Below are 114,228 nucleotides of genomic sequence, written 5' to 3' on the forward strand. Positions count from 1 at the left end.
CGCTTTCATTGCCCCGGCTGTTTCGATCAGCCCCTACATCATTTCCGGGAGACTGTTCTCCACCAGCCAACAATAACGGAACAGTGGTATCAGGCATATCCTTTAATTGCGTTTTTTATTTTTCGCTTATTAAAATACTGCACAGCTTTTTCATTGTCCACCACGGTCCCTTTCAGGTGCAATAGTAATTTTCCAAAACTGGCTTTGCCCAGGTATTCAATATCGGCCTTTACCAGTTTGTAAGGGATCCTGAACTGATTGTAAACAGTATCTATCAATTCATCGAAAGAGATATTTCCTGTGAGCTCCAGCTCTATTAATGGAGATAATCCCTCAGCATATTCCTGTTGCAATTGCTGGTGTAATCCTTGCGGCACTGTCATGACTTTTGTATTGACAAATTGTTGGATAAATTCTGGTCAAAAGAAAAAATCCCCGGGTCTGACTGAACCGGGGATTGTATGCTAAACTTTTAAATATCGCTTATTCATTACCGGTACAACAACTTGTGATATACATGCAGCAAGGCATCATCCACAGGGATGTGTTGCGCTTGCCATTGTTATTGTACAGGTTGATATTCACTATCAATTTATTTAGTCCACCGCAAAAGTAGAGTATAATTCTTATCGATCCAAATTACTTCCATATTTAACATCCTTCTGGATGCGATCAATGCACAACAGGCGTTTGTCTTCTTGCCAGCGCTACCACCAGGATCACCAGTATACTAAGAATTCCGTAGCTCATTGCCAGGTGGTTACCATCCTGTGCCGGCAATACGCTGATGATGCCATAGCTGAAGGCAGACACCAGTAAAAAGTTGAAGCCGCCGGTGAGACCGCTGGCTACGCCGGCATTTTGCGGGAATCGGGTCATACTGAAAGTCATGTAATTATTGAAAGTGAACCCCGCTCCCACATGTACTCCGAAAGCAAAAGCCACCAGTGCATAGATATTGTCCACGTAACGGAAGGCCACCATCATGGCAATGATCAGGATAGCCTGCAGACCAATATTGATGAAGAGCTTACGGAAAAATCCATGATGCACCACAGCTTTACTGATAAAGCCCCCCACCATCCAGGCAATTCCAAGTATGAGTGAACAGTAACCCGTGGTCACAGCATCGAACTGAAGATGATGTTCGATGATGAAAGGGGCTGTCATATTACAGACCATCACCATTGCATAGGAAAGGCCGAGCAGGGTTACGCCTAATACGAAAGGAAGATGCGAAAGGATATTCTTGTAAACATTCAATACTTTTTTAAGCTGGAAAGAATTTCTTTTGGGCAATGTTTCTCCGCTGAAGAAAAATTCAGCGATACCCAATGCAGCGCCCAGCACAGCAAGGAACCAGAAATTGGCGCGCCATCCATACAGAGTTTGTAAATAGCCTCCCACAAAAGGGGCAATGATGGGGCCTGTTGACCAGATGATGGAAAACATGCCAAGATAATTCTTCAGCTTGCTTCCGGTATAAAGATCAACAAAAAAAGCACGTTTGCCTGCCACTGCTATTCCAACTGTAACACCCTGTATCACGCGCATGACGTAGATCATCCAGATACTATCGGCCATAGCGATCAGGATACTGGAAATTGTGAACACCAGTAAAGACACCAGTCCGCTGCTGTACCGGCCATAGCTGTCGAGAAAGCTGCCGATGAACAACTGGCTTATACCATAACTGACCAGGAATAATGTAATAGTGAACTGCACCTGCACCGCGCTTACCTGCAGGTCTGCAGCCATTCCCGGTAATGAGGGCAGGTAAATATCTGTGGCAAATCCTGAAAGCGGCAATAAGGCAAATGCGAGGAAATTAGCGATACCAAAATTTTGCGGTTTAATAGTTCTGGCCCATTCTCCGGGCGCAACAGATGTAGACGGATTCATGATGCAAAGCTCGTACAAGTACATTAACCGATGCTTATCAAATTCAATTGGATATTTATAAAATTCAAACTATCGTTGGAATTTTTGGTAGTATTGCGCTAACAATATATTCTGCCCCGGTTGTTTACACCCTCATCATACGATCAAGACGAATTCCTGCAAAGGCTTTACCATGGCGAAAAAGAGGCATTCTCTTTTGTGTTCAGGGAATATTACGCAGCCTTATGCGCTTTTGCCGAAAAGCTGACAGGCGCCCGGGACCACGCAGAGGATATCGTAGAAGAAGTATTCCTGAAAATATGGTTGAAGCAACAACCATTCGACGATCTTGCCCACCTGAAAAATTTTCTGTACAAAACAACCCGCAATGCCTGCATAGACCATCTTCGCAGGCGGGAAAACAGCCTGGAGCGCCAGGCGCAGTTTCAGCAACTGCAGCATAACTGGGAATCTGCGTCCGATCTGGCCATGATCCGCACAGAAGTGTACAGGAGCATCTACCGGGCCATCGAAACCCTGCCCGAACAATGCGGAAAGATCGTACGCATGGGATATATCGATGGCAAATCGAATGAAGATATAGCCGAAAGTCTCGGCCTTTCCATTCAAACAGTCAAGAACCAGAAAACCAGGGGCATTCAGCTACTGAAGCTCCGCATACCACCTGAATCCTTCGCCTTATTCCTCCTTATTGCCCGGTTCTGATATTTTTTTTAAATCATTTTGGTACGATACGCCAACGGCTGCGTATTAATAAAAAGCGCATTTCATATGAATGCATCAACACCTGATTCCTTGAGGATTGCCATGCTGATAGAAAAGCAACTCCGGCTTGAACTGACGGATGAAGAAAGAGCGGAGCTGAACAACTGGATGAACAGCCATCCAAACAATCGATCGTTAATGGATGAGCTCACTGTGCAGCATGTAATGGAAGAAGCATCATCTCTGTCGAGGTTCAACGAAGAAGAGGCCCTGGGCCGCTTCCTTTCAAAACATGAGCGCGGGCAGCCGGAAAAGATCCAACCGGCAGTGAGGAGTATCGGAAAATGGAAATGGGCAGCAGCTGCGGCTGTGATCATATTGGCAGTAACGGCAGGGTATCGCTGGTTTGCCGATAAACCCGTAACAACTGACCTGGTCAGCAAACCAACGCGAACGATCGATGTAGAGCCAGGCAAAAAAGGCGCCGTACTGATTCTGGCCGATGGCCAACAGGTAGTGCTGGACAGTATGCAAAACGGACTGGTAGCCACTCAGAGTGGCATGAACGCAGTACTCCGCAACGGAGAACTGCATTACGCACAAGGCAATGAGCCGGCAGGGGAAATGGTGTACAACACCATCTCTGTTCCCAATGGAAGGGTATTCCACCTGCAGTTACCGGACGGCACAAAAGTATGGATCAATTCGGCCAGTTCCATCCGCTACCCGGTAGCATTCACCGGGAACCAGCGCCAGGTGGAAATCACCGGCGAAGCCTATTTCGATGTGGTTAAGAAACCCAAAATGCCTTTTCGGGTAAGGGTCAACGATAAAGCAGAAGTGGAAGTACTGGGTACGGAGTTCAACATTAACTCCTACGACAATGAAGATTTCATCAGTACTACCCTGCTGGAAGGATCAGTGAAAGTGACCGGCAGGCATATCGGAGCTTCGGGTGAACAGTTTTCCAAAATACTGATGCCCGGCCAGCAATTGCAACTGACTGAAAAAAACGGCATCATCCAGGAACCGGATATTGCCAAAGTGGTGGCCTGGAAAAACGGGCTGTTCAATTTCGAAGGCATGGAACTGAAACAGGTGATGAAACAGATAGCCAGGTGGTATGATGTGGAAATCGTTTACAAAGGCAAGGCGCCCGATGTGAAATTCTATGGAAAGATCAGCAGGGATATCAGCCTCGCAGGACTCATCAAAGGATTTGAAGGATCAGGCGTGCATATGATGATTGAACAGGAAAAGCGACTGGTAGTGATGCCCTGAACAAACAGAAAATAAAAAGCTAAAAAGGATAACGACAAAAAATTCTGCCTATAGATCAAACGCTGTAAGATTAGCATTAAAAAACCGGAAGCAGTAGGAGCGCTTCCGGATATAGTTTGGCTAATCTTCAATTCCGTAGTAACAAAATTCATATTAACCAAAACAGTAACAAAACTATGCAAAAAATCGCTCTGATTGAACGATGGGGGGCTTTATTGCCCCTCCCCCCGAAAATTTTGCGCATTATGAGAATGACTACTTTTTTCCTGTTCGCTATCATGTTGCATGTTTCTGCTAAGACTGCATCACAGACCGTTACGCTCCAGGGACGTGATATTCCCCTGAAAAAAGTGTTCGACCAGATCTATCAGCAAACAGGATTCGTTGTTTTCGGCAACGAACGATTATTCGAGATCTCCGTTCCGGTTACCGTGAACGTTAAGAATGCCCCACTCTCCGAAGTGCTTACGGAGCTGTTCCGCACTCAGCCGCTGACTTTTTCGATCGACAGCAAAACGATTTTCCTGTCACCCAGAAAAAGTACATCCACCAGGATCGTGTTGCTGGGCGACAGTACCATCATTCCTGAATTGAAAGGCGCCGTGCAGGACGCGTCAGGCCTGCCATTGCAGGGAGCCACTGTTGCTGTACGTAATACAAAGCTGATGACCGTAACAGACCAGCAGGGTTCCTTCCTGCTACAGAATGTTCCTTCCAATGGCGTACTCACCATCAGCAATGTTTCCTACCAGACCAGGGAGATAAAACTCAATGGAAAAAACAACCTCAGCATTACATTGCAACAGGAAATAAAAGACCTCGGCGAAGTGGAAGTATCCGTAAATACCGGCTACCAGTCGCTCCCCCGCGAAAGGGCTACCGGTTCTTTCAGCGTGGTAACCAGCAAACAACTGGCGCAGGTCCCTGTAGTAAGCATCCTGGAAAGATTGCAGGGCATGGTGCCCGGTGTGGATATATCCACTAAAACCACCGCCGGCAAAAGCCGCAACGGCGCCATGCAGATCCGTGGTCTCTCCACTATCAAAAGCCAGTATACCACCACTACCAAAGTGAGCACCGATCCGCTGCTGGTAATAGATGGGTTTCCCTCACAGATGTCTATTTCCAATGGCGCACTCGATTTCCTGAATCCTGATGACATCGAGCAGATCACTTTCCTGAAAGACGCTGCCGCTGCCTCCATCTGGGGTATCCAGGCTGCCAATGGCGTTGTGGTGATCGTCACCAAAAAAGGGTCACGCAACCAGCGCCCCTCTCTCAGCTTCTCCACCACAATCGGCACCAGCAGCAAGCCAACTACCAATTATGGAAAGATGATGAGCATGCCCGATTATATTGCCCTTGAAAAAGAACTGATAGAAAAAGGAAGACTCAATGACCCTACCCTTACTACCAGTGGTTTTCTCCCGGAGAATAACAGTCAGGCACAAGCGATCATCTGGAAAAAAAGACGCGGCGAGATCACCGAAGAACAAATGAACCAGCAACTGGCTGAACTCGGCTCCTACGATAACAGCAAAGACCTGGCGAAGTATATGCTGCAACGCCCTGCCACTCAGCAATACAATCTCTCATTATCCGGAGGCGGACTCAACAGCTCCTATTTTCTCTCAGGTTATTTCTACTCGGACCAACGCGTGTATAAAAGCAACGTAAACCGTGGCTACTCCCTGAGAGCAGGCGCCAACACCTCCCTGCTCGACAACCGCATCACCATCAGCACCGATATCTCTTTCGGTAATACCAGGGATAAGGTCAACAACGCTGCTGTAAGGTCCATGAGCATCTTTGCAGGTGGCATGAGACCTTACGACAGACTGGTGGACGATCAGGGAAACCCTATCCATTACGATGTTCTCCTTACGCCTTTCATGAGCAGAACACTGGAGCAAAAAGGATACCTCCCCTTCTCCTATTCCCCCATCGAGGAACTGAATTACTCCAACAATATCACCAACAGCAATACCATCACACTCAACACTTCCGTAACCGGTAAGATTACACCATGGCTCAATGCCGTTGTTTCGGGAAATTTGGGACGTAATTTCTCAGACAGGGAGGAATACTGGGAACCAGACAGCTATGAAGCAAGGATGCTCGTAAACAAAGCAACCAGCATAAACAGTTCCGGCGTAGTGGTATATGGCGTTCCGCCTGGAGGAAGGCTCAGCCTCGATAATAGCCTTGGCAGAAGCTATAATCTTCGTGGACAGCTCAACGTTAATAAGAACTGGAACGGCAAACATCAGCTAAACTTCCTGGTGGGCTCCGAGATCCGCGAGAACTTCACAAAATCAAGTGGTGAACTCCGTTACGGGTATGATAAATCAATCAACGCCTTCAGAACTGTAAATCCTACCGTGCAATACAAAGACATCAATGGCAGCAACCAAACCATTGGCGCCACTTCCAGACCTGTTGTAGAATTCACTACCAGGGCATTGTCTTATTACACCAACGGCTCTTATACTTTCGATAATAAATATACCGTTTCCGGTAGCGCCCGTTTCGACGACTACAACCTGCTGGGTGTAGAACGCCGTAAAAGAGCCATTCCATTATGGTCCGCCGGCCTTAAATGGGATGTGGGTAATGAAGACTTCCTCAGGAATGCGAAATGGTTCGACAGGCTTTCGGCCCGCTTTACCTTCGGATTCAGTGGCAATGCTCCACAGGGTTATGCTCCCGTTACCACCATCAGCCTCCTCGGCTCCCATTACCTTACCAACTATCCTTATGCCCATATCGCCACTCCCGCGGTAGACAACCTCGCCTGGGAAAAAACAAGGATGATCAACTATGGTATCGATTTCTCCCTGTTCAAAAATCGTTTATACGGAACCGTTGAATATTACAGGAAGAAGACCACCGATATCATCTGGCAACTACCTATCAATGGCACTTATGGATTTACACAAACCCTGTTCAACACCGCCAACCTCGATGGTAAAGGTTTCGATATCGGAATCAATGTGGTGCCTTTACTCACCAAAGATTTCAAATGGACCAGCACAGTGAACCTGAGCTATAATACCAACGTTGTTAAAGACGCCCGTTTCGATAAACCTACCACCAGTTTCTCCACCGAGAACCTGTACAATGGATATCCTTCAGACTATATGTTCTCCTATATCTGGGCAGGCCTGGATAATACAGGTCAATCACTGATCCGAGATCCGAAGGACAAGGACAAAGTGTACACCGTAAACGAGTACCCCTTCGAAAATATCAGGACTTATTCCGGCCGTACAACATCACCCTGGTTTGGTAACTTCTCCAACAGCATCAACTACAAAGGACTTGAACTGAACTTCCAGTTCCTGTATACATTCGGCGGTGTATTCCGTAAACCATCCATCGTTTCCACCGGCTACACCAACAATACCTATGTTGGACGCAGTGGTGATGTGGCAGAGCGCTGGCGTAAACCCGGTGATGAAGCATTCACCAATGTTCCCGGTCTTGAATTTGGCGCAGGCACCAACTGGTTCCAGAACCTGGGCCGTTATACTGAAAGCGATTTTCTCGTAAGAAGCCGCAGCAATATCAGATTGCAGCAGATCATGCTCTCTTATTCAGTCCCTGGTAAGATCCTGGAAAAAGCAGGCGCCAGAAGCCTTACGCTTTCAGCTGTAGCCCGCAACCTGGGTATGATCTGGGCCGCCAATAAAGAGAAGATCGATCCGGATTATATCTACACCACTGGCAACAACTACCAGCTGCCCCTGCTCACCTCCTATTCATTCAGAGTGGCACTGACATTTTAACTAACGCTCAATCGAAAAAAAATGCGATCATATAAATATAGCATCCTCACCCTCTTGCTGATCAGCCTCCTGGCTTCCTGCCGGAAATATGTGGAAGATGTGCCTATCCAGGGACAACGCGTACTGGTGTATACCTCAGACTACAGGCTTTTACTGAATAACCACGACCAACAGGAAGTGAGTTACGGACTGGCGCCGCTCCTCAGCTGCGATGATGTGGAATTCACTTCTCCGGATATCCAGAACAACCTGAAGAACAGCACCATTCAGCAGGCCATGTATATCTGGAAAAAACCATTCTACATAGACCAGCAAACGGATAACGACTGGAATTCGCTTTACGCACAGATCTATGTATACAACGTGGTGATCAATAGTGTGAACGACAGTAAGGGAGGAGATATCATCCTGAAGAACACCCTGCTAGGTGAAGCGCTCATGCACAGGGCATTTGCTTATTTCAACCTCGTGAACATGTACAGCAAACAATACGATGAAGCTACCGCCGCTACCGATATGGGCGTACCCATCATGCTGAAACCCGTTCTATTTACAGACCTCACCAGGCCCAGCGTGAAAGCCGTGTACGAACAGATATACAGCGATATCCGCCAGTCCATTCCACTGTTGCCCCCTGTACAGGAAACCTCTTTCAAACCCAGTAAGGCCGCTGCATATGCACTGCTCAGCAAGTATTACCTGAACCTGCGCGACTTTACCAGGGCTGCACAATTCGCAGACAGCACATTGGATATCCGGAACGATCTCTATGATTATAATCTTTCAGTTACCGGAAGCGGTTACACTTTCCCGGGACAATATGCAGACAAACAAGTGATCCTCCGTAAAGTACCCAGGCAGATGTATGGAGCGTACCAGCTCAGCAATTCATTGCTGAACCTGCTGAACACAAATGATCTTCGCTACGAGATCTTCACAAGACCAGGCAGTAATTTCTATCCTGTTTTCACAGGGCCCGGCTATTGGTCCAGAGACAGGTATTCGAACGATAAACCCGCCACCGGCCTGTCTGTGAACGACACCTGGCTGATCAAGGCAGAATGCCTCGCCCGCGCCGGTCAGAAAGATGAAGCAGTTGACATGCTGAATACCCTCCGCAAAAAACGCTTCAGGCCTGCCGACTATGCAGACCTCAGCGCAGCCACGGCTACAGAAGCACTGCAAATGGTGATCGATGAAAGACGCCGCGAATTCTTCGGATCAGGCCTGCGCTGGTTCGATCAGCGCCGCCTCAGCCAGGACGCTATGTTTGCACAGACCATTACCAGGGTTTTCAACAATACCACCTATACACTGGCGCCTAACAGTAATGAATATGTGTTTCCGCTGGCCAACCTGCTGTTGACACAGAATCCGGAAATGAAACAAAATCCTTAATCATCACCAGCAACAGCGCCGCAAGGGCTGTACTATTTTCTCGGGGACCAGTCGCTCGCGTCCCCGCGAGTGACCACTATTTGCCCGCCTCCGGCGGGTACCATGTGGCCAGAGGCGACAAAACAAAAGTCACTCGCAGGGAGGCGAGCGACTGTCACTCTCCGAAAAACAAAAACTAGAATCATGGAAAAAACAATTGTGAAGATTGAAAAGCTGAGCCACCGCTACAGCACCAACTGGGCGATCCGTGATATCAACATCGAGATCGGTCATACAGGCATCGTGGGATTGCTCGGCTCCAATGGCGCCGGCAAATCAACCACCATGAATATCCTGTGCGGAGCATTGAACCAGACCGAAGGCAATGTTTATATCAACGGTATCAACATGAAACTCCAGCCGGAGCTCGCCAAGAAGGAGATCGGATTTTTACCGCAGAACCCGCCACTGTATATGGACCTCACAGTGGATGAATACCTCTGGTATTGTGCAGGCCTTCGTCATATTGCGAAGGACATTAAGAAAGCATCGATAGAAGAGGTGAAGGAAAGATGTGGCATTGCGCATTTCAGCAACAGATTGTTGCGCAATCTTTCCGGTGGTTACCGCCAGCGTGTAGGCATTGCACAGGCCATTGTACACCGTCCCAGGCTGGTGGTGCTGGATGAACCCACCAATGGCCTCGATCCCAACCAGATCATCGAAGTACGCGCCCTCATCAAAGAAATTGCCAGGGACCGCGCCGTTATCTTTTCCTCACATATCCTATCCGAAATACAGATACTCTGCAAAGAGATCAGGATGATCGAAAACGGAAGGATCGTCTTCGCAGACACCATGGATGCCTTCAACAATTATGTGGAACCGCACAGCATGCTCATCCATTTCTCCAACCCGCCATCGGTCTCCGAATTACAACAGGTAGAAGGTGTTAACAAAGTGGAATTCCTGACCGAAAGACAGGTACGCGTATTCTTCAATGGCGACCAGGATATTGCTGAAAGAATGGTAATAGCCAGTGTAGAAAAAGGATGGCGCCTCAAAGAGATCAATCTCGACAAAAGCGCGCTCGACGAAATATTCAAACAATTATCCAACCAAACCACCAAACAATGATCTCCATGGCAACAATACTCAGAGTGGCCAAAACGGAACTCCGTACCCTATTTTATTCCCCGATCGCCTGGTTCCTCATGATCATTTTCCTGGTCCAGTGCTCCATCACTTATACCAACGTACTCACCAGTCTCGCAAGGGAACAGGACGCCGGCAATCTCTTACGGATAAGCATGACCGATTTTATCTTTCTTGGAAGAAATAGTTTGTTCGGCAGCGTTATGCAAAGCATCTATCTCTATATGCCCCTGCTCACCATGGGATTGATCAGTCGTGAAACTGCCAGCGGCACCATCAAACTATTACACTCCTCTCCCGTGAAGATCAGGGAGATCGTGATGGGAAAGTTTTTATCGATGGTGATCTACAGCCTGCTCCTGGTGGCCATTATCGGCTGCTTTGTAGTGGCTGCACAATTCCATATTGTGAAACCCGATACCGGAAAATTATTGAGCGCCATGTTTGGCTGCTTCCTCTTGCTCTGCGCCTATTCCGCCATCGGCCTCTTCATGAGCAGCCTGACCAATTACCAGATTGTTGCCGCTATCTGCACCTTTGTGATGTTCGGGGTCCTGAACTATATCGGTAATCTCTGGCAGGGTGTTGAGTTTGTAAGGAACCTCACTTATTTCCTTTCTATTTCAGGCAGGGCAGGTAAAATGCTTCATGGCCTCATTACCACCAGGGACACAATCTATTTTCTCGTGATCATATATATGTTCCTTGGCTTCAGCATCTATAAAATGAGGGCCGATATCGAATCCAGGCCACGCATGGTAAGATGGGGAAGATATGCATCCGTACTGGTGATCGCACTCACCATCGGTTATATCAGTTCCATTCCTTCACTGGTAGGCTACTACGATGCCTCCGCGCACAAAGCCAATACGCTTACCCCCAATACACAAAGGATCATCAAAGAACTGGGCGATACGCCGCTGGAAGTGACCGCCTATAATAACTTGCTCGACAGGTATTACAGTTATGGACAACCGGAATCCTTCAATGACAACCTGGCAAGATGGGAGCCCTTTATGCGATTTAAGCACAATATCAAACTGAATACGGTTCAGTACTATGATACAGCTTTGGAGATTACCAATTTTGAACGGATTTACGGCAACAAGCCCATCGAAGAAATCGCCAAACGCGTTGCTGAAAGCCGCGATCTGTCGCTCTCCTATTTCAAATCCCCTTCAGAGATCAGGAAGATCATCAACCTGAAACCTGAGCTCAACCGCTATGTGATGCAATTGAAATATGGCAACAGGACCACCTTCCTGCGTGTTTTCAACGATATGCATGTCTGGCCCAGTGAAACTGAAATATCCGCAGCATTCAAACGCCTCTTGCAGGCGAAAATGCCGAAGATCGTTTTCACTACCGGCAATCTTGAAAGGGATATCAACAAAGTGGGCGACCGTGAATACAAAGTATTGACCAATCTGAAAACATATCGTCAGTCATTCATCAACCAGGGCTTCGATGTAGACACCATCTCGCTGGCCACACAGGAAATCCCTGATGGTATTTCCGCACTGGTGCTGGCCGATCCCAAAACAGCCCTTACCGAAACGGAAATGACCAAACTGAAAAAGTTCATAGACGATGGCGGCAATATGCTCATTGCCGGTGAGCCTGGCAAACAATCCATACTCAATCCCCTGTTGGCTTACCTGAACGTACAATTGCTGGATGGCATCCTGGTGCAGCCTTCCAGGGAAATGCAACCGGAACTGCTCACGCCTTTCCTGACAGAAACAGTAGCCGGTTTCTTCCCACCGCTGGCGCATAGCCATCACGACAGCGCCAGGGCCACCATGCCCGGCGCTACCGCGCTCTCGTATTCCGATTCAGGTTCCTTTACCATCAAACCATTACTGGTATCCGACGCTAAAAGGTCATGGCTGAAAAAAGAGAAACTGGTAAGCGATTCCGCAGAAGTGATATTTACTCCTGAAAAAGGCGATATCAAAAAGGCATTCCCAACAGCGCTTGGCCTTACCCGTGATATCAAGGGAAAACAGCAGCGCATCATCGTTACCGGCGATGCCGATTTCATGAGCAATGCTGAACTGCAGCGCTTCAACCTGAGGGCCGCTAATTTCGTTTTCAATACTGGCCTCTTCAGCTGGCTGAGCTATAATGAATTTCCTATAGACAGCTCAAGGCCACCTGCAGAAGATACCAGTATAATACCCACTAAATCAAAAGCCAAATTCATCAGCCTCATCTTTGTTTGGGTGGCGCCCGCTATCCTGCTCGCCTTCGGCGCCCTGTTGCTGATCAGAAGAAAAAGAAAATAGTGGACAATGCATTTCAATACAGATAAACAAACACTGGAAGACCTGAACATGGTGGGAAAACCCGGAAGGGACTCCATTTACACCATCTTCAACAACACCCATACACGCGGCGGTGCAGGAATACTGGAACAAATGTTCCTGCACCCCCTCGCTGAGGAAACGTTGATCAATAACCGAAGTAAGACGATCCAGTTCTTCAGCAGGAAGCAAACCGCCTTCCCCTTCAACAATGCCTGGCTGGACAGTGCAGAACTGTACCTGGAAATGACCGATGAAAGGACCAGGCTTTCACGGGACAAAGACAATCTCGGTGGAAAATTAAAACAACTGCTGGCCGAAGATCATCATTACAGGATCATTCACAACGGCGTTGGAGCCTTCCTTCGCATCCTGCACACCCTGCATGGCTTCCTGCAGCAACCGTCTATCGAAGCCGGCATCACTCCCTGGGCGGCCACGATGGAGGAGTTGTCTGAATTGCTTGCAGGCAGCGAACTGCGGGTTTTCATGAATGAAAAACCAGAAAGCAAACTGAATTACGCCAGTACTGCAAAATACGATGATCTGCTGCGCTTCAGGAACCGGAACAGCCTGCTGCGCATCCTTTATCATATTTACCACCTGGATGTTTTCATCTCTGTGGGCAGGATTGCAGAAAAACATGGTTTTGTTTTTCCGGAAGCATTGAACAGGGACCTGCATACTGTACAACTGGAAGGAGTATACCATCCGCTGGTGAAAAATGCCGTACCCAATACGCTGAGCATTACGCCCGGCAGCAATATCATTTTCCTGACGGGCGCCAATATGGCCGGCAAATCCACTTTCATGAAATCGCTTGGCATCGCAATGTTCCTGGCTCATATGGGATTTCCGGTACCGGCAAAAAAGATGTCGTTCTCCGTCAGGGATGGCATCTATACCACCATCAATCTCTCCGATAACCTGGCCAGTGGCAGCAGCCATTTTTATGCTGAAGTATTAAGGGTAAAAAAAGTGGCGCAGGAATTAAGCGTTGCCAAAAACCTCTTCATCATTTTCGATGAACTGTTCCGCGGCACCAATGTAAAAGATGCTTACGAAGCCACCATCGCCATCACAGAAGCATTTGCACAAAAGAAGAACTGCATGTTCATCGTCTCTACCCATATTGTAGAAGCTGGCGATGTATTGAGAGAACGCTGCAGCAATATCCATTTCGCCTACCTGCCCACCACCATGAAGGATGGCAAACCCATATACACTTACACACTGGCCGAAGGCGTAACAGCAGACAGACATGGCATGATCATCATCAACAATGAAGGCATCCTGGACATCATCAATAACAGGTTTACAAAAACAGCAGCATCATGAGTTTTATTGCAGATAAACAGACACTGGAAGACCTGAATTTACTCGGCAGGCACAAGAACAATTCCATTTACAGGCTGTTTGATCACACCATCACCGGCGGCGGCAGGCAATTACTGGAAGAAATGTTCAGGAAACCTTTGACCGATGCTGCGAAGATCAACGATCGGGTGAGTTGTTTTCAATATTTCGGAAAGCAGGGTTTACAACTTCCATTCTCTGCGGCGGATTTTGAAATAATGGAAAACTATCTGAGTGCTGAAGCCGGCAACCTGGCTGAAACCGGCTGGAATACCGTCCTGAAAAAAGTCCGCAGTCAGCTCACCGGTAGCGAAGAATATGCGCAGCTCATAGCAGGATGCCGCAAAACCATCACCACGCTGCAGGCTATCCGAAAATGGGTAATGCCGCTTGTTGCACCTGCTGACCACCCCGTTGCCGACTCATTAAGTACCCTGCAGCAGTACTTTCACCAACAGGAAATGCAATGGTTGGCTAAAGTGGATACCACCACCACCATCCCGCTTTCCAAACTGATCAGGTATAATCATTGTCTTCGTGAAAAAATGCAACAGGAAACAAATGCAATGATGCAGATCATTTATTGGCTCGATGTAAACATTGCAGTGTCTGGTGTAGCTGTTACCAGGGGGTTCTGCTATCCGGAAGCAAGGACGGCCGGAGAGCAGGTGATCGATATCGAAGGGCTTTATCATCCCGGGCTGTCAAAAGCGGTCAGTAATGATACAAGCTTTTCTGCCGGTCATAATCTTATTTTTCTTACCGGCGCCAATATGGCTGGTAAATCCACTTTCATGAAATCCTTTGGCGTAGCCATTTACCTGGCGCATATGGGATTTCCGGTAGCTGCCAGTTCCATGCGATGCTCCGTCAAAGACGGCATTTATTCCTCCATCAATGTGCCCGACGACCTGGAACATGGCTACAGTCATTTTTACGCCGAAGTGCTGCGTGTAAAAACAGTGGCCACCGCTGTAGATTCCGGGAAAAACCTCCTGATCATTTTTGACGAACTTTTCAAAGGCACCAATGTGAAAGATGCATATGAAGCCACACTCAGCATCACAGCAGCTTTCTCCAGGCACAGGAACTGCTGCTTTATCATCTCCACACATATCATTGAAGCCGGCCATGCATTGAAGGAACAAATAGCAGACATCCGTTTCCGTTATATGCCTACCGTGATGCAGGGTAATATTCCCACCTACACCTATAAATTACAGGAAGGCATTACCAGCGATCGCCAGGGAATGCTGATCATTGAAAATGAAAAGATCCTGGAACTGATCAGGCAGTAGTAACAGAGAATTAACAGGCCGGACGTTCCACCATTTGCAATATTTAGCAAATTTGCATATTTTTGCAAATCATATTTCAACTGAATGGAAGGGGAACTTCATAGGCTTGTACACTGGCAGGCCCTGCCGGGATTCATCGAACATCATTTTTTGCTGAGCATTGAATTCGGCCTAACTGCCCTGTTCATGCCCAGCACCACCATTGCCTGTGCCTTCAAAAAGTAAACGATCCGCTATGCTGAAAGAAAACCGTTTCGATTTTATCCTGAACGAACTCAAGAAAAAGAAACAACTCACGTATGAATGGATTGCCGGAAAGCTGGATGTTTCGGAAGACACTATCAGGAGGGATATTGAAATACTGCACAAGAATGGACTGCTCTCCAAGGTGCGCGGCGGCGCCATGCTGCGCGCGAGAAATCCGCTCACCTTCCAGGACCGCAGTCATTACCTGAAAAAAGAAAAAGAAGTGATCGCCCTGAAAGCGCAGCAGTTCATAAAAAATGGACAAACCATTTTCATGGATGGCGGAACCACCAACCTGGCCATCGCATCGCTGATGCCAGCCGATCTTTCCGCAAGGATCATCACCAATAACCAGGCCCTGGTGCCGGTGATGGCTGAACATAAAAATATTGAACTGATCATACTAGGAGGCCAGTACAATTATGCCGGCGCCACCACTTATGGCCTTGCCACCTGCAAACAGGCAGGAGAATATATTGCCGACCTCTTCCTGATGGGCACCTGCGCGGTAGATCCTGTGGCTGGCGTATCGGGAGACGGACAGCAGGACGTTGATGTGAAACGCGCCATGATAGCAGCATCTGGCTCTGTACTGGCCCTCGCCAATCACGAAAGATTATTCCGCAAAGAACCATTCAAGGTTTGCGAACTGAATGTGCTGGACACCATCATCACTGATCTGCCCAGCGATCATAAGGACATGCACGAGTTCCATCATGCAGACCTGCAGATTATCTGATCAAAAAATGAAAAAATGAAAATAGAACATCTGGCCATTTGGGTAGGGAACCTGGAACTGATGAAATCATTCTACGAGCAGTATTTCGGAGCCAGGTCCAATCACAAATACCATAACCCGCTCACACATTTCCAGTCGTACTTCCTCAGCTTCGAAAGCGGTTCGAGACTGGAGCTCATGCACCGCCCTGATATCGCAGAGAGACAGCACGATCATCTCTCGCAAAAGGAAGGCATCGTGCATATGGCTATCAGTACTGGCAGTGAATCCAGGGTAGACCAGTTGGTCAGTGCCCTGAGATCAGATGGCCACAGGATTGTGGGCCATCCCCGCACCACCGGCGATGGCTACTATGAAGCTGTAGTATTGGACCCCGAAGGCAACCTGATAGAACTGACTGCCTGATCAGATAAAAAAAGGCCTTCAGGGTATTCCTAAAGGCCTGAACAATTCTTTTTTTGCTATTCTACTTTTTCATCAACTCCTTCACAGCTGCTTCCAACTGCGGATCCTTACCGGAAAGGAATGACTCATAGTCCAATTCCACTTTTATATCCGGCTCCAGTTGCAGGTTCTCAACCGGGCGGTTCTCTTTTCCGATCACTGCTATCATCGGGATGCCAAATACGATCGTGGGATCTATCTGTGTTTCCCACCATACGGCTGTTCCCGTTCCCGGCACAGGCATTCCCACCAGCTTACCGATTCCATTATTCTTGTATGAATAAGGGAACAAATGTGCATCGCTATAATTGCCTTCACTCATCAGTACGATGCTGGGCTTGCTCCAGCGGTCTATCGGTTCAGTTACCGGAAGCCTGTTGCTTTGCGGGGCAAAAGTGAAATAGGCTTTACCGCTGAGGAATGTATTGAGATCATTGTGCAGCCAGCCACCGCCATTGAAGCGGGTGTCTACCACCAGCCCTTCTTTCTGACGATGCTTGCCCATTACTTCGTCTACTACTGTACGGTAGCTTCCATCATTCATACCCTGAACATGCACGTAACCAAGTTTGCCGCCGCTGAGACTATCTACCATATCACTCATCATTTTCACCCAGCGTTTGTAAAGCAGGGGACCTTCCTCATTACCTGAGATCGGTTTTACTGTTTCTTCCCAGCGCGCGCCTTTGACAGGATCGAAAATACTAATCAGTATATCCTGGTCATCTTTTCTGTTCAATAATACATCCCAGTTGTTCTGAGCAGTGATAGCCGTTCCGTCTACTTTTTCGATGATATGTCCCGGACGGATCTTGCTTGCCGCTTTGAATAAAGGTCCGCCCCTGATGATCTCGGTCACCTTCATACCATTACCGGTATAAGTTTCGTCAAAGAAAGCGCCGATACTCGCTGTGTTATCACCATTAGGGAACTGAGGGTTGTACCTTCCGCCGGTATGTGAACCATTCAGTTCTCCCAGCAGCTCGCTCAGCAATTCCTGGAAGTCATAGTTATTGGAGATATGTGGCAGGAAAACCGCATAATCCTTTTTGTATTTCTCCCAGTTGATGCCATGGATCTTCGGATCATAGAATTTCGCTTTCACCTGGCGCCAGGCGTGATTGAAAATGTATTCGCGCTCCGCCGCGTTGTTGACGATCATTTCCGTATTGATGGAAACCGGACTGGTCTTTCCCATTTCATCCACTTTCATGATGCTGCCACGATTGTTCACGAAGAGGTTCTTACCATCTTTGCTCATTTCAATACCGCTTCCACTGCTGCCCAGCTTCGCTATGAGGCGTGTTTGCCGGGTACGTGGCTCAGTCAGCCAGAGATCGTAACCTTTTTCAACCGCCGCCAGATAGTATAATTTGCTGCCATCTGGCGATAACGCATAATCGCTGATGGTAGCGCTTCCGGTTGTAAGTTTCAGCTTCCTGCTTTCGAGATCGGTGAGATCAGGGCTCCAGGTTTTGATAGCGGAATCCCTTTTCTCGCCTGCTTTCTTTGCAGCGGAATCAGCGGCAGGCTTGCTTTTCTGTGCACGCTCTTCCTTCTCTTTCAACAGATCGAAATCTTCTTTGCTCAATTGGAAACGGTCAAATGCTTCCTGGTCAAAGAAAAGCGCATATACATCCATCTCCCTTGCTCCCTGGAATGCGAGCGATCTCCGGCCTTCCTTATTATTGGCCCAGGTGATGGCCTTTCCATTCATCGCCCATTTGGGACGGGCTTCGCCAAAACCACTCATCACGGGATGCAGGATGGAACCTGTACCATCGGCTTTCACCATGCCCGCGCGGCCTCCGTCAAATCCAAAGTATTGGTCCGATGCCAGCAAATATTTGCCATCAGGGCTCCAGTTGAAATTGATATCGCCATCGGCATAACTGTAATTGCGCCCCTGCGGAATGAGCGTGCGTGATTTTTTGGAAGCGATATTGTACACCCTGAGTACATTTCTATTTTCCCAGTATGCCACTTCCTTTCCGTCAGGAGAATATTTTGGCAGGAACTCTTCCGCATTGGTAGCTATCAGCGGCTCTTCTTTCAATACAGTAGATGCAAAAAAGTAAGGTTCTTCTTTACGCGTAATGGAAATCGTATAGATATCCCAGTTATCATTCCGCTCGGCTGCATAGATCAGGCTCCTTCCATCCGGCGCCCACTGCACCATTCTTTCCTGCTCAGGCGTATTGGTGATTCGCTTGGTCTGTGAACCTTCCACGCTGGTCACAAATACTTCTCCCCTCGTTACGAATGCGATCTCTTTTCCATTCGGGCTCACGGCAAATTCCGTAACATTCCCATTCACACGTTGCACTTTTTCTACCGCTTCGCGGCCATCATTGAAAATATTCACTGCCACTTTCTGCGCCCTGCCGCCGGGTTTCAAAGTATAGATCTCCCCATTGTATGTAAAGCAAAGCGTGTTATCTGCCGCCTTCGACAAATGCCGTACAGGATGATCTTTGAAGCTGGTAAGCTGTTCCATTTTTGCAGGATCAGCAATGGAGGATTTGAATACATTCTGCGAGATGCCTCCTTTTTCGGAGAGGTAAAAAACATTCTCATTGTCGGCAAATAAAGGATTACGGTCCTCTCCATTGTATCCAGAGATCTTTTTGTAGCTGTTCGCTTTTATGTTGTAGATCCAGATATCACGTGTAACCGAAGAAGTGTGATGCTTTCTCCAGGGATCTTCATAACCTTTCCTATCTTCAAATACGATCCGCGAGCCATCATTGTTGTACTTGGCCATATCCATGCCTGCAGCGCTTACGAGGATCGATTTTCCACCTTTCACAGGCACCAGGTAAACATTCCTGAATAATCTTGGTGAAGGAAATTTAGAACTTGTTGACGGTGCAGTACGTCCGCTGCCGAACAGTACCTGGTTATTATCCCTTGTAAAATCGTAGGGATAATCATGAGCGCTGTTGAAGGTAAGCCGCGTAGGTGCGCCACCGGTAGCAGGCATCACAAACACGTCAAAATCTCCATATCGGTCGCTGGCAAATGCGATGGTCTTACCGTCATGGCTCCATACCGGCATCATATCGTGCGCTTCATGGATGGTGAGCGGTGTGGCAACGCCGCCATTGGCATCCACGCGGTAGATATCGCCTTTATAGCCAAATGCAATGGTTTTGCCATCAGGGGAAATAGAAGGATAACGAAGCCATAGCGCGTTGCCCTGGCTGAACACTGAGGCATAGCAGCCCAGCAATAGTAGAAATAACAGGGTGTGTCTCATGGGAATTTCTTTGGTCCCACGAAAGTAAAAATTTCAACATTGTTGCAAATATCTTTTTCCATCAACGGGTAAATAGAGAGGATGAATAGCAGGAAAGGAAAAAGATCAGGGACGGATCATAATTTGCCACCACAGAATTTACAGAAGCCCGCATCATGTTCATGCCCATCCTTGCCGCAGGATGGACAAGCCCTGTTATCGTGCCGCCTCGATTTCACGGCCAGCGCCATCTCCGTGGTAACGATACCTGTTGGCACGGCAATAATGCCATAACCCAGCAACATGATGAAACTGGCGATGAATTTACCCAATGGTGTTGCCGGCGCCACATCGCCATAACCAACAGTTGTGATGGTAACGATGGCCCAGTAAATGGATTGCGGAATACTGGTGAACCCATGTTCCGGCCCTTCCACCAGGTAAATGATGGAGCCAAGAATGGTAACGATGGTCAATACAAAAAGAATGAAGATGCTGATCTTGCGCAAACTATTGAGTAATGCAACAGAGAGGAACCGCATTTCAGAAAGAAAATGCACCAGCCTGAAGATCCTGAACACACGTAAAAGCCTGAGCGCCCGTAATACGAGCAATGATTGCGCTCCTGCGAATAGAATGCTCAGGTAACTGGGAATGATGGCCAGCAGATCGATGATTCCGAAACCGCTGAAAATATACTTGTATGGTTTACGAATACAGATCAACCTTAGTATATATTCAATGGTAAAAACTATAGTAAAGAACCATTCGAGTACAAAAAACAATTTGCCATGCTTCTGATGCAAATTGTCCACACTATCCAATACCACCACCAGTATGCTGATCAGGATACAGACCAGCAATGCAATATCAAATGCCTTTCCTTCCGGCTTCTCCGACTCATAGATGATCTCGTGCAGTTTCATCTGCCAGTTCCGCGGCGCTTTGTTCACGTGTTGCGATTTCATTAGCGAGATTTACGCGATAAAAGTAGTTATTATATTGTTAGGGTGCGGCAGAGAGAAGCAGGGTGCGGCAGAGAGAAGCAGGGTGCGGCCGTCGCTCGCCTCTGGCGAGTGACTTATATTCCGTCGCCTCCGGCGACACTGTGTTCGCCGGAGGCGAACAAATACAGGTCACTCGCCAGAGGCGAGCGACGGCCACACCCTGCTTCTTCTTGCCACACCCTGCTTCTCTCTGCCACTCTATTTCTTCCTGCCACCCAATTTCTTCCTGCCACCCAATTTCTTCCTGCCACTCTGTTTTTTCTTACATTTAATCAACGAAAAAAAGTTATCTATGAAAAAGATATTTTCCTTAGCCTGTTTCCTCTTCTCCGCCATTACCAGTTTTGCACAAATCGATGGCGCCTGGAAACTCTCCGGGAACGGAACTGTTGAAGTCACCTGCATTGTTGCAGATAATTATTTCATGCAAACCACATACGACAAAACAAATAAACTTTTTCTCAACACCATGGGAGGAACAATAAACCTGGGTAATGATGGTAAGATGAATGTAACAATCGAATTCAATACAGCAGACAGCACCCGGATTGGCCAGTCCTACTCTCTCGATTATAAACTGAACAATAACGAGCTTATCATTTCCGTGAATGACGCCGATAACAAATGGCAGAGGATCGATGATGGTAAGGGCGGACTATCCGGCAACTGGCGTATCACCGAACGCGAGCAAAACGGGAAAATGAACCCCATTCGGCCCGGCCCCAGGAAAACACTGAAGATCCTCTCAGGCACCCGATTTCAATGGGCTGCCATCAATACGGAAACGAAAGAGTTCTTCGGTACCGGTGGCGGTGCGTACAGTTTCAGCAATGGAAAATATACGGAGAATATCGAATTCTTCTCCCGCGATAACAGCCGCGTAGGCGCTTCCCTCAGCTTTGATGGAAAAGTGGACGGAAATAAATGGCATCACTCAGGCAAGAGCTCCAAAGGAGACCCTATTGCTGAAATATGGACCAGGCAGAATTAGTGTCAGTCCATTTTTTGAAGAAAGGCTTGAAGGGATAGGTATTCTGTCCATAATTTCTGATTCAGGGAACTGAGTACACCTAACTCACCTCTCGACTGCTGTTTGGAAGCAAATGTTTTGAACAACTGCTCTACAGGCGCTTTTTCGAACTGTTGCCTGGCGCTCTGCAATGCTGCCGGATCAATAGCTTCGGCACCTTTTTGAAAATACGTTGCTCTCAAACTGTACGCAGGTTCCAGGCATCGCCCGGTTTCATCCAGTAAGAGTTCAAAACTGAAGGAACTGCGGAACCATTCCAGCTCGCGGCGATGAGACAGGTCCTTAACTTTTTGCAGCAATGATCCCAGGTTCCTGATCAGGTTTTGCATTCTTGCCCTGTCCTTCAATTCCATCCGTCCCCACTGTGGCGTATATGCGTAATACTCCGGCGACAGACTCCCGCGCAGGTAAGCCAACGTATCCATCTCAACAAAAAGCGGTGTTAGTGTTTTTGCTGCCAATGGGCCGCAGGTTTCAGTTAGGTACTCAAAGTACAATGCAGGCAGTTTGGAATTATTGCTGGTTCCCCTGGCAAACTGTGCAAAACTTTTGAAATTGAAAGCCGTCTCTTTTGTCCTCCAGTGAATGGCAGTTATCCCCTGCAATCCTTGTTTGGCAGCCTGTTGAACATGCTCCTTCATCAATTGCACACGTGGCTGATAATGCCAGAGCTGGTGATCTCCTTCCAGCCAGGGAATAGCCATCACCATTCTGTTTTTTGCGATCTCCGACAGGAAGCCAGGCTGTGCTGATTTCCCAAGGTCCGGGTTCAGGCAACTGAAGGCAATGTCCTTTGGAAGTCCCTTATCCAATCCATTCAATAACAATGGCAGCTGGTTGCCACCACCCCAGCCTCCCAGCATCAGTTTCACATCTGGCGCTTTGCGCTGCAGGTATTCCTTTGCCAGCCGCAGGTAATGCAGGGACCACACGCCGATGAATTTTGTTTTTTCATCAGCTCCTGCGTTAGTAAACAGGGAAACATTTTGATCATAGATGGCGCGGAAAGAGGCTTGCTGTAAAGCACGTGCAGGGTCCACTCCCATGAATGAATGCTCATTCAGCCATAGCCAGATCCAATCGATGTCCTTATAGGTTTCAAGAATATTATCGATGGCAGCGTACAATAATTGAACAGACACAGGATGCGTAGGGTTTGGGATCATATTGGCCTCTCCCGGCCAGTAGAACCCGCTTTGCCCGTCCTGGAGCGAAAAGAATTCCGGCGGCAATACGCCGAACTCGAATCCCATTGCAAACTGCATCCCCCGTTCATGCGCCAGTTGCAACACCTGTTGCATCAGGGTTTGTGTATTTGAATAATGATCTTCGGATGTACGTGATAGTATGGAACAGTCAGATCCGAAAGCTTCAGTTCCGGCCGGCAGGTTGAATGCACCGGCCGTACCAAATGCAAAATCCCGCACTTTCATTGGATAAAAACCCCAGCGGGCAGTAAGCGAATTATCGAAGCAGGCATAGGGCAACAATCCCCTGTATTGCATTTTGATCATCGGCTCCACGTAAGTGGCATAACGTTCGCCACCGCCGGTATAATTATGGAATCCAATAAAATTGATCCCTGCCTTTGCACAGGTATCTAGATACTGCCGGTAATCCTCCAGGTTCCAGGATGAAGGCCCGGAAAGGAAATTATGCCAGGGAAGTACGCCACGGATAGTAAAACTGCCGGGCCGCTGTGCATTTCCGGCCAATGCAATACAAAACAGGAAAAACAAACAAATGCAAATTCTTTTCATAGCAAAAGATCGTTCATTACAGCAATGAAATTAAGTGGAATGGATACAATGCAGTGATACTCTATTGATGAATTCGGATTGTATTTTAACCAGACGCCGTGTTTACAGCCTTAACCGTCATAATCCTGTTTTGGACCGCAGCATCCCTTTGCCGGAACACCATAATTCCCTGTCAAAATCATTGAATGATTGGCCAAGATCAGATGATGGCCCCAGCCTGTTAATTGGTTATGTTGCAGGATATTTGAACCACTCAGTCATGATCAGAATAAAATACCCTCTACTTTTTTCCGTAATGCTGGCAATTCAACTGGCCAGCGCTCAATCAGCCTCAACTGCAAACGCCAATAAGGATGTACGCATGAAATGGTGGCGGGAAGCCCGTTTCGGCATGTTCATCCACTGGGGCGTATATGCGCAGTGGGGCGGTGTTTATCATGGGCATCATCAGGCAAGAGGCGGTGCAGAATGGATCATGAACCGGTGCAAGATACCAGTTGCGGAATACAAGGAAAGAGCAAAGAGTTTCAACCCCGTTAAATACAATCCCGATCTGTGGGTAAAGCTCGCAAAAGATGCCGGGATGAAATATATCATCATCACCGCCAAACACCATGATGGTTTCGCGCTCTTCAACTCAAAGGCAAGCGACTGGGATATCACTGATGCTACAGCTTATGGTAAAGACCTGCTGAAGCCACTGGCCGAGGCCTGTAAAAAGCATGGGGTAAAACTTGGCTTTTACTATTCACAGGCTCAGGACTGGGGAAATGCCGGCGGCTCTGTTGCCAGGAAAGAAATGCGCGAAGGCTGGCCAAACCCTGATTCAGCTAAAGTGGATGCGTATACGAAGAATCACAATGGCCACTGGGACCCCGTACAGGAAACCAAATCCTTTGCCCAATACATCGATGATGTAGCCGTTCCGCAAGTGAAGGAACTCATGACCAATTACGGAGAAATAGCAGTGCTCTGGTGGGACACGCCCACCAATATGACAGATGAGGCTGCTCTCAAATTGCAGGAGCAACTGAAACTGCAACCACAGATCATCACTAACGACAGGCTCAAACGCCCGAATTTCCCCGGCGACACCAAAACGCCGGAACAAAAGATCCCCACAATAGCCGAACTGGATGGAAAAGACTGGGAAACCTGCATGACAATGAACGGTAGCTGGGGCTACAAAAGTTGGGACAATAACTGGAAATCTTCCGAAACGCTTATCCGCAATCTCATCGATATTGCCAGCAAAGGAGGCAATTACCTGCTCAATATCGGACCTAAGGATGATGGCAGTCTGCCACAGGAAAGTATCGACCGCCTGCAACAAATAGCCGCCTGGATGAATAAGAACCAGGAAGCCATTCACGCCACCAAAGCCAGCCCATTGGCGCCATTGAACTGGGGACGCATTACCCGGAAAGAAAAAGGAAAGAAAACTACACTTTACATTTCAGTATTCGACTGGCCGAAAGATGGAAAACTTAACATCCCGGGTATAAAGAATAAAGTGAGATCAGTTTCATTGCTGAGAGGTGAACAGCTGGCATCTTCAAAAAATGGAGATCTGCTATCTATATCAGTGCCCTCCACAGCGCCAGATCCCATCGCCACCGTGATCAAGCTCGAATTGAAGGGTAAAGTGGAAAATGTAAATACAACGGCAAAAGAAAAAATGAAATCAGGAGAACTGGATTAAAAAAAGATCACACAACCCCAAAGCTATTGCAACAGCAAGGGGTCGTGTGATCAGCCATCACGATACTACCTGACTGCTTAAGGCAGGTTGTTGAAGTCAACCAAAGGCTGCTGTCCTGTTGGTGAACGGGAAAAGCCCGTATTGTAATTCACGAAATCTGAAAAGAATCCGCAATTGCGTAAGAAGAATATTCCATTTTCCACTCCACCCGCATAATCTTTTCGCTGCTGGTTCTGCGCAGTAGCATCTGCCGTGAATTTTGTGTTCACTATTTCAGTCCAGTTGCCCCCCGCAGTTTTAACCCACTGGTTATTGTAAAATGCTTTCCTGCCCTGCCAGCCATATTCAGGATTGAAGTTTTCCAGGAAAGAATAGAGCCCTGTAAGATATGTACTGGTATTGGGTTGCTTCCAGGTTGCAATGAATTGCCAATTGCCAGTTTCCGGCGCAAAGAACCAGGAAGAAAAAACAGTACTACCTGCTCCATCGGGCTTACCCTGCGTAAGGAATTTGTAGGTTATGCCAGCCTGCCAGTTGAACAAGAGATATGTTTGTCCTCCTGTTCCTTCCCCGCCAAATGCATTATCCGCTACACCGGGACCTTTTCTTACCAGCGTTGTTTTACCAACAGCGGGATCCCAAACAGAGAACAGCACCCTTCTTTCATTGAGCGAATTCACCTGGATGCCAAAATAACCTCCATTGAAACCGTTGCTCATGAAATAAGAACCGATCTTATCTTCTCCCGAAGGCACCATCACTTCATTATAGAACCACTCGGTATTTGCAGGAGCAGTATATCCGAGATGAACGGAAGGACCGCGTCTCGACCAGTAAAAATTGGATTGGTCATTGGCAAAAAGAACATTGGCAGTAGTGGCAGAACCACTGATCACGATATCGGAAACCTCTGCAAAATAGTCGCCCGTTCTATTGATACCCTGCAGGTCCACCTTCACGTATCCGGCAGCTGAAACATTGATGGTGCCAGCCTGGTAAGTTCTAAATGTGCTTCCAGTAAGGTTATTCAATGTGAACGGCGTTCCATTCACAGTAACCTTTACAGAACTCGTTCCCGCAGGCACTTTGGCTTTAACAGCAACTTTCAGTTGTCCACTTTTCCCGATCCGGAAATATGTACTGGTAATGGTACCGGCGCTGGTCCAGTCAGTCAGACCATTCGCAGTGATCAACGTTTTGCCGCCTGCAGCCTGCTGCGTGAAATAAGCATTCCCTCCCAGGGGAATATTGATCGTAGCGGCGGCGGCTTCCCCGCCGGCAGGAGGTTGTTCCTCATTTTTGTTTTCCACTTGTTGTTTGCTGCAGGAGCTTAAGATCAAACAGGCATACAACGCCCTTTCCAGGAAAGGCCAGGATAATAGAAAAGCCATACGTTATCTGATTTTTTGAGGTCAATGATTATTTGGTTGTATATACATCGATCTCTCCCAGGAAAGTATGATTGGTTCCTGCCACCTGTGGCTCCAGCGCCGTGATCTTCAGGTAACGGTAACCATTAGCTGAAGAAACCGGGAATGGCTGCGCATCGTTGGTGATGGCAAACTGAAATTCTCCAAGACTTGAGAAATTCGTTCCATCCCCGCTTCCTTCGATCCTGAATTTCTTCATACCTACTTTATTGGGCGTGGCTGCCTGCCTGTTGGTAATGTCTACGGAAACGATGTGCAAACTGGACTTCATGTCTATCAATACCCAGTGTGGATAAGGCACTACCACAGAGTAATCGGTATGCCAGTAGGTAGCAATATTTCCATCGATAGTTGCAGAAGCCTTTCCTGTATTCTCCCAGCCATCGGGTGTTTCAGAATCGGCAGTGGCCGTCCATTCCGATTTATCAGCTTTTGCAGCAGTAGACTTATCGTTGAACAATACAGCTTCCGGTTTATTACAGGCTGTCATGGCGCAGAAGCAGGCCAGGACTATGCTATAGATTTTTGCTGATTTCATTGTCTGATCAGGGATTTTGAGTGAGGTTTGGATTTTTGTTGATCTCATTCCGGGGAATGAAGAAGATGACCCGGTTATCGGTGGGCTGTACTGTTTGATTCACATTACCGTTAACCACTTGTGAGCCGGGATAGTTCCTCACCAGCGGTTTATTATTCCTGAAAAGATCATAAGCCCGATGGCCTTCAAAAGCCAGTTCCAGCCAACGTTCGTCCAGTACTGCGTCCAGAATTGTCCTGCCGCTGGCGGCAACGCTTGCGAGGCTATGAAGGGCAGCTCCGGAAAGGCCTGCCCGGGTGCGCAACACATTCACATCATCCAGCGCCAGTTGTTCATTGCCCAGTTTGGCATTGGCCTCTGCGCGGATAAGGTACATTTCTGCGAGGCGCATGTAAACCGGAGAGCTAAGATTGACGATCCCTTCCTGCAGACTGTACTTGTTGATATAGTACATCGGCGTATTGGGCGTTAGTTTCGTATTGTATTGAAGTATGCCGTTTTGTTTATATGGCGAAATGAAACTGTTACGAAGGTCTTCCGGATACTTATTGAGGGAATCAACATATTTCAGGGAAGCGTAGATCTCTCCCCATCCGCTGTAGGCCTGGCTTTGCGCATTACCACTGGCATCTCCGCTGAAATACATGGAGCCAATGGAGGAGAAGCCACGGTCTTCCGTTTTTGTATGACGAATGCAAAAGATCGTTTCCTCGTTCCCTTCGGGAACGCCGCGAAAATAATTCGCATAGGCGCTACCGGTAAGCAGGTTATATCTTCCGGAGCTGATCACTTTATCAGCGTATTCGATCGCCTTGTCGTTTTCTTCTTTATACAGGTATACCCTGCTCAATAATGCATATGCAACTTCTTTTGAAGCGAAGGGATTGGGCTTGCCCTGGGATCCGCCACGCATCAGGTCTGCAGCTTTTAAGAGATCATCGATCACAAAATCATATACTTCTTTAACAGTACTGCGTGGCAGTGTAGCTTTTGCGGAATCAGACAAACCATCTTTCAGGACCGGAACACCGGGGTTGTTTCCATCGTTCTGCGGATATGGCCTTCCAAAGATCCTTACAAGATTGAAATGCATCATAGCCCTGATATAAAGGTTCTCTCCTTTCAATTGCCTGAGATCATCCGTTGCATCATCTTTTATCACTTCAATGATCCTGTTTGCCGCACCTGCGGCTTTGTAGGCCTGCCCCCAAAACAATTCGGGATGACTGGAAGTAACCAGATGTGTGTAACGATAGGCCCTGGTGAGATCATCTGAAGAGTTCTGCCCCTGCGCTATTTCATCGGTAGGGTACTCAGAAAGGAAATGCCCGCTGCGTACATAACCTTCATTCTTGAACAGTGCATAAGTGCCAACGGTAGCCGTTTCGATATCACCGGCATTGCTGAGTGCAGAATTCTCATCGATGGCAGTTGATGGTACAAATGTTTTACGGCAGGCGGCCAGAGAAAGGGTAGCAATCGCAATGATGAATACAGATGGTATATTGATAGATTTCATCGTTCAATTTTTATTCATTAGAATGAAATGTTCAGCCCCAAAAGGACCTTCTTGCTGATCGGGTATTTGATACTGCTCACCCCTTCTCCAAATACCACTTCAGGATCGGTTCCCGAGAAATTGGTGCCTGTCCAGAGATTGTCGCCACTGATGAAGATCCTTACACCAGACAATCTTGCCTTGCTGATCAGGGCAGCGGGAAGATCATAACCCAGGCGCACATTCCGCAGGCGCATATAGCTGCCATCTTCCAGGTACCTGGTGGAAGTGGCATTGGAAGCGTCACTGCGACCGTGTATCGGTTTTGGATGTGTAGCGATATCCCCGGGTTTTTCCCAACGGCTCCAGCCCGGCGCCAGCACCATCTGGTTATAACTTTCATACAAACCATCATTATCGAAATAGAAACGGCTGTCGTTGTACACATAGTTGCCGTACACGAAATTCATGAACACACTCAGGTAAATGCCTTTGTAAGAAAATGTATTGGTGAAGCCTCCAGTGAATTTTGGCGCGGAAGACTTACCGATGAACCGCCGCGTAGCTGCATTGTAACTATTGGTGTAGGTATTGTATTCTTTTCCATCTGCATCTTTCAATACTTTTTCCCATAGTGGATTGCCATTTTCCGGGTCAACACCAGCCCAAACAGGCATGAACCATTCATCCATATCATGCCCTACAGCAATGGGCTGACGAGCGGCAGGATTCACTTCTGTGCGGCCCTTGTTCACAGCCAGTACCCTGTTCTTATTGAAAGCCATATTAAAACCGGTCTCCCATTTGAACTCACCTGTCAGGTTCTTTGTTTCGAGGTTGAATTCGAGTCCGCGGTTCCTTACCGTACCTACATTCTCCCATACATAACTGTAACCAGTAGTTGCAGCCAGCGGTGTTTGGAATAACAGAGCTGCCGATTGTTTCTGGTACAGATCGAAACTCAGGTTGATCCTTTTGAACAACCCCAGGTCAACACCCAGGTTGGCGGTCTTAATCCTTTCCCAGGAGAGATCGGGATTACCCTTTTGGTCCGGATAGGCACCAGGCGCATTCGCATAACTGGCGGACTGTGAAATGGAATAAAGCCCCATCGCTGCATAATCCCCAAATTCAGCATTGCCTGTGGTTCCGTAACTGGCGCGGAGTTTCAGAAAATCCACTGCACGCAGGTTCATGAACTTTTCATTGGTAATGACCCAGGATGCACCCAACTGGAAGAAATTGGCGCTGGGGTTATTACTTCCGAAACGGGAAGAATAATCATTTACGATCGAGCCCACAAAGAAATACCTGTTATCGAAATTGTAATCGGCCTGCGCCAGCAGTTTGCTGAAGATATATTCGTTCACACCACCAGTGATATTCTTCTTTTCACCCGTAGCTGTTGTTAAGGCATCCCTGCCCGGAGGAAGGCCTGTAGCATAAGTGTTCACTACATCATAATAAGATTTTTCGATTTCTGAAACTGCGAGTACACTCAGATTGTGAAGGCCGAAATTATTATCATACCGGATCCTGTTTGAAGTCAGTAGCACATTTGTGTAGGTGAGTTCATTGTAAACAGCGCCGCCATCGGTGGCCCCTTCCTTGGAACGTTTGTCGTAGTACGCATCGCTCCTGTAATTGTAGAACCTGGCCCTGTTGTAGGATGCAAGACTGAAATGCCTTGAAAGTTTGTAATCAAGGTTAAGGTCGCCATTGATGTTCAGACTTCTGGCTTTGGAGAAATTGTATTGTAAGGAATGAAGGAAATTATCACGGTCCCTGCCGTACCAGTTCTCGAACCTGGCATCTATCGGTTGTCCGGCACTGTTATAGGCGGAATCAAAAGGCAGGTTGAGATAAGCATCGTATACCGTAGCATCCGGATTATAGGTATCCTGTGTGAAGATGCCGTTCATCAGGAAACTCACCTTGAAGCGGTCTGTCACTTTCTGTGTAAGGTTGGCGCGGAAATTATAGGCTTTCTTGCCATTATCGATCAGAGTTCCTTCTTCCTTGTAATAGTTTCCGGAGAGATAGTATTGTGTTTTTTCACTCCCGCCGGATACGGATAAATTATGGCTGTTCACCATGGCAGTTCTGAAGGCCTGATCCCACCAGTTGGTATTCGTTTTCAACACAGCCGGGTCCGGATTGTAAAAAGTTTGCTGATAGTCATAAAGCTGCTGCGTGTTCATCAGCTTGAAATTACCATTGGTGGCTTTGCTGTAGCCGATAGTTGAACTCAGCTCAATCCTTGTTTTCCCGGCCTTTCCCGATTTAGTAGTGATGATGATCACGCCATTGGCCGCCCTGGAGCCATAAAGTCCCGTGGCTGCAGCATCTTTCAAAATGGTAACTGATTCAATATCATTAGGATTAAAAGTACCGCCGATATTTCCATCAACTACATACAAAGGAGTGGTAGCGGCAGTGATGGTGCCTGCGCCACGGATCAGCACGTTCGACTCAGAAGTTGGGTCTCCGGATGCGGTAGACACTACAACCCCCGGTGCTTTCCCCTGTAGCAGACTGCTAAGCTCATTAGATGTTACATCACGCAGCTTACTGCCAGACACCACGGACACGGCACTGGACAACTGTGATGCTCTTTTGGAGGAATATCCCACAATCACCACTTCCTTTTCTTCCGTCACCTCTTTTTGCATCAGTACTGAGATCACCGGATCATTCCCGATCACAACAGTTATTTTTTTGTACCCGACGATAGAGAATTCCAGCTCATCGCCCTTCCTGGCATTGATGGTAAAGGCGCCATTGACATCTGTACTGGTACCCCTTCCGGTTGTCTTCACTATAACGGACACACCTTGCAATGGCGCCCCGGAAGCGTCTCTTACCATACCGCGAAATTCGGGAAGTGGATCCTGCTTTGAGATGATGAAGGATCCCGGCGCCATACCGGCCGCCCTGGGACTGATGATGACGTATTTTTCCGCCATCTTGAATTCCAGTGGACGGTCATGGAAGATAAGACCAAGAGCTTTCTCCAGTGGCATATCCTTCACGTCTATGCTCACCGGACCTGCTTTGCTGATCAGTTCTTTCCCATAAATGAACCTGACACCACTTTGTTTTTTGATGTTCAATAGTACTTTCTCAAGTGGTTTGTTCCTGACGGACAGTGTGACTAACTGGCCGAATGTTCCTGCGGACACCTGCAGACAGGTGATCAGCAGTATCGATGCAATCAATTTCATAACCCTTAATAATTTAAGAGCTCCACTTCGAAAGCTAACGAAGCGGCCATTTGCAGTTAAATGCATAGCTTTGCATTACGTTTTGGTGATAAAAAATGATACTCCTATTTCGTTTTCATTACCGGACCGGATCCGGATCTCTCCGGATGTAAACCGCCTCGTCTGATACACGGAGCGGTTTTTTTATGGATCGAAAACCTGTTGCCTTAGTTATTTTTCATTACAACTACCCTTTTCCCTTCCACCAGGAACTTTACCTGCCTGGTCATTTCCAATAATTCCAGGAATCGGGCCAATGGAAGGTCCCTCTCCATCTCCGCTACAAAAGTTTCCTGAATTTTATCTTTATATACAACTTCAATATTGTACCATCTTGCCAATTGCTGCATGATCTGCTCTACCGTACTACCGTTGAACTGGAACTTTCCATTTTTCCATGCCATCACCTCATCTACATCCACTGCTTCAATCAAACCCAGTTTTCCATCACTATCCAATTGTGATTGTTCTCCGGGCTTCAACTCCAGCGATGGGCCATCTTTCTTGCTAACCACTTTTACTTTCCCTTCCAGCAAAGTGGTTTGAATATCCTGCCTGTCATAAGTATTCACATTGAAGTGAGTGCCCAGCACATCTACCTGCTGTTGATCAGACACTACTTTGAAAGGGACCTTTTTCCCTTTTCCATCTTTTACAGCCGCTACTTCAAAATATACCTGACCGGTCACTTCCACTATCCTCTCTGCCTCTCCAAATGTGGCAGGAAAGCGAATGGACGACATTGCATCCAGCCATACCCTTGTACCATCAGCCAATTGCAGACGGAAAGTGCGTCCTTTTTCCGTTGCTATGGAATTGTATACTGTAGCAGCTGATTGTGTGCCCAGGTAGGTGATACTCCCTTCTTTCTTCACGGCCTGCATTCCCTGCAGGGAAAGCGCTCCATTGGCAACCGTATCAAGTATCCTGCTACTGCCATCGGCCAGGGTCAGGACTACCTGCTGACGCGCAGGAAAGATATCATTCCGGTACCTCGATTCTTCAGCAGCTATTCGTATTTCGCTCTTCTTTCCGGAGAAAAACATCCAGGCGCCACCACAAAGCACTAATAACAAAACTGCTGCCGCAGCCCACCAAACTTTACGAAAAGACCAGACCACTGCTGGTTTTGCATTTATTCTTCCCAGTATTTGTTCTTCCATTTCCTCCTGAACCTGCTCCTTCTCTCCTTCATTCCACTCCCACTCACCCGTTTCAACCAGCCGGACATACCATTGTTCTACCCATTGGGTTTCTTCGGGTGTGGATTGTCCGGACAGGTATTTTTCAAGGAGGGCTTTTGCCTTCTTTTCATCCATTGTTAGGCCGATTGATATTATATAATAGTCCGGCGGGAATGCCGGAGGGGGTAAAAAAAAATAAAATAATTTCTAAAAAAAGAGATGATACAGGATGGCAGACACGGCAGCTTTATTAAAACCCAGTGCTGCTTTGATCAACTGAAGGGCGTGCTGGATATGTTTCTTCACGGTTTCCGAAGATATACCAAGCTTTTCTGCTATTTCCTGGTGAGAAAGATGTTCATGACGACTCAGTTGGTACGCTGCTTTCATTTTGGGAGGCATTCTGGAAACTGCGTTCCTGATCGTTTGCTGAACCTGCTTCACATGCAATTGAATTTCTGCAGTAGGAGGAAAATTATCTTCTGCCACTTCAGTGAGCAAAGAAAGATAATCGCGGCGGGTAATGTTTTTTTCAATGTAGTGAATGGCCTTGTACCTTACGCTGGTCTGGAGATAGGCAGACAAACTGCCTTCGATCCGGAGTTCCTTCCTCCTTGTCCAAAGGGAAAGAAAAACATCCTGTACAACATCTTTGGCTTCCTGGCTGCTTCGCAGGGCTTTGGCGGCCGTCAGGAACAATCCCTCCCAGTACCTGCGATAGATCAGGGTGAATGCCTGCTGGTCATCACTGCAAATCATTGCCAGCAGTGCATCGTCTGTATGAGTTGTTGTAAAGGGCATGTTTTGGTAGAAATAAAAATAAGGAAAATACATTCACACAAAATGCGCAATCGTTTGTGTAGAATTCAGGGTTTCCGTTTTGCGTAAACAGTAATTCCCAATCCGGCTCGCTCCAATCCCTCCTGCCCTGCAACTTTGCCCGCATACAAAAACCAACCTTCACTCAATCACCATGAAAAAGATAACACTCAGCCTGGCCCTGGTGCTCATCGCGTTTGCAGCCTCTGCACACGCTCTCTGGATAGAAACCGAAGCCAAAGGCAACAAGAACAAAGCACATATAGTACGTATTTACCTCGGCGAATTCTCCGACAATGAGAGGGATTCCGTAGCCAACTGGTTCAGCAATATGAAGGACATCGAGCTCTTTGTTACCGGTCCGGCAGGCAATCGGCAGAAGATCACGCTGAGGGATGCCGGGGACCATTACCTTGGAGAATTCACGCCTTCAGCAGAAGGCAACTACACCCTTTCTGTTGCGCATACTGTTGCCGATGTATACAATGAAGGGAAAATAGAATATTATGCAACAGCTTCCGTGAGCGTGGGAAAAGCTTCCAATTCATCGCTGGCAAAATCCACTTTTCTATCTGTGGTCCCTGCCGCTGCCGGCAAGCTGGCATCACCACTGGATCTCCAGGTATTCATGGAAGGTCGGCCTGTTGCAAAGACCAAGGTAATGGTTGCATCACCCGATGGCTGGGAGAAAACCATGTACAGCAATGAAGAAGGGAAAGTGGCTTGCCACCCCGTGCAATCAGGCACACATATGCTGGAAGCCGTGAAGGTCCTTAAAACACCCGGCACACATAATGGAAAAACATACAAATCAGTTACGCACCTGGTAACACATTGTGTGCATGTGAGCGAATTGCCCTAATTTATAAAAATCCACAAAACACCTGATAGAAGAAGAAACCAGATTACTGCTGACTGCAATTACTGCAAACAAAATCACCCTAGAAAGGGAAGCATGATCAATAACATCTTACCGCAAAAACCGCAGCAGGCACATCTGCAGATGGATGTTCCATTTCCAGGACCAGTTTGCCGGTGGTTACGGGTTGATCCAGTTTGATGGTATTATGCGTTTGGTAATTGTTTATTTTTTCAATTATCAGATTTCCCTTTTCGTCTTTGATGCGATAATTCCTTACACAAAATGGCATTACTGTTTCAGGATGATGCATCAATACAGTTTCCATCGGATGATCATAATCCGAATCGAAAAAGAGATCGATACAACTGATGGATTGCGGCTCTGGCCAACTGATGGTCAATCGGGGAAGCGGATCATTCCAGTCGGCCACCCAGGCATTGGGCTGATATGTGGGTCTGTCGATACCATTTCGTATATTTTCCGCACTGAACAGGTTCAGGCCCGCTGGATATTTGAAAGCGATATTTTGCCCTTCGGGCCTGCGTTGCGGGCACCAAAACTCGAATGTGTCCATTCCGATATGTTCCGGAGGCGTTTGCTTTCCATAATTAGACACTGCTTTATTCACTGAATTGAAAACAGACAATACCCCTGTTACCCTTTTCCGGCTGTGGTGTAATTGAACCAGCGGATTTTTCATGATGGTGAGAAATGCGTATCCGGATTCTTTCATCTCCGCATCAAATGTGAGGTGCAAACAGTTTCGACCGGGATGAACAGACAATGTTTTCCTGCCGATAGTAATATCAGGCGTATGGTTTCCTGTTTTACTGCTTATGCGCAATTCAAATTCGAGACTGGTTTCCGTTTCAGCTTCTGCATGCACAATAAAGGTTTCGATCTTTCCCGATTGCAGGGGGATCATTTGCGCAAGTGAAAGGTTCAGTGGCTTCAGGAACCCGCTTTCCGGCAATTCTTTCAAATGCAGCTCACTGGATGCTTCGATCTTAGCGGATGATAATTTATCCGCTTCATCTTTCAAGATCATTCCGGGAATATACTGACCGGTTTTCAATAATCTTTTCTGCAACATATCTATATACCCTTGCCTGATGATGTCCGCAGGTTGTATATTTTTTTCCTTACACATGGCGGCGGCCATACCAACCGCCTGTGAGGCATAGGCCGCCGTGGCCATTACCCGTGTGGACCCGAAAGCAACATGCGAGGCGCTGATGCTGCGGCCTGCCAGGAAAAGATTCCTGATATTCCTGCTGTACAGGCAACGGTAAGGGATCTGGTAAATACCTTTTGCATGCCATTGATTGCAGCCGGGCTTTTCACTGAATACGCCATCGGCAGGATGCAGATCTATGCTCCATCCGCCAAAAGCAACAGCGTCTTGATGCACGCGTTGCTCTACAATGTCTTGCTGCACCAACATGTAATCTCCCTCAAATCTCCGGCTCTCCCTTTTACCGGGAATGGTGCCTACCCATTCGAGCGTCAGGTTTGCCGCTTCGGGAAACTCCCCTGAGTTCTTGATATAGTTCCAAACACCGTATATGACTTTCCAAAGTTCCCATTTGATCTGTTCGGTATCATGCACCGTATCTAACCTTCCACCATATTCGATCCACCATAATTTACAACCGAAGTCCTGTGCATTGAAAGTTTTGAATCTCGGGATTTTGGTGATGTCGTTCAGCGCAAATGCAGGCGGTATGAAGCTTACCGGCCTTCCTGTATCCTTGCTGTAAAAATATAGAGTATGCCCCAGCAGTTCTCCGTATTCTTTCGACGGCGCAAATTTTTCTCCAAATTCATCCATGCTTTCTGCCCCCATGCGGAAAGCTGCGCCTGACAGGAATCCCACTACCCCATCACCTGAGGCATCGCAAAACAAAGGGGCAGATAAATTATATTCTGTCTGGTTCTGGCTGCAAAAGGCTTTCAACGACTGAATGGTGTCAGCATCCTTTTTCTCAACCTCATACACGGCTGTATTCAGAAGCAGCGTGATATTGGGCTCACTCACCACTTTATCCAGCAGAACCATGTCCAGTATTACAGGATTTCCTTCGGGATTCCGATAAGTATTTTCAACAAGTATCTCGTCAATCACTCCGCCTTCTCGCGCCCACCGGTTATTATTGCCCATATGTGATGTAGCGCCCAGTACCCATAAGCGCACTTCGCTACTGCTGTTTCCTCCGAGTACGGGCCTGTCCTGCACCAGTACTACTTTTGATCCCTGCCTCGCAGCCGTGATGGCGCAGCATACACCAGATAAACCACCACCTGTCACAATCAGATCGGCCTTCAATTCCCGGTTCGCAAATGCGCGTTTAACGCCTGAACTGTTTTTATCTATTTTCATCTGAACAATTAAAATTTTTGATAGGTTACGGTTTGATTTTTCTTTAATCACCTGTCGCCCTGCAAAAGGTCCGCTTTACTGCCCCAGGGTCACTGTTTCACTTTTCTGTTCTTTGCCATCGGTTTGAACCAGGGAGAGATAAAAGGAAACAGGGTTCATTTCACCCACCGGTACGGTAAATTCAAAAGGATAAGCTTTATCCGTAAGGGTTTGCTGACGACCATCTGCAACGGAGTAGACCAGTGATGCGCTGCTGAATTTGTTATCATCATCCTGCAGGTATACATAAAGGCGGCGATCATACCTGCCCAGTTGCAGCAGCATGGCCTGCGCATTGCCGGCTTTCAGCTTCGCATGTCCGGCGGCGTTAGCCGGAGTATCGTGATCGAGGATCTTTTGCTGGAAAGATGAACAGATGGTTACGCCATCGATGGCTATAGCCGCCAATCCGTTTGCAGGAACGGTAATGAGAAAGCTGCTGTCGTTCACGGCAAGTTTCTGATTTCCTGTAAATGAATGGATCGTGGTTTTCCTGTTCAATTGCACACGGTTGGGATCGATCGTAACCCTGGCGGTAACGGATTTTGCAGACTGGTTGGAGAAAGCCAGCAATAACTTGTTCTCTTTTCTTGCAGCGATATAATTGAGCTCTGTGCCGGAAATAGTCAGTAAGCGGGAAGGCATCCAGAGTTGCACTTCTTTTTCTGTATAGAATTTCCCTTTTTGAGCGCCATACATTTTATTCTGCAGGTAAGCGTACCCTTCTATATAGGTGGCAGGGAAATTTATTTGTGTATTGCTTCGTACGAAAGCATCGGTTACCAGGTAATCCAGCAACATGCTGGCCATAGGCAGAATATGATTGTAGTGGAATGAATTTACACTTTGATCTTTGTGTGCATGCAGCGGAAAATCGAATTGTTCATAGGCTGTGGTCCTTTCCGTATTGATATGATAACCGGGAAAGTTTCTATAACGGCCAATGATAGCCGCTTTTGCCACCTGGGTGAGAAAGCTGTCCCGGGTAAAATATCCCAGGCGCAGCATCCAGGGCGCATAATTGGCCATAAAGATGCCACGATGCCCGGTAGCTGTACCGGAAGACTCAGGCGTGAGGCCCATTTCAGACAGCCGCCACGCGGGCGCCTGCTCTTCTGGATAATACATTTGCCTGTGCCCTTTGGAGCGCAGGTACCAGTACATGGGCGCTTTACCTCCTTTGTTGACTGTAACCAGACTATCCGGCACCGCCGGGACCATCCAGGTAAACATTGTATAATTACGCGCGCCTTCGCGGGCCGCGTTCAGATAGCGTTCATCATTGGTGAGCTCATATAATTGCAGGAACTCGATCCACCTGCCTGTAAAAGTGGGCCAGAAAAAATAGCTTGACTGCATAGGATCATTGAAACCAGTCTGTGGCTGATAGATCCTTTGCTCCAGGTATTTGTTGGCTCCTTCAACAGAGGCTTGCAAATATCTTTTATCACCCGTGGCTTTGTAAAGCCACATTTCATTGATCCAGTTCTTACCGGTCTCTTTATTGTCGAGATTACGCACACGTGCTGTATTGTATTCCTTTTTTGCCAGTTCCAGGTAGAAAGGGTCCTTCTTCCCGAATACATCATAAAGCGCCAGCAATTCAGAGAGTGGTGCGATAGGCCCTTTCAGTTTCCGTGATGGACTTTGTATCTTTTGCGTGCTGTCAAGCGCAAACAGGAACTTTTCCCGCGAGAGCATGAATTCCATCAAAGGATAAGCCCTTTTCTCGAACATCACAGAATCATCCATCACCAGGGCGAGTTCCAGTGGATGGAGGCTCGACACATTCTTTACGGCTCCCGGCACATCGGTTGAATATGCGAACCCCTTCAGACTGTCTATGAACCATGCATAATGCGATAAAGAATAATCCACGATATTGTCAAGCGCCGTATTCAGAGACGCAATATCATTCCTTCGAAAATCCCTGAAACCAAAAATTTCTTTTGCCAACTGGCTAAAGGCCTGGTTGATGGGTTTTGGCGTCACCACCAGGAAACAGGAAAAATCGAATGATTGCCCTGCTTCCATTTTTGATAAATACCCGCCGGGAATCGGTGCATAGATCTGTGGCTGCAATTTTTTTTGTTCATTCACCAGCGCCACACCAAAGCGGCTATTGGTCAATGTGGGCAAGGGTTGGAAAGGGACCTCTTTTGAAGTGGCCACTACGCCAACCGTATTTGTTCCATCATACACGAATGTGGTGGGGAGGGTAGCCATGAATGCCGGCGTGCAATAAGCGGCATCGGGTACTCGTTTTTCCTGCCAGATCAGTGGCTGCCAGATCCCTTTTGCCTGCTCTTCAGTTACCGATGGTGCACCGGTGTAACCAACACTGTAATAACCCGCTTGCAAGGGTTTAATGGAAAAATGTAAAGACGGGTACGGACCAGTTTTTAGAAGATAAGCGGTTAACAAGAATTTACCGGATGATGGAAAACTGAAATGGACAGTATCCTTTCCATTGCGGGCGCTTGTGGCTTTCACAATTGTTTTTTCGCCTGCATTGAAGATATTGGCCGTTCTCCATTCTGCTTTCGTCCGGAGAATACGGTCATCAAAACCATCGCCAGCCATGGCTGCGCCAATTTTCTTTTGTTTAAAATCATTCCGGCTGCTGTCTGTTACTTTCCAGGTGAGCACATTGTATTCCACTTTTTTCAAACCTGCAGGCTTCAGCGCCATGCCAGGATCAGTGGCATTGTACAGCACGGTGAATGTTGGCGCAAAGCCGTAGGTCCGTTTTCCGCTTCTGATGATCATTTCAGTGTAGCCTGCGGGAACCACCACTTGCGAGAGCAAAGCTGAAACTGGCATACAAGCTGTCAGCAGAAGCAAATAATATTTGAACTGGGCAGATCTCATAGGTTTTGATCAGTCTTTATTTGGATCACCAGTCCACCATTGGCCGGGATCGTAAACAATGTATTTATTCCGGATTTCAATTTTTTCACTTCTTTGATGAAACCGGCGTCCCCGGCTGCATCCCTGATCACCGTAGCCTGCAGGTTTTGCTTGCTGCGGATAAAGGAAAGATCAAGATTGAAGGACCTGTTGGTTGCTGTTCCATTGATCACTGCCACATACCAGGTTTTTCCTTTCCGTCGCGCAAATGCCGCCAGCTTACCGATCTCACTCCCATTCAATACAAGCGTTTCATTCCAGGTAACAGGCAATGATCGCAGTAGCGGAAGAATGGGTTTGTAAACCGGATCACTCAGCAACGTAATCGGGTTCTCAGCAATGCATTGAAAAGGTGAATTGAAAAGATAGAGCAGGGCCAGTTGATGCGTGTAAGTGGTATTGGCCTTGTTGCTGAAGAAAGCAGGCGTATAATCGCTATGTCCCAGGAGCAAACGTGTGAAAGGCAATGCTGCATTGTGCCAGGAAGGGATCGGTTCGTTCATGATATTCAATTCCATGCCACGGATACCTTCGCGTGTCATTTCATTGGGAAAGGAAACGCTTTCGCCGGTGGGCGCCTGGCAGCCGTGAAAATTCACCATCAGTTTTCTTTCGGCAGCAGCCTTCAGCAAACCGATCTCGAATTCGATGAATCTTTTCTCTTCACTGTTCATGAAATCAGTTTTCAGCCCTACCACACCACAGGCGCGGATGCTATCCAGGAAGCGGTTGCGTTGAACAGTATCCAGAATATCTTTTGAATGTTTCCATACCCAAATGCCAATTTTCTTTTTGGCGGCATAATCACAGAGTTCCGTCAGTTGTTGCCATTTGCCGGGCCATCTTGTTTCCCAGCCTTCATCAATCAAGGAGAACTGGAAGTTCAGTTCGGCAGCGGCATCGATGAATTTCATTTCTTCCACCGGCTCCAAATAATTCTCCTCTTTGCGCGTGATCCAGCTCCAGACGGCGATGCCTGGTCTTATCCATGACTGGTCCCTGAAAATTTGCTTGTCCGGCAGTGGATTCAGGTTTTCTATTATTTTATTTTTCACCAGTTCATCCAGTGAATTAGCGAACAGGACCACACGCCAGGGCGTTTGCAATTTCCCGTTCACAGCAAAGCCTGCGGCCCCCTCCGTAAAGTTGACCTGCACTGCATTCCCACCGGTCGCCTTCAATCTCATACCGCTATAGCCATAGAGCGCCGCTTCGGTGATCACCATGAATTTTTTCCCCGGAAGTTCAACTACCAGCGGCTTTCCCTGAATGGGTCCTTGTGAAGAAACGGATGGCAATTTAGCAGGCGTGGTACTCATCCACAAACCAGCATAGGATTTCAGTTTCCAGTTGTTGTTCCGTTCAAAATACCAGACGCGGGCATTGGCTGGCAAGGTAAAACTGGTGAGCTCTTCATGCAACGATGCATGTGAGTTGCCTGCCGGTTGATAGCGGAAAGCGCAGCCATTATCGAATAACCGGAAAGCAATCGTATCCGTTGCATCATTTTGCTGAACGGCAACCGTATACTCGATACAGTGATTCAGCGACACTGTACTGTTGAGGCGGGATGGACGCTGTTCGCGGATCGTATGCTGACGGAGCAAACGTAATTGCTGAACATCCGTTCCCGGCGTACGGTCATCCAACCTTAGTCCTAATACTGCGGGCTCGATCAGGGTCTGAGCACCGGCGGCAATGCGGTAGAACAGTTTTCCATTTTCGGTATACAAAACTGCGTTGATCTTTTTATTGGGACTAGCCAGTGTAAGCGCCGGGCCGGAAGCCCAAAGCAATCCGCCCAGCAGCATAAATAACAACGTAAACCCCAATTTGAGTGTGATCCAACCGGTCTGCCGCCAGGCATGGTGAGGATTGGGACCAGAAGGACCAACAATTGAGTTGCGCTGTAAAGCGGCGGCTCGCGCCATGGGCAGCAGCCCGTAAAGTGATGAATATATTCTTCGGTTGATCATCAGGGAGTAATGGTAATGGTAAGTTCTTTCAATATCCTGTCCGGTTCATTCTGATAGGAAGAATTGGTAGCCTCAAACACCACTTTGTAGGTGCCTGGTTTATTGAAAATATCATTTGCCGGCGAATATCGTGTAAGGTTGGTAGTGATATTCTTGATGGGGATGCCTTTGTCTGGTGAAATGGTGTTGGGATTGAAACTCTTTGTGAGTATCCAATCATCATCCGCATTATTAGGAGTAGCCTGCGTCAATACCTGGGTACTCATCACCAGCCAGTTGGAGGCAGGGTTTTCAAAGCTCACGGATTTCCATCCTGCCGTACCTACATTGGCCTGTGGCGTTACAACCCCTTCAGCATCTTCCATATCCATGAAAAAGCTACGGATCACCCAACGATTGGGGTTTGGATTAGACATAGCTGGTACTACATAACGGAAAGCAATAGTGGCAGCCCTGTTATCAGTTGTAAACTCAGACAGGTCAACCGTTCCCGAAGGGACCTGGTCAGCACCCTGGGAAAGCGTGAACCTGCTGGTGATATCCGTCCAGTCAGCGGCCTGTACATTCGCGGCATCATAAGTACCGTTAAAATTACCAGACACCAGCACTGTCATATTATTGAGTACGCCATATTGCTGGAAGGAATTGAACCGCATCAGCAGCTTATTGCCCGTAGTGAAAGTCCTGTTCCTGTATTCGTATACGCGGCCTGGTGTTCCGGGCCAGAAAACGATGTTTTGCGGATTACCTTTAAAATTGAAAATAATGGAATCGCCCAGTTTATAAGTAGCAGCGCTGGCAGACACTTCAAATAATGGAGCATCCACTTCATCTCGTTTGGTGCAGGAAGCCACCAGGAGACCGATGATACTATATACAATGAATTTGTTCATGACCTTGATGTTGGATGTTTGATGAATGTTACCAACCGGGATTTTGTGCAACGTAAGGATTCACTGCAATCTCGGTATTCGGGATGGGGAACAGTACGCTCCTGGAAGTGACCCTGCTGGCCTGTTTGATGGCGGCATCGGAAAGGCTTGCGGGCATATTGGTCTGGTATTCGGTTACCTGTTGCTGCATGGTGGTAACGTAGATGCCCCAGCGAATAAGATCGTGTTTGCGTATTCCTTCATAACTCAGTTCCCGGAAACGTTCAGCCCTAACGGCTTCCCTGAAATCCGCCTGCGCCATTGCAGGCAGATCCACTGCAGGATCAGCAAGGTCTGCAGGTTTTCCAAAACCTCTTCTGCGCACTTTGTTCACAAATTCCAGTCCCCCGGCAGAAGGACCTGTTGCTTCATTTTCCGCTTCTGCATACATCAGCAGCACATCGGCATAACGGATCATGGGGAAATTGATGGGTGTGAAGTCCTGGTTCCTGGGCCTCACCACTTCGTACTCCCTTCTGTATTTACCAACGCTTCTTTCATAGATCTGCTCTGCCGTAAAGTTTGTTCTCGCCACCTTTACCGGGAGTGTGGTGCCCACGCGCACAAAACGGTAAGGCGCCACGGTCCAGTCTCTCCGCAGGTCTCCATCCTCATAGGCATTGTACACTTTTGCCGTGATATGTACGTGATCATAGGCAAAACCGGTATCCACACTCGGGCAGTAAACGCCCATCCAGGAACCTACGTAACCACCTTCGCGCACCACACCCTGGTTATTGCCGGCAAACTCCAGTTCCCAGATATTTTCTTTGATATCATACTCATCCTTCGCCAGTTTTATGAAAATATCGCTGAAGCTGGGATTAAGTGCGTGCTTTCCGGAAGTGATCACTTTATTCGCATACACTTTCGCGTCAGCATATTTAGCAACGTCGTTCAGCGGTTCGCCGGCCATCGTGAGGTAGATCCTCGCCAACATGGCCTGTACGGCAGATTTACTGATACGGCCACCGTATCCGTAGAAATCGATCTCCTTCGTAAGCCCTTCGGCTTCCTTCATATCCTTTATAATTTGCGCATATACTTCAGCGATAGGTGTCCGGGGCAGATTGGGTTCCAGCGGGGATTTGGTGGAACTGAGCTTTAATGGAACAGCGCCAAAATTATCTACCAGCACAAAATAATAGAACCCGCGCAGGAACAATGCCTGCCCTTTTACTTCGTTCTTGCTGGAATCAGACACTTCTGCGCCGTCTACATGGTCCAGTAACATATTGGCCCTTTCAATGCCAGCGTACAATGATTCCCAGCAGCGGTTCAACTCCAGCATACTGGCATCGAGCGTATTGGACATATAGCCTGTTGGCTGGCTCTTTACATAGAATTCATCGCTGAAGTTCAGGAATCCCCAAAGACCGCAGCCGTAAGTACGGCGGTCGCCCAAACGGTCATATACAGCCGAAAGGGCCCTGTCAAGATCTGTTTGTGTTTTATAATAAGTTTCGGGAGTAATGGAATCAACAGGTTTGGTGTCCAGGAATTTGTTGCAGGAACCAAACAGGATGATCACTGTGAGAACTATAAGCAGAAGAGGGCCTGCCAATCTTACCTGCCTGGCAATTTTTACCGGCTGGTTGCACCAGGTTGATGATGCTGTATTCGCTATCATAGTCAAAGCAATTTATTCGTTAGAAAGTTACATTCAGACCCAGGGTCATTGTTCTGGCCTTTGGATAGGCAGACCAGTCGAAGCCTGGTGTCAACGGTGAATTCCTTACAGACACTTCAGGATCCACGCCGGTATAATTCGTCCAGGTAACAAGGTTCTGTGCTGCAGCGTACACGCGGATGGATTTGAATTTGATCTTTCTCATCCATGCGTCTGGCAATGTATATCCCAGCGATACTGTTTTCAAACGAAGGAAAGAGCCGTCTTCGATCACGCGGGTGGAGTAAACGTTCGGGCTGGTTACACCGGCTACGGGCAGCGTGGCATCAGTATTATCGGGCCTCCATCTGTCTTCCCACGACTTGAACATGTTGAGAAACTGCCTGCCTTCCATGCCTTCGAATACGAGCCGGTTGGCATTGAGGATATCGTTTCCATATACCCACTGGAAGAACACGCTCAGGTCAAAACCTTTATAGCGGAAATTATTGGTAAAGCCTCCTATATGAACTGGCATCGGATTGCCGATGATGGTCTGGTCATTCGCATCCACCACGCCATCGCCATTGATGTCTTTGTATTTTACAAAACCGGGTTTGATCAATGTTGGGTCCTGCCCGTTGTTCACTACTCCGGGTTTCAGGATATAAGAGCCGTTGGGCAACTTGTCGAAGTCTTCCACCTGGTACAAACCATCATTGATATATCCGAGGAAAATGGCAACAGGCATGCCCGGTTTGGCGAGGTAAGGAAGCGATTGATTGAAGTTATCGTTCCATCCCTGAACACGGGTAGTGATGCTTGGCTGATCATAATTCAGTTCCAGGATCTTGTTTCGGTTGAAAGCGATATTGAAATTGGAGGTCCAGCCGAAGTCTTTATTGTCAACATTCACGGTATTCAGCGTGAATTCAAAACCCTTATTTGAAATCTTCCCGATATTCTTATAGCCGTTCAGGTAACCGGTAGAAGCTGCGAGATTGGCCAGCAGCAGCAGGTTGCTGGTTTTCTTGTTGTAGTAATCCACGGTAAGCTGGATACGATTCTTGAAGAAGCCGAGGTCCAGACCGATATCCGTTTGCGCTGTGCGTTCCCATTTAAGGTCTTTATTACCCACTTCAACAGGCGCAGAGCCGGGAATATGCGCATTGTTGAAATAATATCCCGGACTGGTGTTGCCGCTGCCATTGGTAAAACCTGTTTGACGAAGTACAGACAGGTATGCAAAATCCGACACACGGTTATTGCCTGTAACGCCATAGCTCATACGAAGTTTGGCTTCAGATATAAAAGGCAAGCTGCTCATGAATTTTTCCTGATGGATACGCCAGGCCACGGAGCCGGAAGGGAAATAACCCCAACGGTTACCGCTGGCAAACTTGGAAGATCCGTCTGCTCTGAAAGAAGCGGTAAAGAGATATTTCGACTTCAATGTATAATTGACCCTGCCGAGGAAAGAAGCCAGCGCTGCATCCGATTCGGAGGATTCACTCAGGATGGGTGTTCCTTCATCCAGCCCGCTGATGCCCAGTCCTTCATTCGGCACCTGGTTGGCTGTAAAGCCATCAGATTCTCTTCGTGTTTTCTGCAGCGTGAATCCCCCCAATACATTCAGGATATGGTCCTTATTGAACCGCTTGTTCCAGGTAAGCGTATTTTCATTCAGCCAGCTGGAGTATACAATATTCGTAACCGAACCATTGATACCATTGGTTTGACCATAAACCGTGCGCGGGTTGCCGGCTGCGGTATTGGAGTTGTTGAAGACCTCCCTGCGATAGGCATTCCTTGTAATACCACCGGATATGCGAAGTTTAAGTCCCCTGGCCAGGTCGTAATTCAGGTAAGCGTTTGCCAGCAGCACATTGGTGAATGCCACATTGTGTGCATTTTTTGCAGATATGAAAGGATTCACACGAAGGTCGGAATTGGTGGAAATATCGGAATCGAAAGCATTTTCAACAAAACTCAGATCGTTCAGGGAATCCCCTGTAACAGGCCGGTAGCCCCAGGCGCTGAAGAAGAGATAGGACGAAGCATTGATGCCATTCTCTCCACCACTGGTAGCGATCTGACCAGTGGTTTTGAGCGATGTATAGTTTGCATTCATACCAATCTTCAGCCGGTCGTTCACAGCCTGGTCCAATACCATTCTGCCCTGGTAACGCCTGAAGCTACTGTTGATGATGATGCCATCCTGGTTGAGAATATTGCCAGACAAAGCATATCTCGTTTTATCATTCCCTCCGGAGAGTGAGATACTGTGACTTTGCATGGGCGCAGTACGGAAGATATAATCCTGCCAATCCACGCCTTCCATATTTCTGTAAGACTCCAGTGTTTTACCATCTTTCAGGTACAGGGGTGTAAAAGCGGAAGGATTGAGCTCCAGTTGGTATTTCACAAACTCGTAAGGGCTCATCACTTCCTGTCTCCTGATCTCTTTCTGCACGCCAACCCAGGCATTGTAAGTGAGTACAGGGATACCTGCCTTTCCTTTCCTGGTGGTGATCATCACTACTCCATTAGCGCCGCGCGCACCATAGATGGCCGTAGCGGATGCATCTTTCAATATTTCAATAGACTCGATATCATCAGGATTGAAAGTATTGTTGTTGGGAGTTTCAACAGGGAACCCGTCCACCACATAGAGCGGAGCGTTACTCTGTGTAATGGAGTTGCCCCCACGGATGGTTACCAGGTTGGCGGAGCCCGGCTGCCCATCCACCGCACTCACCTGTACACCTGCTACGCGGCCTGCAAGGGCATCCTCAAAAGATGGTACCGGAGCTTTTTTTACATCTTCCACTTTCACCTGCCCTACCGATCCGGTAAGATCTTTTTTCTTCACCGTACCATAGCCGATCACAATCACATCGTCAAGATCTGTGAGGGTAGCCGTGAGTTTCACATTGTACACCGTACCAGTTGCCCTCAATGGTATTTCCTTACTGGAGTAACCCACCATGGAAAAACTCAGCACGGCTCCTTTCACACCTGGAACAGTAATGCTGTACAATCCTTTTTCATTGGTGGCAACTGTTAGGTCCTTCCCTTTGAGCTGAACCGTAACTCCCTCCAGGGGCTCGTTCCCGGCATCGGTGACCTTACCGGTAATGGTTTTTGAAGTTGAAGTGGCGGGTGCATTCTGGGCATGAAGGCCTGAGAATGCAAATGCTAACATTAAGGTAGCAAGATAAATTGCAGTTAGTTGTTTTTTCATATGCAGCGTCGTTCGTAAACAAATATGCTGAATACCCTTATCTGCACAAAGAATATTGGCCTGTTTATAAATTGGGAATGTTCCCAGAAAGCGGGAATGTTCCCAATACAAATCAATTCCCTTAATTTGTAGTTCAATTCCACTTTCATGAAGCGCCACCAGGTAACGATTGTAGACATTGCCAAAAAACTCAACCTGTCGAAATCCACTGTATCACGCGTGTTGACGGGCCATCCAAGCGTCAGCGACAAAACCAGGCAGGCCGTGCTGGAACTTGCAGAGCAACTGGATTACCAGCGGAACATGCTTTCCATCAGCCTGCTCAACAGGAAGAGCAATACCATCGGGATCATTGTTCCGGAATTCATCAGTTCATATTTTCCACAAGTGATCATGGGCGCCCAGGAAGTGGCGGCTGCAGCGGGATATACCACCATCATCTGTCATTCAAACGAAACCTATGAAACGGAAGTGGCCAATACGAAACTGATGCTGGCCAACCAGGTGGATGGCGTACTGGTATCGCTTACGAAAGAAACACGCAATTTCGATCACCTGAAAATATTCGAGCGGAAAGGGATCCCCATCGTATTCTTCAACAGGGTTTGTGAAGACATGGATGTACCGAAAGTGATGGTGGATGATTATGAAGGCGCTTTCAGGGCAGTAGAGCACCTCATCAAAAGAAAGAAAAAAAGGATCGCGCATCTGGCCGGACCTGACTCTCTGCCCATCAGTGTAAAGCGATTGAAAGGCTATAAGGCTGCGTTGAAGAAGTACAATATCCCCATCGATGAAGAGCTGATCATTCCTTATGATCTCAGTATCGGGAAAGTGAAGATCTATGTGAACCATCTGCTGCGGCTGGCGAATCCGCCGGATGCTATCTTCTGTATCAATGACCCCACGGCCATCGCAGCCCTGCAGATCGTAAAAAAGAAAGGGTTGGATGTGCCTAATGATATTGCCATTGTTGGCTTCAGTAATGATTTCGCTTCGGACCTCATCGATCCCCCTCTCACTACTGTTTCACAGCCGGTAAGAGAAATTGGCAGTACTGCCGCTCAATTACTGATTGATCAGATCAACCGTGATGTATCGGAATGGAAATCGATCATCAAAGTGTTGAAGACGGAGCTGATTGTCAGGAAATCCAGCTGAGTACTGCCAATAAAGATTTTTAAGGCGTATTGTTCTTCTCCCAAACCGGACCGGTAAATACGGTCCCGAATTTCTTACCATGCTCACGGCTGTTGCAGGGATAAGGCTCCACTACATTGGAGGCCTGCGTCAATCCATTGACGGAGGAATAAACAATAGCAGGATATGGACATTTCCGGATGGTATTGTGATGCACATTGATCTGCGTGAAAGCGCCTGCTGCAGGCATTTCCCCCAGTCCATTCACATACCAGACCGAGAGCGCTCCCGGAGGCATGCCCTGGTTGGTTTTCTCGAACATGCACCCGAAAATATTATTATCCCTGATCTCTACATCACCGGCAAATCCACCGCCCATCCAATGGATCTCAGGCGCCACGAGAATGGCATTCATGGCTGTGCCGGCAATTTCATTGTTATGAACAATACCATTAGCGCTCTTGATCAGTATGCCGCGGGAACGGTTATAGCCAACGTTGTTGTTGCGGACCACGAAGCCTTTACCGGTATGGCTTTCGTTGTACACGATATCACCTGCTCCCATTGCAGGCAGTGTATCCACCTCCAGGCGTGTTCCCCTGGTGTAACTGGTTTTGAATAAAAGATTAGGGTACAACGATACAACAGCAGATTGATCGGCTGCCGATGGAACGAATGATTCATAGGCTGTGATTTTCATTTTTCCACTTTTTGTTCCGGCATACAATACATGCTGCAGCGTATCGCCCACATAGAAAACCGGAAGCCCTTCCCTGCTCAGCACGTAAATACTTTTGGTGGCGCTGTCGATCCTGCAAACGGGGAATGAGCGTCCGCAAACAATGATGCAATCATCTCCATTGTGTTTGACATCGCAGTTCTCCACCAGGGGCCCCACACTGGCCAGGCTGCTATGGATACCGTCGGCATTGCCGGAACGTAATCTTGCAGGGATACCGGCTGGCATGGAGCCCCTGCCTACCTTGCAACGGTTGAAATGAGAGCCTTTGCAATCCCTTTCGAAAAATGAAAAACTGTTGGAGCCATAAATGCTTACATCCTGCACAGTGGCATTGGTGCATTTTTCCAGTTGGAAACAATGCGCAGCAGGATTTGCCTTGGTGCTTACCACGTCCAGCACAACCAGGTCGCCTACTTTCTCGTAAGCCACCCAGGCGGCATTCTTGGTGAGCCTGAACCTTCTTGTAGTGCCGATCCGTTCGAAAGCGGAATAATGCCCTTCGCCGGTGGTGATACTATTCCTTTTCAATTGCCTTGTTGCAGGATCATAGAACTGTACCCGGTGATTCCTTACATTGTCTACCGGATAACCGGGATCTATCTCCACTTCAAACCATAGGTTGGAAGGATCTTTTGCAACGATCACTCCCTGGGTAAAACAAAGCGGATCATAATCGATACTCAGATCTTTCACCGTGATATTGGTGCAGTTCAGGAAACGGAATGCCAGTTCCTGTGAATTGCAGATGATACTGGCGCCGTTACCCCTGATCTCCACATTATTCAGATTATGGAACTGGTATGCGCCATAGGTCATATTGTTCAGCAGGAAAGTGCCTGCGGGGATCTCTATAACTGCATTGCCTGCCTGTGCATCCAGAACAGGTTTCAGCTCCGGCAATTGGCGCGCCATGGCGGCAAATCCAAAAGACAGGAACAGGATAATGTACATTAGTCTATACATGATTGTTATGCTTTAAAATATGATCATTTGTTTTTGCGAAGGGATCAAAGCTTCACCAGCTTCTTCGTTTCTTTTTTGTTGCCGCTGTGCAGCGTGAGGTAATAGACGCCTTTCACCAATCCTTCCACATCCACGGAAGTCTGACCTGATTTCATGGATACACTTTCTATTTTTTTCATTACCTGTCCTGCCGAGTTGGTGATCAAGATGATGGCATTGTTGCTTTGTTCTGTTTTGAAGGTCACCAGAACTTTATTGTTCGCAGCATTCGGGCTCAGCTGCATTTGCCAGGGGGCGTCTTCAGCAGCAGTGGCAGCCATACCAGGAGCTGATGGATCAGGCGCCATCACAATCGACCTGAAAACATTGTTCTCATTGGATTTCACAATCAAGGTGGGCGTGAGACCTGCAAAACTGCTATTGTGGCCGGTGCTGTCTGTAAGCGATACCACTTCTCCGCCGGAACCTTTCGTGTTATCGTTTCTCCTGATGGCGTAAATGATCACATGTCCATTACCGTTAACCTGTCCGGTCACTGCGCGGTATTTATCTCCCAATGTTCCGATAACGCCATTGCTTACCCAGGCGCCTCCTGACAAGGAATATTTTCTAAGCAGGTTATCGTCTGCGATGTACAGCACATCCGTGCCGGAGCCAGCATTCACAATGAAGAACTGGTAAGGACTGCCGGTGGTGGGCGTTCCGGGCAGATTCACCATGGATTGACCTGTAGTGGTGGGCAAGCCTGCACCAACGGCCGTGAGCCGCTGTGCGCCGGCTGTGGAAGTGGCGTACAGTTGAGAATTTATTACCATCAGACAACGCGCAGTGCTGGTAGTGATCTGCGTGTGCGTAGTGCTTCCGGTGGTGGTATACATGATACCGCCGGAGCCGCCGCTTACCCAGATATTGGGACCATCGGTAACGGCTCCACGAACTACCTGGGAACTGAATGCGCTCAATGCCGTACTGGTATTCACTGCGCCGTTCTGATCGATAATGGCCACCACTCTTTTTACTGCAGTGGAGGTAGTGGCTGAAACGCCGGTAGTTCCGGGGTCTGCGTCGTAACCGGCCAGCGCCAGTTTGCTTCCATCCTGAGAGCGGCTGATATAACCTTCCGTGTAATCGCTGGTGGAGATGGGCAACGTAAGCCTTTTGTTGCTGCCATTCACGGCAACCGGCATGGGGATGGACCTTACCAGGTCGCCACAGGAGTTGTATTCATCCAGGTAAACAGGCTGAGCAACCCCGGCTTCGAGCGGCGCAATGCCGGAACCAATTCTGACCACAACAAAATTTCCGGGAGTAAATGATTGGGCGAGGCAGTTGGTGAATAAACATACCAACAGTACCAGGGGGATACATTTTTTCATATGGCAATTAGTATTGGACCAAGAAACAGAAAAAAGGATTCCTGCGGTCCGATTCAGGGCAGGTATTTTTGGTGGGAAGGCTCCCACAACGAGGGAATGTTCCCAATGCCTGTAATATTTCACCAACCCCTCCTACTAATGATAAAACATTTTTCCATGATCGTTACTACCACCAACACCATTGAAGGAAATCCCATTCAACAATATTTAGGTGTGATCAGCTCCGAAACCATTATCGGTGCAAATATTTTCAAAGACATTTTTGCTGGACTGAGAGACATTGTAGGCGGTCGTAGCGGCACATATGAGCGCGTGATCCAGGAAGCGAAACAAACCGCCCTGAATGAATTGCAGCAGAAGGCGGCATCAGTTGGCGCCAATGCCATTGTTGGCGTTGACCTGGATTTTGAAACAGTTGGAGGAAAAGGCAGTATGCTGATGGTGGTTGCCACAGGCACAGCCGTAAAAGTGTAATTCTTTTTTCTATTTTTCTATTCAGTAAAATCAAGATCCCTGGAAAAGGTTTCTTCCATTCTCCAGGCTGCCAGCAAAGCCAGCACAATGGTTGACCCGCCTACCATGGCGGCGGAACCGAGAAAGCCAGCCTGTTCAACACCCATCAGGAACAAGGGAGTAAAAACATTCACGCTGCCCCTTACAAAATTGGGGACCGTAGTGGCCACAGTAGCGCGAAGATTGGTGCCGAACTGTTCTGCAGCAACTGTCACAAACAGTGCCCAGTAACCGATCGCAAACCCGAGGAAGAGACAAAGACCGTAGAATATGGCAACACTTTGTGTACGCTGCAACAAATACACCAGCATGGCAAGAGCCGTCAAACAAACGAATACAGCCACGGTTTTCTTACGACTTTTCAAATACTGGCTAAGCAGTCCACTACTCATATCGCCGAGCGAAAGCCCGATATAGCTGAACATAACAGCCTTTCCTGCCTGAATGGGCGTTTCAAGACCGATCGCGATCCCGAACTCCGGAGAGAAAGTGATGAGTATACCTATCACGAACCAGATGGGTAAACCGATCATGATGCAACGCAGGTATTTCACAAACCGTTTCCATGAGCTGAAGAGCGCTAAGAAATTACCACGCTTCATATCCGCCTCTTTCACATGCCTGAAAATACCCGATTCAAAAACATTGAATCGCAATACCAGCAAAGCCAGTCCCAGCCCGCCTCCAATGAAATACGCAATGCGCCAGTCGAAGAGGTCCGCAATGAAATAAGCAAGTACGGCGCCCAACACGCCAACAGAAGCAACAATAGAAGTGCCGTAACCCCTGATCTCTTTGGGCAGTACTTCCGCCACCAGCGTTATGCCGGCTCCCAGTTCCCCGGCCAGCCCAACACCGGCAATGAAGCGAAGTATCGCATACTGATCAACGTTGGTCACAAAACCATTGGCAATATTCGCCAGTGAGTAGAGGGCAATCGATCCGAAAAGTACGGACAATCTTCCTTTCTTATCTCCGAGGATGCCCCAGAGTATTCCTCCCACCAGCATGCCGGCCATTTGTGTATTGATGAGAAAGATGCCCTGTTCCAGCAACTGATGATCTGTAACATTCAGCGCACGCAGGCTGGGCACCCGAACGATACTGAACAATAAGAGATCGTAGATATCTACAAAATAACCAAGAGCGGCAACAATAACGGGTACGGATAACAGTTGCTTCAGGGTGGAGGGATTACGCATATTACGGATCGATTTCCTTCTTTATGATAATAATTTTTTCAGGTAGGCAGGATAGCTTTCTTTATCTATGGAGCCATCGCCTTTGGTGATGCTATCGCCAAAACATACGATGCGCCGGGCATTCAGCTGATTATATTGAATATGCTGGCTCACGGCCAGCGCCAGAAAACGGTAACCATCACGCGTGGGATGCACCCCGTCTTCTTTTCCACTATTCTCTTTGTTGCGAAGCAGGCAATCTTTTTCAAGACCGGTCTTTCCCACTTTTTCAAAGATACTGCCGATATCCAGCAGTCCTGCATTCTTATCTGCAGCGATCTTTTTGATCACTTCATTCACCTGCTTTCTTCTTCCTTCCGGTCCTTCGGGTTGAAAGAATGCAGCAGGATGTCTTTGCAACAGATAAGGCACATAGAATGGGAGAATGGTCATCAGCAACAATTGACTGCCGGAGCCGGTGATCTTATCCGACAATTCATTCAGGTTATTGCGGAATTTTTCCAGCGGCACATGTTTACCGTTGTTCATATCGTTGGTGCCCACCATGAGGATGGTGAGCGTGGGTTTATGCGCCAGGCAATCCGTATCGATGCGTTTCAAAAGATTGTTGGTATTGTTGCCTGCAATGCCGGCATTCACCAGCAGCTCCGCTCCGGCCGTTGGCTGCGTAATTGTACTGCCTGCTGCCAGCTTCGCCAGTCCACTGCCTGCGGCCAGTAATATGGAACGGGAAAGGAATTGTTTTCTGTTCATACGCTTAGGATTTTGTTTTCGTGAAAAGCCATTGGATGGCTTCACTCCTGGTGCTTTTATTGGCCTGGATATGCTTCGGGAATTTCAGACCAGTCAGTTGCTGCCATTGCAATAATTCTTCTTTGTTCACTTTTTCATCGGGCCTCACGGTCCACTCCGGCAACCATCCTTTCAGGCCCAGGCGCTGAACGGCCCTGAATGCAGGATGACCGGGTTTAATGTCTTTGTAATAGATCAATACAGCTCCCTGATTGATCAATTCATCCTGCACTGCGGTTACAGGAATTTGTTGTGCAGGTTTGCTGGATGAGATAATAGTGGCCGCGGCAATACCTGCTGCCTGTCCCAGTGCCATCCAGCAAGGCTCCATGCGCAATGTGGCAAAACCCAGGTGTGTGGCGGAAGCCGGAACAGGCGCCAGCAAATTTGTGATCACGGCAGGCAGCATCACTTCAAAGGGGACCGTATAAGGCATGGTGGGATAACTGAGAAAACCATCCAGTACTTTCTTCCCTTTTTCACTTTTTCTTGTTGCATGCGAATCGATATCGTAATGACTGCCGGTGATGCTGCTGATATGAACGGGTGGACGCCCATCTTTTGTCAAGGGCAATGCATCTCCTGCTTTGAAAAGATAGAGGCCTTTCATCCTTCTGCCCTCGCGAACGTATGCCTGGCGGGGGAAATTATCATTGTCTCTGAACTCATCGGCGGACAATCCCCATTGTGCACAATCGTTACGGAACCAGGCTGGCAGCGCTTCATCGTGTTGTCCGAAATAAAGAAGCCCGAGAATATAATCTTTCAACCTGTTGGCGAACCGGTCCCGCCATTCCCAACCGGCAGTAGGCCAGGGCCAGTTCTCTTCAGGAAGATCGATAGAGATCAATGCGCGATGTTGATTATTGGCATCTGTTTTACTATTGGGCAGGACCACTTTGTTCACAAGCCGCTGCATGCCTTCGGGCATCCATTTACCAACAGGCGGTTTCCCCTGCGCGCGCAAAGCGATATTGCTGTCTCTCAACTGCGGCGACATGTCCACCCATTCAATACCGGAATGCTGACCCGATAAAACATCTTCGATCAGGGAAACATATTCTTCCCTGTTGTAAGAAACAGGCTTTGGAATAGGCACCCTGTTGGCAGGTTCAGTAGTGAGACAAAGCCTGAAATTATATGCCTGCACAGCATTATCTGCCAGATTGCTGCTGCCTTCCTCCTGCCTCTCGCCCAGCCAGAGTTTGTACACCTGCCCTGCATAGGGCTCGTTGTATTCATCTTTGCCTTCCCTTCCCAAACTATAAGGCACACCAGCTGCAGCAATCAGGTCGCCCTCATAAGTAGCATCGATAAATACTGCGCCTGTGTATTGTTCCTGCTGATTCGATAAGCGGTTCAGCACGGTCAGTTTTTTGATCGTATTGTTTTCGATAAGTATATTTTCGGGCAGCGCATCGAATTGTCGGTTGATCAACACCGTTACTAACGGCGCTTCCTTTAACATATCCAGCAGTACTTTCTCCCCCACCGATGGCTCAAAATGGTAGCCCTGGCTGCAATCCTTCACCTGCTTCGATTGCGGCCCGTAAACGCTTACATAATGCGCTTTCACGCGGTTCACGAATTCGAGGAAGAGCCCGGCAGTAGCGCCACGCGTGATGATATCCGTAGCGCCAAGACCATTTGCCACAAGCCCTCCGGCATGACTGGTGCGCTCAAGAATAAGCGAACGCTTCCCCATCCTTGCCGCCGAAATACCCGCCATGATGCCGGCAGGCGTTCCACCCACTATTACAATATCGTAAGACACGCTCGTTTGCGCAGCCGCCTTAAAATATACCGATGGTAATAAAAAGAGCAGCATTGAACTCAGCCATATGGCTCTGATTAATTTCTTCATTCCATTATTTTATCAGAACAATTTCCTTGTTTCTTCAGGATGGTATTTCATCCGGATACGCCAAAGTAACTCTTCAATGCTCACAGATCTTGTATTGGATGATAATCTTTCTGCCATCCATTTAACCGGCGTTACGCCGCGCTCACCGGTGCCATGTCTTTTCGCTTCGGGAGAATCGGCTATTGCCTGCACGATCTTTCCAGGCTCGTTGAATCTCGACCAGGCATGAACGATAGTCCATGACAATGCAGGATCAGCCGCAGTTGCTTTCTCTCCATCTTTATTGATCCAATCGATGAGATCCTCCGGGTTGCCGGATCCTTCTTTTTTCAGGTTATGCCAGAGCTGGTAACGGGCAGTAACAACGGGTATTTCAATCCCCTTTTTATTCTTCACCCAAAACATTTTTCCGCGTCCTCCATTGTAAGGGGAATACTGCACGGCAATGATACCTGTGAGGTCTTCGATCTCTTCGGCAAAGATCCGGTAAGCGCGTTGCGCTGCTTCGCCCGACATATTCCTGCAAATGAATCCCAGCACTTTCACACCTGTCAGTTGCATTTGCTTGTTCATTCTTTTGGCCAGTTCCCGCAACCACTTCTCCGGTTCTCCGGTAGCCGTGGCAAACAGGTCGGGATAAAAATAACCACCGCCGTATTCCACCACTGAGACATGCTCCGGCTGTGTGCGTTGCAATTGATCGTATACATCCCGCCCTCCTGCGGAAAGATTAACCACGCAGGAAGTGAAAGACATATTGATAGCCGTATTATAAGGATTGGACCAGTAATCTTTACTGCTGATGAAATCCCCGAAAGTCCATTGCATATTATCGCCATCGCTCATCACAAACGACTGGCAATTGCGTTGGTCCTTCCAGTCGATCTTTTTTGGCGAAAGGGTTTTGATCTTTGCCGGGGCCTTGTCTTCATGAATGCTCAGCAGGCTGAGATTCATGCACCAGTCGGATGCAGTATTGATAAGCCCGCGACGCGTGCAGGGCTCAATATGCTGGAACTCTCCGCCCTTGTTCCAGCCGATCACGGGCGACAATGGCTGCACCCATTCCAGCAAACTTTTCAGCGTGGAATCAACTCCGTACCATACCAGGCTTTTGTGCGCAATGGCATAGTCGCGGTTATTGCTGAACTCAGGATTGCAAAGCACCATCACATGCCTGTTCACTTTTTCCTTTAATGGAAGGAAAGAAGAAAGATCAGGAACGATACCGGAAGCATCGAACAATTTTGTCAATCCTTTTTGTTTGGCTGTAGTTTCTTCGGACAGGTCAACCAGGATACCCTTCATCAAACCTGCGTACACAGTGGCCAGGTTCACGGAATTATCCTTTTTTCTTGCATCATACAAAACATATCCCTTGATGATGCCTTTGGGAATAAACCTGTCAACCAGTTGCCAGGCGGTAAAGCTGCCAGCTTCCTTTGCATGCAGGCGTTTTACCAGTGATTCGTAATAAATAGCGTAATTGGGATTGGACACCATGGTCCACACTCCTTCTTTCGTTTTTCCTTCATTGAGCGATTGCGCCGCCAGTCCTGCCACGGATTGCGCCAGGTTCATTTCTTTCAGGTCGTTCCCGCGTTGAATGCGGCAGGTAAGGATAGACGTTGGAGCTTTCTGCGCAGGCCAGCCATAGGCGCTGTCTTCTTTGTTGTTGGCAGCAGCAGCCAGGGCGCTGCAGCCCAGCATCCATACGAGTACAAATTGTTTGAACATGAGAGGATAATATTTTTTTACTATTCTTTTTTTCCGGCGGGAAGATCGGCCAGTGTTTTCAGCTTATGTTCCAGGATAGCGCCCTGGCTCAATAATTTCTTCGCCAGCGCTTTGGTATCCACGTCCTGAACAGGTTTTCCATTCTGAATGGCCAGGGCAGCGGCATTGCCGGCAGCCTGCCCGATGATCATGTATTGCGGCTCCATTCGGAGGGATGAACATACAACATGGCTCATGGATATACACACAGACACAATGAGGTTAGATACCTGTGATCTTTTGGGAACGATGCTGCGATAAGGGATCTGGTAAGGAATATGCTTCATGCGTTCCTGTTCCGTGCGTTGAACGCCGCCTTCATATTTCAAAATTCCTTTTGCATCTGCATAGCCCTGTACGCGGTGTACATCAAGTCCATAAGAGCCCAGGCCAATGGGATCAGGCTTCTGCATTTTGGAGATCACATCGGGCTGGATCATTACAAATTCACCCAGCATGCGCCTGGCTTCACGTACATACAATTCGTAAGGCCAGTTATCATTATCGGTGAACTCATCTTTGGAAGGCCCCCAGAGATTGATGCCTGCACGATAAGCTTCCGGAATGCGCGGATCGTTGGCCAGGAAATACATGTATCCTTTTACATAATTCTCGTGGTCTTTCCAGATCTCTGCCCTTCTTTTGTAAGAGCCATCGGGATAATCCCAGTTGCCACCAACATAGTCGGCCGTGTTAAGGTCAACTTTGTTGTTGGGAACTTTTCCTGCACCGGGGAACATTTTCGCTGCGGCTTCCGCAGCGCCCAGGTTTTTTATTGCATCCAGGGTAGAGAGGAGTAATTCATAATAGCGATTGGGATCATAGTTCTCCGGCTTATGGTATGGGCGTTTATTGGCCGGATCATTGGTGAGCGATAACCTGAAATTATAAGCCTGTGTTTTATTATCGCCTGCGCCGATGGGACCCGGCGGATTTGGCTGGATACCGAAAAGCAGCTTTCCGTCAGGACCATAGGCGCTGCGATGACCTGATCCTTCCCTGATACCCGCGGAATATTCATTGTACAGGCTTTGCGCCTCACGGCCTACCACATACGAAACGCCTGCAAAAGCCATCAGGTCTCCCTCGTAAGTGGCATCGATGAAAACCTTGCCGGTGAAAGTAGTCCCGTTTTCCATTATTATCCCGGTGATCGCTTTTTTCTTTTTGATCACGCCGCCTTTTTCTTTCAGGCGATGCCGGAAGAATACATCCACATTCACCTCTTTCACCATATCGTTCAACACTTTCTCCGCAACATGCGGCTCTGGGAACCAGGCAATACCATCCTTTGTAGTTACCTGGTAATGGTCTCCTGCTCTTTTGTATACTTCTTTCACATAACCACCAATCACATCCTTGCGGCCCAGGTCAGTGGCAGACAATCCGCCGGAGACCATGCCGCCCAGGTGCTGCTTCGGTTCAATAAGGGCTACACGCATGCCTTCCCTTGCAGCCGTTACTGCTGCAATCACACCGGAAGCTGTGCCTCCATATACAACAACATCATAGTTTTTTTTAGCGGGATTTATTTGCGCTTGTACAGATACGGATGGGATGATCATTACCAGTACCAGTAAACGAAAAAGGAATTGCTTTCTTTTCATCTCAATCAAGATTTTAGGGGATTGCTGATAAGGCGCCCTGTTAATAGTTCGGATTTTGTCTGAATTGTTCTTTATTGGTTGACAGATCTATTTCGGATTGCGGGACCGGGAACAGGTAATGCGTGTCAGGATCGAAGCTGGTGGCCGTGTTCACGATATTCGCATCATTGGCCGGACGGGTCAGTTCCAGGAAATGTTCAAATTTGCCTGTTCTTGCCAGGTCAAACCAGCGCTGGAATTCAAAACACAATTCACGCGCACGCTCCTTCAGGATCTCATCGATATCGATATCGGCAGCAGTATAATCATTGAATCCGGGCGTTTCCGCTTCTGTTACAGGCGATCCGTCGGGTTTAAGTCCCCTCGCGCGCTGACGCACACGGTTGATGGCTTCCAGGCCTTCCGCGGAGATGGTCCCTGTTTCCTTATAATCCGCTTCGGCAAACATCAGCAGCACATCTGCATAGCGCAGCACGATCACGTTATTTGGACAATTGGAGTAGAGGTATTGCGAATTAGTTCTCCAACTGGCGCCCCACCTGTATTTGGTTACACCACACCTGCCGAGTATGGTTTGATTGTATTTATCAGGATTGTATTGTGTGCCCCAGATGAACGTGAGTCCGGAAGGCGCATTGTTCACAATATTAACCAGCGAATCGGAAAGGTTCCAGACCCTGCGTTGATCATAGTCCACCGCTTTTGGGCCGCTCTTGTAGTACTTGTAAAACTTCGGTACATACACCAGGTTACACTGGCCGATCATGGAATTGGTATAGTAAGCGGGATTGCCATTGATCTGTCCCCCAGCCGCGATCATTCCATATTCCTTCGTCCATTGCGTACCGTAAGGAACAGTGGCGGCGAACTGCAATTCAAACAGGGATTCTGCATTCACATTCTTGTTCTCGATGGTGAACACATCTCCATATACAGGCAGGAGCGATGCGCCGCTATTGTCTTTCACATCCCTCAACACTTCCTTCGCCTTCCTGTAGAGTTCGGATACATCAGTAGGAATATCTTTATATCCCTCCACTTTACCGGTGGTTTTGGTGAGGGCCGTTTCCTTGGCGGAAGCCATAGTGAGATACACTTTGCCGAGCAATGCTTTGGCGGCCCAGTGATTGGCGTGTCCATTATTCGTTTTTTCTTTTGGCAATATGCCATCGGAGGAAGCGTATACGAGATCGTTCACGATGAATTCATATACATCTTTCACGGGTCTGCGCGGCAGGCTGTAATCGAAACCTCCGGTGATGGGTTGATCGATGATGGGCAGCTCACCGAAAGCCTGCACCAGTCTGAAGTAAACGAATGCGCGGACGAAACGGGCTTCGCCAATGATCATATTCCTGTCCGCCTCGGTAATGGATTGCACTTTTGCAGCCGCGTCTATGATGGTATTGGTTCTCGCCGCAATCTCGTAATGCCTTAACCAGTATTCATAGATAGCGCCTTCACGCGGCGAGAAAGAATGCCTGTCGAAGTTGAAACGAACGCCTGACGAGCCTTTGAACATCGCTTCATCTGTGCCCAACTGGGTCATGAACAGCGGCGTGTTGGTGTATACGCCGAAGAGATCTTTGGCGGAAGAATAGATCCCCACCACGCCGGCATCGAGCGTTGTTTTGTCCACGAAAAAATTATCAGCCGTATATTCTGTCCTGGGCTTTTCTTCCAGGAATTTATTACATGAACTTGTGCAGGCAAGCATCGCTGCGCTCAAAATACCCCAGAGTAGAAAAGATGTTCCTGTTTGCATATTGAGGGGATTATGATGTTTAGAATTGTACTTTTAAACCGAATGAATAAACCCTGGACCGCGGATAGGAAGCATAATCGAGTGAAGGCATCAGGTCTCCGAAACCTCCCTGTCTCGTATTCACTTCAGGGTCGTAGCCCGAGTAATCGGTGAGTACCCAAAGGTTCTTACCGCTGGCGAAAAGGCTCAATCCCTGCACGCCATATTTCTTCGTGATCTTAACCGGGAAGGAGTAAGCGATGGTTATATCGCTCAACCTGATATAGGAACCATCTTCCACCCAAACATCCATCATGAGCAATTCTTCCGGGCTGCCGGGCATCCTGTAGGTATTGCCCGGATTGCCTTCGCGCTCCAGCTTCCCGGTATTCATATCGTAGAGGGAAGGGCTCCAACCGCCGGCCGCAGCTTTGGTCATATTGTTACTGCTGCGTCCTGCTTCCAGGGCAACGCGGTTGGCGTTGAATATCCTGTTACCATAACTGTACTGCACAACCGCATTCAATGAAAAACCGCGCCAGGCAAAAGTATTGGTAATGCCTCCCGTAAATTCGGGTTGCCCCTGTCCTACCACAACGCGGTCAGATGAGTTGATGACGCCATCATTGTTCTGATCGATGAAACGGCGTGTGCCGGGGCGGATAGCGCTGATGGCCTGGCCATTGATCATGGTGAGACCTGAAGCCCGGATCTCTTCATAAGATTGAAAAATGCCGTTGGTCTGGTAGCCATACCATTGCCCGATCGTTTGCCCGTTGCGGATGATGGCCGCTGCGCCGATACCTGCTACCACGCCGGGATCGAGACTGAGATCAGGTCCTACTTCAATGGCTTTGGAACGATTGAGACCAATATTGGCATCGATGCTCCAACTGAAGTGGTTCTTCTTCATCAGGCTGGTGCCGATGGTGAGCTCGATGCCCGAGTTGCGGATGGAACCGAGATTGGTCCAGGTTTTTCTATAGCCGCTGTAAGCAGGCGTTACTACCTGGATCAGCAGATCATCTGTACGTTTTGTATACCAGTCAACAGTAAGCGAAACCTTATCGTTGAAGAGCGTCATGTCCATACCTGCATCCAGTTGCGTGGTGGTTTCCCATTTAAGCGAAGAGTTCTCAGGTCTTTCCACCACTACTCCAAAATTGGGTGTAACGCCATCCATGGGTGATAAGTAAGTGGTGATGGTACTGAGCGTGAGATAAGGAGGGATGGCGGTATTACCGCTCTGACCCAGGCTGGTGCGGAGTTTCATGCTGCTGATGAATTTCAGGTTACGCATGAAAGGTTCTTCGGATACTCTCCATGCCAGCGCAGCTGAAGGGAAATACCCCCATTTATTGTGCTTACTGAAGCGGGATGATCCGTCTGCACGCATGGTGATGGTTGCAAGATATTTTTCCTGCAGAGAATATTCGAGCCTGCCGAGGAACGATACCATCCTCCATTGTGTTTCCGTATAGGTTGGAATGATGGGCACAGTTCCATTTCCCAAACCGTAGGGCCCGAGCAGTTCGATATCGTAACCCTGGTTTTCGGCAGTGAGCAGGTTATTCCTGTATTGTTCAACAATGGCGCCGCCCATTGCATTGAAGCGATGTGCATCACCGATCCTTCCTTTATAATAGAGCAGGTTCTCGTTCATCATCTTGGTGATGGCGCCGCGTGAAAGCACTGCACGTCCTTTGTATTTTGAACCAGCCCGTGTATAGCTGGGATAGTAGGCGTCCGTATTGGTATTGATATTGGAGTAAGTGCCTGTGGTCCTGAATTTGAAATTATTGTTGATGGTCCAGTCAATTGCCATTCTCGCCAGCCATTCGTTGCTATAACGGTTATTGGTCACTTTCTGCGCCAGTGAATAAGGATTACTGGTGATATAGCCTTCGATCCCTTCATTGTCATCCACATCTGTAAAAGTGAGCGGCTTCACGGGAGGTTGCTGCAACATGCTTGTGACCACCGCATTTGAGGTGATACCTCCATTGTAGGAGCCGGTGATAAAACCATTGGTTTCCGTGCGGGTGCCGAGGATATTACCGGTGAGCTGAACTGCTTTGGAAAGTCTTTGCTGGATATTGAAACGCGCATTGTAACGCTGGTATCCGCTGTATACCACTAATCCATCCTGGTTGAGATAACCACCCATGAGGGAGAATTTAGTACTGGCATTACCGCCGGAAACATTGAAACGGTATTCCTGAATTTTACTTTTCTGGAACATGGCGCGTTGCCAGTCTGTATTGACGGAATCAGGATGATTGAAATTTTGCCAGTCGCGATAAGCATTGTCTTCAGACACGCCCCAGAAGCTGGCGGGTTCACCCAGGGGCCTGTCGCGGTAATAAGTGATTCCAGCTTGTGTGGAAGCGGGTTTGTTGGGATCATTGGGATCGGGGGGCGACCATACATAACCTGAGGCAAGATAACGGGCATGTGCATACTCAGATGCGTCCATGAGATTGTACAGGTGACCGGCGCGCTGGAAACCGATATTGCTGTACAGCTCTACTCTCGTTTTACCGGTTTTGCCTGTTTTGGTGGTGATCAATATTACGCCATTGGCGCCGCGCGCTCCGTAGATGGCAGTGCCGGATGCGTCTTTGAGGATCTCGATCGATTCAATGTCGCCCGGATTAATAGTATTGGCATCATCCTGCAATACGCCATCGATCACGAAGAGCGGCGTACTGCCTGCGCTGATGGAGCTGGCGCCGCGGATGCGGATCGTATTCTCGGAGCCGGGTGTGCCATCGTTCTGAATGATCTGCACTCCGGAAGCTTTACCTTTCATAGCATCTGCCAGTGATAATAATGTACGGTCAGACAATGCTTCTTTGGATACGGAGGAGATGGAAGCCGTTACATCTTTTTTACGGGTAGTGCCATATCCGATCACCACCACATCGGTCAGATGATCGTCCTTTGATTTCAGGCTTATATTGATCACCTGTTTTTTCCCTACCAGGATCTCTTCTGCCAGGGAATTTACATGGGTGAAAACGAGCACTGATTTCTCATTCGGTACTGTAATGGAGTATTTTCCCAGGGCATCGGTCATCACACCACTGGATGCGCCTTTTAGTTTTACGGTGACATTTGAAACCGGACTTGCTTTTTCATCTGTGACCAGACCCTGTACTTTGATGCCCGATACCGCTTCAACAGTGGGCGCCTGCGCAGCAGGCTCCTCCGCCTTTTTCCGCAGCACGATAAACTTGTTGTTGAAATTCCAGCCAATGGGCTTGTTGCTGAAGATCTGCTGCAGCGCAGCAGAAAGCGGCGTGGACTGGAAATCCACGCTGATCCTTTCTTTATCATTCAGCAATCGATTGGAGTAAAAAACGATCAGACCGGTCTGTTGCCGTATCGTTTCAAAAATATCTTCATAGCTGATGCTGGCAGCCGTGAGTGTGATCTTTTTGTTGTCCTGCGCAAATAGGCAGCTGTTGGTGACGATCAAAACGATCCCGAGCAGGCAGGATCGCTTCAGAACCAGGGCAATTTTCATCATGGCGCAATTAGTGGGTATTTGTTCTTTGACCCCCTTTTTGAAAAAACGGGTGAACGGGCAGAAAAAAATTACTCAGCATATGCCCACTCGCTCGCCACTGGCGAGTGAGGTTTATTTAATCGCCTCCGGCGACGCAGTGCTCGCCGGGAGGCGAGCAAATACAAGTCACTCGCCGGGAGGCGAGCGACTGGTGGCCCGCTGCAATTTTATTTGATGATGTGTAACTGGTTTTGGCGGATCTCTGTTTGAATGCCGGCCGCAGTTTGTAAACTCGTTAGAAAATCCGTGAGCGGCTGGTTCTTCTCGATAGCCCCTGTTACAGGTAATTTCGCCAGGGAAGGATCGCTGTATACGAGCGTAAGTCCGAACCAGCGCTGTAATACTTCGCCGATCTCAGACAAAGGCGTATCATGAAAATAATATACACCTTTCATCCATGCCAGCGTATTGGCGGATTTGAATTGACGCACCTGAGTGCGCTCCGCAGCATCGATCACGGCTTCCAGTCCGGGCTTCAGCGTGGTTTCAGTTTGCTGGCCCTGCATTTTGGTCTTTACGGCGCCTTCCACCAGGGATACGATCGCTTTCCCGGAATGATAGGCATGCACATTGAAGGAAGTGCCGAGTACGCGTATGTCTGCAGCATCACTGTGCACAATGAAAGGCTGTGCTGCATTTTTTGCAATCCTGAAAAACGCTTCCCCTTTTACAAAAACTTCCCGTACACTATCTGCAAAGTGAAGCGGAAATTTCAAGCTGGATGCTGCATTGAGCCATACTTCCGAACCATCGGCCAACACGATCCGGTAATCCAGTTTGGGAGGAACTGAAACGGTTGTCCATTCCTGTTTTCCTGTTTTGGCTGCCTGTAGCTGTAATCCATCTCCTGAAGTATTGAGTGCAGCACTGCCGAGGTTGATTACGCGACCGGCACTGTCGGATAAATTGATTTGTCTTCCATCTTCCAAATAAAGTCCCACTGCATACTGCAGGCTATCTGGTGTAGCAGCAGGCAGTACAGGCTGGTTGGCCAGGGGTGATATACCCGCGTCCTCTTTTCTCAATCCAATATATAAACCTGAAGAGACAAGTACAATGGCCGCGGCCGCCACTGTGAGTCTTTTATAGAAACGGATCTTCCGGATATTTGCCGGAGGGCCATCCAGTATTTTTCCAGACACAGCCTGCCAGGAACTGTTGGCATCGAGCTTGTTCATGAAGTCTTCCCCCTCCCTGCTTTTCATGACCTTCTTCATGGCTTCCCACCTGGCTTTCACGGCCGGGTTACGCTCCATCTCTTCATTGATACTTTGCTCATCTTCTTCACTGATGGTTCCCGCCATCTTTTCCACGAGAAGGCGTCTGATATGTTCCTGGGATAATTTCATCCTTTACTGGTAATTGATTTTTATGGTTTGTTTCCGCGGTGCATCATTATAAGACCCGCTTTTTATTCAACCGGGTGAAGTGGAGGGTCAGGAAAAGCGGCTGCGCAGGGATCTTACAGCCAGTTTAAGATGGGTTTTGATGGAATTGATGGAGATACCCATATGATCGGCAGCTTCCTTGTATTTTTTATTCTCGATATATACAAGATGAAAAGCCTCTGAACGTTGTACAGGCAATTCACTCAGGAGGGAACGCATATTGATCTCCCTGTCTGCCTCCTCCCTTTCTACCATTACTGTTTCAGAAGATGCATTCACTACATATAGATATTTTCCAAAATGGCGGGAAACAGATTTTCTCTTCCGGAGCACTTTCAGGCACCTGTTGTGTGTGGCGCGTTGCAGGTAGGCTTTCACAGATCCTTTGATACCCTGGAACAACTGTCGGTGCCAGAGTTCAACAAATAAGGTTTGTACCTGGTCTTCCGCCTCCATGGCGTCTTCCAGGATCAGGTATGCTTCGGCGCTGAGGAGCTTGTAATATTTTTTATACAGCAACTCGTAAGCCTGGATCTCGCCAGCCTTTAACCTGTTTAGCAATATGATATCTTCCTGATTTTCCATGATGGCTCGTTAGCAGGAAGGAAAGGTAGGTATTTTTTGCTAAATCGATATAGCTTGGGGATAATTAATGGTTTTGTACTGAAAAGGCTGCCCCTGAAGGACAGCCTTTCGTTATTTGCACATGGCTGCTGCAAGCGCTACAGCCTGCTCGATGTAAATGTCCTGCCGGACATTACTGAGCCAGGTTTCGTTCCTGACGGGATACAGCAGGTCCACCTGCATCGTCTTCGTTGGGGGAAGCTTTATAATTCTGTTATTCGATGATGTTAAAGCAGCTTTATCTTTAAGCCACTGCCTGTACAGGTCCATTTTCAGGGGAATATCCAGCGTAGCCTGCGCGCACAGTATTTCTGAATTCCTTTTTATCATGGAAAAAACAGTATCTGACTTCAACCTGTTCAAGGCAAAATTGCGGAGAGCATCAATGTCCATCCCTCCTTCCCAGGTTCCAAAAGCCGCAGGCGCTACCATATCCCAGGAAAGAGCCGAGGCCTGGTCTTTCTCCCTTGACCTTACACATTCATTCAGGTCAGGCAAAATGATATCGGGTACCACGCCTTTCAATTGAGTACTTGCTCCATTCACGCGGTAGAACTGGGAGAAGGTGAGATTAAGTGTACCCATATTACCATCTCCCAATGGAACGCCTCTTTGCACGGTCCCTTTTCCATGAGTGGAAGCACTGCCGATAATAATACCGCGTTTATAATCCTGGATAGCCGATGCAAATATTTCGGATGCAGATGCGCTGAATTCATCCACCAACACAGCGAGCGGGCCATCATAGATCTGCTGAACTATAGGGTTGCTGCCAAAAGGAAGCATCACATCCACGCTGCTGCGTGCAACCGGAGCTGCATTGCGTTCCCGCACCTGCACTACCGGCCCTCCTTTGATGAACAATGAAACCATGCGCACCACCTCCTGCAAAGAGCCACCGCCATTTCTCCGGAGATCGAAGAGGATCGCATCCGCCTGCTTCTCTTTGAGCAATTGAATAGCATTCGCCACATCAGTTGCTACCTGTGGGCCGAAGGGATCTGCATCCTGGTAAAAAACAGGAAATGTGATATAACCGATCTTTTTATTTTGCTTACGTACTATCAGCACCTTCACTGCATTTTCCTGCTGATCGATCTCATTTCGCTGGAGCAGCACCGTTACCAACTTCCCTCCGGGCTTTTTTATTTCCAGCCGCAACGATGACCCTTTTTCTCCACGCACCATATTGGCAATCTCGCCTGAGGACAATCCGGCAAGCCAGGTCAAATCTCCATTTGTTCCCTCTCCCAACCTGACGATCACATCGTTCAATTCAATACCATGGAGAGCGGCCGAACCGGTGCTTTCCAGCCTGGCCACCTTCGCTCCCTCCTCATCGGTTGTAAGGGCAGCTCCGATACCGGCAACTTTATTACTCATCCTGTCGCGGAACTTTTTTGCTTCAGTAGCAGAAAGGTAACTGGTATGCGGGTCCATCAGGTGTGTGAAGCAATTCAGGTAAAGTGAAAAAAGTTTTTCATAGCTGGCGCCCTCGATTTTATGGAGCATCCATTTATCCAGCCTGGTTGCCACTTTCTTCCGTGCCTTCTCTTCCAATTCAGTTTCGTTTTTTGAAAGGGAGTCCTGCTCCTGCAACGCAACTAATTCCTGTAATACGAGATACTTCACATATTTCCGGCGCGATTGCGCGAGTTCATCACTGTCTCCCGCAAAGCCGGGCAATCCACTGGCGTCATAACGTATCGTTTCATTTTCATCAAACCGGAAAGGCTTTTGCAGCAGCCGGCTATAGGCAGTGCTGGTTTCGTTCATACGTAAACGGTAGCGATTGATGACTGCCGGCAGGAAATTCAATGGCGCTTCGCCCCGGAGTTCATCATCCAGTACTGTTTTATATTTTTTCAGCGCGGACAGATCGGATTGCAGAAAGAATTGCTTCAACGGATCGAGCGTTTCCAGGAAGGTTCGCCACCATTTTTCAGACAGCTCATCATTGAACGCAGCAGGATCATAATGATACTGTTGAATGGATGAGGCTACAGCGGAAAGTACCTGCCGGTACTCCCCGTTTTCATCCGCCTTTTTCTGGGAAGCGGCTATCAAAGGGCATCCCAGTATGCACCATCCAATCAAAGCCTTGGTTTTGGTAAGTAGCCACATGATCAGTTATTTTAAGATTTCAGCCAGTTTTTCTTCCAGCGCCTCACCTCTCAGTGTAACCGCAATTACTTTTCCATCGGGTCCCACCAGGTAGTTCTGTGGAATGGCCTGTATCTTGTAACGTTTGGCAATGTTTGAGTTGAATGCATCATAGTCCACCACCTGCGTCCAGGTTAGACCATCTTTCTTAACAGCATCCAGCCATTTTTGCGTATCGCCTTTCAATTCGATGGATACACTGAGTATGGTGAAATTCTTCTTTTTATATTTCTTATAGGCTTCCACCAGATTTGGATTTTCTTTCCGGCAGGGACCACACCAGCTGGCCCAGAAATCGAGCAGCACATACTGCCCACGGAAATCACTCCACTTTACGGGTTTCCCTTTCATATCGTTCAAAACAAAATCAGGCAGTTCATCGCCGATCCCAAAACTTGCTTTCATCGCATTTGTCCTTTGCTGCACCGCCGCCATCATTTGAGCAGCCACATCAGGGGCCTTTGTTGGATTCTTTTTTTCCTGTTCAATACGTTTGGCAAGGATCACAGCCTCCGGCATTTGTTTCAGGCGATCCGACAACAAATTGTAATAAGGCTCTACATCCGGAAGACTGATATAAAGTCCAGCGATCTCTTTCAGCGCCATAATGCTCATATAGGAGTCGGGAAAAGTTTCAATGTATTTTTTCTGCAATGCCCTTCTTACATCCACTGCATTATTCCTTAATTCAATGGCAGCTTTCTGGATCTTATTCCGTGCATTGATAGCAGAATCCTCAGGCCTTTCTTCCTGCAAAGCCGCGCCATTCATGACCTGCATCTGATTGCCCTGTGGTTTCAGGTTGGCAGAGAGCTTACCTGGTGCAGGTGAATTGATGGGAGCCACCTCATGTGCGCCCACCATTTTCCGCATTTCAGGATTTACTTTTCCACTCATCATTTTCCCGAATGCGAACATGCCATTCACCGCCGGCATGCCCATACTATCTACACGCCCGGGTACACGAATGAACTCTACATAGCGGATCGCTTCATCCTGTGTTTTAGAACCAGTCACTGTTGCATTGGACATACGGTCTTTGATCTCCACACCAGTTTCCGGCGCATCACACCAAACCCAGAGTGAACTGGATTCGGTATCGAAGAATCCTTTTTTGCCGGGTGAATATTGAAGTGTGATCATTGCAGGATAGGTTTTCACTTCTCCTTTCACCACAAAACTCCCATTTTGTATATCTGCAGAATCACGATGAAGGGTATTCACCCCAACATAGGAAACATAGATCCTTCCTTTGGAGCGGCCATCGGCAAAATGCCCCTTGATCGAAAATTTTTCCTGGCTATCCGAAACAAATGGCGACAGGAAGGCCAGGGCTACAATCAGTTTTTTCATCTTTGTACTTTTATATTTTATTATTGAATCAGGACTATCCATCGTAGCCTGGATTTTGTTTTCCTTTAAATGCGGGGGCCAGGTCTATTTGCGTTTTCGGAATGGGGAAAAGCAGATCTGTACTTTGCCAGTTGTCACCTTTCAGCGGGCTCAGCACTTCACCTGCTTTACCGGTACGTTTAAGGTCCAGCCAGCGGTGTCCCCATTCTGTGAACAGTTCGAGATTCCTTTCCTTTTGGATAGCACTGAGCAGTTCATCTTTTCCGATCGCCGGATTGGTAATTGAAAGCAGCGGCAGTCCTGCGCGGTTCCGAATAGAATCAACATTATCGATCGCGCCAGCCAGCTCACCTTCCTGCGTCAACGCTTCTGCTCTTATCAGGTATAACTCAGCCAGCCGGAGCACCATCGAATATTCTGTAACGGGTTGTCCTGTAGCTTTCACTTTATATTTATATGGATAGTGGTAAGACAGAAAGCTGCCGGTCCAGTTTTGTTTTCTTTTATCACCTGTTTCAAATGCATTCCAGAGCTGGTTGCTCATAGCTAAAGGTTGCAGTACTGAAGGTGGAAAATTTATGATAAAAGCAGGTCCTTCAAATCCATTGGTATTGACCGGACTACTGGGCATCATCTGCCAGATGGTTTCCTGGCTGTTCTTTTTGAATACCTGGTTCAGATCTGCCAGCAACCTGTAGGTGGAGGTATTATTGATCACGGAATCCGCCTCCAGTATGGCATTCCGCCAGTCTTCCCTGTACAGGTAAACGCGGGCAAGCATGGCATGCGCTGCATTTTTATTGGGACGAACACGTTCAACTCCGGGTTGATTGGCTGCATTCAGAAACTGATCACTGAGCAGTTGTTTTGCGGCTTTCAGGTCACGGATGATATTTTCATATACTTCCGTAACCGGCATCCTGCCCGCAGCTTGCAACACCTTATAATTAGTGGTAGTTTGATAGGGAATATCGCCGAATAAGTTTACAAGGTAAAAATGGAAAAAAGCCCTTACGAACAATGCTTCACCGCTTAACTGCTCTTTTACCATGTTACCAAGCGCGGCAGAAGCATTCACTCCTTCCCATACCGCATTAGCCTGGTAGATGACCGTGTAATAGAGCGTCCAGAAATCATTGTTATCGATATAATTCAGGTTATTGGTATAATAGTTCACAGCAGGCGGTGTACTGTAATTGTCCAGTTCATCGGCCGATTGCGAAAGCATCGATGAAGCGTTGATACTGCTTGCACCTTTCATAAAATCGCCATAAACGCTCAACATCGCTACTGTGGCGGTGCTCTCGTTCATGAATACATCCCGGGACGCGGCTTCGGTTTTAGGCGTGCCCACATCCAGGAATTTTTCACAGGAACTGATGCCGGAAATAAAAGGGATCAATATCAGTATGGTGGTGATTTGTTTTCTCATTGCAGAAAATTTAAAGCATGAATTGAACGCCGAATACAATGGTTCTGAGTGGGGGTAATACTGCACCCTGGCTCTCCGGATCGAAACCAATGTAATCGGTGATGGTGAAAAGGTTCTGAGCCTGCGCATTCACTTTGACCTGTTTGAACCCGGTCTTTTTTACCCATTGTTCTTTCACCTGCCAGGAAATAGCCACTGTTTTCCCCCTTATGTATGATGCATCAGAATACATATAATCACTTTGTGTAGCGGCAATCTGTGCGGCAGTAATATCCGCTGTACCGGGCGCTAATCCGCCGGCAGTGAGCTTTTGCAGTTTTGCAATATCACCTGGCTGTAGCCATATATTTCCTTCGTAATAACCAGGCATATTGATGAGCGTGGAAAATGGAAGGGAGGAACCCACCAGGGCATTGCGCCCCATTTGCTTAACAAATTGCAGTTGAATATCCAGTTGAAATCCTTTGTACCTGAAACTGTTCCCGATACCTCCATAATATTCCTGCATAGTGTTTACGCGTATAAAACGATCTGTAAGTGCGGGACGTGAAGTGATCTTTCCATCCCTGTCTAAGAACCCATACAGACCTGTATTGGGATCAACACCAACAAAATGATAACTCTCCGGGGAAATACTAAGCGGTTGTCCCACCACGTAAGTTTCACGATAGGAGGTCAGTTCCAGGCCCGGGAAGGCCAGCAGTTTATTGCGTTGGAAAGTGATATTAAAATTTGTTCTCCAACTGAAATGGCCATTATCGATATTGGTAGTGGCAAGATCGATCTCCACACCTGTATTGCGGATCTTAGCCGGCAGGTTTTCCTGCACACCTGTATTTCCTGTTGATGGCGCCAGCGGTGTAAAGGCAAGTTGATTATCGGAGATGGAGCGATAGGTTGCCACAGTGAGAAAGATCCTGTCCCTGAACAATCCCAGTTCTGCCGCCAACTCAGCTTTGCGGTTGCTTTCCCATCCGTACATGTCATTGAAAACGCGTGTGGGCAATAATCCGCTCATGCCGAGATAGCTGAAATTGTTGTTCGGTGAATAGGTATCCAGGTACCTGTAATCTCCTACCTGATCATTTCCGGTGATGCCATAGGAGCCCCTGATCTTGGCGAAACTGATGAAGGAAATTTTCTCCATCCATTGTTCCCTGCTGATGATCCAGGCTGCACCTGCCGCACCGAAATTGCCGAACTGCCTGCCCGGAGCAAAACGGCTGCTACCATCCCTTCTGCCTGTAAGGTTGACTGAATATCTTTCATGCAGTGTATAGTTCATCCTTCCGAATACTGCACTGTACCTGTATTTCACATAACGGTTGTTCACCACAAAACGGTTACCCGCACTGATATTGTTCAGCAATGCATCACTGGCAAATCCTGTTGCGCTGACGGTGCTTCCTTCTGACAGACTGTGCTGGAAAGTTGTACCGGCAAGGATCGACAAAACACCGCCAAAGAGTTTTTGCATAAAGGAAGCTTGTGGTTCCACTATCCAGTTGTTGGTAGACAAATTTCCAGACAGTACAGTTGCCGTTGCTCCTGCAATGCCGGGGTTGATGGCTTTGAAAGGATTGATCCTGGTCTCATTGAAAATCACATCGGTGTAACCCAGGCTGGCTTTAATTTCCAGGGAAGGCAACAACTGGTAGCTGAGCGTACCGTTTCCCACCAGGGTCCTTGTTTTGGCATCATAGGTGCGAAAGAGCGAAGCGTAGGGATTATCTGCCGAAGCATGCCACCAGTTGAGACTGCCATCTTCCTTCAGCAGGGCAGGCGCATTTGGCGTAAGGTTCACATAGGAAGTAAGATCTGCTCCAGGTAAATTGTTGGCATCGAACCCATAGTTACCCGAGAACATCATTTTGAATTTTTTATCGCCTGAAGTATTGCTGATATTGAAACCAACAGTAGAACGGTCATTGGAGAAGTTTCCTTTATAGGGCGGAGTGGCTTTTGTGTACCCGATGGAAACCTGGAATTGCGTATTGACATTGCCGCCTGAAACGGATACGCGTGCATTTATGTTCTGCGCCGATTTCCCGATCAGCTCTTCTGCCCAATTGGTGTAACGGGTAGTATCCCAGGTACCGTTGAGATCATAGTCGAGCAGGCCGGGGGTTTTGTTGTCGTTCGCGAATACCTGCCGACGATACCGGAGGTATTGTTCAGTGTTCAGGTACTCGGGCATCCGGGATGGGCTGCTGAATCCTGCAGTAACGTTTCCGTTCACCCGAAGCGGGCCTGCTTTCGCTCTTTTGGTAGTGATGAGGATCACCCCATTAGCGCCACGGGAACCATAGATGGCAGTGGCATCGGCGTCTTTCAATACATCGATGCTTTCGATATCTTCAGGATTGATGCTGTTCAATGGGCTGAGCCCGCCAGCGCCCGCAGCAGAACTATTGCCTGTGGGTGTTGGACTTCCGCCCAGACCAGATGAAAAAAGATTGCCGGCAATTTGTCCCATCGCATCATTACTGAAAGGAACGCCATCTATAATGAAAAGCGGATTACTCTTATTGAGGGAATTCCTCCCCCGCAGTTCGATATTGAAATTACTGCCGGGCACACCGCTTTGCTGTGTGATCACCAGGCCAGGCACCCGACTCTGCAAAGCCTGCAGCACATTGGTCACCGGTTGCTTTTCGATGTCCTTTGCAGTAACAGTAGAGATACTACCTGTGTTCATAGCTTTTGTTGTAGTGTAATATCCTTTGTTCACTACCACCACTTCATTCAGGTCATTCGTCTTTTGTACCAATACAACTTTCATGGCTGGTTGGAATGAATACAGCTTCAACTCTTTTGCCAAATAGGAAGTATGGCTGAGCTGCAATGGCACTCCCTTCATCACCCTGAGATTGAACTCGCCCTTGTCATTGGTGATCACCGGTTTGATGCCCATTGAAATGATGGTAACGCCAGCAATGGGTTCATCGTTGCTATTCACTACCCTCCCCTTCACTTCGATGAGCGAGTCCACGGCCATCATCGGCACTTTTACATAATTACCAGATGGAACGCCCGACAAAGGTTTGGGTTGCACCGCCTTCTCATAGAGGACGATGGTTTTGTCGTTTATCTTATAATTCAGCGGCAGATCTTTGAACAACATTTCAAGGAAAGTAGTCAGCGGCATTTGGGAAGCTGAGATGGTCACGGGTTTCACTGCAGCCAGTTGTTGCTCCCTGTAGAACACCACAAATCCGGTTTGCTTCCTGATCTGCTGGAAGACCTGTTTCAGTTTTTGTTCTTTTACCGAAAGTGTGATGGTTTGCGATCTTGCAATCGAGTGTATCAGGGTCAGACAAACCAATAAAAGAAAACAAGCCCATTTCTGTACCGCCAGTTTTTTCTGCTCCGGAGCATGAAGCCGGTTCCGTGTGGGGTTGGGCAAAGCAGTGTCCATTACGGCTATGAAGCCGTAAGTAGTTGTAAACATACTTTCGAACGGTTTTGGTTGATAAAAAATGTAAGCGGTCTCAGGTATTCTTTGCCCGGCTTACTATCAGGATGCGGTCATTTGTGAGATTGAACTCCAGCTCATCACCTGCCATTATTTTCAGTAACCGGAGAACTTCAGCTAGGGTGAGACTCTTCAACATCATTCCTCCAAATTTAATGTCGGGTATTTCTTCCTTATAAACAACATCCACTCCATACCATCTTTCCAGTTGCTGCATCACTTCCTGCAGTGATGCATTTTCAAAAGCAAAGAGCCCATTCTTCCAGGCCATTACTTTTTCAAGATCCGCGGTATCGTTGAGTTTGATATTTCCAGAAGCTGGCACCTGTGCTTGCTGGCCGGGTTTGAGCGACACTATTCCAGAAGGTCCGTGAACACGTACAGCTCCTTCCAATAACGTAGCGCTCAATGCATCTTCATTCGCATAAGCATTTACGTTAAAGTTAGTGCCCAACACTTCCACTTCCGCCCTGTTGTCAATCCTGACCCTGAATGGCACAGATTTGCTCTTCATCACTTCAAAATACACTTCCCCTTCGATGTCCACCGTTCGCTCCACACCTGAGAACGAAGCCGGGTAGTGTATCCTGCTATCAGCATTCAGCCAGACTTTCGTTCCATCGGAAAGTGTCAGCTGGTATTGTCTTCCTTTGGGCGTAGTAACAGTATTGAATACTATTTCTTCAGCGCTTCCCTGTTCATACACAAGAGTTCCATTTACGACTCTTGCATTGACACCCTGTTGCAATGAGATCGTTGCATCACGGATTGTATCCAATAAGACCTGCTTTCCATCGGCGAGTGTCAGTAATGCGCCATTGGTTCCGGGTTGGATATCGGTGGTAACAGTACTGTCCGTTGACCGTAAAGTCATCAACCAGTAAAGGCCTGCAGTCAGCAGCAGCAATACGGAAGCGGCGGCCATCCATACCCGCTTCAAGCTATGCACCCGCGGTTTATTTTCTGTTCCTATAACGTCCAAAATACTTTGCAATATCTCCTCCTGCCTGTCTGCATCCAGCGAGCCGGCATCGGGTAATTCAGCCAATACCAGTTCGATGACAACGTTTTGCTGTTCATCATCCGGAAAGGCATTGAACCGGAAAAGCTCATCCAGCTCTTCTTTGGAGGCCTGGTTGCCCAGGTATTGCCGCCACAGGTTTGCGTTATCGTTGGAAAGATTTTGCATGCTTGTACTATTATTGTCGATGAAGGCAGAAAAAAGGACTACTGCTTTTCAAAAAAAATTTAAAAAAAGCTGCAATAGAGGATGAGGCAGATCAGATCGGCATGTTGCTGAAGAAAAAGACGGATCTCTTCAAGCGCCCTTGTCATATGGTTGCGAACGGTATTTTTGGAAATACCCAGTTTTTGAGCGATCTCTTCGTAGCTTAACCGCTCCTGATATTTGAGAAGATAAACTTCTTTACGTTGGGGAGAAAGTGTGTTCACAGCTTTTTCCAATAATTGGTGTAATGTTTCCTGGTCTGCCTTTTGCCCGGTTCCCGTTTCTTCATTACCCTGTGCAGCCAGCCAGTACTGCATTTTCATTTCCCGTTCATGACTGCGCATACGGTCGCGAGCCTTGTTAGTGACCATCCTGAATAAATAGGCAGCAGGAGTTTCCACCTTTTCCAGATTGAAACGGTTCTGCCAGAGCTGCGTAAAAACAACCTGGATGATTTCTTCAGCCCAGAACTCGGACTTGAGCATCCTGAGCGCATTTTTATAAAGCGGATTTGAGTAAGTCCGGAATAGGGTGGCAAAAGCATCCTGGTCTCCCAAAGCTATGAGCCGGAACAATTCCTGGTCGTTATGTGTTTGATTGAGCTCCAACCTGTAAATCTGAATAAGCTGTAAACTTATAGCAAATCTGCGAAAACTTTAAAAATGAAAAAAGAGCCGCATTGCTGCGGCCCTTCATTTCTCCTGTACAGGCTGATATGCCGTTCTACCTATGATTTCTTCAACAATGATTCTATCATCATTTCCAGCATGCGCTGGTTATTGCTGTTGATCATGAAGTTATTGTACACGATATTTCCATCTTTATCTATCAGGAAATTGGTAGGTTGACCACGGACCTTATACACTTCCTGAGCCCAGTCGGCAGTTGATTTCAACGGCGTGAAAGTATAACCAGTTCCTTTCATGAATGGCACTACATAATCATCCTGCTCGGGGAATACATTGATGCCGATATAGGCCAGCTCATCTTTACTGTACTTGTTCACCACTTCCTGGAAATGCGGGAACTCACCGCGGCAGGGACCGCAACCGGGGAACCAGAAAGTGAGCAATACCACTTTGCCTTTGTATTCGTCCAGTGTAGCTTTTCTTTTTTCTGTATACATGTCCAGCGCGAAAGCAGGCGCCTGGTAGGTATTCTTTTTACGGGCATTCGCAATATCCGTCTCAGTCTGTTCAGCAGCCAAACCCAGTTTGGATGCATATTTGGAGATAGCAGCCTTTGTATTTTCTCCAGGCGTTTTTGCAAAAATGATCAGCAGGCTGTCGTACGCTCCTCTTGTATTGCCCGCCGCATCGGCGATCTCTGATTTCAGCAGGTTGATGTATTCGGCTGCACCGGAATAACGCGGCACTTTCACATCCTTCAACATCGCCTGCGCTTCGTTCCATTTTCCCGCATCTTTCAATTGTTTCAACTTTACCAGCGATGCAGCCAGTCCCACCTGGCTTTTCCAGCTTTCCTTTGAACGCATCTTATTGGCGAGTGCGGAAGCTTTATCATACATGCCCTCACTCACATAAAGATCAAAAAGTCCATTGGCGCCGCTGGAAGACCAGTTGAATTTTATTGGATCATAAAGTCTGATCAGTTGTTCATATACTTTGAATTTTTCAGCTTTGTCTGTTGACCTCGTAGCAAGCCAATACAATCCCTGTGCGCCACGTTCATGATCAGGAAAACGTTTAGCCACAGTATAGATCTCTTCCCTCCATTTTGCAGGATCTGTATGTTCAAAATCCATGGCATAGTAAAAAGCATAGGACGGATCATTGGGCGCCGCCTGCTTTGCTTTTCCCATGAATTCATGCGCGGCTTTCTCATCACCCCATCGCTCAGCATCTATCGATAGCATCTGGTATACTTCCGCCATTTTCGGTTTCATCGCCACTACCCTTTTGAGGTAGGGAGTTGCGGCAGGATCTTCCCGGTTGTACAGGGCGCTGCCGATAGCGAAAGGAAATTTATAGTTCGCAGGATATTTTTTCATCCAGGCATCATACTGTGTTTTAAGCTCCGGATTGGCCAATGTCATTGCTTTGATATAATCATTGTGCAACGGAAGACTGTCGGGATATTTTTCCACCAGTTTTTTTGCAGCAGCGATGGTCTTTGCATCAGCCGGCAGAGCAGGTTTGTGCTGTGCAAAACTACCCGAGAACGCAGTAGTGGTCAACATACCGGTGATCATCCCGGCAAGCATAGTTTTTTTCATGAGCTGAATATTTTAGTTGTTGTAATCGTTTTGTTCGATTTGCCCCCTGCTGGCGCCGATCTCCACGCCGTTTACAGGAATAGCGTAACGTTTACTACCAACCGGTAATGTATAGGTTTGCGGCACATCGGTATTCACTACACTGTTGTTGAGCTGGAAAAAATCGCGGGTGATCACAACATCATCTGCCGGATAATCATTCACACTGAAGCGGCGTATATCGTACCAGCGGGTAACGAATGGCAGTTCACGCCTGCGTTCTTCCAGCACTTTGGTGATGGCTTCTGCCTTGTTGGCTGCGCTGAGCGGCAGGGAGCTGCTCATCCGTTTATCACGTAACAGGTTCACTGTGTTCATCGCATCTCCAGGCGCATCCTTGCGTGCCTGTGCTTCGGCTTTGTTCAGCAATACTTCAGCAATGGTTGGCCCTGAAGGCAGCATGCTGCCGGTCTGGAAAATCTGGTAACGGTACATATTGGCTGTTCCCGCATCGAAATACCTGCCGCCTTGCGGGAACATGAACCATTTGTATCGGAGATCATTTTGCTGATCGTATAAGGATACCAGTGAGGAACTGGGCAGGAACCACCAGCCGGGTGTATACGTAAAACGGAGGTAATAGAACTCCGGCCAGTAATAATACTTTGCAGCGGTCCAGTCGTTCAGCTCAGAAAAATTGATCGTAACGTTGGGGTTGGCGTAAGTTACAGGGGTGCCCGCCACAAGAGTCTTGTAATCTTTCAACTGAACGGAGGCTGTAGCAAGGGCAATGTCCGCCTGTTCGATGGTTTTATCATAGTTGCCCGCAAACAGGTAATACCTGCTCATGAATGCTGCCACAGCCTTCTTGCTGGCGCGCCAGGGGAGTTTAGCATCCACATCGGTCACCGGAGTCTTTGCTGCTTCTGCCATATCTGCCAGGATGAAATCATAGGTTTCTTTCAGGGTGGCCCTTTTCAGTGATTCGGTGAACTCATTCCCTACTTTCAACGGCAATCCTTTGGCACCTGCATTGGCATCAGTGTAAGGAACACAATAGTAGTTGGCCAGCAACCAGTATGAGTAACCGCGAACGAAATGAGCATCGGCCTTTACCTTTTGTTTAAGCGCATCGTCGCCTGTGGCTGCATCGATATTATTGATCACCAGGTTGGCGGTAAAGATCTTGTTGTACTCTCCTGCCCAGAGCTGATCAGATGCAATATTGTTCTCCACCTGGTCATTGGTGAAAAGATAGAAATAGATCGCCTCAGGAGTGAATTCGCCCGCATTGTTCTTATAGTCCTCTTTCGGGATTTCCGTATCGTCAGTTGAATAGGTGGCGGTGTAATTATTCTCCTGAACAAACCTGGAGGCATTGTTCAGCAAGGCTTCCAGTTGCTCCACCGTTTCGATGGTAGCTAGTTTTTTTGATTCTTTCTCCAGGTATTTCTTACAGCCGCCCGTAGTCATCAGGACTGCTGCTATCAATATGATGAAATGATTTTTCTTCATGGTCTCCGTTTTTAGAATTGAATATTACATCCCAGGGTGATTGTCCTCAGCGGACGATTGCTTCCGGGCAGCCAATCGGGATGGAACCCTCTGCTATTGGCGCGGTACACCAATCCAAGGTTCCTTGCCTGCGCATACACGCGGATACCTTCCAGCAATACAGCTTTACTGAGTTTGGTGGGAAATGTATAATCCAGCATGATCTCTTTGCACTCGATATAGGAAGAGCTTTCCACCAGTCCCTGTAAATTGGGACCATACCTGTCCCAGCGGTAAGTACCGGGATCATTCGCCTGCGGGAAGGAAGGAATATCGGGATTGCCGGCAAATACTTCAGACACGAACCGGTCCACAAATGTTTTACCTCCTCCAATGAGCGTAGCATAATTGAATATCGGGTTTTTGTATACGCCGCCCATCGTGCCGGTGAACAGTACATTCAGACTGAAACCATAGGCCCTGAAAGTATTTAGCCAGCTCATGGTGTGAGGAGGGATGGCCGTGCCTTCATAGTTGAGGTACTGTAATCCAAGGCCCCTGTTGTGCAATGCCAGGTCATCAAAGCGGTTAGGCGTACCCTTTACCCCTGCAACATAAGGCACGCCATCTTTCATACCGAGATAGGTGTAAGAGTATACAGGTTGAATGGGACGGCCCTGCACAAAAGCATTTCCACCCAGCATTTCATAACCATAAATAGCAGGATAATAGAGATCGGTGATCTTGTTCTTATTGTATGCATAAGTGACCATGGTCTGGTATTCCATCTTTGTACCCGGAATTTCCAATCTTGTTCCCAGGGAAAGTTCGATACCATTGTTCACCAGTTTGGCATTGTTGAACTTCTGCCTGGTAGTGCCATTGGCAGCAGCGAGTGTTACCAGGCCAACCAGGTCGGAACCATTCTTCTTGTAATAATCGATCTTACCTGCCAGCTTTCCTTTGAACAGCGCGAAGTCTATGCCGATATTGGTGGTAGTGGTCTTCTCCCACCTCAATAACGGGTTGCCATAGTCGGAAATAGTAGCGGTGATGGTGCCGGTGGTGGCATTCAGTGAAGTGCCCATATTCAGCAATGTTTTGGTGGAGGTTCCTTTTTCCGCATTGCCGTTCCTGCCGTAAGTGGCGCGCAGCGCGAGGTTATCCACAAAAGCAACATCCCGCATAAAATCTTCCCTTCCAACATTCCAGGAACCGCCAACAGACCAGAATGGCGACCAGCGCAGGCTGGGATCATCGGTGATATAGTTGGAAGCATCGGCACGTATACTACCAGACAGGGTATACTTACGGCTATAGGTATACGCTGCATTCCCGTAAAAGGAAACATACCTGTCAAGCCCCCATCCGATGATGGGGTTGCCACCCTGCAGGGTTACACCGGAACTACCGGTAATATTCTTGAAAGTATTACCTGCACTACCATATCCGTATGGAGGTACACTGCTCTGCAGTTTATCGGGATAATAACCATAGAGCCAGGGGTTGGCAATATTGTCCACTTCATATTGTGAAACTTCAAAACCAGCGATGGCAGTCACCTGGTGCTTCTTTGCAAAATAACGGTCGAAGTTCAGCTGATTGCGGAACACATAGCTTTCATTGGTGGTATTGTTGATCCAGGCATTGCCGACCTGGCGGGGTGTTTGGATACCGCCTTTGGGCAGGAATACTTTGTTCACTGTTTGTGTGGCAGGTGTATAATCGATATAATAATTCACCAGATCACGTGCAAAGTAAGTGTTCTCACTGTAGTAGTCCTGATAATCCGTTTTACGTCTTTCATACTGCAGTTTGGAATCGAAAGACAATCCCTTCATGATATTGATGGTCATACCCAGTTGGAGACGTGCGTTCAGGTCTTCCGTACTGAATTCCCGTTCGCGTACTTCACGCAGGAGGTTGAAGCTCCAGTCCTGGTATGGCAATTTATTGGTAGGAAGTGTTGCCAGCAATTGCCTGTTGATCCCTTTCAGGTTCACACTGTATGAACCATCCGGATTGAGCAGGGTTTCGTATGGCGATAACTGCTCCAGCTCGGAAACCGTTGCCCCGCTTGATGTCTGATTGGTATATTGAATGGAAGCGCTGGCAAAGAAGCTGAGAAATTTCGTGGGTCTGTACTGGTTATTGAAGTTGAACATGAAGCGGTTGTACTGGTTGCCCACAAATCCGTCTTTATTCTTTTCGAACATGAAGGATGCAAGACTCCTGATCTTATCGGTACCACCTGAGATATTGATATTATACTGACTGAGCACGGGCCGTTGCAGGAGCAGGTCTTCGATCTGTCCTCGGTTGTCGATACGGCGCAGACTATCGAGCCCGCGGTTCATGGCTTCCGTGCTGATTGTACCTGTTTCGTTGGCGTAGAGCAGTTCCTGCGCCAGTGTGAGCGATGTGCGCAGCTGGTTGAAAGAGCCGCTGAATTTGCTGAGCGCCCAGTTGTTCTTCCAGGCAAGCTCTTCATAACGGATAAAATCTTCCGTGGTGGCTGTTCTGGTAACCTGGTTGAGATCGATCTTATCCCCGATCCTGGTGAATGCATTCACTTCCACTTTCAGTTTTTGTCCGGCCCTGGCCTGTTTGGTAGTGATCACGATCACGCCATTGGCAGACCTGGCGCCCCAGATGGAAGCTGCTGCAGCATCTTTCAATACGGTAACTGATTCTATGTCATTGGGATTGATAGTGGTGAAGCTGGTATCGGCTACCGGAAATCCATCTACTACTACCAATGGTTTGGCATCAGCATACATGGAGCTGGTTCCGCGGATGAGGAAATTGAAACTGCCATCTGATTTTTCCTTTCCCTGCATGCCAGGCACCATGCCCTGCAATGCGGTGGAGAGGTTGGAGATAGGGCGTTTCTGAAGCATGTCTTTATTCACCACATCATAAGCGCCGGTGGCGCGTTCCCTGGAGATGCGCTGATAACCGGTGTTCACTACAACAGTAGCCAAATCAAGCTCCATGTCTGTGCGGGTGAGCGAGATATCGATCTGTTTTCCGCGCACTACTTTGTGTTCTTTGCTTGCATACCCAACGAAACTGATCACGAGAATATCTCCATCATTCACATTGATGGTGAAGCGGCCTTCCGCATCTGTAACAGCAGCGTTGTTCATCATTTCCCCTCTCCGCTTTACTTTCACGGTTGCGCCGGGCAAGGGATTTCCATCGGCATCGCGCACATACCCAGATACTGGTGGTGCAAACAAGCTGAATGCAGGAGAAAGGAGTCTGGCTCTTGCAGCAGGTTTTTCTTTGATGAAGATGGTCTTTGATCTGATCTCGAATTCAATGGGTTTGTTTTCCAGCAGCAATTCGAGAAAACTTGAAAGCGTCATTTGCGATACCTGAAGTGATACACGTTCTTTGCTTTTGACGGTTCTTGTACTTCCGATGATAACATAACCTGTTTGCGCTTCAATGGCTTCAAATACTTTTTCCATCGTCACATTCTTACCGGAGAAAGTGATGGTCTGGGAAGAAGTTTTGGCGCTTAGAGACAAACAACAGATCAATAGCATCAATGCGGTTAATTTCATAACGCGCAAGGTTTTGGTGATGAACCAGTGAGGCTCCTGCCGGTTTTTCAAAAAAGCAGTAGCCCGCCGGTTACAATAAGCAGTCAATAACATACTTTTGTAACAGTTTTGGGTTGATGAATAAACTTCCAACAATGGTTTTTCAACGCTATCCCGAAACGTTCACCGGGGATGGTTCCAAGCATTCCCGGTTTTTTTCGGTATAGTCTCGGCTATACTTAGAGAAACAGTAAGATGAGGTTTTACTTCTGTAAAGCAGTCACACGGACCGTATTACCTTCCAGCCTGACTTTAGCAACAATGCTGTCCAGGCCTCCTAATGCATCGTTCAATGTCAGCGTACGCTCCATTTTCCCGGCTAATCCTTCGCGGGGTATTTCATTTTCATAGACGATCTTCACATCGTACCACCTGGCCAGTTGACGCATCGCCTGGTCAAAAGGTAATTTATCGAAATCAAAGTACCCGGATTTCCACGCAATGTCCTGACGAACATCGGTAGCAGTGACCACTCCATTGGAGTAAGCCTGACCGGGTTTGAGGATAGTATTGTTGATCTTTACAGCGCCTTCAATAAGGCTCGTCCTGACTGAAGGCTCATCATTGTAGCTGTTCACATTGAAAGCAGTACCCAGTACGGTAATTTCTTCTGTGGCAGTTTTCACAATGAATGGCATGTTTTTCTGTTGCGTCACTTCAAAGTAGGCCTCCCCAGAGATGCTTACCTCTCTCCTGCTTCCACTGAAAGTAACCGGATACGTGATGCTGCTGGCAGCATTGAGCCAAACTTTTGTACCATCGGACAACAACAGCTGAAACATGCCGCCATTGGGCGTTGTGATGGTATTCAAAGCACCGGGGTCCATCGGTGCGTTGGCTGCATAGATCAGTTGACCTTCCTGGTTCTCGATATTCATTTCGCCATCACGGATAGTACCTGCATCATCTTTCCCCAGAACCAGTTTCCGGCCGTTGGACAGCGTTAGTATTGCTTTGTTGCCGCCGGGCAATTTGATATTTTCCTTTTCCACTTTTTGCAGAGCCAGTTCCTTGCTTTTTTCAACTGGCCTAAACATAAAGTAAGCAACAGCCCCGATGATCAGTAACGCAATAGCCGCTGCATACCTGAACCATGCCGTTCTGAGGAAATGCGTCCTATGCATTACCACCGGCTGTATATCCTGCTTGATTCCTCCGGCCTGCACGATCTTCTGGTACAGGAGCTCCAACTGCTGTTCATTTTTCCATTCTCCCCACGCCTGTTTCAACAGGTCCTGCTCCACCTTGTTTCCATAGCGTTCACGGAATTCTTCTTTTTCCAGGAAGGAAAAGAATGCTTCCACCTCTTCGGGCTGCAAATGGTCAGTCACGAAACGGTTGATCAATTCATCATATGGAGCAGTGGGTGTGGACATACAATAATAAAGTCGCGCAACTCAGGAAAAAGTATTAGCGCCGTTTAACATTTTTTTAGAAAAAATTAGGATCGAGGATAATAAGTGGCAGCAAACAGGCCACCAGTGCGCCATTCGGGCTATGGGCAAGCACATAATTACGTAAGGATTCCATCGCTTTGTGCAGATGAACGCGTACCGTATTGGTAGTAATGCCCATTCGTTTACCGATCTCTTCATAACTCAATCCTTCTTCACGCTGCAGTTTGAAAGCGGTCCGCTGCTGTGGGCTGAGCTGCTCCACCGCCTGTTGCAACAAAATGATCTGCTCCTTTTTCATCAGGTACAGTTCAGGGCTGTCCATGGCAATTTCCATCCTTTCTTTCAGGTAGTTGACATAGGTTTCATGGCTTCCCTGTTTACGGAGGGAGCTTACAATAGTATTACGAACGATGGTATAGAACCAGGAAGCGAAATGCTGAATAGATAAAAGCTCTGTTCTGTTTTCCCACAACTTGAGGAATACGGTCTGCACGATATCTTCAGCAAGATGAGGGAGTTTAAGATGCTGCAACGCTACGGCATACACGCCGGGGGAATATCCTTCATACAACTGACGGAAAGCAGGCTCATGGCTTTCCGACACTTGCTGCAATAATAGTAGCTCATTATGAAGGGGTCGCAGTATCAATCGGGCTGGTTTTGCAGCATAAAGATAGCAGATTGCAGGAAAAGGCCGGACCTTTTCATTGTTGGTGAGCAGACGGGATGTACAGGGTGCTGGCAGTCGCTCGCCTCTGGCGAGTGACTTCTAATTGTTCGCCTCCGGCGAACACCGTGTCGCCAGAGGCGACAGAACAGAAGTCACTCGCCAGAGGCGAGCGACTGCCAACTCACCGCCCCTTTTTAATCCCCCCAACTCACCGCCCTTTTTAGTCAGCCTCAGCTCTCCGCCCTTTTTAGTCACCCCCTCGGCCGCACCCTGTACCTCCCAAATACTCCCTGATACCATGCAAAGAGGCGACCTTTTTGGGGTCGCCTCTTCTGTAATTGCTTACAGTTCCAGACTTACTGTTTAATAATCTTCAATAACTCTTTATCATTTCCATTTACAATTTCCAGATAGTATACACCGGCAGGCTGCTTCCGCAGATCGATCCTATGCTGCCATGCACCGGCGCGCTGGCGGTAAACCTGCACACCCGATTGATTGAATACCCTCAACTCATCACCAATATTCAATCCACTCACCACGGTAAATCCATTGCTCAGCGGATTGGGTGTAACAGACAATTTGTTTCCACCGGCATATCGCACAGAAATGATCTTTGACAGATCGCTCCTGCTATCGATGTCCACCTGTTTCAGCCTGTAATGATTGATGCCATTGGCCGGAGTTCCATCAGTGAACTGATAATTCAATATTGTATTGCTGTTACCATCTTTTGCTACTGTTGGAATGAAAGCCAGCTGCTGCCAGTTGGTTCCATCAACACTTCGTTCAACAGCAAAACCTTTATTGTTGAGCTCCTGCACAGTAGACCAGTTAAGTAGAATGCCGGCTTCCGTACTGGTCCCTTTGAATATGCCCAGCTTCACGGGAAGCAATACATTCAAAGGCTCTGTAGTTGAAACGTGTATGAATGAAGAGAAAGATGTGATATTGTGGAACTCAACATAGTTCACTCCATCTTCAACGCCGGAAGCATCGGGAGTCAATGCAGTGATGAAGGGTGCTTCAAAGATACCATCGTTCTGCAGATCGGCAATCACAGCGTTGGCATCACCACTGTATTTGAGCCATGTATTGGTAATGGCTCCGGGTATCAGGCTGTTGTCCATTTCCTCCTGGCTGTAATAGATCCTGATCTTAGCGGCAGGGAATGTTCCGGCGGTTACATCGGTAACGGTGGTGATGCGGGGCATCAGCGAAGATTCGCGGGAAGCGCTCGCATAACCATAACCACTGGGTGTGATATCAACAGTGAGATTGTTCAGATACGCCGTTGTGAAATCAGCCATAGCAGTCAGCTTTTGTGCTTTTGCGGCATCTGCATAAAAGTAGATCCATTCAGTGGTGGAACAATCGGCGAAATTATCAGCCTGTGTATTTTCTGAAGGCAGTACTACTACACCTGAAGAAGCGGGGTCTACCCTTGCCAGCGTGAAATAAGAAACGCCAGCCGGGAATGTATAGTCCACCACGTAGTTGCTGCCATCGATAGTTACCGGCTGGATGGAGGTAATAGCAGCACCGCTGATGGTTCCTGATGCGGAGGTGATCAATTTGTATTGCTCGCAGGAGCCTACCAGTGCGCCAGGCTGTAAAGTGTTGGGTATGCTGATCCTCACAACCTGGTCCACACCATTGTTTTCAACCCTCCATACCCTGTTGAGATGATTGATATTTATGCCCACACCATAATCAGAAACGAGTGTGGTGCTTGCATTGGCGATGCCATTATCGCCCCAAACGAGGTAAGCGATATCCTGGTTGAAGCTGGATGTGTTGGAAATATTATCCGCTGCTATGGCGCCGAGGCCTACTGTGATCTGGTCACCGGGATTCACGCTGCGCGATTGTTTCTGATTAAGATCTTCCATTTCATCAGCACCAATACCGGCCACATTGTTATGGAAGCTACCGCTGCCTGCGCCATCCCAGATCAGGGTTCCATCTGTAGCCTCATATTGATAAGTGGTGGTATTTCTCAAAGTAACACCATATTTGATGGCGAGATAAGTATTGATCCTGACCAGTTCTCCCGGAGTAAGTTTTACATTGTAAACAACATTCTCCGCTATGTCTCCGATCCAGTCCTCCGAATTGGTAGTATTACCTGCCCCGATCAGGTACTGGCTGGTAGACGGTGTTACAGGCAAACCGGTGGCGCTCTCACCATTGCCATTCACTTCTTTCAACCTGCTACCGGTGGTGCCTAAAAGCCAGTGTGCGTTGGCGATCTGCATTTGCCCTGCTACAGGCAATACAGTATGTGTTCCACCCAGATTCCAGTAGTTCCAGTTGGAGCCAATTACATTCAGTGTAGGCGTATTGGAAGCAAAGTCCCATAGTGTGCGGGTCCCTGTTATTGTTGTAGGTCTTGCCGCGCTGAAGATCGAAGCGCCTGAACCGGCTGTATTCTGAACCAGGTCCTGGTTGCGGTAAATGGAATTACCATCGAAAGTGAGCACAGGATTGAAATTGCTGACTGCAGTACCACTGGTAATGGTTGGCTGGTAAGTAGCATTGGGTTGCTCCAGGTCTTTACCGGCAATACTTTGGTCAAGCCATATACCTGCTTTACCGCTGGCGGCCAGTCCGGCATCAGCTTTCATCCATAAGGCCAGGTTATTCACCACGCCTCCTGGAGCTTTTACAAAAGCAGCAAAGCGGAAGTATTCGCCATCATTGATCACCACGTTCTCTGCCACACTGCTGTTAACGGGATAGATACGCGTAGTAGCATCAGGGAAAGCAGGATCGGCGCTTACCAATACATAACTTGCATACCTAAACTTATTGGTATTGATATTCACTGACCAGCTGTTCTGCGTGGTAGCATCTGCTTTCCAGATCCTGTTGGTGAGTGCATTCACTGGCCCGGTGGTTGCGCCGTTCTGGAAGCTTGTTCCGGAAGGATAATTCACTACCGTGTATCCATTCACGTTATTATCTCCCAGCACCAGGAAACTATTGTTGCTGGCGATGCTTGCATTGTTGCCGCTGTTCAGGCCGGCAAGGCTGCCGAGATAGACAGTGATGGAAGAATCTCCATAACTGAATGCCTGCTTCTGGTAGAGCGCGGAATTATCATCCCTTCCCAATCCGAAAATATGGTATTGGTAGCCCGGGTGATCGGCGCCTGTCCAGATTAATGTGCCATTTGGCAATACATAATCGGCCTGACCCGCGGGATCGAGTGAAATACCATATTTGATAGCAAGATAGGTTTGGATCTTTGCGAGATTATTCACATCGAAATCCAGATTGGGAGCGCCTTTGTAAACGATCACTTCCTGTATATCACCACCAACATAATCTGCGTTGTTTACATCGCCGCCCACCGAATAAGTAGTACCGGTATTGGTGTAGTTCAGGTTGGAGAAGGTTTTTACAGTGCCGTTCCAGATCACTTTTGTAGTTCCGACAGATTTAGGCATGATGTGACTGGTGATGCCATAGAACACACCCGTTTTGGTATCGGCAATCTGATTTCCGGCCAGGTAATTGCCGGGCGTTCTGTTATACCAGAGTGCATTCACCCTACTATCGATAACACCATATGTAGTTTGCCATGCCGTTGAGCTATTTGCATTGATCCTGGATACCACAAAAACGTGTACCGCATTATTATCCGGGAGTTGGGTATTGATATAGGCAGGGGCAGTCATTTTATCGTTGGAACCATCAAACCTGAGCGCCGGCTGGTAGTTCATGAGAAAACTTCCACCTGCACCAACATAGGTGGGTTGTGCTCCTGCAGTAGCTTGCGTGTGTGTGTTACCGTTACCTGATTGGTCAAGCCAGTCGCTTACATTTGCGCCAGGTGTTGTAGTGCTGGTGCCGGCATCGGCTTTCAGCCAGCAGGCCAGGTCCTGGATCACGCCGCCTGGGGCATTGGCCGGCCCTGCAAAGGTGAAGTATTGTCCATCCGTAAGTACCACATCTGTCTCACCATTGATCAACGCTACTTCAGTGGGTGTGCCCGAGCTGAAATCATCACTGTTATGAACAAGCAGATGGGTGGCGGCAGAGGAACTTACAGTAATTGTGCAGGTACCGGTCACACCTGTTCCCTGTACTTTCCAGATCCTTCCGAAATGGAAATATGGAATGGCAGGTGTAAAACTGTTGGGTGAATATGGTGTAGTGAGCCCAGCATTACCTGCATTATCTCCAACAACAAGGAAAGCTCCATCTGTTGAAGGTGAGGCTATCTCCAGGGTCACTATCGATCCATCATTGATACTTTTCGACTTCAGCTGCAGCAGGGCTGAAGCATCGTCACGGCCCAGGCCGGTAATATCATGGTGATAGTTGCTGTTGGCAACGCCGTCCCAGATAGTAGTTCCTGCCGAAGAAACATAATTGTAATTGGTGGCCGTGCTGGCGGGATCGGCATCCAGCGTGATACCATATTTAATGGCGAGGTATGAATTCACTTTTGCCTGATCAGCCGGAGCTAGCGGAGCATCATAGACGATGTTCTCTGCTATACCGCCTACCCAGTCTTCACCCGCACCTGTATTACCGGCGCCAAGGAAATAGTTGTTCCCATTGGTGTTTACCTGCTTGCTCACCGCCTGCTGAAGGCCATTGATATCCATCATGCTGCTGACTGTAACATTGTGCAACCAGTGACTGGATGCCAGCGTAGGCTTTCCTTTCAATAATGGCGTATTGTGATAAGCAGCTCCGCCATGCCAGAGTAGCCAGCGGCCTCCCTGTGTATTGATGGTTGGATCATTGGCATAAAAATCCCAGAGCGTATTGTAGCCGGTACCACCGGTTTGGCTGGCCACTGAAAAGATGGAGGCACCGGAATTGGCGGGAAGTACATTACCGGTGTACCGGAGGAAATGTCCATTGAAATTCACATATGGATTGAAGTTATACTCAGCACCTGCCGCCACAGCCTGTGGCTGATAAGTGGTGGATGTGGTGGTGAGATGCCGGAGACCGGGCGACTGGTCATTCCAGGCAGTTACTTTGCCGCCGGCAACAACTGTTCCGGCGTCTGCCTTCACCCATAATCTGAGCCCGGTTGAAACACCACCGGGGCTTTGAGCATAATTACATAAGGAAAACAAAAGCAGCATAGGGATCATCAAAAGACTCCTTTCACCAGAAGCCTTCTTCCCCCTTCTGAGACGTAAGTAAAAAATGGATTTCATAATTCGGATTTATTGTTATGGTTTGAATAGGAATGGGACAATAGATGCTCAGGTCATAGCAAGCCATACACATGCTATCACTGTACTGATCAGAACCTGGAATAAGGGAAAAGAAAGGAGTTGCTGCGCATTTACCGGTACGGGCAAACACAGATGCATAGCTAAATAGCTTTTGAATTTAGTTCCGGAGCAGATCCGGTTTTCTTGTAAGGTGCTCAAATATACAGAAAAATAAATATCACTTCCCCAAGCTTTCGCTCATTTGGTTTTTTTATTATAGTTTGCAAGCATTAATCGCTAACCCTATAACAGCATTGTTGTTCAAAGGCTCATACGAAGAAAAGGAATTACCGGCGCGGTAGGCAATGTAGCTGCTGCGAATCATTTCACTTATGCGAAGGCGTTACCACAGGATGCAAATACCTTCAAAGCAATTGATCTCCGCCATCCCTGCATCGACCATGCCATCGGGAATGATATCAACATGAAAGCCGGCAGCAATGTGATCTTCCTCACCGGCGCGAATATGGCAGGTAAATCCACCTGGATGAAGAGTATCGGTATTAGCATGTACCTGGCGCATATTGGGTTTCCCGTTGCTGCACAGCAAATGGAATTCTCCATCCGCGAAGGCATTTATTCCAGCATCAACGTAGCAGATAATATCGGGCTCGGCTACAGCCATTTTTATGCGGAAGTGGTGCGTGTGAAGCATGCAGCCGATGCCACCGCCAAACATCTATTGCTGATGTTCGATGAACTGTTCAAAGGCAAGAACAGCCTGTTCATCGTGAGCACTCATATCATCGAGGTGGGGGAAGCATTGAAAAAACTGCACAATGTACAGTTCACCTTCATGCCAACGGTGATGAAGGGAATGATGCCTCAATACACTTATAAACTGAAGAAAGGCATTACGGAAGACCGGCAGGGTATGATGATCATCCGTAATGAAGGCATCCTGGATCTTATTACCCGGTGAGATCACAATCGGGAGATCATTATTTCAAATGCTCATCAATAATCACGATCATTTGTAGTTTGTGAGCTTTTGAAATATCTCCCGAGTTCGGAAATACTTTTGAATGTATGATCAGGCTGAGGCGCCAGGGGATAAAGTACCTGGTTCGACTGGATGATATGGGCAGTTTGAAGCCCCGCATTGGCAGCGCCGGCAATATCCCATCCGTGCGCAGATACCATCAGAGTGTTTCCGGGCTCCCCTTTCATTTCTCTTACCGCCCAGTTATACACCTCAATGAATGGCTTGTATTTGCCCAGGCGTTCAGCGCTCATCACTTTATTGAAATAGGAGATCAGGCCAGTCCGTTCCATTCTTTCCACAACGATCTTTTCGGGAGAATTGGTTAATGCCACCATTTCGAAACCCTCATCATTCAGGATGGAAAGTCCTTCCTGCACATCGGGTTGCAAAGGCAAATGTTTGAGCAGGTCCAAAACCTGGCCAATGGACTGCTCGCTGATTTCCTTATCAATCATCTTTCCTGTCATCTGCAACGTAGCTCTGGCTATTGCAGGGAAATCATTGAATTGATCTATACAATTGTCAACAAAACAATATTCCATGAAAAGATTATACCAGATGGTATAAGCATAGCGCTGGTTAAAAAGCTGGTTCACTTTCTTTTCCAGGTCGCGCATATCTATCAGTGTTTCGTATACGTCAAATAAAATCAGGCCCGGTCGCTCTTTATTAATGGTCATCCTGCTGGTTTTGAAGTACAAAAGAAACAATTTAATTGCTTTGATCCATCAATTATTGAATCTCTTCTAATTGCATTCTAATTTCAGATTAAGGTATTACAAATTCCGTGCTCCTAAATTACAGTCAACCAAAACGGCTTTAAAGCCCTGCTCATTATAGGTTAATACAATGAAGAGATAGCCCTCTGTAGATCCTGGGGGCTATTTTCATTCCACCTGGCTGTCAATGACTCCTAACCGAAATTTCTTATTGAAAGATCGGGAATAGTCTAACAATATTTTAATTCCGGGCCGGTGCCGTGGAAACCTCAATACTTTACATTACATCAAAGCCATACGAAACCGGTATGCCTAATCCAACTCTACCGAAGATGATTATTTTACGCCCCGTTACCAGCATTATTTGCCTGATATTGATCCTATCCGGTAATAGTATTCGCTCAGTCCCATAAGACCATCCACTTCAAAGATATCCGGGGATTCTCCGGATACGTAACTTTTGATGTAGTATTTGAAAGTTTTGCCACGCAATTGCAGGGGCGTAATGCCAAACTGGTATTGACCAAATATGCTGCCAGCACCGATCAGCTGAATGCCCTCTACAAAGCCGGCTATGATCTCAGGGGAACTCCTGTGAGCGGTTATACGCCGGCTCGTTTCGGTTTTGAAGTAACCGGCAATGTGAGCGTTGCCCCTATTGCGCGGTATGCCGCCAATCTGCCTCATAACCAAGCCAGGTCAAAATGTAAGCTCCATCTCAATAACAGCTCCAATGATTATTGTACACCTGAATTCAATGAGGTGATGAAGGAAGCTATGCAAAAAAAGAAGCAAGCATCAAATGGAAAAAGCCATTGGGAGGAAACCGGGTATTACTATAACATCACTGTAACGGGATTATATATCACAGACTTCATCAACGAGATAGAAAAGATCCTGGGAAAACATAAAAAAGAAACTGCTGCGGCATCCGTTGATAAAGCCGTAGCAGAAGCGGAAAAAGCAATGATGACCGGCAATTTGAGCTATGCCGAAACGATGCTGAACAAAGCCTATCAGCTTGATCCCAGGCATGCAGGAATGGTCGCTGCCTCCAGAAAATTTGCTCAACTCAAAAAGGAAAAAGAAGACAGGGAAGACAAGAACCGGATAATTGAAGCAGAGATCCAGGCAAGGCAAAGGGAAAAAGACATAGCCCAAAATGAAGCAGCAGAGCTGCAAACGCTTCGGGGCTGGGATGCAGCCAGCCCCAATAATCTCAGCCCTCAATCGAGAAACAGGCTCAGGGAACTGGAAAAAAGAAATACGGAACGGCAGCTTGCAAAAATAGACGACACATTCGAAAGTATACGGGATGCATCACGTAAGAGGCATGAACAGCGCCGCCTACGGCATGATCAGGGCAATGAATGAAGAGCGCCGGTATGGCTTCCTTGACCTGAACGGGAAACCAGTTATCCCATTTGATTACACTAAAGCAGGCACTATTTCCCGGGGACTGATACCAGTAGCAAAAAATGACAAATGGGATTATATCGATCTATCTGGTAAACCAGTGGTCCCATTTCAATACAGAACAGCATTTTCCTTTAAACTTAATACCCCTCTTGCCCTTATTCAATCTGCCACAGGAAAATATGGATTGATAGATACTGCCGGCAGAGAAGTACTGATACCACAGTTTGATGAGATACAATTTTTCAGGGAGATAGCGATGATCATAGTTGTAAGAAATGATCGTAAGAGAAAATTCTACAACTGTAAAACAATGCAACCCAAAAGTGAACACAAGTATGATAAAACCAGTTCCTTCAATGCAGGGTACATGAGAGTAAGATCGGCGGACAAATATGGTTTTGTGAATACAGCGGGGGAAGAAACGGTGCCTGTAAAATACGAGGATGCTGAAACATTCTTTTCCGAAACGGGATTGGCTGCAGTGAAACACAAAGGGAAATGGGGGCTCATCGATAACAAAAATAACGTAGTAGCACCCTTTAAATACGATTCAATCAAATGGCCGCGTGAATCGTTTTACCCTGCCAGCCGGAAAGGAAAATGGGGATACCTGAACAGTAAGTGAAGGTCTTGCCAGGGTGAAATACAAGGGAAAATTTGGGTTCATCAATTCCAAAGCAGAGGTGATCATTCCATTCCAGTATGATGAGGCAGCAGATTTTGAATTCGGCCGGGTAAGAGTAATACAGAATGGCCGTACTTATTATTTCAATAAACAAGGACGAAAATTATAAATCAGATCCCATGAAAACACTACTGAGGGGCTGTATCTGGTTGCTCTTTCTAAGCTTCACCACGGTTGGTAACCCACACCTGCAATGGCTCCGGGAAAACCTGACCACTGTTCAGTCAGCCTATGGTGGCAATGAACTACCCTATACCATCACCAAAACCTATACTTTTTACGACAGCGCTTTTGTGATTCGCACTGAAAAAGTATTTGAAGACAAAGAGCTCAACGGCCCACTTTACTTCAGTAAAGTGAGATACAAGGATATAATTCGCCGGGATACTACTGGTATTGGTAAGGCAATTGGCAGTAAGAATAGTGTATCAGAAGAAAGCTGTGCTGATTTCCTGTATTTCAACCTGGAAGTAGCTAATCTATATACAGCAGCCGGGAGAGAGCCTGCAGCCAACGGAAGATGGCTTTCCCTGAATGAAGCAACCAGCCTGGAATTGTACTTACCCACAGATAAGGAACTTAGCACCGGCGCCATGCAAAAGCTGATCCAATTGGCTTCGGGATTCTGATTTTCCTGATAGCTTCCTTATCCTGCGCTAAAAGTTTTTGCCATATCGCCGCCTTTCCATATTTTAGGATCGAAACTGGCTAACATCTTAGCGCCACTCCCCGTCCGGCGCAAACAAGTTCACGCGATTTACACGTATTCCCATCTGATGATTCTCTCCTGATGCAGTATCAGGTTTAAAAACTATGTAATTACGCCATTGTTTAAATAAAACTATATCCAATGACTACCAGGGCTATCCTAACAGGTTGTATTATTACAGGAATACTGATCTCCGGTTGCAAAACATTGATACCCGTTCCACGGAACCTAAACACCATTCATACTACTGAAGTTGAAAAGGATATTGTAGATAAGATAGGGTTGGTTATGGACTCCTCCCAATCTTCCAATCCAACAACCATGGTATGCGGGAGCATCCCTCTCCCAAAATACCTGAAAGATTTGAATCAGAACGATATTTATACAAGTAACATTACATTGGCAATGAACACAAGCCTGCAGGCATACGGTTTTTCCGGATCAATGGGGAAGAAAGACATTTTGATCGTTGCTTATCTTACTAAATTCAAAGACTATAATTGTGGCGGCGCTCAAAAAAGGGCATCCGTAGGAGTAAAATTATTTGTTCACGCATCTGAACTCAAAATAAAGGCAAACTCCCCAACGCTTCCCATGATCGCAGCAGCAGTGGAGCTGGGCCTGGCCAAGGCAGAATACCGGTTCCGGACTTTCGGCATCAATCCGGACGACTTCTACAGTAATCTTCCCAGCGCCTACTTCACCGTAGACACTTACTCGAAAGTGATTTCAGCGTACGACAACATTGTTCATTCCCTGAAAGATTCAACGGAAATAGATCCAATTATCAGTGATCCTCCTACTGCAAAATAAACGGCTACTTTATTCATCCGTCATTTCCAATTCCTTTTTGACGCAATTTCTCCGATCTTATCTTTTTGTTACCAACGCCATGCAATAATTAGCAATGCATAAAATAATCCACTTTTGTACCTTTAAATAGGATTCATCCAAATAAAGGATTATCTTTTTTCCACAATGGCGCCTGTAACAAACAATGAATATGAATTATTGGACCGGCTCAAACAGAACGATGAGTCGGCCTTTACTGCATTGTACAAAGCTTACTGGAAGCCGCTGTATTTCCTTGCATTCAAACATCTTCAATCTTCACAATCGGCCGAAGAAATTGTACAGGAAGTATTCCTGACCCTCTGGGAAAAAAGAGCTGTACTCACCATTCACTCCCCCGCCATGTACCTGGCAGCGATGGTCCGCTATGCTGTGTACCGCTACATCGCAAAGGAAAAACAACACAGTAGAATCCCTGAAACCTCCGCCCATGAAGTGTTCCGTATAACACCTGATTCCATGGACGATAAGCTGCTGCTGGATATGGTAGCCAAACTCAGCTCCCGCCTGCCGGAAAAATGCCGCATGGTTTTCATCAATTCCAAATTGCTGGACCAGCCCATACAGGAGATCGCCCGGCAAATGAATATTTCTCCCAGGACCGCAGAAGCCCACCTGCAAAAAGCGCTGAAGATCATGCGCAGCCAACTCGGCAATGTTTCATCCTTCTTCTTTCTTTAGGCTACGCCAATCCCCCCCATTGAATATTTTTTTACTTTTTTTTAGAAACCACTAAGTAGAAAGCGATCCGCTTTGACTCTTATATATAAAGGCATTTTTTGTACCTAATATGATCCCGGATAATATCAAGGAAATAGCCCGAAAATTTCTCAATGGCGAAGCCACTGAACAGGAACTTTCCCTTTTGCATCAATGGTATGATAAATGGGAAGATGATGAAACGATTATTGAGGCCGGCACAGAATCTCCTGACCTGATCGAATCACGCATGTTATCCCGCCTGCTGGACCAGATCAGGCAAAAGCAATCCAACCCTGCGGAACTGGTGGCATTACCGGGCCGCAAATGGTGGAAACTGGCCGTGGCAGCGGCTGTTATCATTGCATTGGGCGCAAGTCTTTTCATCTGGCAACAGCAGTTCAGCAGCAAAAAACACGCAGGTCAACCGGCCATGAAGGATTCAAGCTCCGTGATCCGGCCGGGTATCGACAAAGCTTTACTGGTACTGGATAACGGCAAAGAACTGGTGCTGGATGATCAGGCAACAGGCATCATCACCCAACAGGGTAATACCACCATCACTAACCAGCATGGGCAACTCAGTTATGATGGCGCCGCAGCTCAGCAAGGGAGTATCTATTACAATACTGTCAAAACCGGAAGAGGCAACCAGTATCAATTGTTATTACCGGATGGAACAAAAGTTTGGTTGAACGCATCCTCCTCAATTCGCTTCGCCACCACTTTCAGCGAACAGGAACGGATAGTGGAGCTTACTGGCGAAGGATATTTTGAAGTGGCGAAAGACAGGAAACGGCCATTCAGAGTAATGCTGCCGAAAAACACCGGAGAAGAAGCAGCACACGCCGTTGAAGTGCTGGGAACAAATTTCAATATCATGGCCTACCAGGATGAGGCAGGCATCAAAACCACCCTGCTGGAAGGAAGTGTAAAAGTGAGCAGTCATCCATCAGCCACTGTACAGGGAACTGTTTCATCCACCATTCTGAAACCCGGTCAGCAGGCCATTATGCCGTTTGTAAACGATCAATCGGGCAAACTAACGGAAAACAATATACGCATATCTACTGCAGACGTGGAAGAAGCAGTGGCCTGGAAGGATGGCTATTTCAGGTTCACGGATGCGCCCATCACAGCGGTAATGCGGCAGGCCGCCCGCTGGTATGATGTGGAAGTGGTTTACAATGGCAATATTAAGCAGGAGGTGTTCAGCGGAAGCATTCCAAGAACTGCGAACATCATGCAACTCATTAAGATTTTGGAACTGACAAAAACCGTAAAGATCAGGATCGAAGGAAGGAAACTAATTACATCGCCCTTCTAGGCATTTCAACAGACCATCCTCATTCTATGGAACTTTTTGGTTTGTCCGGAAAAAAAGCCGGAGGTGTTTGAGCCACCTCCGGAATAATGTCCGGGTAAACCCTGTATTGAACAACCGTATTAAAATTGATCAGTTAACAAGTAAAAACCCAAACAAAGCAAAGGTATGCAACTACATGCTTTTGACAAAGGCCGTATTAAACCGGTGTTTGTCGCTCATCAAACATTGCTGGCAATGAAGCTTACTGCAATCTTCCTGTTCTTTGCTTTCCTGCACGCGGGGGCAAATTCGTTCGCGCAGAAAGTAACTTACTCGGAAAAGAACGCATCCCTCCGGCAGGTATTCAAAGTGATCGAAAAACAAACAGGCTTCACTTTTTTTTACAACAACCGGACCCTGCATTCGGCAAAGAAGATTAGCATCAATGTGAAGGACGCCTCCCTTCAGCAGGTGCTTGCAGAATGTTTCCGGAACCAGCCACTCACCTACGTAATCCAGAACAACGTGATCATCGTCAGTGAAAAAGAAGAGGAACCTGAAGCGAATGAACCGCCCGCTGTTCCTCCCCTGAATATCCGCGGAAGGGTCATAGATCCGGAAGGCAATCCACTGGATGGTGTTTCTGTATTTGTAAAAGGAAAATCGAAAGGCACTACCACCGGCGCCGACGGCGTTTTCACCTTGAATGGCGTGGAAGAGAATGCAGTATTGCAGATCTCCTTCGTTGGTTACTCCACGCAAATGTACCCGGTGAAAGGCAATTCAACCATCACCATAACATTGCAAAAAGAGAACAGGCTGGAAGAAATGGTGGTAGTTTCTTATGGCCTTCAGAAGCGAAGAGAAATAGTTGGAGCAGTGGCAGAGATAAAAGCCAGTGAGCTCAAAGATCAGCCCGTTGGTACTTTTGCTGAAAGGCTGCAGGGGAAACTGCCGGGCGTACAACTGGCGCAGACCAATGGCCGCCCGGGTCAGGGAATGGATTTCCGGATCCGCGGCGCGGCTTCCATCTCGGCCGGCAACAATCCGCTGATCGTTATCGATGGCTTACCAATCAACGGCAATACAGATGGCATCAATAATATCAATCCTGATGAAGTAGAAAGTTTTTCGGTGCTCAAAGATGCCGCTGCCACTGCCCTGTACGGATCGAGGGCTGCCAATGGCGTGATCCTGATCACCACTAAAAAAGGAAGGGCAGGATCAATGAAAATAGATTTCAGTGCTTCTTCCGGCGTAGCCAGTTATATGAAGAACCTGAAACCTGAAGTGATGAATGCAACTGAGCTGGCTACATACATGAAAGGATTCTATGAAGACAAAATAAAGTACGAAGGATATACCGGCGGTATTCCTGCCGAATACCAGGACCCTGAAAAGTATGGCGAAGGCACAGACTGGTACGGCCTGCTGTTGAGAAAAGCGCCGGTGCAGAATTATAGCATGAGCTTAACCACCGGAAGTGAAAAAGCGGTGCTCAGCCTGGTGGCCGGCTATTTCAATCAGGAAGGTATTCTGAAAAATACAGGCTACAAACGCTTCTCACTCCGCATCAATGCCGAGTTCAATATCAGCAAAGCCATCAAACTGGGCGCCAGCCTGGCTCCCAGCCTGCAACTGGAACACAATATCCGCCAGGGCGGTAATTTCAACTTCGACGGTCAGCGGCAGATCATCGCCAGTACGCTGATGATGCCGCCAATGGCGTCACCCTACAATCCCGACGGGTCGCTTACACTCGGCTATGCGGGTGGCTTCTCCAACCTTTTTACATGGGCCAACCCTCTCAGGCAGATCCAGGAAGTGAATGATGATGTTACAAGAGGCCGTCTGCTGAGCTCCGTATTTGCAGAATTCAAATTCCTGAAACATTTCAATTTCAGGTCCACCATATACGGCGATATCATCAGCATGACCCGCAAGAAATTCATCCCTTCCACGTCAGTGGGTGGCTTCAACAATGTACCGATAGACAATGCGCCGGCCGGCAATAAATCCGCCATCGGTGAAGCAGGCACCAGTAACAACTATGCCTGGATCAACGAGAATATCCTCACCTGGCAGAAAGATATCGGTGATGATCACTCGCTGAAAGTATTGGCTGGCTTCACTGCCCAACGCGCAAATGATTATACCACCACGCTCACGGGCCGTGATTACCCAGACAATAAAATTCCTTACATCAGCGCAGCCACCAGGGTTACAGCCAGCACAGGCTCACAGGCATGGGCCTTATTGTCTTACCTGGGAAGCGTGGACTACAGTTTTAAAGGGAAATACCTGCTGCGCGCATCCGTACGCCGCGACGGTTCTTCCCGCTTCGGTTTCGCCAACCGTTATGGCACTTTCCCATCAGCAGGCATAGGCTGGATACTGAGTGACGAATCTTTCATGAAGAACCTGCCTGTGATCAGTTATCTGAAATTGCGCACCAGCTATGGTCTCACGGGTAACAACGAGATCGGCAACTATACTTCCATTCCACTGATCAGCACGGCCAATTACGTTTTCGGCAACACACTGGCGCCAGGCGCTGCACAAAGCACCCTGGGCAACTCATTGCTCAGTTGGGAGAAACAAAAACAGTTCGATATCGGCGCTGATCTCGGTTTTTTTAACGACCGGATTCTCCTCACCTACGATTATTATCACAAGTATACGGATGGCCTCCTGTACCGGGTGAACGTACCACGTTCTTCAGGTTTCGCGAATATTCAAACCAATGTTGGTACAATCAAATCATGGGGACATGAGTTCTCTCTCACATCAAAGAACCTGGTTGGAAAATTTGAATGGACCACCCATTTCAATATCAGCTTCGACAGGAACCTTGTAGTAAAACTGGGAGCCAATGATGCGCCCATTGCAGCAAGCCCTTCCGTGGCCTTATCTGAATTTACGGACTGGCGTACGGAAGTAGGGCAACCACTCGGCAACTTTTACGGATATGTATTCGACGGTGTATTCATGAACCAGGCAGAACTGGATAAAGGCCCCAAACATTCCACCTCTAAAGTAGGCACCGTAAGGATGAAGGACCTCAATGGCGACAATATGATCGATGCCGCCAACGACCGTACCTGGATCGGCAACCCCAACCCTGATTTCATTTTCGGTATGACCAATAGTTTCAGGTACCAGGGCTTCGATATGAGCATCTCACTGTCTGGCACATACGGGAATAAACTGAAGAACAGTATGGAAGAAAGCCTTTACAATATGGATGGGGTTTTCAATGGCCCTAAAGAATTACTGCAACGCTGGCGCTCTGAAGAGAACCCCGGCAACGGCAGGATACAACGAACCCTTGCTGGTTCCACTGTTCTGTCGCGGGCCGATAACTCCCTCTTCATTCACGATGCCTCGCACCTGACCATCAACAATATCACATTGGGCTATTCATTCAAGAGATCGTCCTGGATCAGTATTCTCCGGAACCTGCGCGTGTATGCAGGCGTTCAGAACGCTTACATCTTTACCAGCTATCCCGGAAATCCTGAAACCAGCTACAATGGACTGAATGGTATTTCACAAGGCGAGGACATCGGAGCTTACCCGGTTGCCAGGACCTTTACTTTCGGCCTTACCGCAGGATTCTAAAAATGCGAATTCCAAAATGTCAAATCAAAATGAAAAAGATAATACTTTATATATTCATCCTGTTCTTCAGCCTGAGCTCCTGTAAGAAATTCCTGGTGGAAGCGCCGCGCACTGCACAGAACTCGGTTGATTTTTTCAAGACCGAAAATGATTTCAATCTCGCTGTCAACGGCGCTTATGCGGCACTGAGAGATATCTATGGCTCCAAGTCTTCCTGGCTGATGGGAGAAATGAGATCAGACAATACGCATTATGATTACAAACCCTCTGATGGTTCACTGGCGGTTGTACAAAGAAGTGATGCAGCCAATTTCCTGAACGACAAATTCAGCGGACAGACCAGTGATAAATGGGTAAGGGCCTATGTAGCGATCTCCAGGGCCAATGCCATCCTTGACCAGGTAGATGCCGCATCTTTTTCTGCAGACAGCAAAAGGAAAATAGCAGGGCAGGCAAAATTCATCAGGGCGCTTTCTTATTTTGAACTGGTAAGATATTATGGTCAGGTGCCTATCTATGTTCATCTCATCAATAACCCGGATGAGATCTATGTTCCCAAATCATCTGTGGCGCAGGTATATGACCTGATCATCTCTGATGCAAAGGATGCCATTGAAAAACTGGATGCTGCCACTTTTCCGCAAACAGGGGCAGCCACCAAAGGAGCAGCGCTCACACTGCTGGCAGATGCCTATATCAACCTGAAAAGGTTTCCGGAAGCAGAACCCCTGCTGAAAGAGGTAACACAACAGGGATACAGCCTGATGGCGAATTACGCAGATGTATTCACTCCCGCAAATAAGAACAACAAGGAATCGATCTTCGAAATACAATATAACTCCACGCTGGCAACGCCACAGTCGAGCAATTTTATTTACAATTTCATTCCCCGCATGTCCAACTCAACGGCCATCACAGGATTGAACCAGAATACCATTACTGATCTCGGCGGGTTCAATACACCTACGCAGGACCTGATCAGCAGTTTTGAAACAGACGACAACCGCCTGCCTGCCTCCATCGCCATTGCAGAAGGTACCTGGAACAGTTCCAATGATTTTGTGCCTGCTTCCAATACTGCCGGGTCTGCCGTGAAGAATATCGTTGGCTATACGCCGCCGCCCGGCATGACCGGCAGGCCCTTCCCGAAAAAATTCCTGCACCCGCATACATTGCCCAACCAAACGAACAATAACTGGCCGGTTTATCGTTATGCAGAAGTATTGTTGTTGCTGGCGGAGACTTTGAATGAACAGAACAAACCCGTGGAAGCACTGCCCTATCTGAACCTTGTGAGAGACAGGGCTTTTGGCGCAGGCGTATCTCCGGTAACCACTGTTGATCAAACAGAGCTGCGCGCCATCATCCTGCATGAAAGAAGAGTGGAGCTGGCTTTCGAAAATAAAAGATGGATCGATCTTGTGCGTACGGGTAATGCCATCTCTGTGATGACGGCATATGGTATAGCCATGAAAGCAGCAAACAATTATCTCCCTTCCAACTCCTTCAATATCACGGAGAGTAGTTTGCTGTTTCCTATCCCCTACACTGAAATAGAATTGAATCCGCTACTCGAGTAACATAAATCAGGCTCTGCCAGTATCTGCACTACATAGCAACGATCACCTGAACTATTTCCATTTTAAAATCTTTCAAATATGACCCGGATAATTGTATCGCTGTCTATCCTGGCGCTGATCGTTTTTGCCTGTGGCAAAAGCGGATCGGCAGGAGATAACCCGCCGCCTGTGAACCCGCCGCCGCCAGCAGAAGACACGTTGAAAGGAATGATATTCACTACCAACAATTCCACCAAAAGCTTAGAAATGTATGATGCCGGTGTAAAGGACTGGAACAAACCGGAAGCAAAAAAATGGAGCTGGAGGCCTTCGGTCTCTGCCGGCTTCAGTACTGCGGAAAGCAATGCCTTCGCCGGAGGATCGGATGTCAGGCTCAGGAAAGTAAGGGACTGGAACAATGAAACATTCCTGTCGCTCACCGATACAAGGATGGCGGCCATCCTCACCTGGCCCGGAGCGGTCAGGAAATGGTCGCTTCCCATCGATGGCAACCTGCATGCCGCCGAGATTTTACCCAATGGCAATGTGGCGCTGGCTGCTTCAGATGGCAACTGGGTGCGTGTATATAGTTCATCCCAGGGCGCAGACAATTCCATATTTGCACAGTATGATCTGAATGCTTCGCATGCAGCCTTATGGGACCCTGCCTACAACCTCTTATGGGTTACCGGACAGGACCCGCGAACGGGAGAACATATTCTCACAGCGCTCGAGATCAATGGCACGGCGGCAGCACCTGAACTGAAAGAGGCCACTGCCTACAGGGCTGTATTGCCTACAGCCTGGGGACATGATGTGTGGCCTTACTATGGAGATGTGAACCGTCTCTGGGTGAGTACTAACGGCGGCGTATACCTGTTCAATAAAACTACAAGATCTTTTGTTGTGGCGCCCGGCGGCTCCAACCGTTCTTTTGTAAAGGCAGTTGGCAATTATGCTGCCGGTGGCCTGCTGGTGCAAACAAGGCCCGATGCCAACAAATCACCCACACCAGCCGCCAGTTGCGGCCTCAACGGATGGGCCACCAGCACGGTAGATTTTTATACGCCTTCCGGCTCCCTGTACACCACACGCGTTGCGCCAGGCGCCTGTTTTTACAAAGCAAGGATCGATAGAGCAGATTATCAATAAACCTTTATATCATGAAACAGCAATTCCTGATCATCCTGACCAGTTCTTTGCTGGCAGGCATTGCCGCCTGCAGGCCGGAAAGCTCCGGCAGCAAGATCATCGAGCCCAATTCAATATCGGCCAGCGCTCAACAGGCTGCTGCCAATTGTTGCTGGATAGTTACCACCAACCAGGCCTCGAAAAAAATAGAGATCTATGATCCTGCGGTGAGCGACTGGAATAACAGTACTGCGCTTAAGCATTCCTGGTATCCCAATGCCGGCAACGGATTCACTAATCCAACAGTTGGATGGGGCCTGCCTTCAGATGCCAGGCTCCGCAACAGTTCTTTCTTTGGCGGACAGCAAATGCTGGTAGCTGATTCTCACGGCTTCTGCGGTATCATTCCCTATCCTTCACTCACCGGCAAGAAATGGGCCATCAACCTGGGCTCCGGCATCAACCCGCATTCCATCGAATTACTTCCCAATGGCAATGTGGCCATCGCTGCATCTGATGGGAATTGGATGAGAGTATACACTTCTTCACAAGGGACCTGGTCTACCGGCTACGCCCAATTTCCACTGAGGGCTGCGCATGCCGTACTCTGGGACCCCACCTACAACCTGCTCTGGGTTACGGGCTGGAATCCCATTGTAAGCAACAGTCATGCTGACCTAGAGAATCATATCCTCACAGCCCTGACCATCACCGGCACTGCCGCCAACCCGCAGCTTACGGAAGTTGGAACACGCCGCTCAGGGCTTCCATCTTTCTGGGGCCATGATGTGCAACCGTATATCGGTGATGTGAACAAACTTTGGGTAAGCACCAATGCAGGCGTTTACATTTACAACAAATCCACCAAGACATTCCAGGACGCGCCTGTAAATATCGGCAACCGTACATTCGTGAAAGGCATCAGTAATCAACCCTCGGGTACAGTGGTGCTCACCAGGCCTGATTCCAAAAAAACGCCTGTTCCTCCACAGCCCGCAACAATCAATGGCTGGACCACTTCTTATGTAGACTTCTATTCGGCTACGGGTTTCTATCAGTCTTCAGGACATAAGAATGGCGCGGCCTGGTACAAAGGCCGCATATGGACGCCAGACTATCAATAATAGTTTTTCATCTAACATTTTGTCATGCACACCAGAAGAGATTTTATCAGGCAATCTTCCCTTGCAGGATTTGCCCTGGCCGTACCAGCATCCTGGTTTCAGGCAGGAAATGATTCTTTCGTTTATACCTCTCCGTTCCTTAAACTGGAGCTCGCAGCATCCTCGCCCCGGTTACTTTACTTTTCTACCGACAGCCTTGGGCAGGGCCAATTGAACAATAACCCGGTGATGAAACAGCCCGCAACCAATGGCATCGTTTACAAAAGCAAAATAAAGCGCAGCAGTATCGGGTATTTCACCGGGCAACATGCACATCCTGACTGGGAAATTGTATGCGATAAGAAGAGCTTTGTGATCCGTACCAACTGGCAGGAAGGCGCTGCTGTGGCTCCTTTCGAACTTTCTTTTTCACAGCGCCTGAACCATTGCACGCTGCTGGGCTGCATGCAGGACCAGCAACAGGTGAAATTCCCCTCTGTGCTGCATTTCCCGGGGATGGGAAGTTTTCGCGTGCATTGCGATCAGCCGGATCAGACTTTGCACTATGATGCCTACCGCTTTCATGGCCCCGGAGAAAAAGGCGAGCCCTATGTGAAATGCTCGCTCCCTGGAGCAAACGCGCTGCAACCGCAGATCAGTTACCATTTTGAATCGGTTACCATCTATCCTGACCTGCCCGTTATCCGGAACGATAAACGTTTTGACGGCTTCCGCAGGAATTTCATCAATATCTTCCAATTGAATCCAAGGATCCGTACGCTGGCCAATAACAGCGCCAGCGATGCCTGCGCTTTCACCATGTTCATCTATGCGGAACTGGCGCGGAAAACGCCGGCCCTCACAACACAACTAACGGCCATGGATATGGTCAGGAATTCACTTGACCAGTATCTCGGCGGCATGAAAGCATATGGACAGGTAGGCTACAGAGGTGCGTACGGCTGGCAAAGTGAATTCGATTCAGGCGACAGCGCCCCAAGCCTTATCATGAGCGCCTGCTATTATATCCTCGATACAAAAGACCATGAATGGGCAAGGCTTCATTATGAAAGTATCAGGATCTGGGCCATGACTATGATAGCAACAGACAGGAATAATGATGGACTGATCGAATATGGTTACAGCGGTGATACCGGTAGCTGGACAGGTGATTTCAAGCGCCCATCCAATTGGTGGGATACCATCGGGTTTGGCCACGATGACGCCTATTCGAATATTCTTGCCTATCGCGCTGTTACCCTGCTGGCGAATGTTGCAGAAGCGCTCAACAAGAAAAGCGACCAGGAATTCTTCAATAGTTTTGCCGCAAAGCTGAAGGAGGCGTTCTATCCTGCATTTTTCAATCCTGCTACCGGCGTACTCGGCGGTTGGCGCAGCAAGGACGGTAAATTGCACGATTATTATTTCCTTTTCGTGAACAGCATGGCTGTTACTTATGACCTGGTGGATACAGCAACAGGCATCAGGTTGATGAATGCCTTACTGCAAAAGATGAAGGAAGTGGGATATGACCGGTTTGATTTCGGTTTGCCGGGCAACCTGCTTCCCATTGCCGCCGAAGATTATACCCATCACGATCCACGTTGGGGCTACCAGCAATTCCAGGTATACGAAAATGGCGGCGCTACCGGCTGCTACGCCTACTTTACCATCCATGCACTCTTCAAACTGGGCATGCGCCGGGAAGCTGAAGCGATCCTCTTCCCAATGCTCGACAGTTATACGAATAACGGATTCCAGGGCCAGTGTGAAGGCACTGAAATGACCCGCGACTGGAGAACATGGACTGGCGAATGCTGGGGCTACGAAGGATTCCTGGTGGATAATTACCTGCCTTTCCTGGCAGTATTTGATTTGGAAACAGCAAAACAAAAAATATAGCATGTTTAGAAAATGGATACTCTTCCTGCTGCTTGCAGGCGTCACTTCATGGGTCAACTCACAGCAATATATACCTGCTCCGGAATTATCCGGCGCAGGCGCTTATACCTGGGTATGGCTGCCCGATCCGCAGACCTATCACAAATTCGGGCGCAACCAGCCGCTTTTCGAAACGATGATCCAATGGATAAAAGACCAGCGCCAAAAACTCAACATACAACTCGTACTCTGCACCGGGGACCTGGTGGAGCAGAACAATATCCTTCAACCAGACAGTCTCAATGGCGATCAGACCAGCCTGGAACAATGGCGCTCCGTGTCTGCAGCATTCAACAAACTGAATGGCGTACTGCCCTATATACTTTGTACAGGCAATCATGATTACGGCATCAAAAGCGCCGAGAACAGGTATTCACAATTCAACAGTTTTTTTCCTCCACAGGGTAATCCGCTTACACAATCCCTGCTGGTGGAAATGGCTCCCAATGCTGCAGAAGTAAAAACACTGGAGAACGCCTGTTATGAGTGGAAGAGCCCCCATGGTGAACCTTTCCTTTTTTTCTCCCTGGAATTTGCTCCGCGAAAAGAAATACTGGCATGGGCAAAAGCAGTAGCGGCGAGGCCTGCATACAGGCAACATACCGGCATCGTTATTACGCATAGTTATCTCAACTCAACCGGGAAAAGAATAGAAAAAGAGCATTACGCAATAACTGACGCCAATTATGGAGAAGCGATCTACCAGGAACTTGTTCAGCCCGCCACCAATATCCGTTTCGTTCTCAGCGGACATATCGGCAACAGCGATGAACACAAAGACCAGGTAGGATACCGCCTCGATACCAATGCAGCAAAAAAAGAAATTCATCAGATCGTATTCAACGCGCAGCGTGAAGGCGGTGGCTGGCATGGCAATGGTGGCGATGGCTGGCTTAGGATCCTGGAATTCCTGCCCGGTAAAAGGACCATTCAGGTTTACACTTTTTCACCTTTCTTCTATATTTCGCCGGCCACCAGGCACCTTTCGTGGAGAAAAGAATCCTATGATCAGTTCTCATTGAAATACTAAACCCTTGCCTATGTAAAGATTTGTTAAAAGACCATTAACCTTTTCTTCACATTATAAATCCATCTTTGCGCTCTCCTTAAAACAAAACCAGCGCAAATGAGCCAAAAGCTACGCTACCTGCGGATACTATGTTTATCCGTACTTATTATCTTTCCATCGATCCTGTTTGCACAACAAATCATCAGCGGCAGGGTCACTGATCAAAAAGGCAAAGGTCTCCCCTCAGTAAATGTAGTAATCAGGAACGCTTCCAACGGTGTTGTTACAGACACCGACGGAAAGTTCTCCATTACTGCGCCTTCCGATGCAGTACTCATTTTCTCATCAGTAGGATTTGCCACACAGGAAATCCCCTTGAACGGCCAAACAACTTTGAATGTAACCATGCAGGAAGGTTCAAAACAACTGGACGAAGTGGTGGTAACGGCCATCGGTATCAAACAACAGAAAAAAAGACTGGGCTTCACCACCCAGGAAGTAAAAACAGAACAGCTGGCCAATTCCCGCACCATGAACCTGGGAACAGCATTGGCCGGGCAGGTAGCGGGTCTCACCGTTACCACGCCTACCGGCATGTTCCAGAGCCCGCAGTTCCAGCTAAGGGGCAAAACGCCGCTCATTGTTATCGATGGCGTTCCGGTGGAAACAGACTTCTATGATGTATCAGGCGAAGACATCGAAAATATCAACGTATTGAAAGGCGTTGCTGCATCAGCGTTATATGGCACCCGCGGCAAAGACGGCGCCATCCTTATCACTACAAAGAATGCCAAAAAAGAAGGCATGGAAGTGAACGTGAACACCAACAATATGTTCACGGCCGGCTTTACCGTTTTCCCGAAAACACAAAAAGAATACGGCAGCGGCTCCAACGGCCAGTATGAGTTCTGGGATGGAGCCGATGGCGGTATCTCCGATGGCGATATGACCTGGGGCCCCAAACTGAATGCAGGCGTGAAAGTTCCTCAATGGAACAGCCCCATCAGGAATAAAGAAACCGGCGAAACCATCGAATGGTATGGCGATGTAAAAGGCACCATCTATGACGACCGCTCCAAATATGAGCGCGTTCCCACCGATTTCGTTTACCACGATAACCTCAAAGACTTCCTGAGAACAGGCATCGTCAGCACCAATACTTTTTCTGTTGCTTACAAAGGAGAAAAAGCACGCTACTATGCTTCCGGTAAATATGCCCACCAGAAAGGACAGGTGCCCAATATGAGCCTCAACACCGGAGGACTGAACTTCAATGCCGCCTTCGACATCACGGAAAAATTCACACTGGAAACCTCCCTCTCCTACAATAAAGTGTTTTCACCTAACTATCCCCGTTATGGATACGGCCCCAAGAACCATATCTACACCATCCTCATCTGGATGAGTGATGATGTGAACGGACAGGACCTGAAGAACCACCTCTGGGTGCCCGGCCAGGAAGGCTACCGCCAGGCCAACTATAACTATGCCTGGTACAACAACCCTTATTTCGCTGCCTATAATTTGAAACAGGCGCAGGACAGGGATGTGGTTGACATGCAACTCAAAGCCAATTACAAATTCACCAAAGACCTGGTGTTCCAGATCCGCGGCAATGGCAGGAATATTTCCAATTTCGAATCCATGAAAAGCCCCAAGTCTTACATGAACTATGGAGACTCGAGGAACGGCGATTATAAGAACTGGAATACACATCAATTGAATTTCGATGCAGACGCCCTGCTTTCCTATTCGAAGGAAATCACAGACAATATCCAGATCGGCATCAATGCCGGTGCTTCCCTCTTCAACCGGAAATACACAAGGGAATATCAATCCACCGATGGTTTGATAGTTCCGGAAGTATACAGTCTCAATAATACACAGGGCCCTGTACAGGCCAGCAATTCACGCTACGAGAAATCCATCAGGAGTATTTATGGCGCCGCCAATATAGACCTGTACAATGCGGTATTCCTTAGCTTCACAGCACGTAACGACTGGTCTTCCACCCTTCCCACCAGCAACAATTCCTATTTCTATCCTTCCGTTTCACTCAGCACCATGGTATCCGAATTTGTACAGATGCCACAGTTCGTTGAATACCTGAAACTATATGGATCATGGGCGCAGGTGTCCAGCGATCTGGCTCCCTACAGTGTTTATTCCGCTTATAACAAAGGAACTACTTATGGTTCCACTCAATCCGTTTTTTATCCCCCCGGGATCGTAAACCCAAATATCCTTCCCGAGAAATCATCTTCTTACGAGATGGGTCTTTCCACCGGCCTCTTCAAAGGCAGGCTCTCACTGGATCTTACGTACTATAATATCAAAGATGAAAACCAGATCATTGACCTGGGCATCTCAGAAGCTTCTGGTTTCACTTCCAGGAAAGTGAACGGCAATGTGTATACTACCAACGGATTTGAAGTGGTGGCAGGATTCAAAGCGATAAAGAAAAAGAATTTCAGGTGGGATATCGCCGCCAACTGGTCTACCTACGAGAAAAAGATCACCGAGATCTACGGCGATCAGGCCAAGTTCGGTAACCTCAAACTGGGCGACAGAACGGATAGCTATTATGCCACAGTATGGCAGAAAAGCGCAGATGGCCAGCTGATCCTCGGAAGCAATGGCATGCCCATCAGGGATGCGTTTGCGCGCAATATCGGTCACCTCGATCCTTCCTGGAGACTCGGTTTCCAGAATAAATTCAACATCAAAGGCTTCGATATCGGAGTTGATATTGATGGTGTCTGGGGCGGTATCATGAACTCAACCACCCATGAAAAGATGTGGTGGGGCGGCAAACATCCGAACTCCGTTGAATACCGCGCTGCAGAATATGCTGCCGGTCATCCCGTATATGTTCCGGAAGGCGTAGTAGTGGTGTCAGGTGAATTGAAACAGGATATCAATGGCAATGTGATCTCCGATACCCGTAAGTATGCTGCCAATACCACTGCCGTAAGCTGGCAGACCTGGGGACAGAACTACCCCTATCGCGCCCGTGTAACCGAAAAAGAGAGCAAGAAATTCGCCAACACATTCGATCGCTCCTTTTTCAAACTGCGCAGGGTATCTGTTGGCTATGAACTCGGCAATGTGATCAATTTAGGAAAGAAAGTAAAAGGACTTTACGCACAGGTATTTGGATACAACCTGGCCATGTGGAAGAAAATGCCATTGCTGGACCCGGATTACGAGATCGGGAACGATGGCAACCTGCAAGACCCTTCACCACGCTATGTAGGTTTCTCCCTCAATGTAAAATTCTAAACAGCATCCTGCACTAAAAATTCTCTACGTAATGAAAAAATTATTCATCATAGGCATCACAGTTCTTACCGGGTTCACCTCCTGCAAGAAACTGGCAGAAATCAATATAGACCCAAACAGGGTTACGGAAACGCACCCGCAATTACTGCTGACACAAATAGAATGGGATGCTTTCCGCTACAATAACGGGACCAGCCCGCTCTATGCAGAAAAGAAACTTGTACAAACAGACGGGGAAAGCACTGAGCAATATTATAAATGGGACAGGTCTAACTTCACCCCTTATTCGAAAATGAGGGATGTTACCAAAATGATGGAAGAAGCAGAACGCATCAACAGCAATGCATACCTGGCGTTGGGCAAATTCTTCCGGGCGGTTTACTTCCTCAACCTCACACTTACTTTCGGAGATGTGCCATATTCACAATCCCTGCAGGGTGAAACACAGGAAACCTATATCCCACCCGCCTATGATTCGCAGAAAGAAGTGTTCAAAGGCATACTGAATGAACTGAAAGAAGCGAATGAATTGTTATCGAAGGAAAACACCATCATTGCCGGGGATATCATTTACAAGGGCGACCTGGGAAAATGGCGCAAAGCCATCAACGCTTTCCGCCTGAAAGTACTGATGCTGCTTTCCAAAAAAGAAGCCGACGCTGACCTGAATATCAAGACAACCTTCTCCCAGATAGTAAGCAATGAACCGCTTTTCGCCAGCAATGACGATGATGCGCAACTGGTATTCCTGGACCAGGAAGGCAATCGCTATCCTGAATTCAACTCCAGCGGCTATGGCTCAGGCATGTATATGGATTCCACTTTTATCCGCCGCTTGCAGGACAGGGAAGATCCACGTCTGTTTATCTTCTGCACCAGGACGAAGAATGCGGAGGATGATGGACTGGAGATCGATGATTTCGCTGCCTATGAAGGAGGCGACCCCGCTGCTCCTTATTCAACAGTGAATACAAAAGCCGCGCAGGGAAAGACTTCCAAAGTGAACAACAGGTACCATAAGGACCCAACTACAGAGCCCATGGTACTGATCGGTTATGCTGAACAGGAACTGATCATTGCAGAAGCGATCGTTAGGGGATGGCTTTCCGGCAATGCAGATGACCACTATAATACAGGTGTAAAAGCATCTTTCAAGTTCTATGAAAAATATGCAAAAGGATTGGGGAGCTATGTATCCGAAAGCATTGCAACTGCATACCTGGGCAAGACCATCAATAACCTGGCGGCTGCTGCAACAACTGAAGAGAAGATCGAAAAGATCATCATGCAGCGCTACCTCCGTTCTTTCCTGCAATCACCCTGGGGGCCTTTCTTCGATCACCTCAGAACAGGTTATCCTGAATTCCGCCGCCCTGCAGGTGTGAATATCCCCTTCCGCTGGATCTATCCGCAGGCTGAATACAATAACAATGCAGGTAATGTGGGTGAAGCCATCAAGCGCCAGTTCGGAGAAGGTAATGATAAGATCAGCGCCCAGCCCTGGTGGACAAAACAATAAACTACCGATAACCATTATACGAAAATAACTGATCGGAGAACTGGCAGTCACTCGCCTCTGGCGAGTGACTTTTGTTTTGTCGCCT

General features: G+C 47.8%; 73 protein-coding genes (1 of these 73 cut by a window edge). 31 read left to right on the forward strand and 42 right to left on the reverse strand.

The annotated features are described in order from the left end of the window. From D9Y29_RS02505 to D9Y29_RS02515, 3 genes are all read right to left on the reverse strand, one after another. Positions 1–97: the 5' portion of a hypothetical protein gene (locus D9Y29_RS02505; protein ID WP_127124851.1), read on the reverse strand. The gene continues 95 nt to the left of window position 1, outside the view; the window shows 97 of its 192 coding nt (coding positions 1–97); it begins with the start codon at positions 95–97; its stop codon lies beyond the left edge, outside the window. Beyond that, positions 90–383, reverse strand: a complete 294-nt coding sequence (locus D9Y29_RS02510) for an NIL domain-containing protein (protein WP_127124852.1) — start codon at positions 381–383, stop codon at positions 90–92. The genes D9Y29_RS02505 and D9Y29_RS02510 overlap by 8 nt, the downstream gene beginning before the upstream one ends. Before the next feature lie 289 nt (positions 384–672). Further along, positions 673–1,902: an MFS transporter gene (locus D9Y29_RS02515; protein ID WP_127124853.1), complete on the reverse strand. Its 1,230-nt coding sequence runs from the start codon at positions 1,900–1,902 to the stop codon at positions 673–675. 120 nt (positions 1,903–2,022) lie between these two features. On the opposite strand from D9Y29_RS02515, the gene D9Y29_RS02520 reads away from it, so the two are divergent. From D9Y29_RS02520 to D9Y29_RS02565, 10 genes are all read left to right on the forward strand, one after another. Next, positions 2,023–2,607 (forward strand): RNA polymerase sigma factor, encoded by a 585-nt coding sequence (locus D9Y29_RS02520; protein WP_164735211.1) that lies wholly within the window; start codon positions 2,023–2,025, stop codon positions 2,605–2,607. Positions 2,608–2,673: 66 nt separating this feature from the next. Beyond that, complete coding sequence (locus D9Y29_RS02525; RefSeq protein ID WP_127124855.1) at positions 2,674–3,888, forward strand: FecR family protein; 1,215 nt, start codon at positions 2,674–2,676, stop codon at positions 3,886–3,888. A 245-nt stretch (positions 3,889–4,133) separates the two neighbouring features. Beyond that, on the forward strand, positions 4,134–7,676 hold the full coding sequence (locus D9Y29_RS02530; RefSeq protein WP_164735212.1) for a SusC/RagA family TonB-linked outer membrane protein: 3,543 nt from the start codon (positions 4,134–4,136) through the stop codon (positions 7,674–7,676). A 21-nt stretch (positions 7,677–7,697) separates the two neighbouring features. Beyond that, positions 7,698–9,074: a RagB/SusD family nutrient uptake outer membrane protein gene (locus tag D9Y29_RS02535; protein ID WP_127124857.1), complete on the forward strand. Its 1,377-nt coding sequence runs from the start codon at positions 7,698–7,700 to the stop codon at positions 9,072–9,074. Positions 9,075–9,257: 183 nt separating this feature from the next. Beyond that, positions 9,258–10,190: an ABC transporter ATP-binding protein gene (locus D9Y29_RS02540; RefSeq protein WP_127124858.1), complete on the forward strand. Its 933-nt coding sequence runs from the start codon at positions 9,258–9,260 to the stop codon at positions 10,188–10,190. A 5-nt stretch (positions 10,191–10,195) separates the two neighbouring features. Beyond that, positions 10,196–12,496 (forward strand): Gldg family protein, encoded by a 2,301-nt coding sequence (locus tag D9Y29_RS02545; RefSeq protein WP_127124859.1) that lies wholly within the window; start codon positions 10,196–10,198, stop codon positions 12,494–12,496. Between the two features lie 6 nt (positions 12,497–12,502). Continuing rightward, positions 12,503–13,852: a MutS-related protein gene (locus D9Y29_RS02550; protein ID WP_127124860.1), complete on the forward strand. Its 1,350-nt coding sequence runs from the start codon at positions 12,503–12,505 to the stop codon at positions 13,850–13,852. After that, positions 13,849–15,168, forward strand: coding sequence for a MutS-related protein (locus tag D9Y29_RS02555; protein WP_127124861.1), 1,320 nt, complete (start codon positions 13,849–13,851; stop codon positions 15,166–15,168). The genes D9Y29_RS02550 and D9Y29_RS02555 overlap by 4 nt, the downstream gene beginning before the upstream one ends. Before the next feature lie 235 nt (positions 15,169–15,403). Beyond that, complete coding sequence (locus D9Y29_RS02560) at positions 15,404–16,153, forward strand: DeoR/GlpR family DNA-binding transcription regulator (protein WP_127124862.1); 750 nt, start codon at positions 15,404–15,406, stop codon at positions 16,151–16,153. 15 nt (positions 16,154–16,168) lie between these two features. After that, complete coding sequence (locus tag D9Y29_RS02565; RefSeq protein ID WP_127124863.1) at positions 16,169–16,558, forward strand: VOC family protein; 390 nt, start codon at positions 16,169–16,171, stop codon at positions 16,556–16,558. A gap of 61 nt (positions 16,559–16,619) precedes the next feature. On the opposite strand, the gene D9Y29_RS02570 is transcribed toward D9Y29_RS02565, so the two are convergent. Continuing rightward, positions 16,620–19,856: a S41 family peptidase gene (locus D9Y29_RS02570; RefSeq protein ID WP_127124864.1), complete on the reverse strand. Its 3,237-nt coding sequence runs from the start codon at positions 19,854–19,856 to the stop codon at positions 16,620–16,622. Between the two features lie 116 nt (positions 19,857–19,972). Next, positions 19,973–20,803 carry an ion transporter gene (locus tag D9Y29_RS02575; protein WP_127124865.1) on the reverse strand — a complete coding sequence of 277 codons (831 nt, stop codon included), beginning with the start codon at positions 20,801–20,803 and terminating at the stop codon, positions 19,973–19,975. 331 nt (positions 20,804–21,134) lie between these two features. Between D9Y29_RS02575 and D9Y29_RS02580 the strand changes: the two genes are divergently transcribed. Beyond that, entirely contained in the window at positions 21,135–21,833 is a 699-nt protein-coding gene (locus D9Y29_RS02580) for a membrane or secreted protein (RefSeq protein ID WP_127124866.1), read from the forward strand. A 2-nt stretch (positions 21,834–21,835) separates the two neighbouring features. Here D9Y29_RS02580 and D9Y29_RS02585 read toward each other — a convergent pair whose 3' ends face one another. After that, positions 21,836–23,632 carry a hypothetical protein gene (locus tag D9Y29_RS02585; RefSeq protein WP_127124867.1) on the reverse strand — a complete coding sequence of 599 codons (1,797 nt, stop codon included), beginning with the start codon at positions 23,630–23,632 and terminating at the stop codon, positions 21,836–21,838. A gap of 259 nt (positions 23,633–23,891) precedes the next feature. Here D9Y29_RS02585 and D9Y29_RS02590 point away from each other — a divergent pair, with 259 nt between their 5' ends. Further along, the gene (locus D9Y29_RS02590) at positions 23,892–25,334 is read left to right on the forward strand and encodes an alpha-L-fucosidase (protein WP_127124868.1); all 1,443 of its coding nucleotides are present in this window, start codon (positions 23,892–23,894) and stop codon (positions 25,332–25,334) included. Positions 25,335–25,411: 77 nt separating this feature from the next. Here D9Y29_RS02590 and D9Y29_RS02595 read toward each other — a convergent pair whose 3' ends face one another. The 6 genes from D9Y29_RS02595 to D9Y29_RS02620 all read right to left on the reverse strand — a co-directional run bounded on the left by D9Y29_RS02595 (position 25,412) and on the right by D9Y29_RS02620 (position 34,048). Beyond that, positions 25,412–26,725: a DUF3472 domain-containing protein gene (locus D9Y29_RS02595; RefSeq protein ID WP_127124869.1), complete on the reverse strand. Its 1,314-nt coding sequence runs from the start codon at positions 26,723–26,725 to the stop codon at positions 25,412–25,414. Between the two features lie 28 nt (positions 26,726–26,753). Further along, a complete protein-coding gene (locus D9Y29_RS02600; protein ID WP_164735213.1) occupies positions 26,754–27,302 on the reverse strand; it encodes a discoidin domain-containing protein in 549 nt (182 codons plus the stop codon). 7 nt (positions 27,303–27,309) lie between these two features. After that, complete coding sequence (locus D9Y29_RS02605) at positions 27,310–28,821, reverse strand: RagB/SusD family nutrient uptake outer membrane protein (protein ID WP_127124871.1); 1,512 nt, start codon at positions 28,819–28,821, stop codon at positions 27,310–27,312. 17 nt (positions 28,822–28,838) lie between these two features. Continuing rightward, entirely contained in the window at positions 28,839–32,024 is a 3,186-nt protein-coding gene (locus D9Y29_RS02610) for a SusC/RagA family TonB-linked outer membrane protein (RefSeq protein ID WP_164735214.1), read from the reverse strand. A gap of 206 nt (positions 32,025–32,230) precedes the next feature. Next, a complete protein-coding gene (locus tag D9Y29_RS02615) occupies positions 32,231–33,382 on the reverse strand; it encodes a FecR family protein (protein WP_127124873.1) in 1,152 nt (383 codons plus the stop codon). 72 nt (positions 33,383–33,454) lie between these two features. Beyond that, entirely contained in the window at positions 33,455–34,048 is a 594-nt protein-coding gene (locus D9Y29_RS02620) for an RNA polymerase sigma factor (protein ID WP_164735215.1), read from the reverse strand. Positions 34,049–34,220: 172 nt separating this feature from the next. Here D9Y29_RS02620 and D9Y29_RS02625 point away from each other — a divergent pair, with 172 nt between their 5' ends. Next, on the forward strand, positions 34,221–34,928 hold the full coding sequence (locus D9Y29_RS02625) for a DUF4198 domain-containing protein (RefSeq protein WP_127124875.1): 708 nt from the start codon (positions 34,221–34,223) through the stop codon (positions 34,926–34,928). Positions 34,929–35,025: 97 nt separating this feature from the next. Here D9Y29_RS02625 and D9Y29_RS02630 read toward each other — a convergent pair whose 3' ends face one another. From D9Y29_RS02630 to D9Y29_RS02655, 6 genes are all read right to left on the reverse strand, one after another. Beyond that, positions 35,026–37,308 carry an FAD-dependent oxidoreductase gene (locus tag D9Y29_RS02630; protein ID WP_127124876.1) on the reverse strand — a complete coding sequence of 761 codons (2,283 nt, stop codon included), beginning with the start codon at positions 37,306–37,308 and terminating at the stop codon, positions 35,026–35,028. A gap of 75 nt (positions 37,309–37,383) precedes the next feature. Next, entirely contained in the window at positions 37,384–40,218 is a 2,835-nt protein-coding gene (locus D9Y29_RS02635; protein ID WP_127124877.1) for a glycoside hydrolase family protein, read from the reverse strand. Next, on the reverse strand, positions 40,215–42,233 hold the full coding sequence (locus D9Y29_RS02640) for a glycoside hydrolase family 97 protein (protein WP_127124878.1): 2,019 nt from the start codon (positions 42,231–42,233) through the stop codon (positions 40,215–40,217). The genes D9Y29_RS02635 and D9Y29_RS02640 overlap by 4 nt, the downstream gene beginning before the upstream one ends. Next, positions 42,233–43,126 carry a DUF5017 domain-containing protein gene (locus D9Y29_RS02645; protein ID WP_127124879.1) on the reverse strand — a complete coding sequence of 298 codons (894 nt, stop codon included), beginning with the start codon at positions 43,124–43,126 and terminating at the stop codon, positions 42,233–42,235. Before D9Y29_RS02645 ends, D9Y29_RS02640 begins: the two co-directional genes overlap by 1 nt. A gap of 28 nt (positions 43,127–43,154) precedes the next feature. Then, on the reverse strand, positions 43,155–44,795 hold the full coding sequence (locus D9Y29_RS02650; RefSeq protein ID WP_127124880.1) for a RagB/SusD family nutrient uptake outer membrane protein: 1,641 nt from the start codon (positions 44,793–44,795) through the stop codon (positions 43,155–43,157). 19 nt (positions 44,796–44,814) lie between these two features. Continuing rightward, positions 44,815–47,979: a SusC/RagA family TonB-linked outer membrane protein gene (locus D9Y29_RS02655; protein WP_127124881.1), complete on the reverse strand. Its 3,165-nt coding sequence runs from the start codon at positions 47,977–47,979 to the stop codon at positions 44,815–44,817. A gap of 186 nt (positions 47,980–48,165) precedes the next feature. Between D9Y29_RS02655 and D9Y29_RS02660 the strand changes: the two genes are divergently transcribed. Then, complete coding sequence (locus tag D9Y29_RS02660) at positions 48,166–49,179, forward strand: LacI family DNA-binding transcriptional regulator (RefSeq protein WP_127124882.1); 1,014 nt, start codon at positions 48,166–48,168, stop codon at positions 49,177–49,179. Positions 49,180–49,198: 19 nt separating this feature from the next. Here D9Y29_RS02660 and D9Y29_RS02665 read toward each other — a convergent pair whose 3' ends face one another. Together D9Y29_RS02665 and D9Y29_RS02670 are read right to left on the reverse strand one after the other, a co-directional pair. Further along, positions 49,199–50,851: a glycoside hydrolase family 28 protein gene (locus D9Y29_RS02665; protein ID WP_206513690.1), complete on the reverse strand. Its 1,653-nt coding sequence runs from the start codon at positions 50,849–50,851 to the stop codon at positions 49,199–49,201. A gap of 56 nt (positions 50,852–50,907) precedes the next feature. Continuing rightward, positions 50,908–52,239, reverse strand: coding sequence for a T9SS type A sorting domain-containing protein (locus tag D9Y29_RS02670; RefSeq protein ID WP_127124884.1), 1,332 nt, complete (start codon positions 52,237–52,239; stop codon positions 50,908–50,910). Positions 52,240–52,377: 138 nt separating this feature from the next. Here D9Y29_RS02670 and D9Y29_RS02675 point away from each other — a divergent pair, with 138 nt between their 5' ends. Continuing rightward, positions 52,378–52,713: a heavy metal-binding domain-containing protein gene (locus tag D9Y29_RS02675; protein ID WP_478356068.1), complete on the forward strand. Its 336-nt coding sequence runs from the start codon at positions 52,378–52,380 to the stop codon at positions 52,711–52,713. Between the two features lie 17 nt (positions 52,714–52,730). Here D9Y29_RS02675 and D9Y29_RS02680 read toward each other — a convergent pair whose 3' ends face one another. The 21 genes from D9Y29_RS02680 to D9Y29_RS02780 form a co-directional block, all read right to left on the reverse strand. Continuing rightward, complete coding sequence (locus tag D9Y29_RS02680; RefSeq protein ID WP_127124885.1) at positions 52,731–53,954, reverse strand: MFS transporter; 1,224 nt, start codon at positions 53,952–53,954, stop codon at positions 52,731–52,733. Between the two features lie 21 nt (positions 53,955–53,975). Beyond that, positions 53,976–54,707, reverse strand: a complete 732-nt coding sequence (locus D9Y29_RS02685; RefSeq protein ID WP_127124886.1) for an SGNH/GDSL hydrolase family protein — start codon at positions 54,705–54,707, stop codon at positions 53,976–53,978. Positions 54,708–54,711: 4 nt separating this feature from the next. Then, complete coding sequence (locus tag D9Y29_RS02690) at positions 54,712–56,610, reverse strand: FAD-dependent oxidoreductase (protein ID WP_127124887.1); 1,899 nt, start codon at positions 56,608–56,610, stop codon at positions 54,712–54,714. A gap of 12 nt (positions 56,611–56,622) precedes the next feature. Continuing rightward, positions 56,623–58,347: a GxGYxYP domain-containing protein gene (locus D9Y29_RS02695; RefSeq protein ID WP_127124888.1), complete on the reverse strand. Its 1,725-nt coding sequence runs from the start codon at positions 58,345–58,347 to the stop codon at positions 56,623–56,625. A gap of 20 nt (positions 58,348–58,367) precedes the next feature. Continuing rightward, entirely contained in the window at positions 58,368–59,993 is a 1,626-nt protein-coding gene (locus D9Y29_RS02700) for an FAD-dependent oxidoreductase (protein ID WP_127124889.1), read from the reverse strand. A gap of 40 nt (positions 59,994–60,033) precedes the next feature. Beyond that, positions 60,034–61,758 (reverse strand): RagB/SusD family nutrient uptake outer membrane protein, encoded by a 1,725-nt coding sequence (locus D9Y29_RS02705; RefSeq protein ID WP_127124890.1) that lies wholly within the window; start codon positions 61,756–61,758, stop codon positions 60,034–60,036. 19 nt (positions 61,759–61,777) lie between these two features. After that, positions 61,778–65,269 (reverse strand): TonB-dependent receptor, encoded by a 3,492-nt coding sequence (locus D9Y29_RS02710; protein ID WP_127124891.1) that lies wholly within the window; start codon positions 65,267–65,269, stop codon positions 61,778–61,780. Between the two features lie 206 nt (positions 65,270–65,475). Further along, complete coding sequence (locus D9Y29_RS02715; protein ID WP_127124892.1) at positions 65,476–66,657, reverse strand: FecR family protein; 1,182 nt, start codon at positions 66,655–66,657, stop codon at positions 65,476–65,478. A gap of 87 nt (positions 66,658–66,744) precedes the next feature. Continuing rightward, positions 66,745–67,281: an RNA polymerase sigma factor gene (locus D9Y29_RS02720; RefSeq protein WP_127124893.1), complete on the reverse strand. Its 537-nt coding sequence runs from the start codon at positions 67,279–67,281 to the stop codon at positions 66,745–66,747. Between the two features lie 111 nt (positions 67,282–67,392). Next, entirely contained in the window at positions 67,393–69,444 is a 2,052-nt protein-coding gene (locus D9Y29_RS02725; protein ID WP_127124894.1) for a carboxy terminal-processing peptidase, read from the reverse strand. A gap of 6 nt (positions 69,445–69,450) precedes the next feature. Beyond that, complete coding sequence (locus D9Y29_RS02730; protein WP_241237831.1) at positions 69,451–70,836, reverse strand: TlpA disulfide reductase family protein; 1,386 nt, start codon at positions 70,834–70,836, stop codon at positions 69,451–69,453. A gap of 34 nt (positions 70,837–70,870) precedes the next feature. Next, positions 70,871–72,268 carry a RagB/SusD family nutrient uptake outer membrane protein gene (locus D9Y29_RS02735; protein WP_164735216.1) on the reverse strand — a complete coding sequence of 466 codons (1,398 nt, stop codon included), beginning with the start codon at positions 72,266–72,268 and terminating at the stop codon, positions 70,871–70,873. 10 nt (positions 72,269–72,278) lie between these two features. After that, a complete protein-coding gene (locus tag D9Y29_RS02740; protein WP_127124896.1) occupies positions 72,279–75,719 on the reverse strand; it encodes a SusC/RagA family TonB-linked outer membrane protein in 3,441 nt (1,146 codons plus the stop codon). Positions 75,720–75,759: 40 nt separating this feature from the next. Next, positions 75,760–76,932, reverse strand: a complete 1,173-nt coding sequence (locus D9Y29_RS02745) for a FecR family protein (protein WP_127124897.1) — start codon at positions 76,930–76,932, stop codon at positions 75,760–75,762. Positions 76,933–76,991: 59 nt separating this feature from the next. Beyond that, entirely contained in the window at positions 76,992–77,579 is a 588-nt protein-coding gene (locus tag D9Y29_RS02750) for an RNA polymerase sigma-70 factor (RefSeq protein WP_164735217.1), read from the reverse strand. 119 nt (positions 77,580–77,698) lie between these two features. Then, positions 77,699–79,207 (reverse strand): TlpA disulfide reductase family protein, encoded by a 1,509-nt coding sequence (locus tag D9Y29_RS02755; protein ID WP_127124899.1) that lies wholly within the window; start codon positions 79,205–79,207, stop codon positions 77,699–77,701. A gap of 12 nt (positions 79,208–79,219) precedes the next feature. After that, positions 79,220–80,701 (reverse strand): RagB/SusD family nutrient uptake outer membrane protein, encoded by a 1,482-nt coding sequence (locus tag D9Y29_RS02760; RefSeq protein WP_127124900.1) that lies wholly within the window; start codon positions 80,699–80,701, stop codon positions 79,220–79,222. An 11-nt stretch (positions 80,702–80,712) separates the two neighbouring features. Next, a complete protein-coding gene (locus tag D9Y29_RS02765) occupies positions 80,713–84,252 on the reverse strand; it encodes a SusC/RagA family TonB-linked outer membrane protein (RefSeq protein ID WP_164735218.1) in 3,540 nt (1,179 codons plus the stop codon). Positions 84,253–84,494: 242 nt separating this feature from the next. After that, positions 84,495–85,667 carry a FecR family protein gene (locus D9Y29_RS02770; RefSeq protein WP_127124902.1) on the reverse strand — a complete coding sequence of 391 codons (1,173 nt, stop codon included), beginning with the start codon at positions 85,665–85,667 and terminating at the stop codon, positions 84,495–84,497. Positions 85,668–85,722: 55 nt separating this feature from the next. Further along, positions 85,723–86,337 (reverse strand): RNA polymerase sigma factor, encoded by a 615-nt coding sequence (locus tag D9Y29_RS02775; RefSeq protein WP_164735219.1) that lies wholly within the window; start codon positions 86,335–86,337, stop codon positions 85,723–85,725. A gap of 377 nt (positions 86,338–86,714) precedes the next feature. Beyond that, entirely contained in the window at positions 86,715–91,544 is a 4,830-nt protein-coding gene (locus D9Y29_RS02780) for a T9SS type A sorting domain-containing protein (protein ID WP_127124904.1), read from the reverse strand. Positions 91,545–92,028: 484 nt separating this feature from the next. Here D9Y29_RS02780 and D9Y29_RS02785 point away from each other — a divergent pair, with 484 nt between their 5' ends. Further along, positions 92,029–92,526, forward strand: coding sequence for a MutS-related protein (locus tag D9Y29_RS02785; RefSeq protein ID WP_241237832.1), 498 nt, complete (start codon positions 92,029–92,031; stop codon positions 92,524–92,526). 35 nt (positions 92,527–92,561) lie between these two features. On the opposite strand, the gene D9Y29_RS02790 is transcribed toward D9Y29_RS02785, so the two are convergent. Then, entirely contained in the window at positions 92,562–93,269 is a 708-nt protein-coding gene (locus D9Y29_RS02790; protein ID WP_127124906.1) for a haloacid dehalogenase type II, read from the reverse strand. 531 nt (positions 93,270–93,800) lie between these two features. Between D9Y29_RS02790 and D9Y29_RS02795 the strand changes: the two genes are divergently transcribed. The 15 genes from D9Y29_RS02795 to D9Y29_RS02865 all read left to right on the forward strand — a co-directional run bounded on the left by D9Y29_RS02795 (position 93,801) and on the right by D9Y29_RS02865 (position 114,143). Further along, positions 93,801–94,682 carry a hypothetical protein gene (locus D9Y29_RS02795; protein WP_164735220.1) on the forward strand — a complete coding sequence of 294 codons (882 nt, stop codon included), beginning with the start codon at positions 93,801–93,803 and terminating at the stop codon, positions 94,680–94,682. Continuing rightward, positions 94,624–95,352, forward strand: a complete 729-nt coding sequence (locus tag D9Y29_RS02800) for a WG repeat-containing protein (protein ID WP_127124908.1) — start codon at positions 94,624–94,626, stop codon at positions 95,350–95,352. The genes D9Y29_RS02795 and D9Y29_RS02800 overlap by 59 nt, the downstream gene beginning before the upstream one ends. 13 nt (positions 95,353–95,365) lie before the next feature. After that, on the forward strand, positions 95,366–95,521 hold the full coding sequence (locus D9Y29_RS26990; protein WP_127124909.1) for a WG repeat-containing protein: 156 nt from the start codon (positions 95,366–95,368) through the stop codon (positions 95,519–95,521). A gap of 10 nt (positions 95,522–95,531) precedes the next feature. Next, on the forward strand, positions 95,532–96,041 hold the full coding sequence (locus D9Y29_RS02810) for a hypothetical protein (RefSeq protein ID WP_127124910.1): 510 nt from the start codon (positions 95,532–95,534) through the stop codon (positions 96,039–96,041). A 221-nt stretch (positions 96,042–96,262) separates the two neighbouring features. Continuing rightward, on the forward strand, positions 96,263–96,934 hold the full coding sequence (locus D9Y29_RS02815; protein ID WP_127124911.1) for a hypothetical protein: 672 nt from the start codon (positions 96,263–96,265) through the stop codon (positions 96,932–96,934). A gap of 165 nt (positions 96,935–97,099) precedes the next feature. Further along, positions 97,100–97,654: an RNA polymerase sigma factor gene (locus D9Y29_RS02820; protein ID WP_127124912.1), complete on the forward strand. Its 555-nt coding sequence runs from the start codon at positions 97,100–97,102 to the stop codon at positions 97,652–97,654. Between the two features lie 109 nt (positions 97,655–97,763). Continuing rightward, positions 97,764–98,999, forward strand: coding sequence for a FecR family protein (locus D9Y29_RS02825; RefSeq protein WP_127124913.1), 1,236 nt, complete (start codon positions 97,764–97,766; stop codon positions 98,997–98,999). Positions 99,000–99,233: 234 nt separating this feature from the next. Then, entirely contained in the window at positions 99,234–102,599 is a 3,366-nt protein-coding gene (locus tag D9Y29_RS02830; RefSeq protein ID WP_164735221.1) for a TonB-dependent receptor, read from the forward strand. A gap of 29 nt (positions 102,600–102,628) precedes the next feature. After that, positions 102,629–104,179: a RagB/SusD family nutrient uptake outer membrane protein gene (locus tag D9Y29_RS02835; protein WP_127124915.1), complete on the forward strand. Its 1,551-nt coding sequence runs from the start codon at positions 102,629–102,631 to the stop codon at positions 104,177–104,179. Positions 104,180–104,257: 78 nt separating this feature from the next. Continuing rightward, entirely contained in the window at positions 104,258–105,310 is a 1,053-nt protein-coding gene (locus tag D9Y29_RS02840; RefSeq protein WP_127124916.1) for a DUF6528 family protein, read from the forward strand. A gap of 11 nt (positions 105,311–105,321) precedes the next feature. Next, positions 105,322–106,413 (forward strand): DUF6528 family protein, encoded by a 1,092-nt coding sequence (locus tag D9Y29_RS02845; RefSeq protein WP_127124917.1) that lies wholly within the window; start codon positions 105,322–105,324, stop codon positions 106,411–106,413. Positions 106,414–106,437: 24 nt separating this feature from the next. Further along, positions 106,438–108,294, forward strand: a complete 1,857-nt coding sequence (locus tag D9Y29_RS02850; protein WP_127124918.1) for an alpha-L-rhamnosidase-related protein — start codon at positions 106,438–106,440, stop codon at positions 108,292–108,294. A 1-nt stretch (position 108,295) separates the two neighbouring features. Then, complete coding sequence (locus tag D9Y29_RS02855; RefSeq protein WP_127124919.1) at positions 108,296–109,363, forward strand: metallophosphoesterase; 1,068 nt, start codon at positions 108,296–108,298, stop codon at positions 109,361–109,363. Between the two features lie 96 nt (positions 109,364–109,459). Further along, a complete protein-coding gene (locus tag D9Y29_RS02860) occupies positions 109,460–112,624 on the forward strand; it encodes a SusC/RagA family TonB-linked outer membrane protein (protein WP_127124920.1) in 3,165 nt (1,054 codons plus the stop codon). 31 nt (positions 112,625–112,655) lie between these two features. Further along, a complete protein-coding gene (locus D9Y29_RS02865) occupies positions 112,656–114,143 on the forward strand; it encodes a SusD/RagB family nutrient-binding outer membrane lipoprotein (RefSeq protein WP_127124921.1) in 1,488 nt (495 codons plus the stop codon). Positions 114,144–114,228: the final 85 nt, after the last annotated feature.

The sequence above is a fragment of the Pseudoflavitalea rhizosphaerae genome (assembly GCF_003991355.1).
Lineage (GTDB): Bacteria > Bacteroidota > Bacteroidia > Chitinophagales > Chitinophagaceae > Pseudobacter > Pseudobacter rhizosphaerae.

Bases quoted from the DNA above. Each gene is read 5' to 3' on its own strand.
- D9Y29_RS02685 (WP_127124886.1), bottom strand. From the start codon at position 54,707: ATGAACAGAAAACAATTCCTTTCCCGTTCCATATTACTGGCCGCAGGC.
- D9Y29_RS02625 (WP_127124875.1), top strand. From the start codon at position 34,221: ATGAAAAAGATAACACTCAGCCTGGCCCTGGTGCTCATCGCGTTTGCA.
- D9Y29_RS02590 (WP_127124868.1), top strand. From the start codon at position 23,892: ATGATCAGAATAAAATACCCTCTACTTTTTTCCGTAATGCTGGCAATT.
- D9Y29_RS02555 (WP_127124861.1), top strand. From the start codon at position 13,849: ATGAGTTTTATTGCAGATAAACAGACACTGGAAGACCTGAATTTACTC.
- D9Y29_RS02825 (WP_127124913.1), top strand. From the start codon at position 97,764: ATGATCCCGGATAATATCAAGGAAATAGCCCGAAAATTTCTCAATGGC.
- D9Y29_RS02850 (WP_127124918.1), top strand. From the start codon at position 106,438: ATGCACACCAGAAGAGATTTTATCAGGCAATCTTCCCTTGCAGGATTT.
- D9Y29_RS02810 (WP_127124910.1), top strand. From the start codon at position 95,532: ATGAAAACACTACTGAGGGGCTGTATCTGGTTGCTCTTTCTAAGCTTC.
- D9Y29_RS02615 (WP_127124873.1), bottom strand. From the start codon at position 33,382: ATGGATGAAAAGAAGGCAAAAGCCCTCCTTGAAAAATACCTGTCCGGA.
- D9Y29_RS02710 (WP_127124891.1), bottom strand. From the start codon at position 65,269: ATGATGAAAATTGCCCTGGTTCTGAAGCGATCCTGCCTGCTCGGGATC.
- D9Y29_RS02745 (WP_127124897.1), bottom strand. From the start codon at position 76,932: ATGCAAAATCTTTCCAACGATAACGCAAACCTGTGGCGGCAATACCTG.
- D9Y29_RS02715 (WP_127124892.1), bottom strand. From the start codon at position 66,657: ATGAAATTATCCCAGGAACATATCAGACGCCTTCTCGTGGAAAAGATG.
- D9Y29_RS02655 (WP_127124881.1), bottom strand. From the start codon at position 47,979: ATGTTAGCATTTGCATTCTCAGGCCTTCATGCCCAGAATGCACCCGCC.
- D9Y29_RS02575 (WP_127124865.1), bottom strand. From the start codon at position 20,803: ATGAAATCGCAACACGTGAACAAAGCGCCGCGGAACTGGCAGATGAAA.
- D9Y29_RS02815 (WP_127124911.1), top strand. From the start codon at position 96,263: ATGACTACCAGGGCTATCCTAACAGGTTGTATTATTACAGGAATACTG.
- D9Y29_RS02860 (WP_127124920.1), top strand. From the start codon at position 109,460: ATGAGCCAAAAGCTACGCTACCTGCGGATACTATGTTTATCCGTACTT.
- D9Y29_RS02855 (WP_127124919.1), top strand. From the start codon at position 108,296: ATGTTTAGAAAATGGATACTCTTCCTGCTGCTTGCAGGCGTCACTTCA.
- D9Y29_RS02670 (WP_127124884.1), bottom strand. From the start codon at position 52,239: ATGAAAAAATGTATCCCCCTGGTACTGTTGGTATGTTTATTCACCAAC.
- D9Y29_RS02620 (WP_164735215.1), bottom strand. From the start codon at position 34,048: ATGCCCTTTACAACAACTCATACAGACGATGCACTGCTGGCAATGATT.
- D9Y29_RS02640 (WP_127124878.1), bottom strand. From the start codon at position 42,233: ATGATCAACCGAAGAATATATTCATCACTTTACGGGCTGCTGCCCATG.
- D9Y29_RS02865 (WP_127124921.1), top strand. From the start codon at position 112,656: ATGAAAAAATTATTCATCATAGGCATCACAGTTCTTACCGGGTTCACC.
- D9Y29_RS02770 (WP_127124902.1), bottom strand. From the start codon at position 85,667: ATGTCCACACCCACTGCTCCATATGATGAATTGATCAACCGTTTCGTG.
- D9Y29_RS02660 (WP_127124882.1), top strand. From the start codon at position 48,166: ATGAAGCGCCACCAGGTAACGATTGTAGACATTGCCAAAAAACTCAAC.
- D9Y29_RS02570 (WP_127124864.1), bottom strand. From the start codon at position 19,856: ATGAGACACACCCTGTTATTTCTACTATTGCTGGGCTGCTATGCCTCA.
- D9Y29_RS02635 (WP_127124877.1), bottom strand. From the start codon at position 40,218: ATGAGATCTGCCCAGTTCAAATATTATTTGCTTCTGCTGACAGCTTGT.
- D9Y29_RS02760 (WP_127124900.1), bottom strand. From the start codon at position 80,701: ATGAAGAAAAATCATTTCATCATATTGATAGCAGCAGTCCTGATGACT.
- D9Y29_RS02695 (WP_127124888.1), bottom strand. From the start codon at position 58,347: ATGTTCAAACAATTTGTACTCGTATGGATGCTGGGCTGCAGCGCCCTG.
- D9Y29_RS02740 (WP_127124896.1), bottom strand. From the start codon at position 75,719: ATGTTTACAACTACTTACGGCTTCATAGCCGTAATGGACACTGCTTTG.
- D9Y29_RS02515 (WP_127124853.1), bottom strand. From the start codon at position 1,902: ATGAATCCGTCTACATCTGTTGCGCCCGGAGAATGGGCCAGAACTATT.
- D9Y29_RS02690 (WP_127124887.1), bottom strand. From the start codon at position 56,610: ATGAAGAAATTAATCAGAGCCATATGGCTGAGTTCAATGCTGCTCTTT.
- D9Y29_RS02820 (WP_127124912.1), top strand. From the start codon at position 97,100: ATGGCGCCTGTAACAAACAATGAATATGAATTATTGGACCGGCTCAAA.
- D9Y29_RS02535 (WP_127124857.1), top strand. From the start codon at position 7,698: ATGCGATCATATAAATATAGCATCCTCACCCTCTTGCTGATCAGCCTC.
- D9Y29_RS02600 (WP_164735213.1), bottom strand. From the start codon at position 27,302: ATGAAATCAGCAAAAATCTATAGCATAGTCCTGGCCTGCTTCTGCGCC.
- D9Y29_RS02830 (WP_164735221.1), top strand. From the start codon at position 99,234: ATGAAGCTTACTGCAATCTTCCTGTTCTTTGCTTTCCTGCACGCGGGG.
- D9Y29_RS02790 (WP_127124906.1), bottom strand. From the start codon at position 93,269: ATGACCATTAATAAAGAGCGACCGGGCCTGATTTTATTTGACGTATAC.
- D9Y29_RS02675 (WP_478356068.1), top strand. From the start codon at position 52,378: ATGATAAAACATTTTTCCATGATCGTTACTACCACCAACACCATTGAA.
- D9Y29_RS02680 (WP_127124885.1), bottom strand. From the start codon at position 53,954: ATGCGTAATCCCTCCACCCTGAAGCAACTGTTATCCGTACCCGTTATT.
- D9Y29_RS02765 (WP_164735218.1), bottom strand. From the start codon at position 84,252: ATGAAATTAACCGCATTGATGCTATTGATCTGTTGTTTGTCTCTAAGC.
- D9Y29_RS02840 (WP_127124916.1), top strand. From the start codon at position 104,258: ATGACCCGGATAATTGTATCGCTGTCTATCCTGGCGCTGATCGTTTTT.
- D9Y29_RS02650 (WP_127124880.1), bottom strand. From the start codon at position 44,795: ATGATAGCGAATACAGCATCATCAACCTGGTGCAACCAGCCGGTAAAA.
- D9Y29_RS02730 (WP_241237831.1), bottom strand. From the start codon at position 70,836: ATGAAAAAACTGATTGTAGCCCTGGCCTTCCTGTCGCCATTTGTTTCG.
- D9Y29_RS02580 (WP_127124866.1), top strand. From the start codon at position 21,135: ATGAAAAAGATATTTTCCTTAGCCTGTTTCCTCTTCTCCGCCATTACC.
- D9Y29_RS02665 (WP_206513690.1), bottom strand. From the start codon at position 50,851: ATGTACATTATCCTGTTCCTGTCTTTTGGATTTGCCGCCATGGCGCGC.
- D9Y29_RS02565 (WP_127124863.1), top strand. From the start codon at position 16,169: ATGAAAATAGAACATCTGGCCATTTGGGTAGGGAACCTGGAACTGATG.
- D9Y29_RS02845 (WP_127124917.1), top strand. From the start codon at position 105,322: ATGAAACAGCAATTCCTGATCATCCTGACCAGTTCTTTGCTGGCAGGC.
- D9Y29_RS02705 (WP_127124890.1), bottom strand. From the start codon at position 61,758: ATGCAAACAGGAACATCTTTTCTACTCTGGGGTATTTTGAGCGCAGCG.
- D9Y29_RS02530 (WP_164735212.1), top strand. From the start codon at position 4,134: ATGAGAATGACTACTTTTTTCCTGTTCGCTATCATGTTGCATGTTTCT.
- D9Y29_RS02755 (WP_127124899.1), bottom strand. From the start codon at position 79,207: ATGAAAAAAACTATGCTTGCCGGGATGATCACCGGTATGTTGACCACT.
- D9Y29_RS02595 (WP_127124869.1), bottom strand. From the start codon at position 26,725: ATGGCTTTTCTATTATCCTGGCCTTTCCTGGAAAGGGCGTTGTATGCC.
- D9Y29_RS02780 (WP_127124904.1), bottom strand. From the start codon at position 91,544: ATGAAATCCATTTTTTACTTACGTCTCAGAAGGGGGAAGAAGGCTTCT.
- D9Y29_RS02610 (WP_164735214.1), bottom strand. From the start codon at position 32,024: ATGAAATTGATTGCATCGATACTGCTGATCACCTGTCTGCAGGTGTCC.
- D9Y29_RS02735 (WP_164735216.1), bottom strand. From the start codon at position 72,268: ATGAGAAAACAAATCACCACCATACTGATATTGATCCCTTTTATTTCC.
- D9Y29_RS02700 (WP_127124889.1), bottom strand. From the start codon at position 59,993: ATGAAAAGAAAGCAATTCCTTTTTCGTTTACTGGTACTGGTAATGATC.
- D9Y29_RS02525 (WP_127124855.1), top strand. From the start codon at position 2,674: ATGAATGCATCAACACCTGATTCCTTGAGGATTGCCATGCTGATAGAA.
- D9Y29_RS02645 (WP_127124879.1), bottom strand. From the start codon at position 43,126: ATGAACAAATTCATTGTATATAGTATCATCGGTCTCCTGGTGGCTTCC.
- D9Y29_RS02720 (WP_127124893.1), bottom strand. From the start codon at position 67,281: ATGGAAAATCAGGAAGATATCATATTGCTAAACAGGTTAAAGGCTGGC.
- D9Y29_RS02605 (WP_127124871.1), bottom strand. From the start codon at position 28,821: ATGAAATCTATCAATATACCATCTGTATTCATCATTGCGATTGCTACC.
- D9Y29_RS02540 (WP_127124858.1), top strand. From the start codon at position 9,258: ATGGAAAAAACAATTGTGAAGATTGAAAAGCTGAGCCACCGCTACAGC.
- D9Y29_RS02545 (WP_127124859.1), top strand. From the start codon at position 10,196: ATGGCAACAATACTCAGAGTGGCCAAAACGGAACTCCGTACCCTATTT.
- D9Y29_RS02725 (WP_127124894.1), bottom strand. From the start codon at position 69,444: ATGTGGCTACTTACCAAAACCAAGGCTTTGATTGGATGGTGCATACTG.
- D9Y29_RS02835 (WP_127124915.1), top strand. From the start codon at position 102,629: ATGAAAAAGATAATACTTTATATATTCATCCTGTTCTTCAGCCTGAGC.
- D9Y29_RS02785 (WP_241237832.1), top strand. From the start codon at position 92,029: ATGAAAGCCGGCAGCAATGTGATCTTCCTCACCGGCGCGAATATGGCA.
- D9Y29_RS02800 (WP_127124908.1), top strand. From the start codon at position 94,624: ATGCATCACGTAAGAGGCATGAACAGCGCCGCCTACGGCATGATCAGG.
- D9Y29_RS02550 (WP_127124860.1), top strand. From the start codon at position 12,503: ATGCATTTCAATACAGATAAACAAACACTGGAAGACCTGAACATGGTG.
- D9Y29_RS02630 (WP_127124876.1), bottom strand. From the start codon at position 37,308: ATGAAAATAGATAAAAACAGTTCAGGCGTTAAACGCGCATTTGCGAAC.
- D9Y29_RS02585 (WP_127124867.1), bottom strand. From the start codon at position 23,632: ATGAAAAGAATTTGCATTTGTTTGTTTTTCCTGTTTTGTATTGCATTG.
- D9Y29_RS02560 (WP_127124862.1), top strand. From the start codon at position 15,404: ATGCTGAAAGAAAACCGTTTCGATTTTATCCTGAACGAACTCAAGAAA.
- D9Y29_RS02510 (WP_127124852.1), bottom strand. From the start codon at position 383: ATGACAGTGCCGCAAGGATTACACCAGCAATTGCAACAGGAATATGCT.